This is a genomic window from Paenibacillus crassostreae, assembly GCF_001857945.1.
Lineage (GTDB): Bacteria > Bacillota > Bacilli > Paenibacillales > Paenibacillaceae > Paenibacillus_AQ > Paenibacillus_AQ crassostreae.
Map to the genome: position 1 here is coordinate 4,267,695 of NZ_CP017770.1, position 115,343 is coordinate 4,383,037.

111 protein-coding genes and 1 other annotated feature (2 of these 112 cut by a window edge) are annotated in these 115,343 nt (G+C 39.2%); of the genes, 109 read left to right on the forward strand and 2 right to left on the reverse strand.

The window, feature by feature from the left end; translation table 11 throughout:
• The 109 genes from sucD to LPB68_RS20310 form a co-directional block, all read left to right on the forward strand.
• Positions 1-432, forward strand: the 3' end of a protein-coding gene (gene sucD, locus LPB68_RS19775; RefSeq protein WP_068655764.1) for a succinate--CoA ligase subunit alpha. 498 nt of this gene lie to the left of the window's left edge; only the last 432 of its 930 coding nucleotides appear in the window; the start codon falls outside the window, past its left edge; its stop codon occupies positions 430-432.
• 148 nt (positions 433-580) lie between these two features.
• Entirely contained in the window at positions 581-1,699 is a 1,119-nt protein-coding gene (gene dprA, locus LPB68_RS19780) for a DNA-processing protein DprA (protein WP_418303845.1), read from the forward strand.
• A 43-nt stretch (positions 1,700-1,742) separates the two neighbouring features.
• The gene (gene topA / locus LPB68_RS19785; protein ID WP_068655761.1) at positions 1,743-3,842 is read left to right on the forward strand and encodes a type I DNA topoisomerase; all 2,100 of its coding nucleotides are present in this window, start codon (positions 1,743-1,745) and stop codon (positions 3,840-3,842) included.
• Positions 3,843-3,864: 22 nt separating this feature from the next.
• Positions 3,865-5,190: an FADH(2)-oxidizing methylenetetrahydrofolate--tRNA-(uracil(54)-C(5))-methyltransferase TrmFO gene (gene trmFO, locus LPB68_RS19790; RefSeq protein WP_068655759.1), complete on the forward strand. Its 1,326-nt coding sequence runs from the start codon at positions 3,865-3,867 to the stop codon at positions 5,188-5,190.
• 11 nt (positions 5,191-5,201) lie between these two features.
• On the forward strand, positions 5,202-5,744 hold the full coding sequence (gene hslV / locus LPB68_RS19795) for an ATP-dependent protease subunit HslV (RefSeq protein ID WP_068655758.1): 543 nt from the start codon (positions 5,202-5,204) through the stop codon (positions 5,742-5,744).
• Positions 5,745-5,792: 48 nt separating this feature from the next.
• Positions 5,793-7,193, forward strand: a complete 1,401-nt coding sequence (hslU, locus tag LPB68_RS19800) for an ATP-dependent protease ATPase subunit HslU (protein WP_068656655.1) — start codon at positions 5,793-5,795, stop codon at positions 7,191-7,193.
• 610 nt (positions 7,194-7,803) lie between these two features.
• Positions 7,804-8,211 (forward strand): flagellar basal body rod protein FlgB, encoded by a 408-nt coding sequence (gene flgB / locus LPB68_RS19805; RefSeq protein WP_068655757.1) that lies wholly within the window; start codon positions 7,804-7,806, stop codon positions 8,209-8,211.
• Positions 8,212-8,217: 6 nt separating this feature from the next.
• The gene (gene flgC, locus LPB68_RS19810) at positions 8,218-8,676 is read left to right on the forward strand and encodes a flagellar basal body rod protein FlgC (protein WP_068655755.1); all 459 of its coding nucleotides are present in this window, start codon (positions 8,218-8,220) and stop codon (positions 8,674-8,676) included.
• A gap of 42 nt (positions 8,677-8,718) precedes the next feature.
• Positions 8,719-9,030 carry a flagellar hook-basal body complex protein FliE gene (gene fliE, locus LPB68_RS19815; RefSeq protein ID WP_068655753.1) on the forward strand — a complete coding sequence of 104 codons (312 nt, stop codon included), beginning with the start codon at positions 8,719-8,721 and terminating at the stop codon, positions 9,028-9,030.
• Positions 9,031-9,064: 34 nt separating this feature from the next.
• A complete protein-coding gene (gene fliF, locus LPB68_RS19820; RefSeq protein WP_068655752.1) occupies positions 9,065-10,642 on the forward strand; it encodes a flagellar basal-body MS-ring/collar protein FliF in 1,578 nt (525 codons plus the stop codon).
• A gap of 2 nt (positions 10,643-10,644) precedes the next feature.
• On the forward strand, positions 10,645-11,676 hold the full coding sequence (gene fliG / locus LPB68_RS19825) for a flagellar motor switch protein FliG (protein ID WP_418303810.1): 1,032 nt from the start codon (positions 10,645-10,647) through the stop codon (positions 11,674-11,676).
• A complete protein-coding gene (locus LPB68_RS19830; protein WP_068655750.1) occupies positions 11,669-12,520 on the forward strand; it encodes a FliH/SctL family protein in 852 nt (283 codons plus the stop codon). The genes fliG and LPB68_RS19830 overlap by 8 nt, the downstream gene beginning before the upstream one ends.
• A complete protein-coding gene (fliI, locus tag LPB68_RS19835; protein ID WP_068655748.1) occupies positions 12,507-13,826 on the forward strand; it encodes a flagellar protein export ATPase FliI in 1,320 nt (439 codons plus the stop codon). The genes LPB68_RS19830 and fliI overlap by 14 nt, the downstream gene beginning before the upstream one ends.
• Before the next feature lie 10 nt (positions 13,827-13,836).
• Positions 13,837-14,280, forward strand: coding sequence for a flagellar export protein FliJ (gene fliJ, locus LPB68_RS19840; protein ID WP_068655746.1), 444 nt, complete (start codon positions 13,837-13,839; stop codon positions 14,278-14,280).
• Between the two features lie 53 nt (positions 14,281-14,333).
• Positions 14,334-15,257, forward strand: a complete 924-nt coding sequence (locus LPB68_RS19845) for a MotE family protein (protein WP_068655744.1) — start codon at positions 14,334-14,336, stop codon at positions 15,255-15,257.
• 43 nt (positions 15,258-15,300) lie between these two features.
• Positions 15,301-16,755: a flagellar hook-length control protein FliK gene (locus tag LPB68_RS19850; RefSeq protein ID WP_068655742.1), complete on the forward strand. Its 1,455-nt coding sequence runs from the start codon at positions 15,301-15,303 to the stop codon at positions 16,753-16,755.
• Positions 16,756-16,772: 17 nt separating this feature from the next.
• The gene (locus LPB68_RS19855) at positions 16,773-17,261 is read left to right on the forward strand and encodes a flagellar hook capping FlgD N-terminal domain-containing protein (RefSeq protein ID WP_068655740.1); all 489 of its coding nucleotides are present in this window, start codon (positions 16,773-16,775) and stop codon (positions 17,259-17,261) included.
• The gene (locus tag LPB68_RS19860) at positions 17,258-17,641 is read left to right on the forward strand and encodes a TIGR02530 family flagellar biosynthesis protein (protein WP_068655738.1); all 384 of its coding nucleotides are present in this window, start codon (positions 17,258-17,260) and stop codon (positions 17,639-17,641) included. Before LPB68_RS19855 ends, LPB68_RS19860 begins: the two co-directional genes overlap by 4 nt.
• Before the next feature lie 79 nt (positions 17,642-17,720).
• Positions 17,721-18,533: a flagellar basal body rod protein FlgG gene (flgG, locus tag LPB68_RS19865; RefSeq protein WP_068655736.1), complete on the forward strand. Its 813-nt coding sequence runs from the start codon at positions 17,721-17,723 to the stop codon at positions 18,531-18,533.
• 60 nt (positions 18,534-18,593) lie between these two features.
• Positions 18,594-18,818, forward strand: coding sequence for a flagellar FlbD family protein (locus LPB68_RS19870; RefSeq protein WP_068655733.1), 225 nt, complete (start codon positions 18,594-18,596; stop codon positions 18,816-18,818).
• A complete protein-coding gene (locus tag LPB68_RS19875) occupies positions 18,815-19,282 on the forward strand; it encodes a flagellar basal body-associated FliL family protein (RefSeq protein WP_068655731.1) in 468 nt (155 codons plus the stop codon). The genes LPB68_RS19870 and LPB68_RS19875 overlap by 4 nt, the downstream gene beginning before the upstream one ends.
• 37 nt (positions 19,283-19,319) lie before the next feature.
• Positions 19,320-20,318, forward strand: coding sequence for a flagellar motor switch protein FliM (gene fliM / locus LPB68_RS19880; RefSeq protein ID WP_068655729.1), 999 nt, complete (start codon positions 19,320-19,322; stop codon positions 20,316-20,318).
• A complete protein-coding gene (gene fliY, locus LPB68_RS19885; RefSeq protein WP_068655727.1) occupies positions 20,308-21,564 on the forward strand; it encodes a flagellar motor switch phosphatase FliY in 1,257 nt (418 codons plus the stop codon). Before fliM ends, fliY begins: the two co-directional genes overlap by 11 nt.
• Before the next feature lie 27 nt (positions 21,565-21,591).
• A complete protein-coding gene (locus LPB68_RS19890) occupies positions 21,592-21,957 on the forward strand; it encodes a response regulator (protein ID WP_068655725.1) in 366 nt (121 codons plus the stop codon).
• Between the two features lie 8 nt (positions 21,958-21,965).
• Positions 21,966-22,505 (forward strand): flagellar biosynthetic protein FliO, encoded by a 540-nt coding sequence (locus LPB68_RS19895; RefSeq protein WP_068655722.1) that lies wholly within the window; start codon positions 21,966-21,968, stop codon positions 22,503-22,505.
• A complete protein-coding gene (fliP, locus tag LPB68_RS19900; protein ID WP_068655720.1) occupies positions 22,502-23,257 on the forward strand; it encodes a flagellar type III secretion system pore protein FliP in 756 nt (251 codons plus the stop codon). The genes LPB68_RS19895 and fliP overlap by 4 nt, the downstream gene beginning before the upstream one ends.
• 48 nt (positions 23,258-23,305) lie before the next feature.
• Positions 23,306-23,575, forward strand: a complete 270-nt coding sequence (gene fliQ, locus LPB68_RS19905; RefSeq protein ID WP_068655718.1) for a flagellar biosynthesis protein FliQ — start codon at positions 23,306-23,308, stop codon at positions 23,573-23,575.
• An 11-nt stretch (positions 23,576-23,586) separates the two neighbouring features.
• Positions 23,587-24,375 (forward strand): flagellar biosynthetic protein FliR, encoded by a 789-nt coding sequence (gene fliR, locus LPB68_RS19910; protein WP_068655711.1) that lies wholly within the window; start codon positions 23,587-23,589, stop codon positions 24,373-24,375.
• Between the two features lie 20 nt (positions 24,376-24,395).
• Positions 24,396-25,484 carry a flagellar biosynthesis protein FlhB gene (flhB, locus tag LPB68_RS19915; RefSeq protein WP_068655709.1) on the forward strand — a complete coding sequence of 363 codons (1,089 nt, stop codon included), beginning with the start codon at positions 24,396-24,398 and terminating at the stop codon, positions 25,482-25,484.
• 25 nt (positions 25,485-25,509) lie between these two features.
• Positions 25,510-27,543, forward strand: coding sequence for a flagellar biosynthesis protein FlhA (gene flhA, locus LPB68_RS19920; RefSeq protein ID WP_068655707.1), 2,034 nt, complete (start codon positions 25,510-25,512; stop codon positions 27,541-27,543).
• On the forward strand, positions 27,540-28,925 hold the full coding sequence (flhF, locus tag LPB68_RS19925) for a flagellar biosynthesis GTPase FlhF (RefSeq protein WP_068655705.1): 1,386 nt from the start codon (positions 27,540-27,542) through the stop codon (positions 28,923-28,925). Before flhA ends, flhF begins: the two co-directional genes overlap by 4 nt.
• A complete protein-coding gene (locus tag LPB68_RS19930) occupies positions 28,922-29,821 on the forward strand; it encodes a MinD/ParA family protein (protein ID WP_068655703.1) in 900 nt (299 codons plus the stop codon). The genes flhF and LPB68_RS19930 overlap by 4 nt, the downstream gene beginning before the upstream one ends.
• A gap of 33 nt (positions 29,822-29,854) precedes the next feature.
• Positions 29,855-31,252 (forward strand): protein-glutamate methylesterase/protein-glutamine glutaminase, encoded by a 1,398-nt coding sequence (locus LPB68_RS19935; protein WP_198402115.1) that lies wholly within the window; start codon positions 29,855-29,857, stop codon positions 31,250-31,252.
• Positions 31,253-31,282: 30 nt separating this feature from the next.
• Complete coding sequence (locus LPB68_RS19940; RefSeq protein WP_068655700.1) at positions 31,283-33,370, forward strand: chemotaxis protein CheA; 2,088 nt, start codon at positions 31,283-31,285, stop codon at positions 33,368-33,370.
• Between the two features lie 55 nt (positions 33,371-33,425).
• Positions 33,426-33,887 (forward strand): chemotaxis protein CheW, encoded by a 462-nt coding sequence (locus tag LPB68_RS19945; RefSeq protein WP_068655698.1) that lies wholly within the window; start codon positions 33,426-33,428, stop codon positions 33,885-33,887.
• Between the two features lie 2 nt (positions 33,888-33,889).
• Positions 33,890-34,516: a chemotaxis protein CheC gene (locus LPB68_RS19950; RefSeq protein WP_068655696.1), complete on the forward strand. Its 627-nt coding sequence runs from the start codon at positions 33,890-33,892 to the stop codon at positions 34,514-34,516.
• Complete coding sequence (locus LPB68_RS19955; protein ID WP_068655689.1) at positions 34,509-35,003, forward strand: chemotaxis protein CheD; 495 nt, start codon at positions 34,509-34,511, stop codon at positions 35,001-35,003. The genes LPB68_RS19950 and LPB68_RS19955 overlap by 8 nt, the downstream gene beginning before the upstream one ends.
• A 5-nt stretch (positions 35,004-35,008) precedes the next feature.
• On the forward strand, positions 35,009-35,422 hold the full coding sequence (locus tag LPB68_RS19960; RefSeq protein WP_068655688.1) for a hypothetical protein: 414 nt from the start codon (positions 35,009-35,011) through the stop codon (positions 35,420-35,422).
• Positions 35,423-35,437: 15 nt separating this feature from the next.
• Positions 35,438-36,226, forward strand: a complete 789-nt coding sequence (locus LPB68_RS19965) for a FliA/WhiG family RNA polymerase sigma factor (RefSeq protein WP_068655687.1) — start codon at positions 35,438-35,440, stop codon at positions 36,224-36,226.
• A gap of 49 nt (positions 36,227-36,275) precedes the next feature.
• Positions 36,276-37,685 carry a flagellar assembly protein A gene (locus tag LPB68_RS19970; RefSeq protein WP_068655686.1) on the forward strand — a complete coding sequence of 470 codons (1,410 nt, stop codon included), beginning with the start codon at positions 36,276-36,278 and terminating at the stop codon, positions 37,683-37,685.
• A 54-nt stretch (positions 37,686-37,739) separates the two neighbouring features.
• The gene (locus LPB68_RS19975) at positions 37,740-38,057 is read left to right on the forward strand and encodes a hypothetical protein (protein ID WP_068655684.1); all 318 of its coding nucleotides are present in this window, start codon (positions 37,740-37,742) and stop codon (positions 38,055-38,057) included.
• Between the two features lie 36 nt (positions 38,058-38,093).
• The gene (locus tag LPB68_RS19980) at positions 38,094-38,654 is read left to right on the forward strand and encodes a hypothetical protein (protein WP_082865600.1); all 561 of its coding nucleotides are present in this window, start codon (positions 38,094-38,096) and stop codon (positions 38,652-38,654) included.
• The gene (locus LPB68_RS19985; protein WP_068655680.1) at positions 38,651-39,268 is read left to right on the forward strand and encodes a hypothetical protein; all 618 of its coding nucleotides are present in this window, start codon (positions 38,651-38,653) and stop codon (positions 39,266-39,268) included. The genes LPB68_RS19980 and LPB68_RS19985 overlap by 4 nt, the downstream gene beginning before the upstream one ends.
• A 198-nt stretch (positions 39,269-39,466) precedes the next feature.
• Positions 39,467-40,165: a 30S ribosomal protein S2 gene (rpsB, locus tag LPB68_RS19990; RefSeq protein WP_068655679.1), complete on the forward strand. Its 699-nt coding sequence runs from the start codon at positions 39,467-39,469 to the stop codon at positions 40,163-40,165.
• A gap of 176 nt (positions 40,166-40,341) precedes the next feature.
• Positions 40,342-40,992, forward strand: coding sequence for a translation elongation factor Ts (tsf, locus tag LPB68_RS19995; RefSeq protein WP_068655678.1), 651 nt, complete (start codon positions 40,342-40,344; stop codon positions 40,990-40,992).
• A 133-nt stretch (positions 40,993-41,125) separates the two neighbouring features.
• A complete protein-coding gene (pyrH, locus tag LPB68_RS20000) occupies positions 41,126-41,854 on the forward strand; it encodes a UMP kinase (RefSeq protein ID WP_068655677.1) in 729 nt (242 codons plus the stop codon).
• Positions 41,854-42,408, forward strand: a complete 555-nt coding sequence (frr, locus tag LPB68_RS20005) for a ribosome recycling factor (protein WP_068655676.1) — start codon at positions 41,854-41,856, stop codon at positions 42,406-42,408. The genes pyrH and frr overlap by 1 nt, the downstream gene beginning before the upstream one ends.
• A 127-nt stretch (positions 42,409-42,535) precedes the next feature.
• Positions 42,536-43,303 (forward strand): undecaprenyl pyrophosphate synthase, encoded by a 768-nt coding sequence (locus tag LPB68_RS20010; RefSeq protein ID WP_068655675.1) that lies wholly within the window; start codon positions 42,536-42,538, stop codon positions 43,301-43,303.
• 22 nt (positions 43,304-43,325) lie between these two features.
• Positions 43,326-44,123, forward strand: coding sequence for a phosphatidate cytidylyltransferase (locus tag LPB68_RS20015; protein ID WP_068655674.1), 798 nt, complete (start codon positions 43,326-43,328; stop codon positions 44,121-44,123).
• A gap of 18 nt (positions 44,124-44,141) precedes the next feature.
• Positions 44,142-45,281, forward strand: a complete 1,140-nt coding sequence (locus LPB68_RS20020; RefSeq protein ID WP_068655672.1) for a 1-deoxy-D-xylulose-5-phosphate reductoisomerase — start codon at positions 44,142-44,144, stop codon at positions 45,279-45,281.
• A gap of 132 nt (positions 45,282-45,413) precedes the next feature.
• Positions 45,414-46,685 carry an RIP metalloprotease RseP gene (gene rseP, locus LPB68_RS20025; protein ID WP_068655671.1) on the forward strand — a complete coding sequence of 424 codons (1,272 nt, stop codon included), beginning with the start codon at positions 45,414-45,416 and terminating at the stop codon, positions 46,683-46,685.
• A 106-nt stretch (positions 46,686-46,791) separates the two neighbouring features.
• The gene (proS, locus tag LPB68_RS20030; RefSeq protein WP_068655670.1) at positions 46,792-48,240 is read left to right on the forward strand and encodes a proline--tRNA ligase; all 1,449 of its coding nucleotides are present in this window, start codon (positions 46,792-46,794) and stop codon (positions 48,238-48,240) included.
• Between the two features lie 154 nt (positions 48,241-48,394).
• Entirely contained in the window at positions 48,395-52,711 is a 4,317-nt protein-coding gene (locus LPB68_RS20035; RefSeq protein ID WP_068655668.1) for a PolC-type DNA polymerase III, read from the forward strand.
• A gap of 243 nt (positions 52,712-52,954) precedes the next feature.
• Positions 52,955-53,416 (forward strand): ribosome maturation factor RimP, encoded by a 462-nt coding sequence (gene rimP / locus LPB68_RS20040; RefSeq protein WP_068655666.1) that lies wholly within the window; start codon positions 52,955-52,957, stop codon positions 53,414-53,416.
• Between the two features lie 33 nt (positions 53,417-53,449).
• Positions 53,450-54,547 (forward strand): transcription termination factor NusA, encoded by a 1,098-nt coding sequence (nusA, locus tag LPB68_RS20045; protein ID WP_068655664.1) that lies wholly within the window; start codon positions 53,450-53,452, stop codon positions 54,545-54,547.
• 29 nt (positions 54,548-54,576) lie between these two features.
• Entirely contained in the window at positions 54,577-54,885 is a 309-nt protein-coding gene (rnpM, locus tag LPB68_RS20050; RefSeq protein WP_068655662.1) for an RNase P modulator RnpM, read from the forward strand.
• Complete coding sequence (locus tag LPB68_RS20055) at positions 54,878-55,201, forward strand: L7Ae/L30e/S12e/Gadd45 family ribosomal protein (RefSeq protein ID WP_068656653.1); 324 nt, start codon at positions 54,878-54,880, stop codon at positions 55,199-55,201. The genes rnpM and LPB68_RS20055 overlap by 8 nt, the downstream gene beginning before the upstream one ends.
• The gene (gene infB, locus LPB68_RS20060; protein ID WP_068655661.1) at positions 55,194-57,698 is read left to right on the forward strand and encodes a translation initiation factor IF-2; all 2,505 of its coding nucleotides are present in this window, start codon (positions 55,194-55,196) and stop codon (positions 57,696-57,698) included. Before LPB68_RS20055 ends, infB begins: the two co-directional genes overlap by 8 nt.
• A 14-nt stretch (positions 57,699-57,712) precedes the next feature.
• Positions 57,713-58,060 (forward strand): 30S ribosome-binding factor RbfA, encoded by a 348-nt coding sequence (gene rbfA / locus LPB68_RS20065; RefSeq protein ID WP_068655659.1) that lies wholly within the window; start codon positions 57,713-57,715, stop codon positions 58,058-58,060.
• Between the two features lie 30 nt (positions 58,061-58,090).
• Complete coding sequence (locus tag LPB68_RS20070; RefSeq protein WP_068655656.1) at positions 58,091-59,068, forward strand: DHH family phosphoesterase; 978 nt, start codon at positions 58,091-58,093, stop codon at positions 59,066-59,068.
• Positions 59,065-59,976 (forward strand): tRNA pseudouridine(55) synthase TruB, encoded by a 912-nt coding sequence (gene truB, locus LPB68_RS20075; protein WP_068655654.1) that lies wholly within the window; start codon positions 59,065-59,067, stop codon positions 59,974-59,976. Before LPB68_RS20070 ends, truB begins: the two co-directional genes overlap by 4 nt.
• 65 nt (positions 59,977-60,041) lie before the next feature.
• A complete protein-coding gene (locus tag LPB68_RS20080) occupies positions 60,042-60,983 on the forward strand; it encodes a bifunctional riboflavin kinase/FAD synthetase (RefSeq protein WP_068655652.1) in 942 nt (313 codons plus the stop codon).
• Positions 60,984-61,137: 154 nt separating this feature from the next.
• Positions 61,138-61,407: a 30S ribosomal protein S15 gene (rpsO, locus tag LPB68_RS20085; RefSeq protein WP_068655650.1), complete on the forward strand. Its 270-nt coding sequence runs from the start codon at positions 61,138-61,140 to the stop codon at positions 61,405-61,407.
• A gap of 145 nt (positions 61,408-61,552) precedes the next feature.
• Positions 61,553-63,637 carry a polyribonucleotide nucleotidyltransferase gene (gene pnp / locus LPB68_RS20090; protein WP_068655649.1) on the forward strand — a complete coding sequence of 695 codons (2,085 nt, stop codon included), beginning with the start codon at positions 61,553-61,555 and terminating at the stop codon, positions 63,635-63,637.
• 168 nt (positions 63,638-63,805) lie between these two features.
• Entirely contained in the window at positions 63,806-64,798 is a 993-nt protein-coding gene (locus LPB68_RS20095; protein ID WP_068656651.1) for a polysaccharide deacetylase family protein, read from the forward strand.
• Between the two features lie 134 nt (positions 64,799-64,932).
• Positions 64,933-66,201: a M16 family metallopeptidase gene (locus LPB68_RS20100; protein WP_068655648.1), complete on the forward strand. Its 1,269-nt coding sequence runs from the start codon at positions 64,933-64,935 to the stop codon at positions 66,199-66,201.
• Positions 66,176-66,622 (forward strand): dUTP diphosphatase, encoded by a 447-nt coding sequence (gene dut, locus LPB68_RS20105; RefSeq protein ID WP_198402114.1) that lies wholly within the window; start codon positions 66,176-66,178, stop codon positions 66,620-66,622. Before LPB68_RS20100 ends, dut begins: the two co-directional genes overlap by 26 nt.
• A 146-nt stretch (positions 66,623-66,768) precedes the next feature.
• Positions 66,769-67,665, forward strand: a complete 897-nt coding sequence (dpsA, locus tag LPB68_RS20110; protein ID WP_068655644.1) for a dipicolinate synthase subunit DpsA — start codon at positions 66,769-66,771, stop codon at positions 67,663-67,665.
• A complete protein-coding gene (locus LPB68_RS20115; RefSeq protein ID WP_068655642.1) occupies positions 67,665-68,261 on the forward strand; it encodes a dipicolinate synthase subunit B in 597 nt (198 codons plus the stop codon). The genes dpsA and LPB68_RS20115 overlap by 1 nt, the downstream gene beginning before the upstream one ends.
• Before the next feature lie 77 nt (positions 68,262-68,338).
• On the forward strand, positions 68,339-69,385 hold the full coding sequence (locus LPB68_RS20120; RefSeq protein WP_068655640.1) for an aspartate-semialdehyde dehydrogenase: 1,047 nt from the start codon (positions 68,339-68,341) through the stop codon (positions 69,383-69,385).
• 26 nt (positions 69,386-69,411) lie between these two features.
• Positions 69,412-70,629 (forward strand): aspartate kinase, encoded by a 1,218-nt coding sequence (gene dapG / locus LPB68_RS20125; protein WP_068655638.1) that lies wholly within the window; start codon positions 69,412-69,414, stop codon positions 70,627-70,629.
• Between the two features lie 132 nt (positions 70,630-70,761).
• A complete protein-coding gene (dapA, locus tag LPB68_RS20130; protein ID WP_068655636.1) occupies positions 70,762-71,643 on the forward strand; it encodes a 4-hydroxy-tetrahydrodipicolinate synthase in 882 nt (293 codons plus the stop codon).
• 256 nt (positions 71,644-71,899) lie between these two features.
• The gene (locus LPB68_RS20135) at positions 71,900-73,579 is read left to right on the forward strand and encodes a ribonuclease J (RefSeq protein WP_068655634.1); all 1,680 of its coding nucleotides are present in this window, start codon (positions 71,900-71,902) and stop codon (positions 73,577-73,579) included.
• Positions 73,580-74,004: 425 nt separating this feature from the next.
• The gene (locus LPB68_RS20140; protein ID WP_068655632.1) at positions 74,005-74,766 is read left to right on the forward strand and encodes a ClpP family protease; all 762 of its coding nucleotides are present in this window, start codon (positions 74,005-74,007) and stop codon (positions 74,764-74,766) included.
• Positions 74,766-75,008, forward strand: coding sequence for a YlzJ-like family protein (locus LPB68_RS20145; RefSeq protein WP_068655630.1), 243 nt, complete (start codon positions 74,766-74,768; stop codon positions 75,006-75,008). Before LPB68_RS20140 ends, LPB68_RS20145 begins: the two co-directional genes overlap by 1 nt.
• 57 nt (positions 75,009-75,065) lie before the next feature.
• Positions 75,066-77,744 (forward strand): FtsK/SpoIIIE family DNA translocase, encoded by a 2,679-nt coding sequence (locus tag LPB68_RS20150; RefSeq protein WP_068655629.1) that lies wholly within the window; start codon positions 75,066-75,068, stop codon positions 77,742-77,744.
• Positions 77,745-77,934: 190 nt separating this feature from the next.
• The gene (sleB, locus tag LPB68_RS20155; protein WP_068655627.1) at positions 77,935-78,735 is read left to right on the forward strand and encodes a spore cortex-lytic enzyme; all 801 of its coding nucleotides are present in this window, start codon (positions 77,935-77,937) and stop codon (positions 78,733-78,735) included.
• 124 nt (positions 78,736-78,859) lie between these two features.
• Complete coding sequence (gene yfmF / locus LPB68_RS20160) at positions 78,860-80,140, forward strand: EF-P 5-aminopentanol modification-associated protein YfmF (RefSeq protein WP_068655625.1); 1,281 nt, start codon at positions 78,860-78,862, stop codon at positions 80,138-80,140.
• 3 nt (positions 80,141-80,143) lie between these two features.
• Positions 80,144-81,424 (forward strand): EF-P 5-aminopentanol modification-associated protein YfmH, encoded by a 1,281-nt coding sequence (yfmH, locus tag LPB68_RS20165; RefSeq protein WP_068655623.1) that lies wholly within the window; start codon positions 80,144-80,146, stop codon positions 81,422-81,424.
• Between the two features lie 8 nt (positions 81,425-81,432).
• Positions 81,433-82,191, forward strand: coding sequence for an elongation factor P 5-aminopentanone reductase (ymfI, locus tag LPB68_RS20170; protein WP_068655620.1), 759 nt, complete (start codon positions 81,433-81,435; stop codon positions 82,189-82,191).
• Positions 82,192-82,291: 100 nt separating this feature from the next.
• A complete protein-coding gene (locus LPB68_RS20175) occupies positions 82,292-82,549 on the forward strand; it encodes a DUF3243 domain-containing protein (protein WP_068655617.1) in 258 nt (85 codons plus the stop codon).
• 191 nt (positions 82,550-82,740) lie between these two features.
• Positions 82,741-83,505 carry a DUF3388 domain-containing protein gene (locus LPB68_RS20180; RefSeq protein WP_068655615.1) on the forward strand — a complete coding sequence of 255 codons (765 nt, stop codon included), beginning with the start codon at positions 82,741-82,743 and terminating at the stop codon, positions 83,503-83,505.
• A 39-nt stretch (positions 83,506-83,544) separates the two neighbouring features.
• Positions 83,545-84,516: a helix-turn-helix domain-containing protein gene (locus tag LPB68_RS20185; protein ID WP_068655613.1), complete on the forward strand. Its 972-nt coding sequence runs from the start codon at positions 83,545-83,547 to the stop codon at positions 84,514-84,516.
• Positions 84,517-84,596: 80 nt separating this feature from the next.
• Positions 84,597-84,758 (forward strand): hypothetical protein, encoded by a 162-nt coding sequence (locus LPB68_RS23190; RefSeq protein WP_198402113.1) that lies wholly within the window; start codon positions 84,597-84,599, stop codon positions 84,756-84,758.
• Positions 84,759-84,904: 146 nt separating this feature from the next.
• Entirely contained in the window at positions 84,905-85,396 is a 492-nt protein-coding gene (locus LPB68_RS20190) for a YajQ family cyclic di-GMP-binding protein (protein WP_068655612.1), read from the forward strand.
• A gap of 189 nt (positions 85,397-85,585) precedes the next feature.
• Positions 85,586-86,164, forward strand: a complete 579-nt coding sequence (gene pgsA / locus LPB68_RS20195; protein WP_068655610.1) for a CDP-diacylglycerol--glycerol-3-phosphate 3-phosphatidyltransferase — start codon at positions 85,586-85,588, stop codon at positions 86,162-86,164.
• A gap of 120 nt (positions 86,165-86,284) precedes the next feature.
• On the forward strand, positions 86,285-87,559 hold the full coding sequence (locus tag LPB68_RS20200) for a competence/damage-inducible protein A (RefSeq protein ID WP_068655608.1): 1,275 nt from the start codon (positions 86,285-86,287) through the stop codon (positions 87,557-87,559).
• Positions 87,560-87,776: 217 nt separating this feature from the next.
• On the forward strand, positions 87,777-88,838 hold the full coding sequence (recA, locus tag LPB68_RS20205; RefSeq protein WP_068655606.1) for a recombinase RecA: 1,062 nt from the start codon (positions 87,777-87,779) through the stop codon (positions 88,836-88,838).
• Positions 88,839-88,985: 147 nt separating this feature from the next.
• Positions 88,986-89,723, forward strand: coding sequence for a regulatory protein RecX (locus tag LPB68_RS20210; RefSeq protein ID WP_068655604.1), 738 nt, complete (start codon positions 88,986-88,988; stop codon positions 89,721-89,723).
• A gap of 305 nt (positions 89,724-90,028) precedes the next feature.
• Complete coding sequence (rny, locus tag LPB68_RS20215) at positions 90,029-91,570, forward strand: ribonuclease Y (protein ID WP_068655602.1); 1,542 nt, start codon at positions 90,029-90,031, stop codon at positions 91,568-91,570.
• A 70-nt stretch (positions 91,571-91,640) separates the two neighbouring features.
• Positions 91,641-92,435 carry a TIGR00282 family metallophosphoesterase gene (locus LPB68_RS20220; protein ID WP_068655600.1) on the forward strand — a complete coding sequence of 265 codons (795 nt, stop codon included), beginning with the start codon at positions 91,641-91,643 and terminating at the stop codon, positions 92,433-92,435.
• 108 nt (positions 92,436-92,543) lie between these two features.
• Positions 92,544-92,804: a stage V sporulation protein S gene (locus tag LPB68_RS20225; RefSeq protein WP_068655598.1), complete on the forward strand. Its 261-nt coding sequence runs from the start codon at positions 92,544-92,546 to the stop codon at positions 92,802-92,804.
• Between the two features lie 134 nt (positions 92,805-92,938).
• Positions 92,939-93,895, forward strand: a complete 957-nt coding sequence (locus tag LPB68_RS20230; protein WP_068655596.1) for a dipeptidase — start codon at positions 92,939-92,941, stop codon at positions 93,893-93,895.
• A gap of 191 nt (positions 93,896-94,086) precedes the next feature.
• A complete protein-coding gene (pduL, locus tag LPB68_RS20235; RefSeq protein ID WP_068655594.1) occupies positions 94,087-94,659 on the forward strand; it encodes a phosphate propanoyltransferase in 573 nt (190 codons plus the stop codon).
• 148 nt (positions 94,660-94,807) lie between these two features.
• Complete coding sequence (locus tag LPB68_RS20240) at positions 94,808-95,134, forward strand: ArsR/SmtB family transcription factor (protein WP_068655592.1); 327 nt, start codon at positions 94,808-94,810, stop codon at positions 95,132-95,134.
• A 164-nt stretch (positions 95,135-95,298) separates the two neighbouring features.
• Positions 95,299-97,062, forward strand: a complete 1,764-nt coding sequence (locus tag LPB68_RS20245; protein WP_068655590.1) for a SulP family inorganic anion transporter — start codon at positions 95,299-95,301, stop codon at positions 97,060-97,062.
• Positions 97,063-97,293: 231 nt separating this feature from the next.
• Complete coding sequence (gene miaB, locus LPB68_RS20250; RefSeq protein WP_068655588.1) at positions 97,294-98,883, forward strand: tRNA (N6-isopentenyl adenosine(37)-C2)-methylthiotransferase MiaB; 1,590 nt, start codon at positions 97,294-97,296, stop codon at positions 98,881-98,883.
• 54 nt (positions 98,884-98,937) lie between these two features.
• Positions 98,938-99,351 (forward strand): YlbF/YmcA family competence regulator, encoded by a 414-nt coding sequence (locus tag LPB68_RS20255; RefSeq protein WP_418303846.1) that lies wholly within the window; start codon positions 98,938-98,940, stop codon positions 99,349-99,351.
• 75 nt (positions 99,352-99,426) lie between these two features.
• Positions 99,427-99,831, forward strand: a complete 405-nt coding sequence (locus LPB68_RS20260) for a PaaI family thioesterase (protein WP_068655583.1) — start codon at positions 99,427-99,429, stop codon at positions 99,829-99,831.
• A gap of 84 nt (positions 99,832-99,915) precedes the next feature.
• Positions 99,916-100,695, forward strand: a complete 780-nt coding sequence (locus LPB68_RS20265) for an NUDIX domain-containing protein (protein ID WP_418303811.1) — start codon at positions 99,916-99,918, stop codon at positions 100,693-100,695.
• 33 nt (positions 100,696-100,728) lie between these two features.
• Positions 100,729-101,274 carry a cysteine hydrolase family protein gene (locus LPB68_RS20270; protein ID WP_068655579.1) on the forward strand — a complete coding sequence of 182 codons (546 nt, stop codon included), beginning with the start codon at positions 100,729-100,731 and terminating at the stop codon, positions 101,272-101,274.
• 19 nt (positions 101,275-101,293) lie between these two features.
• Complete coding sequence (locus tag LPB68_RS20275; protein WP_068655577.1) at positions 101,294-102,748, forward strand: nicotinate phosphoribosyltransferase; 1,455 nt, start codon at positions 101,294-101,296, stop codon at positions 102,746-102,748.
• Positions 102,749-103,095: 347 nt separating this feature from the next.
• Entirely contained in the window at positions 103,096-104,097 is a 1,002-nt protein-coding gene (locus LPB68_RS20280) for a 2-oxoacid:acceptor oxidoreductase family protein (protein ID WP_099458649.1), read from the forward strand.
• A 27-nt stretch (positions 104,098-104,124) separates the two neighbouring features.
• Positions 104,125-106,431 carry a thiamine pyrophosphate-dependent enzyme gene (locus LPB68_RS20285; protein WP_068655573.1) on the forward strand — a complete coding sequence of 769 codons (2,307 nt, stop codon included), beginning with the start codon at positions 104,125-104,127 and terminating at the stop codon, positions 106,429-106,431.
• Between the two features lie 214 nt (positions 106,432-106,645).
• Positions 106,646-107,641 (forward strand): acrylyl-CoA reductase family protein, encoded by a 996-nt coding sequence (locus LPB68_RS20290; protein ID WP_068655572.1) that lies wholly within the window; start codon positions 106,646-106,648, stop codon positions 107,639-107,641.
• 411 nt (positions 107,642-108,052) lie between these two features.
• A complete protein-coding gene (locus LPB68_RS20295; protein ID WP_068655570.1) occupies positions 108,053-109,000 on the forward strand; it encodes a copper amine oxidase N-terminal domain-containing protein in 948 nt (315 codons plus the stop codon).
• Between the two features lie 70 nt (positions 109,001-109,070).
• On the forward strand, positions 109,071-110,051 hold the full coding sequence (locus LPB68_RS20300; RefSeq protein ID WP_068655568.1) for a CobW family GTP-binding protein: 981 nt from the start codon (positions 109,071-109,073) through the stop codon (positions 110,049-110,051).
• Between the two features lie 22 nt (positions 110,052-110,073).
• Positions 110,074-110,337, forward strand: a binding site (T-box leader).
• 84 nt (positions 110,338-110,421) lie between these two features.
• A complete protein-coding gene (gene argS / locus LPB68_RS20305; RefSeq protein ID WP_068655566.1) occupies positions 110,422-112,149 on the forward strand; it encodes an arginine--tRNA ligase in 1,728 nt (575 codons plus the stop codon).
• A 133-nt stretch (positions 112,150-112,282) separates the two neighbouring features.
• Entirely contained in the window at positions 112,283-112,750 is a 468-nt protein-coding gene (locus LPB68_RS20310; RefSeq protein WP_068655564.1) for a hypothetical protein, read from the forward strand.
• A gap of 136 nt (positions 112,751-112,886) precedes the next feature.
• On the opposite strand, the gene LPB68_RS20315 is transcribed toward LPB68_RS20310, so the two are convergent.
• Together LPB68_RS20315 and LPB68_RS20320 are read right to left on the reverse strand one after the other, a co-directional pair.
• Positions 112,887-114,971, reverse strand: a complete 2,085-nt coding sequence (locus tag LPB68_RS20315; protein ID WP_068655562.1) for an ABC transporter ATP-binding protein — start codon at positions 114,969-114,971, stop codon at positions 112,887-112,889.
• Positions 114,972-115,343 carry the 3' portion of an ABC transporter ATP-binding protein gene (locus tag LPB68_RS20320; RefSeq protein WP_068655560.1) on the reverse strand. It continues 1,386 nt past the right edge of the window, so only the last 372 of its 1,758 coding nucleotides appear in the window; the start codon falls outside the window, past its right edge; its stop codon occupies positions 114,972-114,974.

Below are 115,343 nucleotides of genomic sequence, written 5' to 3' on the forward strand. Positions count from 1 at the left end.
ACATATGAAGCAGTGCATCAATTAACAACTCGTGGTATTGGACAATCCTCAGCAGTTGGAATCGGTGGTGATCCGGTGAAGGGATCTGAGTTTATCGATATCCTACATCTATTCAATGAAGATCCCAATACGCATGCTGTCATTATGATTGGTGAAATCGGTGGAACTGCAGAAGAAGAAGCGGCAGAATGGATCCGGGATCATATGACGAAGCCTGTAGTTGGCTTTATAGGTGGTGTAACTGCACCACCAGGCAAGCGGATGGGTCACGCTGGAGCGATCATCTCTGGAGGTAAGGGAACAGCGCTTGAGAAGATTTCTAAGTTGGAGGAGTGTGGCATTAAGGTCGCACCAACGCCATCAGAAATGGGTTCTACATTACTTAGCGTTTTAGAAGAACGTGGTATTTTAGATAAGTGCATGACACATTAATCCTGCATCTGTATAATGTATTTAATAAGGTAAGCAACCTTTTATTCCCACTTGACGGAATGAAAGGTTGCTTTTTTTGCGTGATCATCGTTCATGATTTGAATGAATGAAATGAGTAATTTATTATGAGGAGGTCATTATGAGAAGAATGGAAGAAAGAATGATGCTTATGGCATTACATGAGTGTGAGGGAATTGGGTGGAATAGTATTGATGGCTTGTTGAAGATTGGCGATTTATCTTATCAAATGATGAATTATAGTACCCTTGATTGGGTGAATGTTGGATTAAGGCCAGATAAGGCAGAATCTGTAGTTAGAGGATTGTCGAAAGAAGTCATCGAGAGGCAAACGAGACAGCTTACAGATCGAGGTATTGAAGCCATAACAATATTTGATGAGAACTATCCAACTTTATTGAAAGAAAGCCATCAACCACCCTGGGTTCTCTACTGCCTTGGTCGGCAGGAATTACTGCATACTCTTGGTGTGGCAATGGTAGGCACTCGGATTCCTACTGCTTATGGACGAAAGGTAGGTTCAGTATTAGCGGAAGAATTATGTGATGCTGGAGTTACCGTAATTAGTGGTATGGCCAAAGGGATTGATAGTACCTGTCATGAGGCAGCATTAGGTTGCGGTGGAAATACCATTGCCGTGATGGGTACGGGAATGGATGTTATATATCCTGCGGAGAATCGCTCATTGTTCGAAAGAATTGTAAAGCAAGGACTAATTGTAACGGAATATCCGCTAGGAACCCCGTCACATCCTGGGCTATTTCCTCAACGTAATCGTATTATTGCGGGTCTGAGTGTCGGAACTTTGGTAGTTGAGGCAGATACTCGGAGTGGTTCACTAATCACTGCGGATGCAGCAATGGATGCGGGACGTGATGTCTTTGCAGTCCCTGGTCCTGTGACCTCACCTAAAAGTAGAGGAGCACTTCATTTGATTAAGCAGGGTGCGAAAATGGTCACCTGTGGAAAAGATATATTGGAAGAGTATGAATCCCATCTGTCTCAGGCAATAACAAATGACGATAGGTTAAGTAGTCAGATCCAAAAGAAAAGTAATCAATTATTAAATGAGGATTTGACAACAGACGAGGTTGAACTATACCATATACTCGAGCAGGGTCCGTTTTCAGTGGATCAATTATTACAGCAAAGCCATTGGGATTTTGGACATTTGCATTCAGTTCTGTTATCTTTAATCATAAAAAAGCAAATTACCCAATTACCTGGTTCGATATATAAGATCATATAATATGGTTATTTGAGCGTCTGATTGTTGGAGAGGAGATGGATTCATGGCAGCAGATTCGCTAGTCATCGTAGAGTCGCCCGCTAAGGCGAAGACGATTGGGAAATATTTAGGCAGTAAATATATTGTGAAAGCATCAATGGGTCACATCAGAGATTTACCAAAAAGTCAAATTGGTGTTGAGGTTGAGAATGACTTTAATCCAAAATATATTACGATTCGTGGAAAAGGTTCAATATTGAAAGAATTGAAAGATGCTAGAAAAAAAGTGAAACATGTCTATCTCGCAGCCGATCCGGATCGCGAAGGAGAAGCTATAGCTTGGCATTTAGCGCATGCGCTTGATGTTGATCTGACCCAAGATTGTCGTGTCGTATTTAATGAAATTACGAAGCAGGCCGTTAAAGATGCTTTTAAAACACCGCGTAAAATTAATATGGATTTAGTGAATGCTCAACAAGCACGTAGAATTCTTGATCGATTAGTTGGATACAAGATTAGTCCTCTATTATGGAAGAAAGTCAAAAAGGGATTGTCTGCAGGACGTGTTCAATCAGTTGCGGTTAAAATTATTATGGATCGTGAGAATGAGATTAATGCTTTTGTTCCTGAAGAATATTGGAGTATTACTGCGCAATTGGCTAAAGGTGACACGACCTTTGAAGCAAAGTTTCACCGCCTTAACGGTGAGAAGAAGGAACTATCCTCTGAAGCAGATGTACAAGAAATCTTGAATGAGATTAAAGGAGCTTCATACAAGGTTAGCGAGGTTAAAGAGAAAGAACGTCAACGGCATCCATCGGCACCATTTACAACGAGTTCATTGCAACAAGAAGCTGCTAGAAAACTGAATTTTCGCGCAGCGAAGACGATGTCAGTTGCACAGCAACTATATGAGGGTGTTGAGTTAGGTAAAGAAGGTACCGTGGGTCTTATTACTTATATGCGTACAGATTCAACAAGACTGGCTACTTCTGCGGCGGAAGAGATTAAAGAACTTATTGGTAGCAAATATGGTGAAGCATTTGTACCTGAGACTCCACGTCAATTCACTAAGAAATCTGCTAATGCTCAAGATGCCCATGAAGCAGTTCGACCGACATCTATTCTAAGAGATCCTGAAAGTGTTAAGGCATATCTAAGTCGCGATCAATTCAGATTATATAAACTAATATGGGATCGAACTGTTGCTAGTCAGATGGCATCAGCAATACTGGATACGCTTTCTGTTGATATTTCGGCAAAAACTGTAACTTTTCGAGCTGTGGGATCTAAAGTGCGTTTTCCTGGGTTTATTAAAGTTTACGTTGAAGGTAATGATGATGGAGCAACAGATGATGAGAAATTTTTACCTGCTCTTGTACCAGGGGATAAGTTGTCTAAAAAAGATATATCTCCTAAGCAACACTTTACGCAACCGCCACCAAGGTATACAGAAGCTCGTCTTGTGAAGACGCTTGAAGAGCTTGGAATAGGGCGTCCCAGTACATATGCGCCGACGTTAGAGACGATTCAAAGACGTGGGTACATTGCAATGGAAGAAAAGAAATTTATGCCAACTGAGTTAGGTGAGCTAATTATCGAACAAATGGAACAATTCTTCCCGGAAATTCTAGACGTGGAATTTACAGCACATATGGAAGAAGACTTGGATCATGTTGGTGAAGGTTCTGAAGATTGGGTTAAGGTACTTTCTGAATTTTATGAATCTTTCGAGAAAAGACTTATTGTAGCTGAAGAAGAGATGAAAGAGATTGAAATAGAAGATGAAGTCTCTGATGAAGTCTGTGAAAAGTGTGGTAAATTTCTAGTCTATAAAATGGGTAGATTTGGTAAGTTTCTTGCATGTTCAGGATTCCCTGATTGTCGCACCACGAAGCCTATCATTAAGGATATTGGCGTTACATGTCCAAAATGTAAGGAAGGCCATGTCGTTGAAAGACGCAGCAAAAAAGGGCGGATTTTCTTCGGGTGTGATCATTATCCAGAATGTGATTTTGTATCGTGGGATCGACCTTCAATAAAACCGTGTCCTAAATGTAACTCTCTGATGATTGAGAAACGGAATAAACAGGGGAATAAGCTTCAATGTACAGTTTGCGACCATGTTGAATTAGTAGAAGACAACGACGATTTAGCAGAATGATTATTTTCAGGAGGTAATGAAGTTGACAGAAACACAAAGGGTAACGGTGATAGGAGCCGGACTAGCAGGCAGTGAGGCAGCATGGCAAATAGCTAGTCTTGGTGTACCTGTAAGATTATATGAAATGCGGCCTGTAGTGAAAACTCCAGCACATCATACGAATCAATTCGCAGAATTAGTATGCAGTAACTCATTACGAGCGAACGGTTTAACAAATGCTGTCGGGGTTTTGAAAGAAGAGATGAGAATGTTGAATTCTCTTGTATTGGGATCTGCAGATAGACATGCCGTGCCTGCAGGAGGAGCGCTTGCGGTGGATCGTGATGGATTCTCAGGTGAAATTACTGCGACTCTTCATAATCATCCTTTAATTGAAGTCATTAATGAGGAAATTACACATATACCTGAAACGGAGATTGTAGTTGTTGCTACAGGACCCCTTACCTCTCCATCATTAGCTGCTAAGATTAAAGAATTAATGGGAGAAGAGTATTTCTATTTCTATGATGCTGCAGCACCAATCATAGAGAAGGACTCCATTGATATGGATAAAGTATACTTAGCGTCTCGCTATGATAAAGGAGAAGCGGCATATTTAAACTGTCCAATGAATGAAGAGGAATTTAATGCATTCTATGAGGCTTTAATAACAGCTGAAGTTGCAGAACTCAAAGATTTTGAGAAAGAATTGTATTTCGAAGGATGCATGCCGATTGAAGTGATGATGAAGCGAGGTAGACAGACGGCACTGTTTGGTCCAATGAAACCCGTTGGTCTAGTGAATCCTCATACAGGGGAGCTTCCGTTTGCAGTTGTTCAGCTACGTCAAGACAATGCTGCGGGTACACTGTACAATTTAGTTGGCTTTCAGACTCATCTTAAGTGGGGTGAACAAAAGCGTGTATTTGGAATGATTCCTGGGCTCGAGAAAGCAGAGATTGTACGCTATGGTGTGATGCATCGCAATACATTTATTAATGCACCAAAACTTCTTCAGCCAACCTACCAATTGAAGACCAATGAAAGGCTGTTTTTTGCAGGTCAGATGACAGGAGTGGAAGGTTACGTTGAATCGGCTGCTTCGGGTCTTATAGCGGGTATGAATGCAGCGCGAATGGCTCTTGGTCAGAAGTGTCTAGTATTCCCACAATTGAGTACACTAGGAAGTATGGCACAGTATATTACGACTGCGGACCCGGAACATTTTCAACCCATGAATGCGAACTTTGGACTCCTGCCTAATTTAGGTAAGAAGATTCGTAATAAGAAAGAGAAGAATGAAGCTCTAGCTGAAAGGGCTCTTGAAAGTATTCGAGTATTCAAAACAGAGAACGATATAGTTGATTAGGAGGTCTTAGGATGGATCTATCATTTCATGCGACTACGATATGTGCAGTGAGACATAATGGTAAAGCAGCTATAGCTGGCGACGGTCAAGTTACCTTCGGTGAGAGTGTAATTATGAAGATGACAGCTAAGAAGGTTCGACGACTATATCGTGGTCAGGTAATTGCTGGATTCGCTGGCTCAGTGGCTGATGCGATTACATTGTTCGAGAAATTTGAAGGTAAGTTGGAAGAACATCATGGTAATCTACAACGAGCTGCTGTTGAATTAGCTAAAGATTGGCGGCAGGACCGTGTTCTCCGTAAATTAGAAGCATTGATGATCGTTGTAAATAAAGATGGAATGCTCCTGATTTCTGGTGGTGGAGAGATTATTGAACCAGATGACGATGTGATCGCGATTGGCTCTGGTGGGAATTTTGCTTTAGCGGCAGGTAGAGCACTCAAAAGACATGCACCACAATTAGAAGCGAAAGATATTGCTCAAGAGGCTTTGAAAGTTGCTTCTGAGATTTGTGTCTATACGAATGGAAATATTTTGGTAGAAGAACTGTAAGTATGTAAGTAATAAGTGATAATACACTATAGGGTGGAGGAAACGATGTTGAGCAATCAATCTTTAACGCCCAGACAAATTGTTGCGGAGTTGGATAAATATATTGTTGGACAAAAGCAAGCTAAGAAGTCAGTAGCTGTTGCACTTCGTAACCGATATAGACGTAATAAGCTTCCTGAGAATGTTCGTGATGAAATAGTTCCTAAAAACATACTGATGATTGGTCCTACAGGGGTAGGTAAAACGGAAATTGCTAGACGACTCGCCAAGTTGGTCAATGCTCCTTTTGTGAAGATTGAAGCAACGAAGTTCACGGAGGTTGGATACGTTGGACGTGATGTAGAATCTATGGTTCGAGATTTAGTTGAGATATCGATTCGTATGGTGAAATCAGAGCGGACGGAGAAAGTCCATGAACAAGCGGTAGAAATGGCTAATGAACGTATTATTGAAATTCTTGTACCGTCAAAGTCTAACTCTAAAAATCAGCGGAATCCATTCGAAATGCTATTTGGGGGGAATAATAATCAACAGAACCCGCCAGATGAACAAGAACAAGATAGTAGCATTATTGAACGCAGGAGGAAAGTAAGATTTGATTTGTTGTCAGGTAATTTAGAGAACGATAGCATCGAAATTGATGTTGAGGATTCAAGTTCACCGATGATGGATATGTTTGCTGGGCAAGGAAATGAACAAATGGGTATGAATATGCAAGAAATGTTAGGGAATCTTATCCCTCGCAAAACAAAGAAACGAAAGCTTCAAATCAAAGATGCTCGAGATGTCCTGATCCAAGAAGAGGCGACTAAACTCATAGATATGGACGATGTTATTTCAGAATCTATTCACCGTGCTGAGCAATCGGGTATTATATTCATTGATGAAATTGATAAAGTGGCAAGTTCAAGCAAAGGGAACGGACCAGATGTATCTCGTGAAGGTGTTCAACGTGATATACTTCCAATAGTAGAAGGGTCTACAATCATAACGAAGTATGGCCCTGTTAAAACCGACTTTGTACTTTTTATTGCGGCAGGTGCTTTTCATATTTCTAAGCCATCGGACTTAATCCCAGAATTACAGGGTAGATTTCCGATTCGTGTTGAGTTAAGTAGTCTAACACTAGAAGATTTTGTATCCATCTTAACGGAGCCAGAGAATGCATTGACGAAGCAATATGTTCATTTGCTTAAGACGGAGGATATCGATCTTAAATTTGATTCAGCGGCGATTCATGTCATTGCAGAAATGGCTGCTACAGTGAATCAGAATACAGAGAATATTGGAGCTAGAAGACTTCATACCATACTAGAGAAATTATTAGAGGATCTTTCTTTTGAAGCTCCTGAGCTATCCTTGGAAAGTATGACGATCACTTCGGAATATGTACGTGAGAAGCTGGCCAGTATTGCACAAGACCGAGATTTAAGTCAATATATTTTATAATCTTAAGAGCCGAGTTAACCTCCTTTCTTTAAGGAGGTTAACTCGGCTTTTTTTTGCGTATAACACATAGCGAAAGCTTGATAGGTATAGCGAGATGAAATATTAAAATTAAGAAATGTTGACTTAGGAGTTAGTTATTAATAGATATAGGTAAATAGCCCTATTATTTTTTTGGTGTAAAAATCATATTTGTTCATCAGGCCCCAACAATTATTAACAAATAAAGGAATAAAAAAACAATTTGACCTGTTCTTTCGCTAATTTAGGATATACAATAATAAAGAGGCGTTAGTTTAAGTTATTTACTAAGGAAATAGTCCTTCATTGATCGAAAGATAGGGCTTTTTTCTTATTGTAAAAAACCCGAATATTTAAGAAACTTAGTCTATACGACATAAACTTGTATTATTTTTAATTCTAGATACTTGAACATTCAAAAAAACCCAATATCTTTATGAATTTTGAACCTATTATTGTCGAAAAAAAAGGATTTGTAGCACTTTGTGTAGAAGTACAATTAGTATAGTAGATTGTGTAAAAAAACCATTAAAAGGTTTTGTGAAATGAAATGTAAACATGAAAAGGAAAGTTTCAGAAAGAGGGGACACTGTTGAATTTGTTGAGTGGCACGACTTTTCAAAAATTACAAGGTGCATTAGAGGCATCAAATACTAGGCAACAAGTCATTACAAATAATATAGCCAATAAGGAAACTCCTTATTTCAAACGTTCTGAAGTGTCTTTTGAAAGCTTGTTGGAAAAAGAAATGAATGAAGATATGCCTGTACTTAGGGGTATTAAGACCGACAATCGCCATTTTTCGATCGGTCCCTCAACACAAATTCCTTCACCAGTTATCACTCAGGATACAACGACAGTTATGAATAATAATTTGAATAATGTCGACGTTGAACAGGAAATGGCCCTCTTAGCGGATAATCAACTACGATATAACTCCTATATATCAGTGTTGAATGAAAAAATAAAAATGATGCGTACAGCAGTCCAAGGGAGCTAATAGACAATGACCATAAGTAACAGTTTTGGGATTAGTGCATCAGCCTTATCTGCTCAAAGACTTCGAATGGATGTTATTTCTTCTAATATTGCTAATGCTGAAACGACAAGAGCGAGTGTGGTTAATGGGGAAGCTGTTCCATATCGTCGGAAAATGGTTGTCCTCACACCTAATGAAACTAGCTTTTCCGATCACCTTCAGTCACAAATGGGTAATCAATCAGCTAAAGGTATTGGAACAGGTGTTAGAGTGAAATCTATTCAAGAAGATAGTACGGAATTAAAACCGGTATATAATCCTACTCATCCTGATGCGAATGCTGAGGGGTATGTTTTAATGCCAAATGTTGATATTGCAAAAGAGATGGTTGATATGATATCTGCCTCACGCTCTTATGAAGCAAACCTTACTGCTCTAAACGCGTCTAAATCAATGTTAATGAAGGCATTAGAAATAGGTAAATAATTCGATTGAATAATATGATGTCTAGAAGAGGGAGGGAATACGATGATTCAAAATACTATGTTTAACTCACAAGTTATTAAACCAATTCAAATACAGAACAATACTATGCAAGTCTCCTCCACACCAGCAGAATCGCTTAGTGATTTCGGATCATATTTAGAAGATGCAATTCAAAAAGTAGCTGATCAAGAAACAGCATCCAATGTAATGAGTGAAAAACTATTACTTGGTGAAGTGAATGTTGATGAAGTTATGGTTACTGCTGAACAAGCTTTATTAAGTTTGCAACTTACAGCACAAGTTCGAAATAAAGTAATAGAGGCGTATCAAGAGATCATGCGAATACAAATATAGAGGAATCTAGCTAAGCTTCGGGTGGGGTGAAAATGTGAACGAGAGAATTGTCCAATATAAGGATAAAGTTGTCCGATATTGGAATCAGTTTAGTAAAAATCAAAAGATAATTTTTGTATCTACATTATCTATTATAGTTATTGTCATTGTTATTTTAACAATGATGTTCTCCAAAACAGAATATGAAGTGGCTTTTAAAGATTTGAATTCAACTGATGCTGCGGGGATAATGACCTATTTAGATGATAATAGTATCCCTTATAAATTAAGTCCTGATGGGGGTAGTATTTCTGTTCCAAGTACTCAAGCGGCCCGTGCAAAAGTTGATATAGGGTCACAAGGGATTGTTGAGAATGGATCTATCGGTTATAAAATATTTGAACAGGGTTCTTCTGTTATTGGTATGACTGATAGTGAGTTCGGTGTTAAATATAACAATGCTTTAAACGGAGAAGTAGAACAATTACTGAAAAGTATGAATGGTATACGTGATGCTAAAGTATTAATCAATTTACCAGAGAAAAGTGTCTTTGCTAGCAATGGTGATCAGGATAAGGCTTCTGCCTCTGCAGTGTTAATTTTTAATGCTGGATTTAAACCTAATCAAGAAGCTATTGATGGTTATTATAATCTGATGAAGACAGCTATTCCGAATCTTCCAATTGAGAATATTACAATTTCAAATGATGAAATTGAACTAGTATCAACAGCGAAGGGCGGAGAAGGGGTTCTATCAACAGCATTAGAGGCTAACTATGCACTACAAAAACGATTTGAGAATGATGTTCGTCAGAATGTTAAACAATTTCTAACACAATTTATGGGTGAAGATAAAGTAGAGGTTCTAGTCGTGTCTAAACTAAACTTCGACAAAATCCAAAGCCAAGAAAATCTAGTTACCCCAGTAAATGAAGAAGATATGAAAGGCATAGAAATTAGTGTTCAGAACATATCAAATAATTACTCGGGTACTACTGCACCTGATAGTGGTGTTGCAGGTGTGGGTCAAGAAGAAATACCTGGATATCCAAGTGACACTTCAACGGGTAATACAACTTCGGAGGAATTGTCTGAAACCGTGAACTATGAGGTTAATAGAATCGCTAGGGAAATAATATCAAGTCCTTATTCTGTAAAAGATTTAACTATTAATGTCGCTGTAGAACCACCGGATGGGCAAGAAAATCTGGATGCGGCGACAATCACAGCGATACAAACTATTTTGAAAAATATTGTAAGAGCATCTGTAGCAGATTCTGGTATTACATATACAAACGACGAATTGGACCAAAAAGTTTCGGTTTACTCTCAAACTTTTAATAGCGGTGAAGATGTGAGCACGGGAATTAAACTATCAAATGGCGCTCTGTGGGCGATTGGATTGGTTGTTCTTGTCTTATTAGGGCTTGTAGGGTTCTTAATCTACAAACGTCGTAAACAAAAGGATGAATTTGAAGAAGATGTTCCACTTCAAGTGCCTACGGAATTCCCTTCCATTAACTTGGAAAGCATGACTAATGAAAGTCAAGTGCGTAAACAGCTCGAAACTCTGGCGAAAAAGAAACCAGACGAATTCGTCAACTTACTGCGTACATGGCTGGCTGACGAATAGAGGTGAGTGTATTGGCAAAGTCAACATCAATAAGTCAAGGTTTGAGTGGACGTCAGAAAGCGGCGATCCTGCTCATTACCTTGGGTCCTGAGGTTTCTGCACAAATATTCAAACATCTACGCGATGAAGAGATTGAACAATTAACTCTTGAAATTGCCAATGTACGAACAGTAGATAGTACAGATAAAGATACGATAATGGCGGAATTTCACCAGATTTGCCTTGCACAAGAGTATATCTCTCAGGGCGGTATAAATTACGCTCGAGAAATTCTTGAAAAGGCACTTGGATCAAGTAAAGCGTTAGAAGTGATTAGTCGATTGACAGCTACCCTTCAAGTTCGTCCATTCGATTTTGCAAGAAAAGCTGATCCAAGTCAGATTTTGAATTTTCTACAGAATGAAAACTCACAAACCATAGCTTTAGTTCTATCGTATTTACAGTTCGATCAAGCTGCTGCAATACTATCTTCTTTACCACAAGAGAAACAAGCAGATGTAGCGCGAAGAATAGCGGTGATGGACAGTACTTCACCTGAGGTTCTATATCAGGTTGAGAGAGTTCTGGAACAGAAGCTTTCATCAACAGTAACGCAAGATTATACGAACGCCGGTGGACTTGAGTCTATCGTTCAAATTCTAAATGGGGTTGACCGAGGTACTGAGCGAACCATTCTAGATTCACTAGAAATTCAAGATCCTGAATTGGCAGAAGATATCAAGAAACGTATGTTTGTATTTGAAGATATTGTTAATATCGACAATAGATCAATTCAACGGATCATTCGAGATATTGAGAACGCAGATCTGCAACTTGCGCTCAAAGTGGCTAGTGAAGAAGTACGCGACGTCGTATTTAGAAATATGTCGAAACGGATGTCTGAATCATTTAAAGAAGAAATGGAATTCATGGGACCTGTTCGGTTACGCGATGTTGAAGAAGCGCAGACTCGTATCGTAGGTACCATTCGTAGATTGGAAGAAGCCGGTGAGATTATCATAGCGCGTGGCGGAGGAGATGACATCATTGTCTAATTTGATTAAGCATTCCCAGTATAGACCAGTGGAAGTGCTGAAGGAATTGGATTTGTCTAAACGTTACAACTCCTTGGAAGAAGAAGTTACCATTGAAGAAAATGTTGAAGAAGAACAAGAGATAATTATACAGATTGATGAAGAAGCAGAGCGGCTTAAGAATGAAATGCTTCAGGATGCTAAGGAATTTGCGGAACAGCAAATTCGAGAGTCTTCCATTGAATCTGAAAGAATCTTGGCAGAAGCTACTGAACAGATTGATCAATGGTGGGTAGAACGTCGTGATCAAGATGAACATTTGATTGAAGCAATCAAATCTGAAGGTTTTGAGCAAGGATTCAGCGAGGGTCGGATCAAAGCGGAGGAAGAATTACAGCTGAAGATTGAGGAAATGATGGTTGAGGCACAGACAGTGCTGGAAGAAGCATATCGTGTGAAAAGTCAAATTATCCAAGAAGCAGAACCCTTCCTAGTAGAGTTAAGTACAGCAATCGCAGAAAAAGTCATCGACAAGCAGTTATCTATAGAGAGTAATTATATGATTGATTTAATCAAAAAGAATTTATTGAGAAAGAGAGAACAAGGGGTTATTACTTTATGTGTGGCTCCTGTTCACTTCGAATTTATTCAAGCTGCTCGAGAAGAACTTGTTCTTGCTATTGATTCACAAGCAGAACTCAAGATTATACCAGATGCAACTGTGTTGGATGGTGGTTGTGTAATCCGATCATCGTTCGGAAGTATTGATGCACGAATTGATACACAGCTAGTTGAGATCAAGAAAGAGCTGATCCGAATAGCACTAGATCATGAAGATCGGAGAGATCAAGATGAAAGTGCTTGATAGTCAGAGATATATGGATCAGCTTGACCAGTTAGATCCCGTAAGAGTCAATGGGAAAGTAACTAAAGTAATTGGCTTGATGGTTGAATCTGAAGGTCCTGATGCAAATATTGGCGATGTCTGCTTAATCTATCCGAGTAATGTTTCAAAACCTCTTCAAGCAGAGGTTGTCGGCTTCCGTGATAATAAGGTGCTGTTAATGCCACTAGGGGAGCTTCAGTCGATTGGTCCTGGATGTGATGTGGTAGGAACAGGGAAACCTCTAAGTGTGCAAGTAGGATCTGAATTACTTGGTAAAGTACTGGATGGTTTAGGCCAACCTTTGGATGGATCTTTGATTCCGACTAGAATGGCATTCAGTTCTACATTTAGACCACCATCCAATCCCTTGAATCGTCCGCGGGTACTAGAACCGATTAGTATTGGCGTTAGAGCTATTGATGGATTGTTATCCATCGGTAAAGGTCAACGGGTTGGGATATTTGCAGGTTCAGGTGTAGGTAAAAGTACACTTATGGGAATGATTGCTCGTAATACTTCTGCTGATGTAAATGTCATTGCACTTATTGGGGAACGTGGTCGTGAAGTATTAGATTTCATCGAACGTGATTTAGGACCAGAAGGATTGAAGCGATCTGTTGTCATTGTGGCGACCTCGGATCAACCTGCATTAATCCGAATCAAAGGGGCACTGATTGCAACGACAATTGCAGAGTATTTCCGTGATCGTGGAATGAATGTGATGCTAATGATGGATTCTGTTACTCGGTATGCTATGGCACAACGTGAAGTGGGGTTAGCAATTGGCGAACCGCCTGCTATGAGAGGGTATACGCCATCTGTATTCGCTAATCTACCGAAATTACTTGAAAGAGCAGGAACGGGACCTACGGGTTCGATAACAGCCTTCTATACAGTGCTTGTAGATGGGGACGATATGAACGAACCTATTGCAGATGCCGTACGAGGTATCCTTGATGGACATATCGTGTTAAATAGGAATATTGCTAATAAGGGGCATTTTCCTGCAATTGATATTCTGGCGAGTATTAGTCGTGTCATGAAGGACATCTCATCAGAAGATCATATTGATGCAGCTGAGAACTTAAAACGATTGCTGGCTGTTTATACTGACTCTGAGGATTTGATTAATATTGGTGCATATCATCGTGGATCCAATGAAAGTATTGATGAATCTATTGATTTCATTCAGAATATTTGGGATTTCAGTAGACAAAAGGTTGATGAGAAAGTGACTTTTGCAGATGTGAAAGAACGATTGATTGCTGAATTCTCAAGGAGATGAATGATTTAGTATGATATTTAACTATACATTTCAAAATATAGTGAATCTGAAAGGGAATGAGAGAACTCAAGCAGAATGGATGCTTTCTAGTGCTCTTGTGAAGCTTCAAGAAGAAGAACAAACATTAATAGAACTTGAAAAGTTTCGAAATGACACAACGGAACAGTTGCTATTAAAAATTGAGAATTCAGCTTCTATTGTGAAAATTCAAGAACTACAAACGTACTTAGAATATCTGGAGCAATGTATTGTCAGGAAAAACTCGGATGTGCGAAAAGCTAATGTAGCGGTTAGGAAAAGTCAAAATCATCTATCAGATAAGATGTTAGATGAAAAAGTATGGTTGAAATCACGTGATAAAGCAAAAGACAAATTTCAACATGAGACACTCCTCCGGGAACAGAACGAACTTGATGAAATAGCAACTGTAAGGTTTGCTATGAATCTTCGATAGAAACATAATCGGGTGGGTGCACTAATCTCTGGCCCCTTAGGGAGTGAATAATAGTGGCACGTAATTATAATGATTTTGAGGATGAAAAGGAATCAAATGGCGGATTTGAGCGTTTTTTGATGTTGATGATTCCTATTATTTTTACCATTGTTCTTCTGGGTGTATTACTTGTACTTTTTAATATGAATATTCGTAATGCATTTTTTGAAGTAGCTAATAAGATCCCAATTGTAGAAAAATGGGTGCCTGATCCTGTTCTAGACCCAGAAACAATAAAGTTAAAAGAGAGTGAAAAAGAAGAAGAAGACAATGATGTCAAGATCAAAGAACTTCAGAACCAATTGAGTGCAAAAGAAGCAGAATTGCAACAAGTTAATGAGGGGAAAGTGGAACAAGAAGCCCAATTGGAAAATCTGCAATCACAAATTGAAGTTCTAGAGCAGGAGAGTGTCGATAAAGCGACACAAGAAATTGCAGATGAATATCAAAAACAAATTGATAATCTCGCTAAGATGTACGCTGATATGAGTCCAAGTAAAGCGGCTCCGATTCTACAGAATATGACCTCGGAAGAAATGGTATTATTGTTCTCTTCAATGAAGAATGACAATAGAATTGCTATTCTTGAAAAAATGGATTCTAAGGTTGCAGCAGAAGTTACGATGATGATGAAGGATGTCAAACCAGCTACAGATTTGCAGATCGCGGCTTTACAATCGCGATTGAAGCAAAATGATACAACAACAGAAGAGACTTCTACGATCTTGAATAATTCTCAACTGAGTCAGACCTTTGCTAATATGTCAGCAGATAAAGCAGCGGAACTTCTTTTTCAGACTTATAAGATTAGTCCAGATAAAACTCTAGAAATCTTAAGCTCTGTAACAGATGCCACACGTTCTTCAATTCTTGAGAAAATGTCAACGATAGATGCACCTACAACGGCCATTATCCTTAATAAACTCATGAGTAAATAATTTATTATAAACAAATTGATCCTAGAAGGGAGGTGAAAATAAAATGACGTTAATATTTCAAAACGTGAGTGCTAATAGTGCGGGTACCAGTAAAAGCGGAGCAACAACTGGTAATGCTTCAACTGAATCAGTCACAACAGCTGTGGTTGAAGGAGGAGCGCCGGTAGGGAGTCTATCATTCTCTCAACTTTTAGGTGAAGGAGCAACTTCTAAAACAGTTCTTTCTACAACTGATGTAACTTCACTGTTGGAAGGACTTCTTCAGAATGCTTCTTTACAGGAATCTACTACAACAACAGAAGCAGATGTTCTTAATCTAATTCTAGAAGGATTAAATGAACAAATTACAGAACTAGATGAGCTGATTGAAGAAGATTCGTCTTTGATGTTGACTCTGCAAAACTGGCTGCAGCAAGTGAATGAATTGTTAAGTGCTGATCAAATGGAAACGGAAAGTGTTGAATCAGACCCGAATATGGTTGTTTCAAACACTCTTGCAGATGATTCAGCAACCATAAGATTTGCCGTCCAAGATGCTGTTACCCAATTGATATCTTCTTTACAAAATAAAGTTGATACAAATAACATGAATTCACAAGCAGTTCATTTGTTAGCATCTGTTCAAAATCTTTTACAACAAGTTGGTTCTACTAAGTCACAATCATCAACTGTACCTGTTGGAGAGCAAGCAGCGAATAATACTGCTATGTTAGCAGCCACTGTGAGTGAATTTGATCAAGTGGATAGTTTAACTGTTACGAGTCGTAAGGATTTGTTAAATCAGTTGAATGTAAACCAAACATCAGCTTCTATGAAAGTGGAACAGCTAATTCGATCGTTACAGAGTACATCACAGGGTAGTGTGGTACCTCAGAATATTGAAGATACTGCTACTGTTGTTTCAACAGCTATTGAGGAGAATGTTGCTGAGACAAGTGAACTTACGCCAGAGCAAGGAATATTAACAGCGGGTGAACTTGCGATGAGAGATGGAATTAAGGCTTCGAAACCGGTAACTACACCTGTTCCTGTTCAACAGTTCTCCAAAGAAGTAACAGATTTAGTTGTAAGCAAACTGGATATTGTGAAGCTGAACGGGTTGACAGAAGCGAAAATATCTCTTTATCCTGAGCATTTAGGTCAAGTTGATATTAAAATAACGATGCAAAACGGTCAATTGATCGCAACATTTATGACTGAACATGCAGGAGCTAAGGATCTATTGGAGCAACAGATGTCTCAACTTCGAACTTCACTACAATCTCAAGGATTACAAGTTGAAAAACTTGAGGTGACTCAGAACCAATCTCTTCAATCTCATATGTATCAAGAAGAGCGTCGTCAATCTAATCAACAACAATCTAATCGCAGATCTAAAGAACGCGATGCACAATCTGACGATGCATTACTAGTTGCAAATCTTTCTGAAGAATTAAATGATTGGTTATCAGAACAGGTTAATGGTGAACAAGGAAATAGCTTTACAGCAGAAGCATAAAGAATGGAGGTGGAATTATGGCATCAGACATTATATCAACAAGTAATATTTGGCCAAATTATTCAGCGAGTAACGTAAAGGCTGCTAGCACAAAGGATACGACGACGATGGGTAAAGATCAGTTCTTAAAGATCATGATTACTCAACTTCAAAATCAAGATCCTATGCAACCACTAGAAGATAAAGAATTTATTGCACAGATGGCACAGTTTACTTCCGTAGAGCAACTAATGAATATATCGACTCAATTAACCAGTATGAGTCAGTCATTAGGAAATGTCTCGGGAATTATTGGTAAAGAAATAAGTTGGATCGATTCATCAGAAGGTAGCTCGTCAGAACTATTAACAGGTATTGTGGATTCTATAGTGATTAAAGATAGTATTCAATATGCAACAGTGGGTGATTCGGCTATCCCCTTAGATTTAATTCTTAAAATTGGGACTCCGGAAGAAATAATAAACCCTGCTGAGTTGGCATCGGAATCAAATGAGGACTTGTTATGAGTGAAAGATTAACTATTGGGCAGATGTTTACTACCCCAATATATCCCACCTCTTCATCAAGAAATATTCGTAATTCTCAAGGGACTGAGAATATTACCTCATTTGAACAACTGTTACAAGACAACATGCTTAAGTTTAGTAATCATGCGGTTAAACGGTTGGAGCAAAGAGGTATTGAAATCCCAGAAGAACAATTGACACGAATATCAGATGCGGTAGACCAGGCAGCTGCAAAAGGTAGTAGGGAATCACTTATATTGTTGAATGATATGGCATTGATTGTTAATGTGAAGAATCGTATGGTTGTTACTGCGATGGATGGTGATTCTATGAAAGATAATGTGTTCACAAAAATTGATAGTGCTGTAATTATTTCATAATTGGCTGGCCCGAAATGGAAGCCAAGGGCTGTTGATCGATTGATACAGTCCGATGTAATTAACGAGGAGGAATTATTGAATGTTAAGATCTATGTATTCAGGAGTTTCAGGCATGAAAGGTTTCCAAACAAAATTGGATGTTATTGGTAACAATATCGCCAATGTAAATACAACTGGATTTAAATCTAGTCGCGTAATGTTTAAAGATGTCATGAGTCAAACCATGTCAGGTGTTACACCACCTACTGATGGTGCACAAGGCGGCGTGAATGCTAAGCAGGTTGGACTAGGTGTTTCGATTGGGTCCATTGATACTATTCATTTAGCAGGTAGTGCTATGACCACTAACATTCCAACAGATTTACGAATTGATGGTGATGGGTTTTTCGTAGTAAGCATGACTGGTGAAGAAGATAATGCCTTTTTGACACGTGCAGGTGATTTTCATATTGACGCTGCTCGTAATCTAGTAACATCAGATGGAATGTTTGTAATGGGTACAGATGGTGTTATTACATTGGATGATGAAGTGACTTCTTTCTCCATAGCACAAGATGGTTCTGTCCTGGCGACAGTTGAAGGGGCTACAGAAGTAATAGCTCAGCTTGGTGTTGTTAAGGTCGTCAACCCTGAAGGTCTTGAAAAAGTCGGAGGTAACTTATACCGAATGACCTTAAATGCTAACCCAGAGGGTGAGTTTGAGATAGGAACAGCAAATGATGCTGAAGCAGGTACGGGATCAATTATTGCAGGACAATTAGAAATGTCAAATGTTGACCTTACTGGTGAATTCACCGAAATGATCGTTGCCCAACGTGGATTCCAAGCTAACTCTCGTATTATTACAACATCAGATGAGATTTTACAAGAAGTAGTTAATCTGAAGCGTTAATGATATAGCGGGAGGGGAGAGATAATATCTCTTCTCCCGAATTTACATAGGAGGCGTGTAATGATCTCACTTACAAGAATTAATGGATCACCAATGTGGTTAAATGCTCTTCTAATTGAAATGGTCGAAGAAACACCGGATACCTACATTACGTTAGTAACCGGCAAAAGAATAATTGTACTTGAAAAGGCTGCGGATGTGATCTCCCAAGTCAAAAAGTATAGTCAAGAGATTGGCATGAATAATGCAACTATTAAAGTGCAACATACGGAGGAAACCTCATGAAAAAGATGATGCCTTGGATTATCACAATTCTATTAGCTATAACCCTAATTGTTCTTGCTGCTTTCTTATTAATGGATAATTTCCTTGGTAACGATAAAGATGATGTGTCCGCAGCAGTGAATTCTGTTGAAACCAAAAGATTAACAGCAGATCAAATAGTAGAATTAACTTCTGAGATTGTAGACATTAAGACCAATCTAGCAGCTCCTGAATATATCGTATTGATGAATTTTGCGTTTCAATTGGATAGTAATACCTCAAAAGTAGAATTCGACAAGATCAAAGAAATCAAAATTAAGCCAATTATCCTTAAGACTCTTGCGGATACGAAACCTGAAGATTTACAAGGTGCGAATGGTAAAGATCAATTAAGCGCAAAATTGATCAATTTGATTAATAAAACCTTAACTGAGGGACAATTGACCCAAATCGAGATCACGAATTTCATTTTAACAACACTTTAATTGAAATATGGAACAATTTTGTAAGGGGGTGAAATAATTGGTAGATGTAATGTCACAAAACGAGATTGACGCCCTACTCGCTGCACTATCTTCTGGAGAAATGGATGCGGAAGAACTCAAAAAAGAAGATACTCAGAAGAAAGTTCGTTCTTATGATTTTAAGAGAGCTGTACGTTTTTCTAAAGATCATATTCGAAGCCTAACTCGTATCCATGAAAATTTTGCCAGGTATCTTACAACATATTTTTCAGCACAGTTAAGAACTTTTGTGCAGATCAGTGTCGTTCAGGTAGAACAACTTCCATATGATGAATTCATTCGCTCTATACCAAAAATGACGATTCTTAATATTTTTGAGGCAGAACCACTAAAAGGTAGAATGGTTATGGAAGTACATCCAAATGTAGCGTATGCTATGTTAGATCGATTGCTTGGTGGCGTAGGGAACGCACCTTCCAAGATAAATTCTCTTACTGAGATAGAAACAACGATTATGGAGCGTATTTTTGGTAGAGCATTCGAAAGTTTACAGGAAGCATGGAAGACTGTAATGGATATTTCACCTCGTTTGGAAGCAATGGAGACGAATCCGCAATTTATGCAGATTGTATCTCCCAATGAAACGATCGCTTTGATTTCATTGAGTACCAAGATTGGTGATACAACAGGGATGATCAACATTTGTATTCCCCATGTTGTACTAGAACCTATAATGTCTAAGTTATCTGCTCACCAATGGTTTGTTTCAGAGAAAAAGAATATTGAGCCACTTCAAGTAGAAGCATTGAAACAAAATGTTAAGCAGGCAAAATTAAAAATTGTTGCTGAGCTTGGAGAATCTAAATTATCTATTTCTGAGTTTTTAGGGTTAGCCATAGGTGATGTCATTAGTTTGAATAAGCCGGTTAACACAGGATTATCCATAAAGGTTGGAGATAAATTGAAGTACATTGGTAGTCCGGGTACCGTTAGAGATCATGCAGCAGTACAAATTGATGAAATTGTTAGTGAAGGAGTTGAAGAATATGACGAGTAAAGATTATTTATCTCAAGAAGAAATAGATGCGTTACTAAGACAATCGGAATCAGATGATGCAGGTGAAAATAGTGGAGTGACGGTTGATGATTTTTTAACGCCACTTGAACAGGATGCTTTGGGCGAGATTGGAAATATTACTTTTGGTAGTGCAGCAACAGCTCTTTCAACATTACTAGGGAAAAAGGTTGATATAACAACACCAGGAGTATCTATTATTACCCGTTCTCAATTTGAAGAAGCATTCCCTAAACCTCATGTTGCTGTACACGTTACGTATGTGGATGGGTTTGAGGGTATTAATTCACTTGTTATTAAAACTAGGGATGCACAAGTCATTGCCGATCTGATGCTTGGTGGTGAGGGTGACCCGAAAGATGAAGAGTTAAATGAAATTCATGTTAGTGCTGTTCAGGAAGCTATGAATCAGATGATGGGTTCATCTGCAACATCGATGTCCACATTATTTAATAGATTTGTAAATATTTCTCCTCCTGGAATAGATATATTAGATATGTCAAGTGGCGAAGGAGTGAATAGTTTACCAGAAGAAGAAACGTTGATCAGAATATCATTTCGATTAACCATTGGTGATTTAATTGATTCTACGATTATGCAACTCCTTCCAGTCCAATTTGCTAAGGATATGGTTAGAATCCTTGTTAATGGAGAAGATGAGCCTGCCCTTGTTGAAAAAGAAGTCGTAACAGCCCCTGTACAAGCCGTTGTTGATCAATCCGGTGTTGGTCATGTGAATACAGGTGTACATAATCAAACGTCTACAGAAGCACCTCCTAATGGTTTTGGGCAACAACAGAATATGCCGTATCCTGGTCCTCCATATCAAGGAATGCCTGGTAATGATCCGAATCAACAAATGCAATACGCAACGCCTCCGCAGCATTATGGAGCGCCTAATCGTAATGTAAATGTTCAATCAGTTCAATTTGCTAATCTACAAACTGCTCCTTATCAACAGGTAGATCATAACAATTTAGAATTATTGATGGACATACCACTCAAAGTCACCGTAGAATTAGGAAGGACCCATAAACAGATAAAGGATATACTTGAATTGTCTCAAGGTTCGATCATCGAACTTGATAAGCTTGCAGGTGAACCAGTTGATATTCTAGTGAATAACAAAATGGTAGCCAAAGGTGAAGTTGTTGTTATCGATGAAAACTTTGGTGTACGTGTGATAGATATTGTTAGTCAATGGGACCGTCTACAGAAATTACAATAAGATAAGTTTAGGGAGGATTTATAACAAATGGCAAATCGAATTCTTATCGTGGATGATGCAGCTTTTATGAGAATGATGATCCGTGATATCTTGACAAAAAATGGTTTTGAAGTAGTTGGTGAGGCTCAAGATGGTGCGCAAGCAATAGAGAAGTTCAAGGAATTACGTCCTGATTTAATCACAATGGATATTACAATGCCTGAAATGGATGGTATTGCGGCTCTAAAGGAAATTAAAAAGATTGATCCTAGTGCAAAAGTTATCATGTGTTCAGCTATGGGTCAGCAAGCTATGGTTATTGACGCCATTCAAGCAGGAGCGAAAGACTTTATTGTGAAACCTTTCCAAACAGATCGTGTTGTTGAAGCAATTAATAAAACATTGGGCATATAGGTTGATATATGGGTAGTACCATGCTAGCTGTAGAACCTCCTAATGACAGTGTTAACTATGGATTAAATCTTATGTATGTGATCATTGTTCTGGCTGTAATCGTTGTACTTATTATCGGATTGATCCGATTCTTGGGTACTAAGAATAAGTCATGGTTCAGTAATCCAATGATCCGGATTCTTGGTGGAGTAGGTCTTGGACCAAACAAAACCCTCCAAGTAATCGAAATCGGTAATGTTGTATATTTGGTTGGGGTTGGTGAGGATATAAGTCTTATCGATAAAATCTCGGACCGTGATGAAGTTGCTACGATATTAGCAGCACTTCAGGATGACGCCGTTGGGAACCGTAACTTATTATCACCTTTCATAAATAAATTAGTTCGAAAAATTCGGAGAGTTGAAACACCCCTAGAAGTTGAAGTTGAGAGTGATATTTCCTTTCATGAGGTGTTTGACTCTAAGATTCGCCGGATGTCTAATCGAAAAGACAAGATGGAAGAACTGCTCCGAGAGGACAATAATACAGATCGGTTGAGGGATCTATGAAAAAAAAGGTCATATTTCTTTGCTTATTATTGGGGATAGTCAGTATGTTATCTGTTTCTGCAGCTTTTGCTGATCCTATCCCTAATATTGATATTCAGATTAGGAATTCTGATGGAGAGCAGCCATCTACTAGCTCTTTGTCGATATTGCTGCTCATTACAATCATCAGTATTGCTCCGGCAATATTGGTGTTAATGACTAGTTTTACTCGCATAGTCATAGTACTTGGCTTCGTCAGAACCTCTATAGGTACACCGTCAATGCCACCAAATCAGGTTTTGGTTGGTTTAGCGCTATTCTTAACATTGTTTGTAATGGCACCTACGTTTTCAACTATAAATGAAGTTGCTCTCCAGCCTTATTTAAAGGGTGAGATTACGCAGACTGAAGCTTTAACCAAAGCGTCAGACCCTATTAAAAAATTTATGTTTTCTCATACACGTGAGAAAGATCTCTTATTGTTTATGGACTATACCAAAATGGAGAAACCAGAAACATATAGTGATATTCCTTTAACAGTTATGGTTCCTTCTTTTGCCATAAGCGAGTTAAAGTCAGCATTTCAGATGGGATTCATGATTTTCATACCATTTCTAGTCATAGATATAATCGTAGCAAGTACATTGATGGCTATGGGGATGATGATGTTACCTCCGACTATGATTGCACTTCCATTTAAAATTCTTCTATTTGTTCTAGTAGATGGTTGGTATTTAATCGTTAAGTCATTATTGCTTAGTTTCAACACTTAGCTAATCGAAGATTTGCAACTGTAATTAGGGGAGGTCGGTCAGTCAGTCATGAATACAGATTTTATAATAGGACTGGCAGGACAAGCCGTGTTTATTGCACTTAAAGTCAGTGCACCAATGTTATTGTTGGGATTGGTGGTTGGTTTGATTATTAGTGTCTTTCAAGCAACGACACAAATTCAGGAACAAACACTCGCTTTTGTACCCAAAATAGTAGCAGTATTGTTAGCATTATTGTTATTCGGTCCTTGGATTTTAACTTCATTAATAGATTTTACTTTTAGTATATTAGACAATTTGTATAAATATATCGGTTAGGCTGATTGCCAATGGAACTTATCTTGCAGGGTTTTCCCATTTTTCTGCTTATTTTTTGTCGAATTACATCATTTTTTGTAGTCGCTCCAATCTTTTCATCAAATGGGGTACCTAACACATTAAAGATCGGATTATCCTTTTTTATTAGTCTATTAATATATTTAACCTATGGTGTTAATCAGACTATTACCGAAGATATGACCTATGTTCTTCTTATCATTAGCGAAGTTATGGTAGGTCTGCTCCTTGGCTTTGTAGGTTATTTGTTAATTACTGTTGTACAAATAGCTGGATCTTTCATAGACATACAGATTGGGTTCGGGATGGCAAATGTATTAGATCCATTGACGGGTGCATCGGTCCCATTAATAGGTAATTTTAAATATATGATTGCGATGCTACTCTTCCTAAGTATGGATGGTCACCTACAACTAATTGATGCGATCTTTCATAGTTATGAATGGGTGCCTATTTCTAATGATTATTTCATGAAGCTATATAATGGTAGCATTTCAGAATTTTTGGTTAGAACATTTAGTCAATCTTTTGTGTTAGCTTTTCAAATGTCAGCACCCTTAGTTGTAGCTCTATTCTTGACGGATGTTGGCCTTGGATTCTTGGCGAAAACTGCACCACAGTTTAATATTTTTGTCATAGGAATACCTGTGAAAATATTTTTAGGGTTGGCTATGTTGGTATTAATCGTCCCTAGTTTTTCTTATGTATTCAGCAACTTATTTACGATATTGTTCGAATCGTTGCATAACCTGCTTGGAGTTGTAGGGAATGATCCGAATTAAGCAGGATGGAGGAAAGGATGATGTCCTTTAGATATCCTTTAGATTTACAACTATTCTCTGGTGAAAAATCAGAGAAGGCAACTCCAAAAAAACGCGGAGATGCACGTAAAAAAGGGCAGGTTTCGAAGAGCACAGAGTTATCAGGCTCTATCACATTACTTTCAGCTTTTATCTGCCTGCTTATATTTGGTGGGTACTTCAAAGAACGAATTGTCTTTTTATACACGGATATTTTTATAAATCGATTGACTACTGAGATCACTATTAATAATGTGATGATGATGTTTAGAGAATATGGGATTCAGATATTATTGTTGTTAGCGCCGTTGTTTTTGGTGCTGATCGTTATGGCACTGATATCTAGTATCATGCAAGTGGGCTTTTTGCTAACAGGTGAGCCTCTTAAAATGCAATTCAGTAAATTGAGCCCAATTAAAGGATTTCAAAATATTTTCTCCATGAGATCATTAGTAGAGTTTGCCAAATCAATCCTCAAAATGATTGTTATTGGTTATCTCGTATATACTACCTTATGGGGAAAAAAAGTAGAAATAGCATCCCTATCAGAAATTAACATTGATAATATTCTGATATTCATGGTTGACCTTACTATGGATCTAGGAATAAAAATTGCAATAGCGCTACTAATTCTAGCTGTTTTTGACTTTATATATCAACGTTATGAACATGAAAAAGGTTTGAAGATGTCTAAGCAAGATATTAAAGATGAATATAAGAAAATGGAAGGCGATCCATTAGTTAAAGGTAAAATAAAAGAGCGTCAGCGTAGAATGGCTATGCAGCGAATGATGCAAGAGATTCCTAATGCAGATGTTATTATTACTAACCCGACTCACTTTGCGATCGCATTGAAATATGATGCCAGTGAAATGGAAGCTCCTACTATTATTGCTAAAGGTCAGGACTATGTTGCCCTAAGAATAAGGGAGATCGCCAAGGAACACGGAATCATTACTATGGAAAACAAGCCACTGGCTCGTGCGCTTTACAAAAGAGCAGAAATTGGTGATTCGATTCCTGCTGATTTGTTTCAGGCAGTAGCCGAGGTATTGGCTTATGTATATAAATTAAAAGGTAAAACCAAATAAGGTTGGGATTGGAGGAAAGAAGCTCTTGAATATCAAAAACATCACTGTCTTGGCAGGAGTCATCGGGATTGTACTGATGATGATCCTTCCAATCCCTGCGTGGCTTCTCGATATTTTACTTGTTATTAATATATCTATTGCACTGATGATCTTATTGGTCTCAATGAACACTAAAGAAGCGTTAGAATTTTCTATATTCCCATCTCTATTATTGATAACGACGTTATTTCGTTTAGCCTTAAATATCTCAACAACCAAATTGATTCTTACAGATGGTGATGCAGGAACAGTTGTTGCAACATTTGGTAGTTGGATTGCTGGTGGTCAAATTGCGATAGGTTTTATTGTATTCCTAATTCTAGTAGTCGTACAGTTTATCGTTATCACTAAGGGATCTGAACGTGTTGCTGAAGTGGGAGCACGCTTCACTCTAGATGCAATGCCAGGTAAGCAAATGAGTATTGATGCGGATCTGAATTCAGGTTTAATTAATGAAACTCAAGCAAGAGAACGTCGTAGTAAGGTTGAACGTGAGGCCGATTTCTATGGATCTATGGATGGTGCCAGTAAGTTCGTTAAAGGGGATGCCATTGCAAGTATTATTATATTGGTAATCAACTTAGTTGGCGGATTCATCATTGGGATGACAATTCACGGAATGCCATTTGCAGACGCGCTTTCTACATACTCAATACTAACTATTGGCGATGGACTAGTAAGTCAAATTCCAGCACTATTGATTTCGACAGCCTCAGGGTTAATAGTAACTCGTGCTTCATCTGAAGGGAATTTAGCAGATGATTTAACAGGTCAATTGTTCGCTTTTCCTAAATTAATCTACATTGTTGCTGCGACGATTGCATTACTTGGGTTCTTTACTCCGATCCATGTGATTACAACTTTACCTATTGCACTGTTATTGTTATTTGCCGCTAGAAAGATGGAACAAAATGTGAGTAAGAAACAGCAAGCTGAAGTACAAATGGAAGAAGAACAACAAATTGAAGAAGTAAGAAGTCCAGAAAGTGTAATTAATTTACTCCAAGTAGATCCAATAGAGTTCGAATTCGGTTATGGACTAATTCCTTTAGCTGATTCACAACAAGGTGGAGATTTATTAGATCGGATTATCATGATTCGTCGACAATGTGCCTTAGAATTAGGACTTGTGGTACCTGTTATCCGAATTCGCGACAATATTCAACTAAAACCGAATGAATACATCATAAAAATTAAAGGGAATAACGTAGGTGGTGGTGAATTATTATTAAATCACTACTTAGCTATGAGTCCAGGTTACGATGATGAATCCATCTCGGGAATTGAGACTTTAGAACCAGCTTTCGGTCTACCGGCATTGTGGATTGATGAAAACACCAAAGAACGTGCGGAGTTATCAGGATATACTGTAGTAGATCCACCCTCTGTAGTAGCTACTCATTTGACAGAATTAATTAAGAAGCATGCTCATGAATTAATTGGTCGTCAAGAAACACGGACATTAATCGACAATTTACGAGAGGGTTATCCTGTCCTTGTTGATGAATTGATTCCATCTGTATTATCTGTGGGTGATATTCAAAAAGTGTTAGCAAAATTATTACGCGAGAAAATTTCTGTACGAGATTTAGTTACCATTTTTGAAACATTGGCTGACTGCGGAACATTCTCTAAGGATCCGGATGTACTGACAGAGTATGTAAGACAGTCCTTGTCGCGGCAAATTACACAGCAGTATTCACAAAAAGGTGAAACACTAAAGGTAATTACTATTGGGCCTACATTAGAGAAGAAGATCTCAGACAGTGTCCAACATTCTGAGCAAGGTAGTTATCTTGCATTAGATCCAGTATCTACTCAATCGGTTTATCAGAAATTAAATGAACAAATTAACCGATTATTACAATCAGGGCAACATCCTATTTTTCTTACTTCTCCAACGATTCGTATGTACTTACGTCAAGTGATCGAACGATCTATGCAAGATATTCCGGTCCTTTCGTATAGCGAATTAGAACCAAATGTAGAAATACAAAGTGTCGGAGTGGTGAACTTATGAGAGTGAAACGGTACATTGTCGACCATATGCCTGAAGCAATGCAAAAGATCCGTCTTGACTTAGGTAGTGATGCTGTTATCTTAAGCACAAAAGAAACAAAGGTTGGCGGATTTCTTGGAATGTTTAAGAAAAAGAAGATTGAAGTCGTTGCAGCTGTAGAGAAAGATGCTTTAACAAAATCAGTTAGACAGACAAATTCAAACTTAGTAATGACTTCTAATGATTTGATGAAGGTTGAAAACAAGGTTAGGGAATCAGTTCAGAATTATTCACCACCCTTAAATGTTCCAGAAAAAGCTGTTCCAGAAGCATATAAAAGAACGAATGAAGTCCTTAGAACAGCTATGAAGGATGCTAATCCGCAAGGGAATTCAGATTCATTAGAATCAAGAGTTATGAACGAATCAGCTAAAGAAAAGCTGAAAGATATGGAAGAACTTGTTCCACAAAAAAATAGAAATTATATTGTGGAAGAAAAAAAGAATAGTACTGGAAATTCAGAAGAACGACTACTCAAGGAAATAAGAGAAATGAAATCATGGATGGCTAAAATGTCCAGACAAAGCATGATGAGACAACAATTACCTGAGACGATACAGAAAATGCAAGATCAGCTGCAACAGCAGGAGATTGAAGAATCACTTAGAGAAGAATGGATCAATGCCGCCTTCGATTATTGGGATGAAAGTGGAAGAACATTAAGCGATGATGAACTACAACAATTTGTTCGAGGTAAGGTTAGAGATTTTCTCTCAAATCGACTTTCTGACGGAATTGGTAGCAATACAAAAATTGTTTATGTAGCTGGTCCGACGGGTGTTGGTAAAACTACAACCATTGCAAAACTTGCAGCAGAGCAGATATTCCGGAATCATCGGAAGGTAGGATTTATTACCTCTGATACGTATCGAATATCTGCTGTGGAACAACTAAGAACATATGCATCAATTTTAAATGTACCTTTAGAAGTAGTCCAATCACCTGCTGATTTCCAACGAGCCTTGAAGCGACTAGATTATTGTGATCTTATACTAATGGATACTGCGGGTAGAAATTATAGAAATGAATTATTGGTGTCTGAGTTACAAAGCTTACTCTCATACGATGACAATACTGAAACTTACTTGGTATTGAGCTTAACTTCTAAAACACAAGATATGTTGAAGATTACCGAGCACTTCAGTAAATATGGACTTGATAAAGTGATATTCACTAAGCTAGACGAAACAGGCAGTTATGGAGCTATTTTTAATCTTATTTATAACTATCCTATTCATCTTTCATATCTAACTAATGGTCAGAATGTACCAGATGACTTGATCAGGCCAAATATAGAAGTACTATGTGATTTGTTATTGGGGTTGGGAGTAGATGAGTTATGAATGATCAAGCTCACTCTTTGAGGAAACTCATCTCGATACGAGATCAGGCTCGCACCGAAGCGCAAATGAATCAATCGAATCCGGCATCAGCAAAATTTATAACTGTTTGTAGTGGCAAGGGAGGAGTTGGGAAATCTAATTTCACTTTGAACTTCGCACTAGCATTACAGTCATTAGGCAAAAAGGTATTAATCTTTGATGCTGATATAGGTATGGCGAATATTGACGTGCTAATGGGTGCATCTCCTCAGTATAATTTACATCATTTGATACGGCGTGAAAAAAGTATTTATGAGATCATTGCAAAAGGACCTAATGGATTGAGTTACATCTCAGGGGGTTCTGGACTAACCGATCTCATATCTTTATCAGAACATGACATACAATACTTCACATCACAGATTGAACTTGTGGCAAATGAAATGAACTATATCATATTTGATACTGGAGCAGGATTATCCAAAGAGAATATACAGTTCATCATTGCTGCTGATGAATGTATTGTTGTAACTACGCCTGAACCAACTGCAATAACTGATGCTTATGCATTGTTAAAAGTTATTCATGGAATTAATACTAATGTACCCTATCAAATGGTGATCAATCGAGTGGATGATGAAAAGGAAGCTATGTTCACAGCTAACAAAATTAAATTGGCAGCAAAAAGGTTTCTGAATATTGAAATACCTATGCTCGGATATATAAGTGATGATTCACATGTTGTTCAAGCAGTGAAGAGGCAGACACCTTTTTTTATAGCATTTCCAAATAGTGTAGCTGCAAAAGACATTAAGCGTCTTATTAAGCATTACACTAGCATTCCTACCGCTACAGAAGTAGAGACTTTAACAGGAATCAAGGGATTTATGCATAAGTGGTTACAACGTACAAAATGATTCTTCTGTAAAAAGTGATGAGGAGGTATGAATGTGATGCAATATAAGGTCGTTGTCGTAGATGATTCTCCTTTTATGCGAAAAATCATATCAGATATTATTGGAAGTGACCCTTCTTTTCATGTGGTAGGAACAGCAGTTAATGGCATAGAAGCTATAGCTAGAGTTTCTGAACTCAAGCCTGATATCCTTACGATGGATGTCGAGATGCCAGAAATGAATGGCTTAGAAGCACTCAAAATCATTATGAAGGATCAGCCAATACCAATTATCATGTTATCCGGTATTAATGAAGAAGGCTTGCGTGAAACTATTCTAGCATTAGAGTCTGGAGCTTTTGACTTTATTAGAAAACCAAGCGCTAGTGTTTCTAATGATATTGTTCAAGTCGGAAATAGTCTACTTGATAAAATGAATGCAGCTATGCAAGCTAAAGAACGAAGGATTACATGGGAAGCTGACGAACTTTCGAAAACAAAAAAATTAGAAGAAACAAAACAAATTGACAACTTTTCAACGATTACTATTCCTAAGCACAAAGTTGTTGAAGAAAAAAATAGTTCGACCAGTAAGCCGATACTCAAGAATAAGAAATTACCGTTAGGTAAAGAAATCGCCCCTATTCAAGAAAAAAAGATAAAACCGAGTATTGTAGATTCCCTTAAGAAGGAAAGGTTACCGAAAGAGACTACGAATACCGTTGTCAAACCATTTGATGTAACTTCACAGGTATTATTAGATTCTAAGATTATCAAGGATAAAGTAAAGAGTTCAACAAGTAAATCTAGTTCAATAAAGGATAATGCAAACCCAAGGGATCCAGTAAGCATAAATAATGGTAGCAACAATTCTTTTCAACATTTGATTGCCATCGGTTGTTCTACGGGTGGTCCTAGAGCATTAAAAGAAGTATTAGAGAGACTTCCAGGTGATCTTCCAGCACCAGTGATCATCGTACAGCATATGCCACCTAAATTCACTAAATCACTTGCGCAAAGACTAAATACATTTAGTGCTCTTGAAGTAGTGGAAGCTGAACATGGTATGGTCTTAAATAAGGGATATGCTTATGTTGCCCCTGGAGGCTACCATATGATAATTAATAAGGTTTCGGGTAGCCATTATGAGGTTTTATTAACTGAGGAAGAGCCATGTAATGGTCATCGACCTTCAGTAGAAACAATGTTTGACTCATTGCTTCCATTTACAATGTTAGAACGCCACGTGATTCTATTGACAGGTATGGGAAGTGATGGTGCCAAGGCAATGAAACGTTTATATGATTCAGGCGTGAGCGATACCTATGCTGAAAGTGAAGGAACATGTGTTGTATATGGTATGCCTCGCTCTGCAGTAGAACTGAATTGTGTGGGTCACATTTTACCGATACAAGAGATTCCACGTAAGCTTATACAAATGGTTAAAAATTAGAAAGTGAACTCATAAAGGAGGTGCATTTCAATGGACATGAACCAATATTTATCAATGTTTATTGATGAGTCGAATGATCATCTACAATCGCTAAACGAAAAAATGCTCGAATTGGAGGGCAACTCTACCGATTTAAGTATTGTTCAGGTTATTTTTAGATCAGCACATACACTAAAAGGAATGGCAGCTACAATGGGGTATGAGGACCTCGCTTCACTAACACATCAAATGGAGAATGTTCTTGATTTGGTTCGTAATGAGAAGTTAGCTATGCAAGACTTCATATTCGATACACTTTTCAAAAGCTTGGATTCTCTGGAGTCAATGGTTGAAGATATTACAAATGGGGGTACTGGTAAAGCTGATGTATCAGACATCGTAGTTTCCTTGCAGGCGATAGTGCGCGGTGATACCCCCTCTGTTCAAGGGAATGATTCGACTGCTGTTGTTAAAGATTCCACATCCGTCTCAAATCAATCTATCCAATTGGATGAATTCCAGTTCTCTGTTTTAGATCAATCTATTACAGAAGGTCATCGTGTTCTATTCTTGGAAGTATCCATTCGTGAGGATTGCCAATTGAAAGCCGTCAGAGCTTATATGGTTTTTGATTTACTAGAACGATATGGAGAAGTTATTAAATCACATCCCTCAGTTCAAGATATTGAACAGGATAATTTCGATAGAAGCTTCTCCCTGTATTACATAACACAAAAAAGTGCTGAAGAAATGGAAGGGATGATATTAAACCTATCTGAGATCGATAAAGTTAGCGCGGTTGGTCTTGATCAAGAATCATTGAAATTAATGTCAGGAATTAATGAAGCTACTAATGAAGTTGCGGCAACTATTGATTTTAAAGTAACATCGGAAGTTCAGAATAATGTAGCTCAAGCTAATCAGACTTCAGGAGCACCTGCTACAGCCAAGATCAGAGCGAATGATAGTTCTAAATCAAGTGGCACACCTTCACGTACAATTCGTGTAGACATTGAACGTCTAGATGTCCTTATGAATTTGTTTAGCGAATTATTGATAGATCGTGTTCGACTTGAGCAATTGGCAAGTGATTCCCATAATCCTGATCTAACAGAAACAGTAGAACATTTAAGTAGAGTAAGTTCAGACTTACAAAATATAGTTTTGAAGCTGAGAATGGTTCCTGTAGATACAGTATTTAATCGTTTTCCACGAATGGTTCGTGACCTTGCTAAATCTTTGGATAAGAAGATTGATTTAATTATTACAGGCTCGGAAACTGAACTTGATCGTACAGTTATTGATGAGATTGGAGATCCACTGGTTCATTTACTTCGTAATGCAGTTGATCATGGTATTGAATCTGTTGCAGAACGTATTGCTGCAGGCAAACCGGAAACAGGTACGGTAAATTTACGTGCTTTCCATAGTGGAAATCATGTGTTTATTGAGATTGAAGAGGATGGAAAAGGAATCTATCGTGAGAATGTTCTTAAGACAGCCATTAAGAAAGGTGTTGTGACTGAAGAACAAGGAGCAGCTATGACAGATGAAGAAGTTCATCAGCTCCTATTCGCCGCTGGATTTAGTACGGCTGAGGTCATTTCAGATGTATCTGGACGTGGGGTTGGTCTGGATGTCGTGAAAGCGAAGATTACATCTTTAGGTGGACATGTAAGTATTATATCTACTCCTGGCAAAGGGACTAATTTCTCGGTTCAATTACCACTGACACTTTCTATCATTTCTGCAATGTTAGTTCAACTAGGGTCAGAGAAATATGCTGTTCCGTTAACATCCATTGTAGAAACTGCAATTATTAAAAATAATCAGATTAGAACAATTCATGGTAACAAGATGATTGAGTTCCGTGGTAGTTATATTCCATTGATAGCACTGAGCAAAATATTTAAAGTACCTGATTTTGATGAAGATCTCGAGGAAGAAACTGAGATTATAGTTATTCGAAAAGGTGAGCGTATGGCAGCATTAACGATCGAAGAATTTATTGGACAGAATGAAATCGTCTTGAAGAGTTTAGGTAAATATTTACCACAGGTTGAAGGGATTTCAGGTGCTACCATTCTTGGCGATGGACAAGTTGCTTTAATTCTTGATCCGAGTGCTTTCATTAAATAGACAATTTATGTAGACCTTTGTACAAGCTTAAGAAATATAATAGGAGGTTTTGAATATGGGAGAAGATATTAAAGTCATCGTATTTAAATTAGGTAGCGAAGAATACGGTATCGAAGTTGAAAAGGTACAAACGATTGAACGGATGCTACCTATAACGAGAGTTCCAAGAACATTTACTTTTGTTAAAGGTGTTATTAATTTACGTGGTGTTGTTATTCCAATTATTGACTTACGTGGACGGTTCAATCTTCCAATGGTAGAATATAGTGAGAGTACTCGTATTATTATAGTTGCAGTTAATGATATGGAAGTAGGATTTATAGTTGATTCTGCTAATGATGTTATTGATCTTAATACAGATCAAATCGAGAATCCGCCGGAAGTTGTTGGTGGGATCAAAGCCAAATATCTTCAAGGAGTAGCTAAAATCAATGAAGAACGCCTTCTGATTATGCTTAACCTGTCCGAAGTACTAAATAAAAATGAAATTATTCAGTTGGAAAGTATAGAGGATTAGATATGGCTGTCTTTAAGAATTTTAAAGAAGTTAATATGGATGTTCTTAAAGAAATAGGTAACATTGGTGCAGGGAATGCTGCTACAGCACTTTCCTGCTTACTCAACAAGCCCATTGACATGGCTGTTCCGAAAGTGCAAATTCTTAGATTCGAAGACGTTGCTGAAGTAGTTGGTGGTGCTGAACGAGTCGTTGTTGCAATATTCCTGAGGGTTGAAGGCGATGCACCTGGCAATTTGTTTTTTATATTAAGTGTTGAATCTGCAAAAAGTCTTTTGAAACGGCTAGCAGGTCTAAACATATCTCAAAATGAGTTTTTTAACGAGATGGAACTATCAGCACTAAACGAAATTGGAAATATATTATCGGGATCATATTTATCATCACTTGCAGATTTTACGAAATTATCCATGTATCCTACAGTTCCCTCCCTAGCGATAGATATGGCTGGAGCAATATTAAGTTATGGACTTCTGCAGTATGGAGATATGGGAGATGATGCCCTCCTAATTGATACCATGTTTTTAGAAGGGGATCAGGAGGTTGATGGTCAGTTTTTTCTTATACCTGATCCTGACTCTTTTTCGAAACTATTCAAATCATTAGGAGTGCCTCTAGAGAATGATTGATCAAAATATTGTAAAAGTGTCCATGGCTGACTTAAATGTAATTCAACGATCAGGACTTATCCGTACTTCGGGATTAGGTTCTTGTGTTGGTTTAACGATGTATGATCCTGTCCTTCACCAAGCAGGCATGGTACATGTAATGTTGCCTTCTTCAACAATTGTGCGTGGCGGGGAAATGAACATTGCTAAGTATGCGGATACAGCCTTGCCAGAATTATTAAAGAGATTACTTGAATTGGGCTCATCCAAATCTAATCTTGTTGCCAAAATGGCAGGTGGGTCACAAATGTTCGCCTTTGGTGGGAATAATGATACGATGAGAATTGGACCTAGAAATACAGAATCTTGTAAGGTTACGTTGAAAAATCTCGGTATTCCCCTTATTGCAGAAGATACTGGAGGAAACTTCGGTCGAACGATTGAACTTGATTGTAGTACAGGCATATTATATATACGAAGTGTTCAAATGGGTGCAAAGGAATTGTAGCGAATATGGGGAAATTACGAATTAATTTGATGGTAGGCGCTTTAGGTTTTGTGGTTACATTTCTATTTACATCTATTAATAATTTATATATGACAAGTTTTATTAGAGCTTTATTTGCATTTGCTATATGGTTTATATTAGCAGTAGTATTTAGATGGGTAATTGTTATTACGACTTCAACATCTCATGCTGAGGCGGATGAAGAAAGTGCTTTAGAGTCAACACATGATCAACGGGGGACTCATTTTGATCTGAAGTTACCTATGGATAGTGAGGAAATCAATGATCTGTTAAAGCCGAAGCCCGAGTCATCTAATGGAGGCGACACCGGATTCACACCGCTGAACCCACCTAAATTGGTTTCTGCGCAAGATCCTGAGCAACTGGCTAAGGCCGTTCGTCACCTGACAGAAAAATAAGGTAGGTGAAATCAGTTGAACGAGCAGAAGGTTTCTAGTTTGAATCATCTGGAGCTATGGACGCTATGGAAAGAACATGGTGACATAGAGGCAAAAAAGAAACTTATTGAAAATTATTTGCATATTGTAGATTACGTTTCTAGTAGATTAGCTATCGGTCTTCCTAAAAATATTTCTAAAGACGACTTGGCAAGTAACGGTGTTATGGGTCTTATAGATGCAGTCGATAAATTTGATTATAAACGCGGGTATCAATTTGAAACCTACGGCTCATGGCGTGTTCGTGGTGCTATTCTGGATTCGTTGCGACAGGGTGATTGGGTACCTCGTTCCGTTAGAGAAAAAGCTAAGAAAATCGAAGATGCCTTTCAACATTTAGAACAAAATTATCTGCGTTCTGTAAACGATTCGGAGATGAGTGAATACTTAGGAGTTTCTGAAAAGGAATATCATAATATGCTTCAGGAAGTTGCTGTTATGACATTATGTTCTTTAGAAGATCCAATCCGAGAAGAGGAAACAGAGACACGCTTAAGTATGTTGATAGATGAGAATGCAAAAAATCCGGATTATAAGGTGAATGAACATTATTTGAAGGAAGCATTAGTTAAAGGTATCGAAAAATTGACAGATAAAGAACGTACCGTAGTTTCACTTCTTTATTATGAAGATCTTTCACTTAGTGAGATCGCCGAAGTCATGTCACTTTCGCCTTCTCGAATTTCACAGCTTCACTCAAAAGCAATCCTTAGGCTGAGAGGCACCCTTGAAAAAAATAAAAAGTTATTAATGGAAAACAACTAAGAAGCTCGTCATCTTTGGAAATTTTGGTTTCTATAAGGAGGAGTTAAATTTGACGGATCTTATTACACTGGAATCTTATTTGACTGTTATTATTTCTGATGACAAAACTATCGCATTCCTCCAGTTCTCTAAACAAGATGACAATTTCAAGTGCACAAGGGATGAACTTGAAAAATTTATTCAACGGAATAATATTAAGTATGGTATCGAACTGAGTACACTTCAACAATTTGCAGACCATCCAGAACAGTTTTATCATACAAGAACGCCTATTGCATATGGGGAGAAGCCTGTCCATGGAATTAATGCTTCTATAGAGATATTAATGGGAGATTCTGATGAAAAAAATCCAGTGTCGATGGAAACAGAACAGGGTAAGGTAGATCTCAAGGAAGTACGTAATCTTAATAACGTTCGTAAAGGTCAGATCATTGCTAAACGAACACCTCCTGAACCTGGAATAAATGGGATGACTGTTACTAATGAAGTTATTGCATTTAAACCAGGTAAAGAGGCTCATTTCAAATTAGGTAAAAATGTAGTTGTCAATGGGGAGCAAACAGCAATGTATGCTGCAATTGATGGGATGATTACCATCACTGATAATAAAAAAGTTAACGTATTTCCTATTTATGAAGTGAATGGTGACGTGGACTACAGTGTTGGTAACATCGATTTTGTTGGCAACGTTATCATACGTGGTAATGTACTAACGGGTTTTAGAGTGAAATCTGCTGGAGATATTCGTGTTATTGGTGGTGTAGAAGGAGCTGAACTTGATGCTGAGGGCTCCATTGATATCTCAGGCGGCATTATTGGCTATAATAAAGGGCATGTAAGAGCTAACCAACAAGTGAAATGTTCTTTTATTCAGGAAGGTAATGTCTTTGCTGGTGGTGAAGTGGTTGTTTCTCAAAGTATAATGCATTCTAATATAAGAGCTGGGAAGAATATTATCTGTAATGGAACTAAGGGTCTTATTGTTGGTGGGAGTATTCAGGCTGGTGAGAGAGTCATAGCACGTACAGTAGGTAATTCTATGTCAACTGTTACTAATATAGAGGTTGGAGTTGTACCTGAGTTGAGAAATGAACTTGCAGATCTTCGTAATCAACTGAAGTTGCAAATAGATAATGTAGAGAAAACGGATAAGGCATTAAATCTATTAAATCAACTGGCTTCAACGGGACAATTATCACCAGACAAAGTCGCAATGCGAGTTAAGTTGAACTCAGCACAGAAAGCACAGATTAAAGTTCAGTCTCAAATAAAGGAACGGATCCTTGAGATTGAAAAATCACTAGAAGATACAAACAAAGCAAGGATTGATATTATTAGAACCATTTATGGTGGTTCAAAAATTGTGATTGGAAGATATACTCGATTTGTGAAGGACACATCTGAACGGGTATCATTTTATTATAGTGATGGAGATATCTCCATGGTTCCATACATATAATGAGGGTTGAAGAGTGGTTGTATTCTATTATCATTTTTGAATGAGGTGGATATCGTGAGTATGAGATCGGTTGAAATGCAAATTGCTATACCGAGAACCCAAGACGTAGGGAAAATACCAAGCGAACTACAACAGAGATCCACCCAAGAACAGACCTTTATGACATCACAACAAATCAAGGAAATTCGTCAAATGAGTCAACGAAGTACCAATGTTGATGAAACCGCTAATACCTCAATTCGTGAGGAAGGTAAAAATCAACAGTCGTCACAAGAAAATAGTGAGTCTCATTCCAGTCAGCAAGAACAGCAGTCTGTATATCATTCGGCTGTGCATCCATATAAGGGACATCGTATCGATTTGTCTCTATAATAATCATGTTGAACAGATCAAAGGAGACAAGATATTGTGGAACCATGGATTATCATCATTATGTTAGGTGCAGCTGCTTTTATTTATGGAATAATGCTGCCACGTAATAAGGCAGACAAAACTTCCACAGAACTATTGCTTAAAGAAGTTGAAGCAACATTAGAACAATATATGGCTGATATAGAAGAGGAAAATGATTCTTTAGTTGAATTAGTTGGTCAAATGAAGAAAGATTCTACTACTAAACTATTATTACTAGAAGAGCAACTCATAGAAATGAAGCAAAGATTATTAAAAGTGGAGGGTCAATCATTAGAGTATGAAAATCGAATAATGGAGATTGAGCAAAATAAGAATCTCTTAAATACTCCTTTAACTGAAATTGCTAGTACTAGTGAAGATCTTAGCGAATTGTCTTTACTAGAGATAGTTGATGAGAATTCTAAACCTATGGATTCAATCAAACAGCGATATTCTGAAGTTTTTGAATTATATGAACAAGGGAAATCGATGGACGTGATCGGTAAGTTGGTAGGGATTCAGCTTGGTGAGGTACAACTCATACTTCAACTAGCGAAACAGGAGGGCTCACTATGATGAGAAATCGATCATTCATGTTCGGTTTAGGGCTTGGTCTCATCATAGGTGCTGTTCTCCTTCAATTGATGATTATAGGTGAAGGGCAAACTTCCAACATGGAGAATGTTACTGACGTTATCTTAACGAAAGAACAAATCCAAGAAAAAGCGGAAGAACTAGATCTTAAAGTTGTAGAGTCCTCAGAGGAATTATTGACAAAAGAAGAATGGACACAAATGAAAATTGAAGAAAGTTCTAAGTTGCAGGGTACTACTACAGTGAAACCTGAAGTGAGTGAACCAACAGTAGTCCCCGATGAACCTTCAGTTCCGGATAAACCCATTGAGCAGAACACGACCCTAGATGTGGTATCGCCAAAAGAACCAAAAGTAGATCGAACTGAAACGCAAACACACAAAAAAATGGATTATAAGATTGATAAGGGAAGTAATCTGACAGATGTAGCTGTCGGTCTAGAAAAGATAGGTGTCATTTCTAATAGCAATCAATTTATCAAAGAAGCAACGAAGCAAAAAGTGAACACTAAGATCCTTGACGGGAATTATACATTCGTTCAAGGAGAAAGCTTTGAATCTATCATATCTAAAATTCGTATAGGATCGTCTCGCTAATCATTCATATTAGAAGACGATCTTTTTTCATTTATGAAGTGGTTGCATCACTATATAACTTATGTTATATTAAGTAACGGTGTTAAAAACACACGTCAAGAGATTCCTATGAGGGTGCTTTCTGATTTGTTTAGAAAGTCTTAAAGGGAAATGATCGTTGGCGGAGGACAAAAAACCAATAATAGGAGGTGCGTGAAGATGGGAGTAATATCCATGAAGCAACTTTTGGAAGCAGGCGTGCATTTCGGTCACCAAACTCGCCGCTGGAACCCAAAGATGGATCGTTATATCTTCACAGAAAGAAACGGAATTTACATTATTGACTTGCAAAAGACAGTTAAAAAGGTGGAAGAGGCTTACAACTTCGTGAAAAGTGTTTCCGAAGAAAACGGAACTATTCTGTTTGTAGGTACTAAGAAACAAGCGCAAGATTCCGTGAAAGAAGAAGCTGAACGTTGTGGAATGTACTACATTAATCAACGTTGGTTGGGCGGAACTCTTACTAACTTTGAAACCATTCAAAAGCGTATTAATCGTTTGAAAGAGCTTGAAAAATGGGAAGAAGATGGCACATTTGCTGTTCTACCTAAAAAAGAAGTTATCATTCTCCGCAAAGAGAAAGATCGTCTTGATAAATTCTTAGGCGGTATCAAGAACATGAAAGGCCTTCCTAGTGCCTTGTTCATAATTGATCCTCGTAAAGAACGTATCGCGGTTGCTGAAGCTCGTAAATTGGGTATTCCAATCGTTGGTATCGTAGACACTAACTGTGATCCGGATGAAATTGACTATGTCATTCCTGGTAATGATGATGCAATTCGTGCCGTTAAACTCTTGACTGGTAAAATGGCTGATGCCATTGTTGAAGCTCATCAAGGCGAAGAAACAACAGCCTAATATCCGATTAGGTAATTCATATATTATGAATTAAAATGAAAAGGGTGGTTGGCAGGTGGATAACCTCTCACTGCCCTTTTTTTAAAATATTACGAAAGTATAGGGTTGCCTATTTTTTCGTAATGTTTATCGCAGAAAGAAATTTAATGAAAATATAATATTGGAGGGTGTAATTAATGGCGGTTAATGCTAGTGCAGTAAAGGAACTTCGTGAAAGAACAGGCGCAGGAATGTTGGATTGTAAAAAGGCTCTTGATGAAACAAATGGAGATGTTTCTAAAGCAATTGATTTACTTCGTGAAAAAGGTTTAGCAGCTGCTGCTAATAAAGCAGGACGTACAGCTACTGAAGGTACTGTAGAATCCTACATACATGCAGGCGGTAAAATTGGTGTGCTTGTAGAAATTAACTGTGAAACAGATTTCGTAGGTAAAACAGATCAGTTCAAAGATTTTGCACGTGATATTGCTATGCAAATCGCTGCGACAAACCCTCGTTATGTTCGTCGTGAAGAAGTTCCACAAGATGATATCGAAAAAGAAAAAGAAATCTTGAAGGCACAAGCGTTGAACGAAGGTAAGCCAGAGAAGATTATTGAAAAAATGGTTGAAGGTCGTATTAGTAAATACTATGAAGAATTCTGCTTGTTGGAACAATCCTTCATTAAAGATCCTGACAAAACAATTTCAGCTATATTAAATGAAAAAATCAATACTATAGGTGAAAACATTTCCATTCGCCGTTTTGCTCGTTTTGAACTTGGTGAAGGTCTTGAAAAGAAAGTTGATAATTTTGTAGAAGAAGTAATGGCACAAGTTAAACATTAATAATTCATTTCTTAAAGTGTTACAATAATAGTCATAATGAAGAATGGAACACATTGTGTTCCTTCTTTTTTAACAATATGGAATTAGTCTGGCGCCGATCTAATAGCGCTTTCTCAAGGCAGGGGGGGTAACATTGAAAGAGCCAGTATTTAAAAGAGTGGTCTTAAAGGTCAGTGGGGAGTCTCTCGCAGGTCCTAATGGATATGGTATTGATGCGGATACGATCGTTTCAATCGCTGAACAAATTAAAGAAGTTATAGAGCTTGGTGTTGAAGTTGCTGTTGTATGTGGTGGCGGGAACATCTGGCGTGGAATTGCTGGAAGTGCTAATGGCATAGATCGAGCTACTGCTGATTATATGGGTATGCTAGCAACGGTAATGAATTCACTAGCATTACAAGATGCATTAGAACAAATTAATGTACCAACAAGAGTTCAAACATCTATTGCAATGCAACAAATTGCTGAACCTTATATACGACGTAGAGCAATTCGCCATTTAGAAAAAGGTCGTGTTGTGATATTTGCTGCTGGGACAGGTAATCCATTCTTCTCTACGGATACAACAGCTGCATTACGTGCTGCAGAGATCGAAGCAGAAGTCATCTTAATGGCGAAAAATAAAGTTGATGGTGTCTATTCAGCTGATCCTTTTAAAGATGAAACAGCTGAGAAATATGACCAATTGACATATATGGACGTACTTAATAAAAATCTAGGTGTCATGGATTCCACAGCATCATCTCTATGCATGGATAATAATATACCATTGATCGTATTTGCTATTACGGAACAAGGTAACATTAAGCGTGTCGTATTAGGTGAGAAAATTGGGACTATTGTCAAAGGGAGCTTAGACTAATGCCACAAACGATTAAGAAAAATGCAGAAGACCGGATGGAGAAAGCAATTGGTGCTTTGAAACGTGATCTTTCTTCATTGCGTGCAGGGCGTGCTGCACCTGCCTTGTTAGATCGGATTCAAGTTGAATATTATGGAGCTCCAACTCCACTTAGTCAGTTAGCAAATATCAATACGCCGGATTCTCGTACATTGATGATTCAGCCTTGGGATAAATCGTCATTGGCTGACATTGAAAAAGCTATTATGAAGTCGGATATCGGTATAACACCATCGAATGATGGATCGTTGATTCGTCTAACTGTACCAGCTCTTACAGAAGAGCGACGTGTAGAACTTGTTAAGACAACTAAAAAGTTTGGTGAAGAAGCTAAAGTGGCTGTACGTAACATACGAAGAGACGCTAATGACGACATCAAAAAGTTGGAAAAGACAGATATTTCCGAAGATGAATCGCATAGACATCAAGAAGATATTCAAAAGATGACGGATAAATATATCGCCGAAGTCGACAAAGTTCTCTTGACAAAAGAAAAAGAGATCATGGACGTTTAAGAGACTTGTGGCCCCTCCTTTTATGGTGGGGTTTGTCTATTTTTAAAATGTGATATATCAGGATAGTTCTACTTTCGTGGTTGGAAAATCGGTTTCAACTTGCAGAAAGCGGCTTGGAGGAAATGGAATGATCAAACGAATTCGATCATGGTGGAAGCGTAAAGATGATCCTAATAAGGTGAAAATTACCTCAGATAATATCCCTCAGCACATCGCGATCATTATGGATGGAAACGGGCGATGGGCGAAACGCCGTGGTTTACCGAGGGTTGTTGGGCATCAAAACGGAATGAAAGCTGTCAAACGTGCAACGATTGCTGCAGATGAGCTTGGGATAAAGTATTTAACGTTGTACGCATTTTCTACAGAAAATTGGAAACGTCCTAAAGATGAAGTAGATTTCTTGATGCGACTTCCTCAAGAATTTCTTAAAATTGAATTGGATGAACTAATTGCGAAGAATGTTCAAATTCGAATGATGGGCGATAAAAATGGATTGCCTAAACATACTTTGGAGGCAATGGAAGAAGCTGTTAAGCGCACATCGTATAACGATGGACTTGTACTCAATTTTGCGCTGAACTATGGTGGGCGAAATGAGATCACGGATTGTATGTCTATGATCGGACGAGAGATTGAAGCGGGTACATTGAGGAGCGAGGATATCAACTCTCAATGGATTGAAGATCACTTACTATCAGCTGGACTTCCTGATCCTGATCTCTTGATCCGAACAAGTGGTGAAATGAGAGTTAGTAACTTTATGCTATGGCAATTAGCATATAGCGAATTATGGTTCACCGATATCTACTGGCCGGAGTTCAATAAAAATCATTTACATGATGCTGTTGCTGAATATCAGCGTAGAACACGGCGGTACGGCGGGCTGTCATAACTCAAGTAGAGGATGAAAACCGTTGAAACAACGATTGATTACCGGAATTATTGCAGGTATTTTTTTTCTTGGATTATGTGTGATCGGCAACTTACCATTCCATATCCTTGTTCTTGGAATGGCTCTGATCGGATATTATGAATTTGTGAAAATGATTCAAATACGCCCTTTTAGTGGGATTGCTACATTTGGATTCTTAGGCGTGTTTATCATTATGTTTCCATGGAAGTTATTGAATTTATCATTTACACCAAACTGGGAAATGATTTGGATCCTTATGTTTTTGTTCATGTTAATGACAGTGCTGACTAAAAATCGCATCAATATTAAACAAATATCCTTATTATTACTTGGTGTATTTTATATTGGGAGTGGTTTTTATTTCATTGCTGAATCACGTAATGCCTCGGATGGTTATGGATTGTTCTGGACATTTTTATTGCTATTCTCAATTTGGGCAAGTGATGCGGGTGCCTATTTCGTTGGTAAACGATGGGGTCACAACAAACTTTGGCCAGCAATAAGTCCGAATAAGACGGTGGAAGGTGCAATTGGAGGTATTATTATAGCCGTCTTAGTAGCAATTGGTTTTGCAGCATGTTCTGGAGGGATTCTAGGATTTGGTAGAGCTTTATTGATTGGATTGGCTTGTGCTGTTATTGGACAGTTAGGTGATCTAATGCAGTCCGCATACAAACGAGTATACAATATTAAAGATTCTGGCAGATTACTACCAGGTCATGGTGGGATATTAGATCGCTGTGACAGTTGGGTTATAGTGTTCCCTTTTGTACATATCATGATGCTTATGCCTTATTAAGACGAGAGAGGGTGCATGATGAAGAAAATTAGTATTCTGGGATCTACAGGTTCTATTGGAACTCAAACATTAGATGTAGTTTCAACCCATAAAGATGAATTTCAAGTTGAAGGGTTAACTGCGGGAACCAATATCGATCTGTTGATCCAACAGGTGCATGAATATAAACCGCGTAAAGTATCCGTGGCTACTAAAGAACTAGCAGATCGCATAAAACTGCAAATACCAGCAACTACGCAAGTGTATTATGGTGAAGATGGTCTTGTTGAAATAGCTGCGGGTACAGATGCTGAAATGGTAGTTACTGCTGTTATGGGGAGTGTAGGGCTCCGGTCTACACTGGCTGCAATTGAGGCAGGAAAGCATATAGGGTTAGCCAATAAAGAACCATTAGTTACGGCTGGACACTTAGTCACTTCTCTTGCCAAAAATAGGGGAGTCCAGCTACTACCAATTGATAGCGAACATTCTGCGATATTTCAATGTATGAATGGTGAACGTCGAAATGATGTTGCTGGGATTACGATTACGGCATCGGGTGGTTCATTTCGGAATTTATCAAGGGATGAATTAGTGAATGTTACAGTGGAAGACGCTTTGAAACATCCTAATTGGTCTATGGGAGCTAAAATAACGATAGACTCAGCTACTATGGTTAATAAAGGGCTAGAAGTGATCGAAGCACATTGGCTTTTTGATATGCCGTATAATCAGATCAATGTACTTCTACATCCGGAAAGTATCATTCATTCTTATGTCGAGTTTTGTGATAGTAGCATTATTGCTCAATTGGGTAATCCAGATATGCGAGTTCCGATTCAATATGCATTAACTTATCCTGAGCGATGGAAGTCTCCTACTCAAAGATTATCACTGACTGAAGCAGGTAGTCTTCATTTTAAAGAAATGGATTATGATAGGTTTCCTTGTTTACGTCTAGCATTTGAATGCGGCAGAATGGGTGGAACAGCGACGACGGCTTTCAACGCTGCGAATGAGGTTGCTGTTGCACGGTTCCTTAACCGAGAGATATCATTCCTACACATTGAAGAAGTCATTCAGAGAGTATTGGATCAACATGTGAACTTGGCAAGTCCTGACCTAGGTGCGATTGAAGAATGTGATCTTCATACTCGTAAGCTTGCACTAAGACTTTAACGCTAAGAGTTCATCTACTCCTTTTATTGAAAAAAAATTACTGTGAAAGTGATTCTCTTGTGTTCGGTCGGAGAATAATGATAATCTAAAGGGACAAACTTCGATCTTATACAATAGAGGAGGATGAGGCACTTGGAAATGATTCAGGTTGTTTTTCTAACAGTATTAATGTTTTTTGTAATAGTAACGGTACATGAATGGGGTCATTACTATTTCGCCAAACGTGCCGGTATATTAGTTCGAGAATTTGCCATCGGTTTCGGTCCGAAACTGTTTTCTTATAAACGCAATGAAACGCAATTCACTTTACGCTTACTCCCTTTTGGTGGATATGCTCGTATGGCTGGTGAAGATCCGGAACTCGTAGAAATCCAAGTTGGACAGACCATTGCTGTTCGCATCATAAATGATGAAGTGAAGAAGATTTATCTGGATCAACTGGACAATCGGAAGAATGTTGTTCGTGGTGAGGTGCAATCCATTGATTTAGACGATGCTTTAACTTTACAACTAAACGTTGACGAGGACATCCAGCAATATCGCGTTCATGCACAGGCAATGTTGGTTACAAAGGGCCAAGAGACGCAGATTGCTCCAAAGAACCGTCAATTTGGTAGTAAAACCGTAGGCCAACGTGCATTGTCTATCTTTGCGGGACCTGTGATGAACTTTATTCTTGCATTTGTTTTGTTCGCTGTTCATATTCAGATGGCTGGAATTCCGTTGGATAATCCTACTTATGTTCAGGTTGGAGCTGTATCTGAAGGCATGCCTGCTTCCGAAGCTAATCTGAAAAAAGGAGATATTATTGAGTCCATCAATGGCATTGCAATTGGTGCTGATTACCAAAAGATGATTGAGCTTACAGCTGCTTCTGAAGGGAAAGAGATGAATTGGAGTATTCGTCGTGGTGATGAAGTATTTAATGTGACGTTAACTCCACGTGCAATGGAGGGTCAAGAGGGCGGTAAAATAGGGATTACACCAGAACTACCTACTAGATCTGCTTCGATTGGTGAAACCATCACTACTTCTGGAAAAACGATGGTAAGTACTACGGAGATTATTTTTAAAGGATTCAGCCAATTGATTGCTCAGTTCTCTATGGATGATCTTGGAGGACCTGTACGAACCTTTGAGGTAACGGGGCAGATTGCTAAACAAGGAATTGAACAACTGACGTATTGGGCTGCGATTTTAAGTCTGTATTTAGGTATTTTCAATCTCTTACCTATCCCGGCTCTTGATGGAAGTCGTCTTGCATTTCTGGGTGTAGAATGGATTCGAGGAAAACCTATTGATCCGAATCGTGAAGGTATGGTACACTTCGTAGGTTTTGCATTATTATTTCTACTCATGATCGCTGTTACTTATAATGATATATTAAGACTAATCAACGGTTAATACGTAAGAAGTAACGCTCATAAACTTAGATTATGCTTCCGAAGTAGTTTATTCGAAGCAACGCAAGATGTAACGCTCATAAACTTTTAGGAGGAATTATATTTTTATGGCAAAAGATAAACAGTTTGTGACGGAAATTACGCCACAAGGGGAAGATTTCTCCCGCTGGTATATAGATGTAATCAAGAAAGCAGAATTAATGGACTATTCACCAGTACGTGGTTGTATTGTGTTCCGTCCAGATGGATATGAAATTTGGGAACATATACAGGCAGAATTAGATCGTCGATTTAAGGAAACAGGTCATCGTAATGCCTATTTCCCACTATTGATTCCTGAGAATTTCTTCCAAAAGGAAAAGGATCATATCGAGGGATTTAATCCAGAGTTACCATGGGTAACTGAAGTGGCTGGTGAAAAACTGGAGGAGCGTTTAGCGATTCGTCCAACTTCTGAAACGATGTTTGGTCATATGTATTCCAAGTGGATTCAATCTTATCGGGACCTACCGGTACTAATTAACCAATGGGCAAACGTAGTTCGTTGGGAAAAACGTACATTGCCATTTATCAGAACGAGTGAGTTCTTATGGCAGGAAGGTCATACAGCTCATGAAACGGAAGAAGAAGCACGCGAAGAAACGATGAGAATGTTAGAAGTATATCGTTCTTTCTTAGAAGAGTATCTTGCTATTCCAGTTATTACAGGTCAAAAAACTCCTTCGGAACGGTTCGCAGGAGCGGTAGACACCTTCTCAATCGAAGCGATGATGAAAGATGGAAAAGCTGTACAAGCTGGAACATCTCATTACTTAGGAACAAAATTTGCCCAAGCCTTTGAAATTCAGTATTTAAGCCGTGATAATACTCAAGAATATGTACACACGACTTCATGGGGAACGACTACTCGCCTGATTGGTTCATTGATTATGGTACATGGTGATGATCGGGGTCTTGCGTTGCCACCGAAAGTTGCTCCTACCCAAGTTATTATGATTCCTATCGGACCAGCGAAGACTCGTGAAGCGGTAGTAGGACGTACAGATGAATTGTTCAATGAATTGAAGAAAGCTGGAGTTCGTGTTAAAGTGGACGACCGCAGCGATGTAACACCTGGTTGGAAGTTTAATGAATATGAAATGCGCGGAGTTCCAATTCGATTAGAGCTTGGACCTCGTGATATGGAGAATGGCGTTTGTGTATTAGTATCACGTATCACTGGTGAGAAGAAAATTGTCCAACAAGCGAACTTAGTCGAAGAAGTACAAGCAATGCTTGAACAAGTTCATCAAGAGATGTTGGACCGAGCGCAACAATTTATGGCAGATCATTTCTATTCTGTTGATAGTTTAGAAGAAATGAAGATGAGAATGGAAGAATCACGTGGGTTCACATTAGCTGGATGGTGCGGATCTGATGAATGTGAGAGCAAAGTGAAAGAAGAAACAGGTGCAACTAGCCGTAACATACCATTCGAACCAGCTGAAAAGAAAGAAACTTGTATTAGTTGTGGACAATCAGCGAATCATACAGTCGTATTTGCTAGAGCTTATTAAGAGAATGGTTGAACGCTCAGTAATGAATTGATGAAGAAGAGCTTCTGGCAGAAATGAGTCGGTGGGTAAGAGATCGAGTACATTTTTGTATACAGAAGCTTTTCGTTTCTACAAGAGTCTAAGTCTAAGGTTAGGTGGTAAGGGGGAAGTAAGAATGAGCAGTGTGGAAGATAAAAGAAAGAGATTTGAACTTCTAATGAAACAAGGCGCAGTACCACCGGGAATAATGAACCCTTATTTTATGGACGGCTACATTGATCAAGTCGAAATTAACCGGAGTTCTCAAGAGTGGATCATAAGTATTGTAAAAGATACCATTGTACCCGGTGAAATATATCGTGCATTCTGTCTGAAAATTCAAGAAAAAATGCAACACATTGCTAAGATTTCTTTTGTGTTTAAATATAGTAACTCTGTAGAGGTTAAAGATATTATTGATGCCTACTGGAGTTTGTTTGTAGATTGGGTACATCGAGAGATTCCTTCTGTAAACGGATGGATGAATCGTGCAATTCATAGTATGGATGGTGAGCAATTATTATTGACGTTAGCTGATGCTACATCTTTAGAATTGGCTAAGAAGAAACAAATTGATCAAGCAATTACAAGATTTTTTACTACTTATTTCAGTCTTCCCTTTCATGTTAAATTCGCCGTAGGTGATAGTGCTAAGGAAGCTTTAAAAGAGTTTGAACAAAAGAAAATTCAAGAAGAACGAGAAGTCGTTCAGAATATGATCTCGGCAATTGAGTTTGAAAGCAATAGCTTTGAAGAGGATTCAGATGATGTACGCCTACATGTTGGATATGATATTAAAGAACAACCTGTTGCTATTCAAGATATTCAAGATGAAGAGAAGAAAGTAACGATCCAGGGAACGATATTTGGTCTAGATAGTAAAGAGCTGCGTAATGGTAGTACGTTGTATATGTTTAACTTGACTGATTTTGGTGATTCCATGCAGATGAAGATGTTCGCCAAAACAAAAGATGATGTTAAAGTATTAAGTAAATTGGAGAATGGTAAATGGGTAAAAGCGCGCGGTCGCGTAGAATTCGACCGATTCATGCAAATCCCTGAACTAGTGATGATTCCATCAGATTTGAATGAGGTACAAGCACCACCTGAACGCAAAGATAAAGCGCCTGTGAAACGGGTAGAATTCCATTTGCATACAACGATGAGTACGATGGATGCTATCACGCCTATCGATAAATATATTAAGACAGCAGCGAAATGGGGACATACTGCGATTGGTATTTCAGATCATGGTGGTGTTCAAAGTTTTCCTGAAGCATCCAAAGCTGCTAAAAAAAATGGATTAAAGATGCTTTATGGAGTAGAAGCTAATGTATTGAATGATGCTATTCCGGTTGTTCTCCAACCACAACCAATTGATCTCAAAAGTGCTACTTATATCGTATTTGATATAGAAACGACTGGACTATCGATAACACACAGTAATATCACTGAGCTTGCTGCAGTGAAAATTAAAGAGGGTAAGGAAATCGATCGGTATGCGACATTTGTTAATCCACATGAGAAGATTCCATTCCATATCCAACAGCTTACGAATATAACGGACGAGATGGTAAAAGATGCTCCTGATCTTGAACCGGTCTTACACGAGTTCGTTAAATTCGCTGCAGATGGAATACTTGTCGCACATAATGCTAGATTTGATATTGGTTTTATTCAAGCGTCCTTAAAGGAATATGGTTTGCCGGAAATGCCCAATCCAGTCTTAGATACGCTAGAATTGGCGAGATTATTATATCCTACAATGAAGAATCATAGATTGAATACGATGGCAGATAAATATAAAGTGTTATTAGAGAGTCATCACCGTGCTATCGATGATACGATTGCATTAGCAGGTATTCTGAATGGGCTTCTTGTCGATACAGAAAAGATGAAGGGAATCACGATGTTAGATCGTCTCAATGATTATGTCGGTAAAGATTTATCCAACACTCGCCCATTTCATTGTGAAATATATGCATTGAATTTAATTGGTAAAAAGAATCTATTTAAATTGATATCACTGTCTCATACGCAATATTTCAAGCGAGTAGCCTGTATTCCACGATCGAAACTTGTAGAACTTCGAGAAGGTTTACTGATTATCTCAGGATGTGAGAAGGGTGAATTTTTCGAAGCTGTCTTGAACAAGTCTTTGGAAGAAGCAGAAGATATCGCTCAATTTTACGATGTTCTTGAAATCCAGCCGTTGACGATGTATATGCATTTAGTTGATAAGGGATTCGTTGCAAGCGCTTTGGAGATAAAAGCTGCCTTGAAGACGATTTGCCAAATCGGTGAAAAGTTGGATAAACCCGTAATAGCAACAGGGAATGCCCATTATCTTGAACCCCGTGAGAAGCTATATCGTGATATTGCTATTCATGGTATTACGGGCTTCAGCCCATTAAAGGATATGCGTAAACCAGATGCCCACTTTCGTACAACGGATGAAATGCTTGAGGAATTTGATTTCTTAGGTAAAGATAAGGCATACGAAGTTGTAGTTACCAATACGGTGGAACTTGCTGATCAATTCGAAGATTTCCCATTATTCCCTGACAAACTTTATACACCGATTATCGAAGGTGCAGACGAAGAGATTAGGAAGACATGTTATGATACGGCAAAGAGTCTTTATGGAGAAGATTTACCTGAAGTCGTAACTAAACGTCTTGAGAAAGAACTGGAGCCAATTATAAAATACGGGTTCTCAGCGAACTATTTGATATCGGAACGACTTGTGAAAAAGTCGAATAATGATGGATATCTGGTTGGATCACGTGGTTCCGTAGGTTCATCTGTTGTTGCAACATTTCTGGGAATATCCGAGGTTAATCCGCTACCAGCTCATTATTTTTGCAAGAATGCTGAGTGTAAGTATAACGAATGGTTCCTTGATGGTAGCATTCCAAGTGGATTCGATCTTCCTGATAAAGTCTGTCCGCAGTGTGGGGAAAAGCTAAAGGGCGAGGGCCAGGATATTCCGTTTGAGACCTTCCTTGGATTTAAGGGAGATAAAGTCCCCGATATTGACCTTAACTTCTCTGGTGAATACCAACCGATCGCTCATAATTTCACTAAAGAAATTTTTGGGGATAAATGTGTATTCCGTGCAGGGACGATTGGTACAATTGCAGAGAAAACAGCATTTGGTTATACCAAGAAATACGAAGAAGACCATCAGAAAAAATGGCGTGGTGCTGAGTTGAGTCGTCTTGCAGCAGGGTTTACAGGTGTGAAAAGAGGTACTGGACAGCATCCAGGTGGAATAGTAGTTGTCCCTGATTACATGGATGTGGAAGATGTTACGCCAGTTCAGTTCCCAGCAGACGATACCAAAGCAGAATGGATGACAACTCATTTTGATTATCATGCTTTTGAATCTAACTTATTAAAACTGGATATTCTAGGTCATGATGACCCAACGATGATGAGAATGCTTCAGGATTTAACAGGGGTTGACCCAACAAGTATTGTAATGAATGATCCTAAGGTAATGAGCTTGTTCCATTCTACAGATGCGCTAGGAGTGTCACCTCAACAAATTCGAACTCCTGTGGCCACTTATGGTATCCCTGAAATGGGGACGAAGTTCGTGCGTCAGATGTTGATTGAATCATTGCCAACATCTTTTGCCGATTTACTTCAAATTTCAGGTTTATCTCACGGAACGGGAGTATGGCTTGGAAATGCACAGGAGTTAATTAAGAATGGTACATGTAATATTAAAACTGTTATTGGTTGTCGTGATGATATCATGCTGTATTTGATATATAAAGCTGGAATGGATGCTGGAATGGCTTTTACCATTACGGAAAGTGTACGTAAAGGTAAGGGGTTAACACCAGAGTGGATAGAAGAGATGAAGAAATGCAAGGTGCCAACTTGGTACATTGATTCATGTCTCAAAATCCAATACATGTTTCCAAAGGCGCATGCTGCGGCTTACGTCATATCTGCTGTGCGCACGGCCTTCTTCAAGCTATATTATCCGATTGCATATTACGCAACATACTTTACCGTACGTGCTGAGGATTTCGACATCGAACTTTGCTGTCAGGGGTATGAGGCAATATATCGTCAAATCGAGGTTATCGAACAAAAAGGATTCCAAGCGACGACGAAAGAGAAGAGCATGTTAGCTATTCTTGAAATGGCATTAGAAATGACGGCACGTGGGTTTACTTTCCAAAGTATTGATCTATATCGTTCAGATGCTACAAAGTTTATAGTTGATGAAAACTCTCTAATTCCTCCATTCTCAGCGATGCCAGGAATAGGTGATAATGCAGCCCGTAATATCGCTGCAGCCCGTGAGAGTGGGGAATACTTGTCGATCGAAGATTTCCAACAAAAATCAAAAGCGAGTAAGACAATTATTGAACTACTTACGCAAATGGGTTGCTTCCGGGGGTTACCTGAAAGCAATCAACTTTCCTTGTTTTAGAGTGAAACAATAAGATACTTGAGATGGAGTGTTAAAAAGCACAAGCATTGCATGAGATAATCTCAGTGTAAAAAGAGGCAGTCTAGATAGGGGTAGTCAAGGGCAGATACTTGTCAGTGTTGCCAGACTATGTTATAATTTTGAGTAGCAATTATGAAGAGATAACCGTTGTGTAAAGAGTGGGGCAACCCACTCTTTACTCTTTGGTATATAGGATAATGAAAGTCTTGGAGGTTATAGTCTTTGATCACACCTAAGATAAAAAGTATCGTAGAAGAAATGATCCACCCTTTTATGGAAGAGCATAACTTCGAACTTGTTGATGTTGAATACGTTAAGGAAGGGAAGAACTGGTTCTTACGTATTTATGTGGACAAAGAAGGCGGTATTGATATTGATGACTGTGGCTTAGTTAGCGAATATCTAAGTCAACAGTTGGATAGTAATGATCCAATTACTGATGCTTACTTCCTGGAAGTATCGTCTCCTGGAGCGGAACGACCATTAAAGAAAAGTACAGATGTTTCGAAGGCCGTTGGCAAAGATGTGTTTGTTACTGTATACGAAGCACTGGACGGTCTCAAGGAATTTGAAGGCCGCCTTCTTGCGTTTGAGGAAGATGTACTAGTGATCCAAATGGGTAAGAAACAACACCATATTCCATATGAAAAAGTAGCAAGTGCTAGGTTGGCCATTATTTTTTAGAAGTAAGGTAGAGAAAGGGGGAACTGAATCCCGATGAGTATGGAATTTATTGAAGCAATGAATGAGTTAGAAAGAGAAAAAGGGATTAGTAAAGATGTATTGTTTGAAGCGATCGAGGCTGCACTAATATCGAGCTATAAACGTAATTTTAATACTGCCCAGAATGTAAGAGTAGATATGAACCGCAATACTGGCGTTATTAAAGTTTTCGCTCGTAAATTAATTGTAGAAGAAGTATTAGACCCTCGAACAGAGATATCACTTCCTGCGGCACGAGATATAAATCCTCACTTCCAATTAGAGGATATAGCAGAGATAGAAGTTACTCCTCGTGACTTTGGTCGTATTGCTGCACAAACGGCAAAACAAGTAGTTACTCAACGTATTCGTGAAGCAGAACGTGGGCTCATTTATAACGCTTTTGTAGACAAAGAGGAAGATATTGTAACTGGAACTGTTCAACGTCAAGATCCACGGAACGTCTATATTGACCTAGGTAAGGTAGAAGCTTTACTTCCATTAAATGAACTTATGCCCAATGAAAAGTTTAAACATGGAGAACGGGTTAAAGGCTATATTACCAAGGTGGAGAATACTACTAAGGGCCCTCAGATCATGTTATCACGTACGCATCCTGGTCTGCTGAAACGTCTTTTTGAATTGGAAGTCCCAGAAATCTTTGATGGAGTAGTTGAAATTCGTTCAGTTGCACGTGAAGCGGGCTTCCGTTCTAAGATTGCTGTGCATTCTCGCAATGATGAAGTGGATCCAGTAGGATCATGTGTAGGACCTAAAGGTATTCGAGTTCAAACGGTTGTAAATGAATTGCGTGGGGAAAAAATCGATATTGTTCGTTACTCCGATCAAGTTGAAGAGTACGTTGCAAATGCGCTTAGTCCCTCAAAAGTCTTAGAAGTAGAAGTGTTTGAGGCTGAGAAGATGGCACGAGTTATCGTACCTGATTATCAATTGTCTCTTGCCATTGGTATTAAAGGACAGAACGCACGACTCGCTGCTAAATTGACCGGCTGGAAAATTGATATCAAGAGTGAGACTCAAGCAGAACAGGAATTCGGGAGAACCAAAACATACGTAGACGAGTTACCTCAAGATTCAGTCTCTGTCGATTAATTTTTACGTATTAGGACGGAGGGACAGTTATGAAGTCAAGAAAAGTACCTTTACGAAAATGTGTGGCATGTCAAGAAATGATGTCTAAGAAACAACTTATTCGTATTGTGAAGACGCCAGATGATGATGTACTTATAGATCTGTCAGGTAAGAAGTCAGGTCGTGGAGCATATTTGTGTGGTAAGGCTTCTTGCTTTAAGTTGGCGCAAAAGAATAAATCATTGGATCGTGCGTTGAAACATCATGTAAAGCCAGAAATATACGAACAATTGGCAGATGATTTCGTCGCTGCTGAAGAAGAATTTCTTGTTATGAAGGAGAATTCCAATGATGGATAATACGCTTTCTCGTCTGGGTCTTGCGATGCGTGCAGGAAAAGTAGTGTCAGGTGATGAAATCGTGCTCAAAACTATTCGTTCTTCAGAAGCTAAGCTGGTCATTATAGCTTGCGATGCCTCACCAAATACACAAAAAAAGTTTCGTGACAAATGCGGAACATACAAAATCCCTCTGGTGATCGGATATGACCGGGAAAGTCTGGGCACAAGTATTGGGAAACCACATCGTGTTGTGCTGGCAATTACGGATCAAGGATTCGCGAAAATGATCTCCAAATCAATGGAGACAATGTCGGAGGTGGAGTATATTGACTAAACAAGACAAAGCACAAGAAAAGTTACGAGTTTATGAGTATGCTAAGTCTCTTAATATGAGTAGTAAAGAAATTATTACAATATTGAAGCGCTTAGATATTCCTGTGAATAACCATATGAGTGTAATGGAGACTGATTCAGTTTCTAAGGTAGAACAGTTCTTTAAGAACATTAAGTCCAATGCAGCTGCTAAAAGAGATAGCGGAGAACAACATGCAGTGGCAGCAACCTCATCTGTCAAGAAGGATGAGATTGCGGTAAAAGGGACCGTGGTGGCTGATACTCAATCAGATAAAAACACTGTAACGGAAGCAGTTGAAACAAAAAAACAACTTGAAAAGCAGGTAGGTATGAATAATAACTCGAATAACACTAATGTTTCAGTAACGTCAAGACCTGAAAGTAACACAAGCACTCCAAGAACTCAAAGTACTACGAGTGCTCCAAGAGCACAAGGTAACAATAACGCAGGGTCACAAAGACCTCAAGGTGCTGGTGGACCATCTAGACCAGCTTCTTCGCAAGGTGGACAAAGACCTACTTCTCAACAAGGGACTCAAACGGCGAATCGTACTACTACCTCCTCACAAGGCGACAATAGAGGAGCAAATAAGAATAGATCTAACAATAATGGATCTAAGCGTTTCGATGACAACAAAGGTGGTAACTTCAGAAATAACCGTGGTGGAAGAAATAATGGTAGAGGAAAAGCTCAATACCCAGTCCGCGAGAAAATTGATAATACACCTAAGAAAATTATCGTTCGTGGTGCAATGACTGTTGGTGAGTCTGCTAAACTTCTTCATAAGGATGCATCAGAAGTTATCAAGAAGCTAATCACGATGGGTGTAATGGCAACGATCAACCAAGAGTTGGATATTGAGACTGTTCTTCTATTAGCTGCAGAATTTGGTGTTGAAGTTGAAGTGAAGATTGCAGTTGAAGATGATCGTTTCGAAACGGTTGAAGAAGTTGATGATGAGGCTGATTTGAAATCCCGTCCTCCAGTAGTAACTATTATGGGGCATGTTGACCATGGTAAAACAACTTTGCTTGATGCTATACGTTCTTCGAATGTATCAAGTGGAGAAGCGGGTGGTATCACACAGCATATCGGTGCTTACCAAGTTGAGAATAATGGTAAGAAAATTACATTCTTGGATACACCGGGTCATGAAGCTTTTACAGCTATGCGTGCTCGTGGATCTCAAATTACTGATATTGCGATTATCGTTGTTGCAGCAGATGATGGAGTAATGCCACAAACAGTGGAAGCCATTAACCATGCAAAAGCAGCAGAATTACCGATTATCGTTGCTGTGAATAAAATTGATAAACCGGGTTCTGATCCTGATAAAGTAAAACAGGAGTTAACTGAATACGGTCTAGTTCCGGAAGAATGGGGCGGAGATACTATATTTGTAAATGTATCTGCGAAACAAAAGATGGGTCTTGAAGAATTACTTGAAATGATTCTGCTTGTAGCAGAAATGAATGAATATAAAGCTAATCCTGATAAACGCGCACGTGCAGCTGTCATTGAGGCTGAGCTTGATAAAGGGCGCGGTCCAGTAGCACGAGTATTAGTACAACATGGTACTCTTCGTGTTGGAGATGCTTTCGTTGCTGGTAACTGCTTTGGACGTATTCGTGCCATGGTCAATGATAAAGGACGCCGTGTGAAGGAAGCTGGACCGTCAACACCTATCGAAATTACAGGATTGACTGAAGTGCCGCAAGCTGGAGATCCATTTATGGTGTTTGAAGATGAACGTAAAGCTCGCTCTATTGCTGAGAAACGTTCAATTACACAACGTCAAAGTGAAATGGGTAGCAATGTACGCGTAACGTTGGACGATCTATTCCAACACATTAAAGATGGCGAGATCAAGGGTCTTAATGTAATCATCAAAGGTGACGTTCAAGGTACAGTCGAAGCATTGAAGGGCTCACTTGAGAAAATTGAAGTAGAAGGCGTTCGCGTTAAAATACTTCATAGTGGCGCGGGTGCCATTACGGAATCTGATATCATTCTTGCAGCAGCATCTAATGCGATTGTTATTGGATACAATGTTCGTCCAGATCATCAAGCGGCTGCTACAGCAGAACAAGAGAAGGTTGACATCCGTTTACATCGTGTTATCTACAATGTTATTGAAGAGATTGAACAAGCGATGAAGGGGATGCTTGATCCGATATTCAAAGAGAAAATTATCGGTCATGCTGAAGTTCGTAGCGTATTCACAATTAGCAAGGTAGGAACGGTATGTGGCTGTATGGTTACTTCAGGTAAAATTGCAAGAAATGCAGAAATTCGCCTAGTTCGTAATAGCATCGTTATTCATGAAGGGAAGATTGATTCCCTGAAGAGATTTAAAGATGACGCAAAAGAAGTTGCTCAAGGTTATGAATGTGGTATAACTTTGGAAAGCTATAATGACGTCAAAGAAGGCGACGTTATTGAAGCGTTCATCATGGAAACGGTGGAACGTAAGTAGAGAGGTGATTAAATATGGCAAAAATCCGTACAGGGCGTGTTAGTGAGCAGATTAAGAAAGAATTGAGTGTGCTCATTCAAAGCGAACTGAAGGATCCTCGGATTGGCTTCGTAACTGTAACTGGGGTCGAAGTTCCGAATGATCTTGCTCAAGCAAAAGTGTATCTTAGCGTACTTGGTGATGAAGAGCAGAAGAAGAAGACCCTTGTTGCACTAGATAAGGCAAATGGATTTCTTCGTTCAGAGCTTGGTAAACGAATTCGTTTTCGGCATACACCAGAGCTATTCTTTAAAATTGACGAATCAATTGAATATGGTAGTCACATTGAGAAGCTGCTAGGTGAAATTGAGAAGAACCAATAAGCTTTAATGATGGTTTAAAAGGAGACAGCAATGCAGACCTATGAACAATCACTTGAAGTTGCAAAAGAATTTTTGCTCAAACATGATGATTTTCTTGTAGTGTCGCATGTTCAACCAGACGGAGATGCAGTCAGTTCCACGGTAGCTGTGGGCTGGCTTCTCTCATGTCTAGGGAAGAAATTCACTCTTATAAATGAAGGTCATATTCCGCAGCGTATGAAATACCTTATGCTAAGTGATAAGATCATCAACATGGAAATGAATCCACCAGATCGCATGTTTAAGCATGTGATTTGTGTGGATTGTGCTGATTTTCAAAGGGTTGGGTTAACGAAGCATTTTTTTGCCACGGATGCCCAAATCCTAAATGTGGATCATCATCCAACCAATGATGGTTATGGACATGTAAATTTGATTAAGAGTGATGCAGCGGCAACAGCGGAAATATTATATGATTTGATTAATAAATTCTCTGTGGAATGGACGCAAGCCTCTGCCACAGCTATATATACAGGAATACTTACGGACACGGGAGGATTTCGATATTCCAATACGACTCCCAAAGTCATGGGGATGGCTTCTGAATTACTCAGTTATGGTGTGAATGGTCCGATGCTATCTGAGAACTTATTAGAAGAAATGACTCCCTCTCAGATGAAAGTATTGATTAAGGCTTTGAGTACGCTTGAAATGTCAGCTGATGGTCGAATTAGTTGGGTTTATATTACACCTGAACATATGGTGGAATGTGAAGCAGTTAATGAAGATTTAGAAGGCATAGTAAACTACCCTCGTAATATACGAGGCGTAGAAGTAGGGATTCTCTTCAAAGTCATCGATAATAATGCTGTGAAAGTAAGTCTCCGCTCATCTGGAAGTGTTGATGTTGGGGCATTGGCTCAATCCTTTGGTGGAGGCGGTCATGCTCGTGCAGCAGGATGTCGAATGGAAGGGACTTTAGAACAGATAATTTCACAAGTTCTTAAGCAGGTGAATCAATTATTATGAGTGAACTCGAAGGTATATTAGCTGTATATAAGCCAGCAGGTTTTACTTCTCACGATGTGGTAGCGAAGGTACGTCGTATTTTGAAAATGAAACGAATTGGACATACAGGAACACTTGATCCTCAAGTCACAGGTGTTCTCCCATTGTGTCTAGGACGCGCTACACGCGTGGTTGAATACATGCAAGAACTACCCAAGGAATACATTGCTACCATGAGACTTGGGTTGGCTACAGACACAGAGGATTTGACGGGTCGGATTATTGAGCAAGTGGATTCCGTCTCTATTTCTAAGGAAGAGGTAGAGAAGGTATTAATTACATTCCAAGGTACTATTTCTCAAGTCCCCCCTATGTACTCTGCTGTGAAAGTAGATGGCAAAAGATTATATGAGCTGGCTAGAGAAGGTAAGACAGTGGAGCGCAAGAGTCGAGAAGTAACCATCTATGAAATTGTAATGACTAATAGCTCATGGGATGGAATTCATCCTGAGCTTACCTTTCGTGCACTGTGTTCAAAAGGAACCTATATCCGGACACTATGTGTTGATATTGGACGGGCTTTAGGGCTACCTTCAGTCATGGTTAAGCTTGAGCGAACGAAATCAGCGGGAATTAATGCAGAACATTGCTTAAGTTTTGATGATATTCAACGCTATATGGATGAAGGAACACTACATTCACATTTGATTCCTGTAGATCAGGCAATACCCCACTTATCTGCACATACGGTATCTGAGGACAAGACCAATGCAGCGATCCAAGGGCAAAGGCTCTCATATAAATCGGTTAGCCCAGAGGTGACTGGAGATGAGCCAATTCGTCTCTATGATCATGAACATAGATTTCTAGGTATATTTCAACGGCAACAAGAGACAGGCGCTATCGCTCCTATAAAAGTCTTCTTGTAAAAATCCACTATGTAGTAACAGCAATTAGAATCAGGTTATCTAACGGAATTGCAGGTGAGAAAGTAGTGAAGACGGTTTTTTTATCATATCCCTTATCATCTGAAATGCTACTTGAGAGGGAATCTAAACAAGTCGTTGCTATAGGGCAGTTTGATGGAATTCATCTAGGACACATCAGTGTAATTTCTAATGCTATAGCTTTGGCCAAGGAAAAAGAACTACCTTCTGCGGTGGTAACCTTTAATCCACATCCCAAAGAAGTGATGGGTAAGGGGAATTATGAAGGGTATTTAACCCCTCTACGAGATAAACAGGAATTACTTGCAGATATGGGAATTGACACGTTGTATGTCGCTCAGTTTGATGAAGAATTCTCACGGGTTAGTCCACAAGATTTCTTTACAGATGTACTTCTTCCACTTGATATTGATACAGTTGTTGTTGGTTTCGACTTCCGGTTTGGCTACTTGGGGGCTGGAGATGTAGTTATGCTACGTGAATTGGGTAGTGGCAACATGAATGTGGAAGTTGCTCCACCTTATCTACTTGATGGTGAGAAGGTAAGCAGTTCAAGTATTCGTAGAGCGCTTCAATCTGGTGATTTACAGTCTGCTAATCATTTGTTTGGTAGGAATTATAAGATCAGAGGCATTGTTATTGATGGGGAAAAAAGAGGTCGCACCATTGGGTTTCCGACTGCGAATCTAAAACTAGATGATCGTTATGTGATCCCTGCAAAAGGGGTATATGCTGTTCGTGCATATGTTCATCAAAAATGGATTCCAGGTGTTATGAATGTAGGGGTTAAACCTACTTTTCATGACAATGTTATTGCTCCAAGTTATGAAGTTCATCTATTTCATTTCAACGAGAATGTGTACGGTGAGCATTTAACAGTAGAGCTTGTCCATTTCCTACGCGAAGAGCGTAGATTCCCATCAATACAGGAATTGATTGAACAGATTCAGGCAGATGCCAAGCAGGCCGAAGAGTTGTTAATGTCTTAAGTATGAGTTATGAATAGGACATTTACTTTCTATAGACAGGTATGCTATACTAGGTAACGTCTTAGAGACAAAGTAGTATAACCTTAGCTTGGTTGCTCGATCTCACCAACGGTAACGAGGCTAGTGGCGATTATAATTGAAGGAGGTGAATAGGATGGCATTAACTCAAGAACGTAAACACCAATTGATCGAAGAGCACAGAACTCATGAGTCCGATACTGGATCACCAGAGGTGCAAATAGCTATCCTTACGGAGAACATTACGAACCTGATTAGCCATTTCCAGGCACACAAGAAGGATCATCATTCTCGTCGTGGATTGTTGAAGATGGTTGGACAACGTCGTAAGTTGTTGAAGTATCTGAAGAATAAGGATGTTAGACGTTACAGTACTTTGATTGAAAAACTCGGATTGCGTCGCTAATAATCCAATAATGTTACAAAATACAGCCTGGTTGTTCACCGTATGTCCTTTTAGGAGTGACAGCGGTGCAACCGGGTTGCTTTTTATGTAATAATATAGGATTATCAATAATAACAGAATAAGAATTTAAAAAAGGAGGGATTTCATGGAAAAACGTGTTGAAATGCAATTAGGTGGAAGAACCCTTGTCTTGGAGACTGGACGTTTCGCCAAGCAGGCGAATGCAGCAGTTATGGTTCACTACGGAGAAACAGTAGTTCTATGTACAGTAACTGCTTCAAACGAACCGAAGGATTTAGATTTCTTCCCACTTACGGTGAATTATGAGGAAAGACTATATGCAGTAGGTAAAATTCCAGGTGGATTTATTAAACGTGAAGGTAGACCTAGCGAGAAAGCAATTCTTTCTAGTCGTTTAACGGACCGTCCTATTCGTCCATTATTCCCTGAAGGTTTCCGTAATGATGTTCAAGTAGCTAATCTGGTCATGAGTGTAGATCAAGATTGTGCGCCTGATATCGCTGCAATGATCGGAACTTCTGCGGCGTTAAGTATCTCTGATGTGCCTTTTAGTGGACCGATCGGTGGTGTTGCTGTTGGTCGTATAGGTGGAAAGTTTATCATCAATCCGAACGTGGCAGATCAAGAAACTAGTGATCTATATCTGGTAGTTGCTGGTACGAAAGATGCTATTATGATGGTCGAAGCAGAAGGTAATGAAGTGCCAGAAGAGGATATGCTTGAAGCTATTATGTTTGGTCATGATGAAATCAAGAAGATTGTAGCAACGATTGAAGAACTTGTTGCACAAGCTGGAAAACCTAAGATGGCAGTTAAACTTCATGCGGTCGATGCTAACGTGAATGTTGCTGTTCGGGAATTTGCAGCTGCATCATTAAAAGAAGCTGTTAAAGTTTCAGAGAAACATGCACGTCAGGATGCGATTGACAAGATCAATGAGGAAACGGTAACTTACTTTGAACAAAAGTACATAGAAACCCCGGAACTCATGAAAGACGTTAAGGAAATCCTCCATGACATTGTGAAGGAAGAAGTAAGACGCCTAATCACACATGAAAAAGTACGTCCAGATGGACGGAAATTGGATGAAATTCGTCCAATTGAATGTGATACTAATATTCTTCCACGTACACACGGTACAGGATTGTTTACACGTGGACAAACGCAAGCACTTAGCATTTGTACATTAGGTGCGCTTGGAGATGTCCAGATCCTCGATGGGATTGACCCACAAGAATCTAAACGGTTCATGCATCACTACAATTTCCCACCATTCAGCGTAGGTGAAGCACGTCCTTTACGTCCGCCTGGTCGTCGTGAAATTGGACATGGTGCACTTGGTGAACGAGCTATGGCTAAAGTTCTTCCTTCAGAGGTTGAGTTTCCATATGCAATTCGTCTCGTTTCTGAAGTTCTTGAATCTAATGGTTCAACTTCACAAGCAAGTATTTGTGCAGGTATTCTTGCAATGATGGATGCCGGTGTTCCAATCAAAGCTCCAGTAGCTGGAGTAGCCATGGGATTGATTAAAGATGGAGATCATGTATCCATTTTGTCAGATATTCAAGGTATGGAAGATCATTTAGGAGATATGGACTTTAAAGTTGCAGGTACAGCGCAGGGTGTTACGGCTATTCAGATGGATATTAAGATCGATGGAATTGACCGTGAAATTCTGCAGGACGCTTTAAACCAAGCTAAAGAAGGACGTATGTTCATCTTAGGCAAAATGAATGAAGCGATTGCTCAACCGAGAACTAGTCTATCTCAATATGCACCGAAAATTATGACATTGAATATTAATCCAGAACGGATTCGTGATGTTATAGGAGCAGGTGGTAAAATCATTAATAAGATTATTGAAGAAACTGGTGTTAAGATCGATATTGAACAAGATGGACGAGTATTCATTGCTTCAACAAATGAAGAAATGAATCAAAAAGCACGTTCTATTATCGAAGGCATTGTTCGCCAAGTTGAAGTAGGCGAAATTTATGTGGGTACTGTAAAACGCATTGAGAAATTCGGTGCATTTGTTGAGATTCTTCCGAATAAGGAAGGTTTAGTCCACATTTCACAACTTTCAACTGAACGTGTAGCTAAAGTGGAAGATATCATTGCTATTGGTGATTCAATTACGGTTAAAGTAACTGAAATTGATCAACAGGGACGTATAAATTTGTCTCGCAAGGCCACTCTAACCGTTTAAGAGGATATTTTAATCAACTTGATATGATCTAATCTAAAAAGAGACAGATGCTTTATATTCTGGCTCTTTTTTTAAATATTAAGAAAGTATAAGCATCATATTCATATTCATATTCCTAAACTTCATCTCATATGATGGGACAAAGGTGATAGGGAGATGAAATATTTCATGAATACGAGAAAATTTGCTCTTCTTCTTGCGTGTTTCACGATCGTTCTGGGCCTAGGGCAATTGGAAAGCGTAAAGCAGTTCATAGGTGCATCAAGTGATGATACACTTTCACAAGTATTTTTTCAAAGAGGAAACGATAATCCTGAGAATGATCCCATATACCGTGAGATTAAGGAAAAGGCGATGGATAAGAGGATTGAACCCATAGACGCTATGATAGACCGAGTGTGGAAAACAATCCCAGGCTACAACGGATTGGAAGTGGATGTCGATGAGACCTATAAACAAACCAAAGCTAAGGGGAATAACGACACAGCAATTACATATGTTTATCGTCAATTAGCACCAAAGATTGGTCTAGATGATCTTGATGTACAACCTATATATCGTGGTAACCAACTTAAGCCAATGGTATCCTTAATGATTAATGTGGCTTGGGGTAATGAATATATCATTCCTATGTTAAATACATTGGATAAGGAAGATGTGAAGGCTACCTTCTTTTTTGATGGGAAATGGTTGAATAGTAATATTGAAGTTGCCAAGGAAATTCAAAAAAGAGGTCATGAACTAAGTAATCACGCATATTCACATCTTAATATGAGTCAGTTAAGCGAGGAAAAGGCTACTTCAGAAATAAGCAAAACACAGGAAATATTGAAAGATGAATTAGGACAAGAACCTAAATGGTTCGCTCCTCCTTCGGGTGATTTCGATAGTGATACAGTTAGAATTGCTAAGTCGCAAGGGATGAAGATTGTTCTGTGGACATTGGATACAGTAGATTGGAGGCAACCCTCTCCACAATCCATTGTAAGTAAAATAGCTGACAAAGTAGAACCGGGATTTCTGATTCTAATGCATCCAACATCCTCCTCCTCGGAAGCATTGCAAGGAATGATTAAAGCTATCAAAAATAAAGGATTGCAGCTAGGGACAGTAAGTCAAACGCTATCTTCCGAACGAATAGTAGAGGGTATAGTTGAGTGAACGCTATTTTTTTGGTAGGATAGAGAATACGTTTATGTTGAATCAATTTCATAATCGCCTATATAGGTTTGCGTAATTATGAAATTGATTCGTTATTAAGATGATCTAATGCTTCATATTAGGAGGGCCTTCGAATGGAAAGAATAAAGCTTACTAACGGCCTAAGAGTAGTGATGGAGAAAATACCAACGTCACGATCTATATCCTTCGGGATTTGGGTGAAAACAGGTTCGAGAAATGAGAATATAATTAACAATGGCGTCTCTCACTTCATTGAACATATGCTTTTTAAAGGAACAGAACGATTTAATGCAAAAGATATTGCTGAACAATTCGATGCCATCGGAGGCAATTTAAATGCATTTACATCAAAAGAATACACCTGTTATTATGCAAAAGTTCTAGATGAGCATTTTCCAATCGCTGTAGATGTACTTGCGGATATGTTCTTCCGATCTAATATAGATGAACAAGAGTTATCTAAAGAGAAGAATGTTATACTCGAGGAAATCTCCATGTATGAGGATACCCCGGATGATATTGTTCATGATTTAATGGCAAAAGCTGTTTATGGCGAGCACCCGCTGGCATATCCTATTTTAGGTACCAAAGAGCAGTTGGAAGCGATGAATTCATCACATCTGAAAGCTTATATGGCGGATCATTATACGGTTGAGAATACAGTACTTAGTGTAGCGGGAAACATTGATGAACATATGGTAGAATTATTAGAACGTCAATTTGGTGGATTTAATAATCATGGCAGTGATCATGGAATAACTGTACCTAAATTTCACAGTAACGTTCTATTTCATAAAAAGAAAACGGAACAAAACCACATTTGTATATCATTCCCGGGCTGTTCTCTTGATGATAAAAAACAATATGCGATGGTGTTGTTAAATAATTCCATCGGCGGTGGAATGAGCTCTCGTCTGTTCCAGGAAATTCGTGAGAGTCGTGGGTTAGCTTATGCTGTTTATTCATACCACAGCGCCCATGCGGATAATGGTATGTTCACTATCTATGCAGGTACTGCCCCTAAGCAGACTAAAGAGGTGATGGACCTAACCAAACAGGTGCTATTCGATCTCGCAACAAAGGGACTTAGTGAAGATGAATTACGTAAAGGTAAGGAACAATTAAAGGGTAGTCTCATCCTAAGTTTGGAAGGTACGGGTAGCCGTATGAATCGACTTGGAAAAAATGAGTTGATGTTAGGGAAACATTATACTTTAGACGAAATGATAGCTAATATTGACAACATATCTATGGATGATGTGGATTCTATACTTGATTTGATGTTCAGCGAACTGTATTCTGTAGCCATGGTAGGTGGCTCTGATCGAGGTATATCAGACATAAGGGGCGATGATTTTGTTACATTACGTTCAAATAAATAGACTTTCTGGGAATGAAGATATTAAGCTTCCTGAGAAAATGTCTCGACTTGCTTCGGGGTATGATTTGTATGCAGCTGTGGAAGATGATATCATCCTGCAACCTGGTGATCGAAAACTAATTCCAACTGGTTATGCGATTGCTATGCCTGAAGGTCTTGAAGCTCAAATACGTCCACGAAGTGGATTAGCACTTAAGCACGGAATAACGTGTTTGAACACACCAGGCACGATAGATGCGGATTATCGCGGGGAAATAAAAGTTCTTTTAATTAATTTGGGCTCAGAACCTTTTACAATTGTAAGAAATGAACGGGTTGCTCAGATGGTATTCCAAACAGTACCTGAAGTAGAATGGCAAATTGTTAGTGAACTATCAGAAACAGTTCGCGGTACAGGTGGATTTGGACACACTGGTAAGTAAAACAAATGAAGCTTACGTAATGCCTTTTGGAGGCTTACGTAAGCTTTTTTTTTCTTTTCTCTAATGAAATCCGCTACATCTTTCACCCCTGTTTAGGCTGTCGCATATTATGCGATATAAAGGAATTGGGGAAGGAGCACATCCTGATGCTGACTGGAGTTAGAGTTGTGTTCATAGGTGGGGATGCGAGACAGATTGAGGTAATACAGAAATGCTCTCAGAAGGATGCATTAGTCACTATTGTTGGATTTGATGATCTTGCTGAGAAGTTAGAGGATATCCCCCAAGAAGGATTATCTTCAACGTTATTAGCGACAGCTAATGTTATTGTGCTACCCGTCATAGGTTGTGATGCTGAGGGAAAGATTATGACGTTATTCTCTTCTGCACCTTTACAGCTGTTGGAAGAACATTTTGCTGCTATATCGCAAGATTGTACGGTGTATACAGGAATCGCAAAGCCATATTTAAGAGAAATGTGTGCACAATTTAAAATTAATCTTGTAGAACTGCTAAACCGAGATGATGTGGCAATCTATAATTCTATACCTACAGCAGAAGGTGCCATAATGATGGCCATTCAACATACTGACTTTACGATACATGGATCAAATTGTATGGTTCTTGGAATGGGAAGAACAGGATTTACAATGGCAAGAAGTCTTCAGGGATTGGGAGCAAAGGTATCGGTAGGAGTACGCTCTGAAGAACACTTTGCAAGAGCGAGTGAAATGGGCTGGGAGCCTTTTATGACAAGGGATTTGGGGCGAAAAGTAGGCAATGTCAACTTGCTTTTTAATACGATACCGACTATGATAGTCACAGCGCAAATTCTGTCACAAATGCCCCCAAATGCAGTCATAATTGACCTTGCTTCAGCCCCGGGTGGGTGTGATTTCCGCTATGCGGAGAAGCGGGGCATTAAGGCGTTACTTGCCCCTGGTCTACCTGGTATTGTTGCTCCCAAAACGGCTGGAATTATCATTGCTAATGCATTGGTACGGTTGATTTCAGAGGATATCAGGATGCGGGGGGATCAATAATGAAATGGCAGGGGAAGACGGTTGGGTATGCATTAACTGGATCTCATTGTACGTTAGAAGAAGTTATGATACAAGTTTTACGTTTCGTAAATGCAGGTGCTAATGTGGTGCCCATAGTGTCAAATACGGTTCTAAATACGGATACTCGCTTTGGATCGTCTGAAAATTGGTTAAAACAGTTGAAAGATATAACAGGTAATGATATTATTTCTACAATTGTGGGTGCGGAACCACTAGGACCTTCAAAATTATTAGATGTTCTAGTCATTGGACCTTGTACGGGTACTACGACTAGTAAGTTAGCGAATGCTATGACGGATACTCCGGTGTTAATGGCGGCTAAAGCCCAGATGAGAAATGGTCGTCCATTGGTTCTTGCTATTTCAACTAATGATGGTTTAGGTTTGAACGCGGCGAATATTGCGAAACTGTTGGTAACAAAGAACATTTATTTTGTTCCCTTTGGTCAGGATAATCCACAGCAAAAACCTAACTCTCTCGTAGCAAAAATGGATCTTATTCCGGAGACTTGCTTCGCTGCACTACATGGAGAGCAGCTACAACCTATGATTATCGAACACGTTCATTCATCGTAAGCACTTATTTTTAAGGACGGCATAGCCGGTTCTACTTACTAGAAATTGTTATAATTAGATAAGGGGAGATACAACAAATGAGCAATCAAAAATTTAATGTCGCAGTTGTAGGTGCTACTGGAGCAGTGGGAGAACAGATTATTGGATTATTGGAGAAACGTGATTTTCCAATTTCAAAGTTGAAGTTGCTTTCATCTGCACGCTCAGCTGGTACCGTCATTAAGTTTAAAGGTCAAGATATAGTAGTGGAAGAAGCTACCCCTGATAGTTTTGCAGGAATTGATATTGCTTTGTTTAGCGCAGGTGGAGATGTAAGTAAGGAGTTTGCTCCACATGCTGTTCGACATGGTGCAGTATGTATTGATAATACGAACGCTTATCGGATGGATCCAAACACACCATTGGTAGTACCAGAAGTGAATCCTGAAATGATTGAGGAGCATGTCGGTATTATTGCGAATCCGAATTGTTCTACAATTCAAATGGTAGCTGCATTGAAACCATTGCAAGATGCTTATGGTATTTCACGAGTTATCGTATCAACATATCAGGCTGTATCTGGAGCGGGAAGTAAAGCCATTGAAGAACTTGTTCGTCAAAGTAAAGAGGTACTAGATGATCATGAAGTTGAACCTCAGATTCTTCCTGTTGGCGCACTACCTGTAAAACACCAGATCGCTTTTAATGTAATCCCTCAAATTGATAAATTCCAAGATAATGGTTATACATTGGAAGAAATGAAAATGGTTAATGAAACGAAAAAGATCATGAAAGATGAAACGATTAATGTGACTGCAACTTGTGTTCGTGTTCCTGTTGTTTATGGTCATTCTGAATCTGTATATGTGGAATTGAAGGAAGAATACAATTTAGATGCGGTAAGAAAGCTTCTTGAAAATTCTCCTGGAATTACTGTAGTAGATGATCCTACAGTGCAAGCGTACCCATTAGCTACGGATGCTGCTGGTAAACCGGATGTATTTGTTGGACGTTTACGTCGGGATTTAGGACATTCTAAAGGATTGAATATGTGGATCGTGTCCGACAATCTCATGAAAGGTGCAGCATGGAATGCTGTGCAAATTGCTGAGATTATCGCCTCTAAACATTCCGTACACGCATAAGGCAATCATAATATGGAGGAATGGGAATGCGTATCTTAGTTCAAAAATTTGGTGGTACATCTTTATCATCACCAAAAGCTAGAGAATTGGTTATCTCTCATATCAGAAGAGAGCTAAATGAGAATTATAATATAGTTGTCGTAGTCTCAGCTATGGGGCGTCGTGGAGAACCATACGCGACGGATACATTGCTTGAATGGATTGCTACGAATGGGAACGCACTACCAGCACGGGAAAAGGATTTACTGCTGTGCTGTGGTGAAATCATTTCTGCAACTACTTTATGTAGCTTATTGGAAAGTGCCGGGATTTCTTCAACTGTTCTTACTGGTGCACAGGCAGGCTTTGAGACGGATGATCAATATGGGAATGCTCGTATTGTAAATGTTCGTCCCGAGCGAATTATTGAAGAATTCAAGGATCATAAAGTTATTATTGTTACTGGTTTTCAAGGGCAGACGATTTCTGGAGATTTCACTACTCTGGGAAGAGGCGGTAGTGATACAACGGCTACAGCATTGGGTGCTGCTCTTCATGCAGAAATGGTTGATATCTATACGGATGTGAATGGAGTGTTGACAGCAGATCCACGAATTGTGGAAGATGCTAGACCCTTAACTCATGTTAGTTATGCTGAAATATGCAATATGGCTTATCAAGGTGCGAAGGTTATCCATCCTCGTGCAGTAGAGATTGCAATGCAAGCTCAAATCCCAGTGCGGATTCGTTCAACATTCTCAGAGAATGAAGGAACCTTAGTAACCCATCCAGAAGGGATTCGTGATGTTCAGACTGGCGTTCTAGACCGTTTGGTAACTGGGATTGCTTATGTCAGCAATGTCACTCAAATAACGGTTGATTGTGGTAATGATTCTAATAATCTGCAGTTAAAAGTATTTAAATCTATGGCAGAGAATTCCATTAGTGTTGATTTTATAAATGTTACACCAACAGGTGCAGTGTATACTGTATTTGATCAGGATTCGGAGCGGGCTATTACGTCACTTCAAGCATTGGGACTCAGACCGAAGAGTTTAGCAGGATGTGCTAAAGTGTCTGTCATCGGTGGCGGCATTAATGGTGTGCCAGGAATTATGGCAAAGATCGTGGAATCATTAAGCGAACAGAATATACAAATATTGCAGTCGGCTGATTCCAATACAACCATTTGGGTGCTTGTGAAGAAGGAAGATATGGTTCAATCCTTACGGTCACTTCATAGCAAATTTGAGTTGAATAGGTAATGCGGATGGATCAATAAATATAGAGAATATATGTGAACTTCTCTAAAGGTGGCTTACGAAGTAAGTTTTCTACGAAAACTCAGTATATGCTTACGAAGTAAGTTTTCTACGAAAACTCATAGGAGGATCTGTATGGAATTTGGAAGATTAATTACAGCGATGGTAACCCCATTTGATGAACGTGGTCAGATTAATTGGGATGAAACTGCCAGACTAATAGATTATTTAATTCTAGATCAAAAATCAGATTCTTTGGTTATCGGAGGTACAACAGGAGAATCCCCAACCCTGAGCGATCAAGAGAAGTTAGAATTATTCCGATTTGCTATTGATAAAGCTAATAATCGTTGTAAGATCATTGCGGGAACGGGAAGCAATAATACAGCTCATTCTATTTATTTGACACAAGAGGCAGAAAAGCTTGGTGTTGATGGACTCTTGTTGGTCGTTCCTTACTACAATAAGCCAAGCCAAGAAGGGATGTTCCGCCATTTTGAAGCTATAGCTCAAAGTACAGAACTTCCTATTATAGTATATAACGTTCCAAGTCGAACGATGTCGAGTTTATCGGTAAAGACAACGCTTCGTTTAGCAAATATTCCGAATATTGTAGGGACGAAAGAATGTGCTTCTCTGGAGCATGTTACTCTCGTAGCTACATCTGCTCCAGCAGATTTTAAAGTATACACAGGTGATGATTCTGTAACACTTCCAGCATTGGCAGTAGGAGCATATGGAGTTATTAGTGTTGCGGCACATGTCGTGGGCTCATCTATGAAGGATATGATTGATTCCTTTAATCAGGGCGATGTAAGAGAGGCAACCGCACTCCATCAGAAATTATTCCCTATCTTTAAAGGGCTATTTGATTGTCCAGATCCACTCCCTAATCCTGCAGCTATTAAGTATGCACTGCAGCTATTGGGACATGATGTTGGAGAACCACGCCTTCCGATTATTCCACCAAATGAGGATGAGATGAAGTTTATAAAAGAACTTATAGCAGTAATTTAATTTATTGCATAATAATTAGGGGATCAAATACGTATTCCTAGACACGAAACGAGCCTTAGATGCGATTCTAGAGGCTCGTTTTTCTTTAACTATTTTGTTCTCCGGAAAAGGAAGGTTGATACATAAGTGGTTGATGACTTGTTTTTTCGCTTTTTAATCATGTATAATGAGAATAAGTGACTGGGTGCGGTATATTTTGAAATATAATATAAATAATGGTGCACGTCCAAAACCATACAAGGAGGGTAAGATTCAATTGTCTAAGAAACTAAATAACGATAAATTGACGATATTTGCTTTGGGCGGCGTCGGTGAAATCGGTAAAAATATGTATGTTATACAATATGCAAACGATATTATCGTAGTGGATTCTGGGTTGAAGTTTCCAGAAGAGGATATGCTCGGAATCGATATAGTTATTCCAGATATTTCATATTTAACTGAGAACCGTGATAAAGTGAGAGGTATTTTGCTAACGCATGGTCATGAAGATCATATTGGCGGATTACCTTACGTGTTGAAACACCTGAATGTTCCTGTATACGGAACTAAGCTTACATTAGGACTGGTGGAGAATAAGTTAAAAGAAGCAAATTTACTTGGTGAAACGAAGAGGATTCTGATTGATGAGAATTCAGAGCTTCAAATTGGTTCGACAATGAAAGCGACATTCTTCAGTACTAACCACAGTATTCCAGATTCTGTAGGTATTTGTATCGCAACACCAGAGGGAAATGTTGTTCATACTGGTGACTTTAAATTTGATCACACACCTGTAAATGGACAATTTGCAGATCTTCAGAAAATGGCTGCAATTGGACAAGAAGGTGTTCTTGCGCTTCTTTCAGATAGTACGAATGCAGAGAAACCAGGGTTTACACCATCAGAACGTAATGTAGGTGTAGTACTTGAAGATATATTCCGTAAAGCTTCTCAACGGGTTGTTATTGCAACATTCGCATCAAATGTACACCGTATTCAGCAAGTAGTTAATGCTGCTGAAGCAACGGGGCGTAAGATTACAGTTATTGGTCGAAGTATGGTGAATGTAGTATCCATCGCTTCAGATCTTGGTTACTTAATTATACCTGATGGTATGTTGATTGAACCGGAAGAAGTAAACAAGATGGCAGCTGATCGAGTTGTTATTTTATGTACAGGAAGTCAAGGAGAGCCAATGTCTGCATTAACACGTATGGCTCGATCTACACATCGTAAAGTAGATATACTACCTGGTGATACTGTTATAATTGCTGCTACTCCAGTTCCTGGTAATGAAAAATATGTAGGGCGTACGATTGATGAATTGTTTAAACTTGGTGCTGATGTCATTTATAGCGGTTCCAATCCTGGCGTTCACGTATCTGGTCATGGTAGTCAGGAAGAGTTGAAATTAATGCTAAATCTGATGAAACCTAAGTTCTTCATTCCAATTCATGGAGAATTCCGTATGCAACGTCGTCACGCCTTATTAGCAGAATCTGTAGGTGTTGAACGCGAGAACATCTTTATTACTGAACTTGGTGAGATTGTTGAAATTGTAAACGGATCAGCTCGTAAAGCCGGTAAAGTAACAGCTGGTAACGTACTCATTGATGGTCTAGGCGTAGGTGATGTGGGTAACATCGTTCTACGTGATCGTAAATTACTTTCACAAGACGGTATTCTAGTTGTTGTTGTCACACTAAGTAAACAAGATGGTACGATCATGTCAGGACCTGATATTATCTCAAGAGGATTCGTATATGTACGCGAATCTGAAGGTCTTCTGGATGAAGCGAACCGGATTGTATCCAGTACACTTCAGAAGTTAATGAGTGAGAAAGTAAATGAATGGGCTTCTCTAAAGACAGGTGTTAAGGATGTATTGGGACGTTTCTTGTATGAACAAACACGTCGTAGACCTATGATCCTACCGATTATTATGGAAGTATAATGAATAATAAATAGACGGCTATAAAGCAAGCACACAGTCGCCCCTACTCTGCAGGTAATATTGGACGGTTCCCTGCGGAATAGGGGCATTTTATGCTTTTTTTTTTAAAATATAAGAATGTATAAGTTTCACTTGAATCAATTTCATAATCGCCGATGCAGCTAAATCGGGTTGCGTAATTATGAAATTGATTCTTGAACCTCTATTTCTTATATTTCGGCAGAGACGGATACCCTAAAATGATATGAAGTATCGCTAACATTGGAAGGATAAACTCCTTGAAAAAGGACGGCATAGCCGGTTCTGATTGATATTTTCATTTTTCGAGACAGATTGTGTTGGCACATAGTATAAATAGGGTCGCTTTACTACCATACTAGTTAAAAGTAGTTAATAGATGTATGGTGAAAGGAAGATGACCTAATATGGTAAAACCAGTGAACCGTGAAGAAGATGGAAACAAGTCTAATGAGCATTTGGAGACAGAGATAGCAGATGTAAAAAAGGATGCGCAGGTAGTGAATAGCATACAACAATTGGGACAAACAGCTGTTCCAAGTAATGAATCCAATATTTTTTGTATGACGATTATTGGGCAAATTGAAGGCCATCTGATGTTGCCCCCACAGAATAAAACGACGAAATATGAACATATCATCCCGCAACTTGTGGCTGCAGAACAGAGTGAAGAGATTCAAGGTATTGTTATTGTACTTAATACAGTGGGCGGGGATGTAGAAGCAGGACTTGCCATTGCAGAAATGATAGCGTCTTTAACTAAGCCTACCGTAACCGTTGTGATTGGTGGTGGCCATAGTATTGGCGTTCCGATTGCTGTTGCGTCGACATATTCTATCATTGCTGAAAGTGCAACGATGACTATACATCCGATTCGACTAAATGGTCTAATTATTGGCGTTCAGCAAACATTCGAGTATATGGAAAAAATGCAGGAGAGAGTTGTTCAATTTGTAACTTCTCACTCGAGAGTTTCAGAAGAAAGATTCAAAGAACTCATGTTTAGAACAGGTGAGTTGAACCGGGACATAGGAACGGCAGTGGGTGGAAAAGATGCTGTTAAATATGGATTAATGGATGAGATTGGGGGCATTGGGCTTGCACTTGCTAAATTGAAGTCACTTATAAATGAGCAGCAGGAAACGTTACAAGTAGGGAGGCTGCAATAATGACTCTATACACCATAATACCTATGGATGTCATATGGGAAGGAAGCTTTAAAGAACCTGAGAAGACACTTGATCTTGTTGTCGGGAAAGGTTTAATGCAAGTGATGCCTATTGATCATGGAAGTGCTCAGATTGTTAGACTGATTGGATGTCCGTTAGACTATTATTTGAATCCAGTGTATGCTCCTGGTCAAATTATTCGTTACGTTCCGGTGTTACAAAATGAGTCTTTGGACGGATAAACAGAACATAGGTACCCACGGAGAACTATGGTATAATATGGACCGGGGGTGAATCTTGTGGCCAAAAGAAGAAAAAAGAAGAAGGCTATATTGAGTAGCATACTCAAATATGAAATATATGGGATTATCCTTATAACACTATCTGTTATTGCTTTATCTGGTGAGGCTACAGTGGGTTGGTCCTTGTCCAAAATGTTTGGACTCATATTAGGTAAATTTTATTTTGTGGTTCCACTTGTGGGGATCTATTATGGTTTAATGGCAATGATCAATCGGAAATGGCCTAATCGTTGGAATTCACGTAAAAGTGGAGTATTGCTCCTAGTGCTAGCTTTTACATTAATGGCGAGCATATCAAGCTTAGAACAAAAGTTAGCTCCTATATCCAATTTGAGCAGTGGAACCATCTTTAGTCAGGCGAAATTGGATTTACATGGAGAGTTATTGACACCCTCTATTGATAATAAAAACTCGATGATGGATAAAGATATAGGTGGGGGATATGTAGGTGCAATACAATATTCAGCTCTTTTCTGGTTATTTGGAAATATGGGCGCTAAGTTATTGCGTATTGTGATGTTTATTATCAGTTTCATGCTGATTACCAACTTATCCTATGTAGAATTGGTACGAATTGTCCGTACAAGGGTGATGAAAGTCGGTTCTTATGTACATAAGAAATTAAGCATGCGTCAACATCCGGCAGGGAACGGCTCTACAAAGGTGAAATCCATACCGGAACGAAATAGACAACTTCTTCCAGGTGATGAAGATGATGATGACTTTGATGTAGATATTTTGCCAAAGGTCAAACGGAATGCGCCTGTATTCTTTCAATTATTTGGTGGGAAAACAGAGAAGAAGGAAGATTCCAACATTGAAGTGGATACGGATGATATGTTGGATGATTCCGGCGTAATTGAATTCGATAAACGTAAAAATAGAGCGCGTAAAGTTGTGGATCGTGCTCAACAAGATAATAAATTTAGCAAGGACTCAGATCGTGCCTTATTAGATGATGAGCTACTTCAAAGTGAACATTCCGTTACAACTACTCCGATTATTCGTGACTTCTTTGAACATGTGAAATCTGAAGGGATTAGTGATGACGATGACCTGGAAGAAGCTTTTACAGGTCAGGAAGTAGCTGATCTGAAGGACGCGATAATGAAGTCACATGAACAAGTCGCTGTAGATCAGGCTTCAGAGCAAGGTCAAGGTATTGGAGGGAAAGTGCCAGTACAATCAGGTGATGATGCTACGAGTGAAGAGGATGTTGAGCTCACACTTGTGAATATTGCACCACCACCGAAACCGTATATCTTACCACCATTCCGATTGTTAGGTAAACCTAATAATGGGGGTAAAGCAGGTGATCAGAATGATTATATGCAGACAGCTCGTAAGCTTGAAGCAACACTGGAAAGCTTCGGTGTACGTGCTAAAGTGTTGGAAGTTGTTCGTGGACCAGCAGTCACTCGATATGAAATACAACCTGATATTGGGGTGAAAGTGAGTAGGATCGTATCGTTAACAGATGATATTGCATTGGCTCTTGCTGCTAAAGATATTCGTATGGAAGCTCCAATCCCAGGGAAATCTGCGATAGGGATTGAAGTTCCCAATAATGAAGTATCCATAGTTACTATGCGTGAAGTGATGGAAACAACTATTTTTCAGGAGGCAGAATCGAAGTTATCTGTTGCATTTGGTAGGGATATATCGGGACAGACGATTGTTGGTAACCTTGCGAAGATGCCCCATCTCCTTGTCGCAGGTGCTACAGGATCGGGTAAGTCAGTTTGTATTAACGGTATTATAACTAGTATTCTATATAAAGCTAAACCAGACGAAGTTAAATTTCTAATGGTTGATCCTAAGATGGTTGAATTGAATGTATACAATGGGATTCCACATCTATTGGCACCTGTTGTTACCAATCCTAAACGTGCTTCCTTGGCGCTGAAAAAAATAGTCGTTGAAATGGAGAAGCGTTATGAACTATTCTCTAAATCGGGAACACGTAATATTGAAGGATATAATAAATTAATGCAGAGCAATTTGCCTGCTGTACTGCCTTATATTGTTGTAATAGTAGACGAGCTTGCCGATTTAATGATGGTGGCAGCTAATGATGTAGAAGAAGCTATTACACGACTAGCACAAATGGCCCGGGCTGCTGGGATCCACCTTATTATTGCTACACAACGCCCTTCTGTAGATGTTATTACTGGTGTGATCAAGGCTAATATTCCTTCGAGAATTGCCTTCGGGGTTTCTTCTAATGTCGATTCTCGTACGATTCTGGATATGGCTGGTGCGGAGAAACTTCTTGGACGTGGTGACATGTTATTCATGCCTATGGGTTCATCTAAACCTATACGTGTGCAAGGTGCTTATTTAACAGATCAAGAAGTAGAGAATATTGTTGATTTTGTCCGTGATCAAGGGCAAGCAGAATATGATGAATCCCTTGTTCCTGAGATTGATGAATCAGCAACAAATGATGGTGAAGTACTTGATGAGTTGTATGATCAAGCTGTACAAGTCATTCTTGAAGCTAAACAGGCTTCAGTCTCTCTGTTACAACGGAGAATGCGAGTTGGATATACTCGTGCAGCTCGACTTATTGATTCGATGGAAGCTCGTGGAGTTATCGGTCCTTACGAAGGAAGTAAGCCTAGGGAAGTACTTGTATCGATGGAACAGTATCAACAGAATAGAATAAGTTCTTAATTTGAGAAGAGTCTCTTTTACACGGAGGCTCTTTTCTTTGGTATAGATAATAATAGTGAATGGTCCTTCTGATGTGATAGCTACGGGGAAGCTACTACACTTTTGTGTTACATGCATAGGAAGCTACAAGTCTTGTCATAATAACTTCATGCATCGTGTAAAAACATAAAAGAAAGGTAGAGCTAAACGTATGAAAACAACGAGAAGTGGGTTAATTATGGGGTTGATTCTAACTTTGTCCGTTTCTGTATTTGGATGTGTTCATGATAGATCGCAAGCTTCTATTGATACAGCGGCGCCTGCTCAAGCTGTATTTAGTACAAATGCCATTGAACATGGTTCTTCTGGAGACGATGTATACGAACTGCAAGGACGGTTAAAGCATTTAGGTTATTTTACAGGAAAAATTGATAGCCAATTTGGTTCGAATACAGTGAAATCAGTAAAATGGTTTCAATCGGAGTTTGGGATGAAAGTAGATGGTGTAGTGGGTCCAAAAACAAAGCTGAAGCTATATAATGCAACCAAAACGTGGAAGCCTACTGAACCCAAGAATATGACAACACCTAACAAGGGAGGAGGCTCTGCGAAGACTGAAGATAAGAGTTCACTAGCTACTTCTAACACCATGGGCCTATCTGAAAATGATCTAAAAATAATGGCGAATGCTGTGTATGGAGAAGCGCGTGGTGAACCTTTTGAAGGACAAGTAGCTGTTGCAGCAGTAATCCTGAATCGTGTTAAGTCACCTAGCTTTCCTAATACGCCTTCAGGTGTTATCTTTCAGCCTAGAGCCTTTACAGCAGTCGCAGATGGTCAAATCTATTTGGAACCGAATGATGTAGCACGTCAAGCAGTACAGCAGGCATTGAACGGATGGGATCCAACAAATGGATGTTTGTATTATTTTAATCCAGAGACAGCAACATCCGCGTGGATATGGACGCGTCCTCAAGTGAAAACGATTGGTGAGCATATTTTCTGTATGTAATATGGATTGGAGGCAATCGAAGGTTTGTCTTCGGTTGCTTCTTCACTTTGTGGTGGGTTAGAATGGATAATATTACAAAGCATCATCCGATTAAATAATCCATGAACTAAAGGAGATTGGAACCTTGAATAAAACGAAATTTGAACATGGTAGTACAGGTCGTCTTCGAATTCATGTATTACCTACCCAGCGTTTCAAAACATTTGCTATTTCTTTGTATGTGGGTTCCCCACTTTCTGAAGATACTGTGACTTCTACGGCACTTACTCCATTTGTATTGCGTAGGGGGACAGAATCCTATCCGGAGACAACACAATTCCGTGAAAGATTAGAACAATTATATGGAGCGGGATTTGGCTTCGATGTTTACAAGCGTGGAGATTACCAAATTGTGCAGTTTCGGATGGATACAATCAATGATTCTTTTGTTCAAAGCGAAGAGAGTCTGCTTGCATCTTCCTTTGCTTTTTTAGGTGAGGTCGTAACACAGCCTGCATTGGAAGATGGTCATTTCAGAAATGCATACGTACAGGCTGAGAAAGAGAATGTCCGTAAGAAAATGGAATCTATCGTGAATGATAAGATACGTTATGCAGCTGAGCGTTGCTTAGAGGAAATGTGTCGTGAAGAACCTTATCGACTGCATCCGCTAGGACAGATTAAGGATTTGGAAGCTATCACGTCTGAATCTTTATACAAATCGTATAAGAAGTGGCTTGCTGAATCAAGCATAGATCTATATGTGGTAGGGGATACAACCTTTGAAGAAGTCCAGAAGCTGGTTGAACAGCATTTTCATTTAGATGCTTCCGCTCCTACATCCTATGAATCTCACCGACCAACCCGTGAAGTACGTGATATTGCTACCATTGTCGAAAAAATGGATGTGAGTCAAGGGAAATTAAACATGGGACTTCGTACAACCATCACTTATGGTGACGATGCATATGCCTCTGCATTAGTGTATAACGGAATACTTGGAGGATACCCTCATTCGAAGCTTTTCTTGAATGTGCGCGAGAAAGAAAGTTTAGCTTATTATGCTTCCTCACGTTACGATGGCCATAAAGGGATAGGGACGATTCAATCGGGTATTGAGGTTCAGAACTATGAGAAGGCTGTCACGATCATCCGCAATCAGCTAGAGGAAATGCGAACAGGTCAGATTAGTGAGTTAGAAATGTCACAGACAAAGGCTATGATCCGCAACCTGTTACTCGAAATGGATGACTCTGCATTCGAAATGATATCATTTGATTTCAATCGTCAGTTGTCTGGAAAGGATCGCCCTGTTGAACAACTCGTTCAAGAGGTAGAGAATATTACAGTGGATGACGTACATGCTGCTGCAGCGACCTTCGAGTTGGATACGATCTATTTCTTACAGGGGCAGAAGGAGGAATAGCACATGCAAAATGTACAATATGATCATTTACAAGAAACGCTTTATCACGAAGTTATGGATAATGGGCTTCGTGTTTATGTTCTTCCCAAACCAGGGTTCAACAAGACATATGCCTCATTTGCTACGAAATATGGATCTGTGGACAATCACTTCCGCGTGGAGGGTCAGGATGAGGTGAAGGTTCCTGATGGGATTGCTCATTTCTTAGAACACAAAATGTTTGAAGAACCAGAAGGAGATATTTTTGCAACATTTGCATCACAAGGTGCTTCGGCCAATGCATTTACAAGCTTTGATCAGACGGTGTATCTCTTCTCAGCAACGGAAAATATTGATGCTAACTTGGAGACACTGATTAATTTTGTGCAAAATCCTTATTTCACAGATCAGAATGTAGATAAGGAAAAAGGAATTATAGGTCAGGAAATAGGGATGTATCAAGATAACGCAGATTGGCGTGTTTACTTCGGCCTGATTGAGGCGATGTTTAAAGTCCATCCAGTTCATATTGACATTGCAGGTACAGTGGAGTCCATTGGTACGATTACGAAAGAGACACTGTATTCTTGTTATAATGCTTTTTATCATCCAAGCAACATGCTTCTTTTTGTGGTGGGTGGGGTGAATCCTGAGGAAGTCTTTGAACTTGTTAGGAATAATCAAGCTAAGAAATCATATGAGCCACAAGGTAGTATTGAACGGATTTTTGCGAAAGAACCAGTAGAAGTCTCAGAAGAAAAACGAGTTAATAAATTGGCAGTCTCAATACCAAAGTGCTTATTTGGTTATAAAGAGAAGGATCTAGGGTTCGAAGGAGAAGCATTGTTGAAACGAGATTTGACGTCGAAACTTATGCTTGATTTATTGTTTGGATCTAGTACCGTATTGTATCAGAAACTTTATGATGAAGAGTTGATCTCGGATAGCTTCGGTTATGAATATAACAGTTCTCCACAATATGGATTCTCTGTGATCGGTGGAGATACAAAGGATCCCGATTTATTACTTCGCAGAATTCAAGAGGAAGTAGAACAGATCGTGAAGGAAGGCTTTAAAGAGAAAGATTTCGAGCGTTCACGTAAAAAGAAAATGGGTGGATATTTACGTATGTTAAATTCGCCTGAGAATATTGCGCATGAGTTTACTAAGTATCAATTTCGTGGAAGTGATTTTTTCTCCATTCTGCAGGTATATGAGTCGATCACATTGCAAGATGTGAATGAACGTTTGAAAGATCATATTGATTGGAGTCAAGTCTCTGTATCGGTTGTGATGAATCCTTGAGTAATAACATGGGAGAATGGAATAAGTCGATTGGGGAAACAACAGTTTTAATTACGGGAGCTAGTAAGGGCATTGGAGCGGCGATAGCAGAGCGTTTCGCTCAAGTGGGAATGAATGTCGTAATCCACTATGGAAAGTCTCATGAAGAGGCCAATGAGGTCGCGAGACGATGTATGTCGCATGGGGCGAATGTTCTTACAATAACAGCCGATCTTAAAGATCGAGAAGATATTGTTCGTATGTATGAGAAACTTCAAGATCATCGGATGATGCCGGATATTCTGGTGAATAATGCAGGTATCTCTCATTATGGATTGCTCTCTGATGTGACGGAGGAAATCTGGGATGATGTGATATCGACCAATTTGAAAAGTATCTTCCTATGTGCACAAGCTTTTATGCCACATATGATAACGCAACGCTGGGGGCGTATTATTAACATCTCCTCAGTGTGGGGGATTACAGGTTCTTCATGCGAGGTATTATATTCGACAAGTAAAGGTGGAGTGAATGCCTTTACGAAAGCATTAGCGAAGGAACTTGCGCCTTCAGGGATTACGGTTAATGCGGTGGCACCAGGTGCGGTGAATACCTCAATGCTAAGTCATTTACAAGCAGATGAACTCCGTATGCTTGAAGATGAAATTCCAGCAGGAAGATTAGCTCAACCTGATGAGATATCATCTTTAGTGTATTTCCTGGCCCTTCCGGAATCAGGTTATATCAATGGGCAAGTCATAAGCCCTAATGGCGGTTGGGTCACATAAGTCAGAATTTTCCTGTAAATGTTCGAATAATGAAGCTTCAATAAGCTCATATTATAAATGTTGATTTTAAATCTCATGCGTCAGCAAAGGAGGATTTAATATGTCGTCAACAGTTCTAAGAAATTTCGACACATGGAAGAAGTTTTTGGGTGAACGCGTGCTTCAGGCTCAAAAATTAGGGATGAGTGAAGATACCATCTCCAAATTGGCCTACGAAATTGGTGATTTTCTTGATGAGAAGGTCGATCCCCAGAATGCATCCAACCGAACTTTAAAGGAATTGTGGGATGTTGGAAATCAAGAAGAGCGGAAAACTATCGCACGTCTGATGGTGAAATTAGCCCAAAAAAATGCATAGCTCCGCAGGAAAAGCTCCCATTATGGGAGCTTTTCTATAATCATTATAGAGATAACCTTGCCTTTCAGTTTTTTTTTATATATCATTAATATGACCCATGACTTTTTGAGATGTAAATTTAGCCTCTCCCGCGCTGGGATCGGGGCATGTTGTGTCGAATATATGGGAAACGTGTCAAATGAGGTGTTGAAGTGGAATCCAAGCAGTGGTACATGGAATATAGGATACATAAGAATAGACCAGGTCTATTGGGGGATATCGCATCGTTACTTGGGATGCTGGAAGTAAATATACTAACTATAAATGGTGTTGAGGGCGAAACTCGAGGCATGTTACTTGAAACAGATGATGAAGAGAAAATTCAACTTGTGGGCTCTATGCTTAAAAAAGTAGATAATATAACGGTGTTGGCATTACGACCACCTAAACTGGTTGATAAGCTAGCCGTACGTCATGGACGATATATCGATAGAGATTCAGACGATGATAAGACGTTTCGTTTTACGCGTGATGAGCTCGGGTTACTTGTTGATTTTTTAGGTGAAGTGTTCAAAAAAAAAGGAAATCAAGTGATTGGTTTAAGAGGTATGCCACGAGTTGGTAAAACGGAGTCTATTATTGCCGGCAGTGTCTGTGCAATGAAGCATTGGACATTCGTATCTTCTACGCTACTACGTCAAACTATCCGAAGTCAACTGTCTGAGGACGAGATGAATACGAATAATGTTTTTATCATTGATGGAATTGTTAGTACTATAAGATCCAGTGAGAAACATTATAATTTATTGCAAGATATTATGAATATGCCTTGCACCAAAGTGATTGAACATCCAGATGTTTTTGTACAAGAGTCAGATTACACCTTCGATGATTTCGATATCATTATTGAGCTTAGAAATACGTGGGACGAAGAGATTATCTATGACACTTTTACAAATGCGTATTTGGAGGATTAATAAAGTAATACACAACAAATAAGATCGGGAGGTGATGGTATGTCTGAACTGGGTCAACAATTAAGGGAAGCCAGGCTTGAAAAAGGAATGAGTCTTGATGATGTACAAGAAATGACCAAAATTCGCAAACGTTATTTAGAAGCCATCGAGGTGGGTGACTATAAAGTTCTTCCAGGAAATTTTTATGTACGAGCATTTATTAAAACCTATGCTGAAACAGTAGGGCTGAATCCTGATGAGCTTTTGGAAGGTAATGAGGAAGTGAAATCGCCTCAAACAGAAGGGACCATGGAACCTATTATTCAGAAGCGTTCAAGTAATCGAGCGCCTAAAGAGAAAAATGTGAAGTGGCTATCAACTGTACTAATGTGGACCTTCCCAATATTGATTATTGTGGTCATTTACGTTTATGTGTCTTCTTTAGAGGAGAAACCAAATGATAAAACTGTCGATTCTGGACAAAAAATCACAGGTGATGTACAAGATCCGTCGAAAAATGACGAAACGGTAGTTGATCCTGGTAATACAGGAGAAGTAACACCTGATAATGATGCTAACGGAGAGACTGATACAGTGGTGGAACCCCCTGTAGTGGAGACGCCACCAGAGCCACAGACTATTACTGTATCCGAGGATGGTAAACAAGGGAAGAATACCATCTTTAAAGTGTCAGCACCTGAAGGAGCGAAGGTTCCAGTAGAAATTAAGGCTAGTGGTGCGAGCTGGGTTGAAGTATACCGAGGTGAAGACTCTACTGGAGAAAAGTTATCTTTCGGTACTACAAAAGATGGTGATGTATTTACTTTTGAGTTGGATAGTCAGAATATGTTGGTTAAATCGGGTTATTCTCCAGCTACAGTAATCACGGTGGCAGGTCAAACGATAACGGATGGTAAAACAACGACAAGAATCATTCTTCAGATGGAACCCGCTGGTAAGGAAGGGGATATAAGCAATACAACAGATCAAGGTACAGGTGAACCAGATACAACAACAGATACTGTTGAATAACAAATATCTTTAACGGAAATGCTATGACTGGAAATATAAGTTCCTGGTCTAACATTTACCGGTAAAGAGAGGTGTTTGGTATGACAGCTAACTGGATTGTAACTATTCTTGGTATCATTGTGAGTATCCTAGGTTATTATCTTACTCCAAATGCTTGGGGATATGGTATTCTGGGCTTCGGAATTGCACATATTTTACTGGGGATCATAGATATGTTTAGACGTCCCTCCAGTGTGAGATAATGACTTGCTTCAAATAAGGTATTCCTGTAATGAGGCAATTTCTCGTGAGGATACCTTTTTTAAAATATATGAAAAATGGGGTCTGATAGACTTCATAGGTAGTATCATATAATATGACAGATAGTTTCTAGAAAGGACGTGGAATGATGAGTTCAGAGAATTCTTTTGATATTGTATCCAAATTTGATTTGCAAGAAATGAATAATGCCATCACCCAGGCAGAGAAAGAGATCGAGACGAGATTTGATTTCAAAGGGAGTAAAAGTAGTCTGAAACTAGATAAAGAAGCGCTTGTTATAGTCTCTGATGATGAATATAAATTAAATGCGGTTATTGATATTTTACAATCAAAGATGGTTAAACGAGGATTAACTTTGAAGAATGTTGACTATGGTAAAATTGAACCTGCTTCTTTAGGCACTGTTCGACAGAAATTGACTTTAAAGCAAGGAATCGATCATGAAAATGCTAAAAAGATTAATGTGTTGATTCGTGATTCGAAATTAAAAGTGAAAAGTCAGATTCAAGGCGATCAGATTCGTGTTACAGGTAAAAGCAAGAATGATTTACAAGAGATTATGCAATTATTACGTAAAGCAGATCTCTCATTAGATCTTCAATTTACGAACGTTAAGTAATATGAGATTGCGTTGAAGAAGCTTTTTGACACTGAATAATCCATAGATTATACTTGAAAAGATTCATTAAGGAATAATGGATTATATCATTGGGGGAGCATGGAATATGACAGAGAGAGTCCGAAATGTACTAGGTGATTGTGATTTGCTTTTGATGGATGTAAAGATTGTTTACGGGGAGGTCCTCCTGTGAATTTACCCAATCGTATTACGATAGCTAGAATATTTTTGATTCCTATTATGATGGTATTCTTGTTAGTCGACTTTAGTTTCTACCCTAGCCCGATCATTTGGAATTCTTATGAATTACCATTCAATCAATTGATTGCTGCAATTATTTTTATTATCGCTGCTAGTACGGACGGCATTGATGGTTATCTGGCACGGAAGAATAATATGGTAACCAATCTGGGGAAATTGCTTGATCCTTTGGCGGATAAATTATTGGTAGCTGCTATTCTGATTTCTCTAGTTCAAATGGGGAAATGTGAGAGCTGGATCGTCATTATTATTATCAGCCGTGAATTTGCAGTGACAGGGTTACGCCAGATTGCACTTCTCTCAGGAGAGGTTGTTGCAGCTAGCAATTGGGGTAAAGTTAAAACTGTCGTACAAATCATTGCGATTATTGCTATGTTGATTAATAATTTCCCGTTTGTCTTTTTGAATATTCCTTTTGATGTTATAGCAACTTGGGCTGCGGCTCTAATCACACTATACTCTGGGGTAGATTACTTTGTTAAGAATAAGAAATTGTTAAATATCTAAAAGCTGTTAGTTAACAGCTTTTAACTACCATAAATATTTTACCGGGCAGTAGGATATGATCCTATTGTCTTTTCTTTCTAAGGTTTATACTTTTTAATACGAAGTGGAGGCTAGACAGAAATGAAAGCAGAGATCATTGCAGTGGGTACTGAATTATTACTGGGTCAGATTGTCAATACGAATGCTCAGTTCTTATCTCAAGAGCTGGCTACATTGGGAATTGATGTGTATTTTCAAACCGTTGTTGGTGATAATTTAATAAGACTTCAGGAGTCCATTCAGTTAGCTAGTGAACGAGCAGATATTATCGTATTCACAGGTGGTATTGGCCCTACACAAGATGATCTTACCAAGGAAGCCCTTGCAGCATTCCTAGGACGTGAATTACATATTGACCGAATCTCGATGGATCTTGTTGAAGACTTCTTCAATAAGCGCGGTGCGCATATGACTGAGAATAATCGTCGGCAAGCTTTGGTTATTGAGGGAAGTAGTCCTTTAACGAATTCTACCGGTCTTGCCGTCGGGATTGCGTTATCGCATGAAGGTAAGCATTACATCGTACTTCCAGGACCCCCGAAGGAAATGGCTCCGATGTTTGTCGAGCAGGCTAAACCATGGTTATTGCAGCATGCCATTACGAATGAAATGCCGATTTATTCTACAATGTTAAAATTCGCCGGTATCGGTGAGTCAGCGCTCGAGGAAAGACTTATAGATTTAATTCAGAATCAAACTGACCCAACCATTGCTCCTTATGCAAAGGAGGGTGAAGTGACGATAAGAATTTCAACAAAAGCTAACACTGAGCAAGATGCGATGATCAAGCTGGATGTTCTTGAAGAACAGATTCGTTCCATACTCCCTAATCATGTATATGCTAATAAGGATATATCTATTGAGAGAGCTATCGTTGATCTAATGACTGAACGTAAGTTGACATTGAGTGCTGCGGAAAGCTGTACGGGTGGGCTATTGATGGAGAGAATTACTTCTATACCTGGTAGTTCGACGGTGTTCTTAGGTGGTATTGTATGCTATTCTAATCAGCTTAAAGAGAAGTTATTAAATGTCCCTCATGATTTACTGGAGGGTGATGGGGCACCTGGTGCTGTAAGTGCGGAGGTTGCAGAAGTTCTTGCAGAGCAAGTGAGAATGATAGGGGATACAGATTTCGGTCTTTCGATTACAGGAGTTGCGGGACCCGATTATTCTGAGCGAAAACCAGTAGGTCTCGTATATATTGCCATAGCTGAGCGTGGGAAAGATACAGAGGTTCTTGAACTACGACTTAGTGGTAATCGAGAGTCGATCCGAATGCGTACAGTTAAGAGTTTGTTGTATCGTTTATGGTTGAAAATGGTGCAGAGTGAAAAACTTCAACAAGACAGTTGAAGGATCGATATAAGTAGTTGTATACTAATCATATTACGGAAGAACCGTGGCAAATCACAAATTTTGCTACGGTTCTTTTTCTATATTCGGATGACCCGTATCAAAAAAGGAGGGATATTGAACTGATAAAAAAACGAATGTATGTTCGAAAAAATGCTTGGCAAACGTTCTAAAACAAGGTATCATAATATTATAAATATTAAAGGATGTGAGTCAATTGTCAGATCGTCGTGCAGCGCTGGATATCGCGCTTCGTCAAATAGAGAAACAATTTGGTAAGGGTTCCATTATGAAGTTAGGTGAATCGACACATATGCAGGTGGAGGTTGTTTCCAGTGGGTCTTTAGCTTTGGATATTGCACTTGGTGTGGGTGGATTTCCCAAAGGTCGTATCATAGAAGTCTATGGTCCGGAATCGTCAGGTAAGACGACTGTAGCTCTACATGCGATTGCAGAGGCTCAGAAGGCAGGCGGAACTGCGGCTTTCATCGATGCGGAACATGCGTTAGACCCTAAATATGCCAGTAATCTAGGTGTTAATATTGATGAATTGTTGCTGTCTCAACCGGATACAGGTGAACAAGCATTAGAAATCGCAGAAGCGCTCGTACGAAGTGGGGCTGTGGATATTATTGTCATTGACTCCGTTGCGGCATTGGTACCGAAAGCAGAGATTGAGGGCGATATGGGAGATTCTCATATGGGTTTACAAGCCCGTCTGATGTCTCAAGCTTTACGCAAGCTATCAGGTGTTATTAGTAAATCGGGGACAACGGCAATCTTCATTAACCAGCTACGTGAGAAGATTGGGGTTATGTTCGGTAATCCAGAGACAACTCCAGGTGGACGGGCTTTGAAGTTCTATGCCACGATTCGATTAGATGTACGTAGAGTGGAGAGCATTAAGAACGGAAATGATATTATAGGTAACCGTACTAAGATTAAAGTTGTAAAGAACAAAGTAGCACCGCCTTTTAAACAAGCTGATATTGATATGATGTATGGTCTAGGGATATCGAAGGAAGGTGGCATTGTTGATATCGGTGTGGAGATGGATATCGTTAATAAGAGTGGGGCTTGGTTCTCTTATGAAGGTGAACGTCTAGGTCAAGGTCGTGAGAATGCGAAACAATTCTTGAAGGACCATCCTGAAATATCCGATGTTATTGAGAAGAAAATTCGTGAAGCTAGCAATTTGACTAATACCATCACTCCACCTAGCGAGTCAGATTTAAAGGGTGAAGAGTTGGAAGAACAAGAATTGTTAGAAATGGAATAGATTCATATAGAATCAATTTCATATTATAGTCATATGAGTGATTATGACATAAGGGGCGCCCATAAGATTGTTACTTGGGGCGCCTTAGGTTTGTCTTGAGTATATTCTAAGTATTCTAGAGTAAAGAGTAAGGGGTGTAAGTAACTCATGAATGAATTTGATAACGATTTGGATCTAGAGGAAAATGTAACAAGCGTTATATCTCAATTCCCAACAGATCAAGAATTAATGATTACAGGAGTGGAACGAGAACCTAAACAAAGGTATAGATATTTAATTTCATTCGGTCCCCAAGTGTTGTCGATTCATGAAGACATCATGATCAAGTATAGGATGGTCAAAGGGAACTCCTTCTGGAAACATGAGTTAGAAGATATTGTATTGGCTGATGAGAAGCAACAAGGATATGTAGTTGCTTTGAAATATTTAGCAAGAAAATCTAGAACTCGGAAAGAGATTCAAATAAAATTGCAACAAAAAGAGACGCCGCTTGAGGTGATAGAGGACGTGCTAGCGCGATTAACTCGGGATGGGCTTGTAAATGATCCATTGTATGCCCAACAATGGGCAGAGCAGCGAATTAAGAGCCAACGCAAGGGTAAAGCGTGGGTCAAACATGAGTTGAGACAAAAAGGTATAGATAAATTACAGATTACAGAAGCACTGGATAGTGTAAGTGCTGAGGATGAATACCATAGTGCACTCGTCATTGGTAGAAAAAAATGGAATCAGACCAAAGGCGAGCTGCTAGATAAGAAGAGAAAGACAGGATCATATCTCATGCGGCGTGGATTCTCAGGTGATCAAGTTAGGCGAGTGCTAAATCAAGTGATTCAAGAGGAGAATTTAGAGGACAACGATGAAGCGGAATATGGGTTCGAATAAACACGAAAATATGGGATTAAGGTCTACTCCCTTGACAATATCTTTTCACAAATACTAAAATGAAAAAGAATCTATATTCGTATTGAATCTTTTTCCTTCCAAAAGAGATTCTGATTATGAAAGATTTCATTGTTTTAGTTCATATGAATGAATTTTAAGCCATTGTTGGCAGACACTGTACAAGTGAAAATGTACAAATTGTCACTAGTAATAGTAAATTTGTAGTATGATGGTATGAGTTAATGGATTAACAACTGTAGAAATTCCAAGGATTCCTTGGAGGAACAAACGAGGAGGTGGACAGGATGGAACCATGGATTTGGATCTTGATCGTTCTCTTCGTAGCCGTAGTCTTTGGGTTCGCCGGTTATTTTATTCGCAAATCTATTGCAGAAGCTAAGATTTCCAGTGCTGAAGAAGCTGCCGTACAAATCGTGGAGAGCGCGAAGAAGGAAGCAGAAGCAGTGAAGAAAGAAACGGTACTAGAAGCTAAGGATGAAGTCCATAGAATTCGGTCCGAAGCTGAAAAGGACACTCGTGAACGCCGTAATGAAATTCAACGGCAGGAACGTAGAATGTTGCAAAAAGAAGAGTCGCTGGATAAAAAATTGGATGCATTAGAACGTAAAGAAGAACAAGTGGCCAACAAAGAGAAACGAATTGAAGAAACTCAACAACAAATTGATACAATTTACAAGAGTCAAGTAACCGAATTAGAGCGAATATCTAGCTTGTCTACTGACGATGCAAAAAGTATCATTTTGACCAATGTAGAACAAGAAGTTCGTCATGAAACTGCTCAAATGATTAAAGACATTGAGCAACAAGCCAAGGAAGAAGCAGATAAGAAAGCACGTGAGATTATTACGTTAGCTATCCAACGTTGTGCTGCTGATCATGTCGCAGAGACAACTGTTTCTGTAGTAACACTTCCAAATGAAGAAATGAAGGGTCGAATTATCGGACGTGAAGGTCGGAATATTCGTGCACTTGAAACACTTACCGGTATCGACCTCATTATCGATGATACGCCGGAAGCTGTTATTTTGTCAGGATTTGATCCAATCCGTCGAGAAATCGCACGTACAGCACTTGAGAAATTGGTTGCTGATGGACGAATTCATCCTGCACGTATTGAGGAAATGGTGGAGAAATCCCGTAAAGAAGTCGATGAACGGATTCGCGAATATGGAGAACAAGCTACCTTTGAAGTAGGGGTACATGGCTTACATCCTGATCTAATTAAGATTATGGGTAGGTTGAAATTCCGTACAAGCTATGGTCAGAATGTTCTGAAGCACTCTATGGAAGTAGCTTATCTATCAGGATTAATGGCTGCTGAGCTAGGAGAAGATATTGTATTGGCGAAACGTGCCGGATTATTGCATGACATCGGTAAAGCGCTGGATCATGAAGTGGAAGGGTCACACGTTGAAATTGGCGTGGAACTAGCGAAGAAATACAAAGAACATCCAGTTGTTATCAATAGTATTGCTTCTCATCATGGTGACGTTGAAGCAACTTCGGTTATTGCCATGTTGGTTGGTGCAGCAGATGCATTATCAGCTGCTAGACCAGGAGCACGTAGAGAGACATTGGAGACTTATATTAAGCGTCTTGAAAAATTAGAAGCGATTGCTGAGTCATTTGAAGGTGTGGAGAAATCCTTTGCCATTCAAGCTGGACGTGAAGTTCGCGTGATGGTTCATCCAGAAAAAATTGATGATACAGAATCTTTCCGATTAGCTCGCGATATTACGAAGATGATTGAGAATGAACTGGATTATCCAGGACATATTAAGGTCACGGTCATTCGAGAAACGCGTGCGGTTGAGTACGCAAAATAATGTTAAATATGAAAAGTGGCCACATTGGGGCCACTTTTCATATTGTTTATATTGAAGGAGGAGAACAGATATTAACGTTTTATTTATTGGAGATATTGTAGGAGAAGTTGGTAGAAAAGCACTTAAAGCTATATTACCCGTATTGAAATCAAAATATAACCCACATATTATTATTGCCAATGGTGAGAATTCTGCCGCTGGACGAGGAATTACCGAAGCGATAGCTAATGATTTCTATAACTGGGGTGTCCATGGAATCACTATGGGAAATCACACATGGGATAATAAAGATATTTTTGAGTTTATTGATGACGAACCAAGAATGATTCGTCCTGCTAACTTTCCACCGGGAACTCCGGGGCTTGGACATACCGTTATCAAAGCCAATGGAAAAGAATTAGCGATTGTCAATTTACAAGGTCGTACTTTTCTACCTGCAATCGACTGCCCTTTTCGTAAAAGTGATGAAATCATCGAAGAATTGCGAAAAAAACATAAGTGTATCTTAGTAGATTTCCACGCTGAAGCAACTTCTGAGAAGATATGCATGGGTTGGCATTTAGATGGACGCGTATCGCTTGTTGTCGGAACTCATACGCATGTTCAGAGTAACGATGATCGGATATTGCCTAATGGTACGGCTTATATAACGGATGCAGGAATGGTTGGACCACGCGATGGTGCTCTAGGCATGGAAAAAGATGCGGTTCTACGTAAATTTGAGAGCCAATTGCCTGTACGATTCGTTGTAGATACTGGAAAGTGGCATTTCCATGGTGTATTCGTTCAAATAAACGAAGAAACAGGAAAAGCAACGAAAATAGAGAAAATTCGTTTAGAAGAAGACGAATGGATAATGAGCTAAACGGTCTAATCAACGGATTTGATAAAAAAAAGTCATGATTTCTACTCTCCTGAATAACATTTAGTATGTGGATATGAGCCATCATCATTCCCAGGGGAGGATCAATCTATGGATGTATTAAAGGTTTCAGCTAAGTCGAATCCCAACTCCGTTGCGGGAGCCCTTGCAGGTGTACTTCGTGAACGCGGAGTTGCTGAATTGCAGGCTATTGGTGCAGGTGCTTTAAATCAAGCTGTAAAAGCAGTAGCCATTGCCCGGGGATTTGTAGCACCAAGTGGAGTTGATTTAATTTGTATTCCAGCATTTACGGATATTGTGATTGATGGAGAAGATCGCACGGCGATGAAATTAATAGTTGAACCTAGATAACATGATTTTGTCACGTTATCTACACCTGTTTACTTACATGAACGATTGAAATTACCCATATGGGGAAATCATCTTTTATCAAGTGGGCAGGTTTTTTGCGTGATTGGCATTCGGAAGGGGGTTATTACGAACTTATGAACACAAGGTCAGTGGTAGATTTTCATTGTGATGTGCTAAGTAAAATGACGGATAATGTCGCCCTTTCTTTTGTGAACGATTGCCAGCTAGATGTTACATATGAGCGGATGAAATCTGGGGGAGTAGTACTTCAATGTTTCGCTATTTACTTGATGGAGAAGTGGGGTCATCCTCGATTTGAACGTATCTTACAAGGTATTGATGTATTCCGCAATAGAATTGTACCAGCGGGGATGGGTTTGAATTGGCTCCAATATAAAGAAGAAGTGAAGGAAATGACGAACAACAAACCTTGGGGAATGCTCTCGATCGAAGGAGCAGATGGATTAGAAGGAGAGTTATTCAATCTGACAACAGCGTATGAATTGGGAGTTAGATTCCTTGGAGTGACATGGAATTACGCGAATTGGGCTGCGGATGGAGTTCTTGAAAAAAGAAATGGTGGATTTACGAATAAAGGAAGACAACTTGTTGAATTGTGCAATGAAATCGGGATGTTACTGGATGTCTCACATGTATCGCAAGCAGGCTTCTGGGAATTGACTGAACTCAGTAAACGTCCTTTTATCGCATCGCACTCTAATGCCTATGACATATGTTCACATGTTCGAAATCTAGATAACCAGCAGATTAAAGCGATTGTTGATATGGATGGTAGGATTGGATTAACTTTTGTCCCTTGGTTCGTAAAAGAAGGAAATGGTGAAATAACATCTAAAGACATCATCCCTCATATTGAGCATATTTGTGAGCTTGGAGCAGATAAACATCTCATGTTTGGATCGGATTTCGATGGTATCGATTCGTGGATCACGGATTTGAATCATCCTGGAAAGTATCCCGCTTTCATTGAATTGTTATTGAAGTATTATAAGGAAGAGCAAGTGACATCATGGGTATCAGGGAATGCAATCACATATTTGGAGACTTATTTACCATCCAGAAAGGGGTAGACGGAGATCGATGAGTACGAAATAGAATGATGATGTGAAAATTATGACAATCTTGTAGCGAAAATCGAATATTGTCGATTTAAATGCCACATGCTAACGCGATGTCTTTTTTTTCTACGCAAAAAGGTAGTATAATGGATGATGATGTTGGCGGTTAGTGAAATAGAGAAAAAATAAGGAGTGAATTTTTTATGAGTAAATCAGTACCAGTAGGTGTATCTGCAAGACATATTCACCTTGCACAAGAACATATTGAAGTATTATTTGGACAAGGATACCAATTAACCGAATTTAAGCCGTTGTCTCAACCTGGACAATTTGCTGCAAATGAAACGGTAGCAGTTATTGGATCTAAAGGTCAATTTGATAAAGTGAGAATTTTGGGGCCTGCACGTTCTGCTTCACAATTAGAAATATCAAGCACGGATTCTTTCGCAATTGGTGTTAAAGCACCAGTTCGTGAATCTGGAAATATTGACGGAACACCAGGCATTACAATTAAAGGTCCAGCCGGTGAAGTAACCCTTGAAGAAGGAGTTATTGTAGCTGCACGTCATATTCACTTCCATACGTCAGATGCACAGGCTTGGGGAATTCAAGATAAGCAAATGTTGAAGGTTCGTCTTGGTGGTCAGCGTGGATTGGTACTAGAGAATGTTGTAGCTCGTGTATCTGACTCATTCGCATTGGACATGCATATTGATACAGATGAAGCTAACGCAGCTGGTGCTAGAAATGGAGATACAGCGGAGATAATCGACTAAGATTTTTCTGTAAAATATCATATTATTCTTAATAAGTGAAGCAGGAGATTCTTTCTCCTGCTTTTTTGATTTGAATTTTGATCGAGACTTCATATGTATGCTAGTATATCTATATATTCAAATTATCGAACATTTAGGAGAGAAGGTTATGTATCAGGAGATTCAACATTTCAAATCCGATTTTTTCAAGGCATTGGCACATCCTATGCGGATCCGAATTCTCGAAGCATTGGCTGAAGGGGATAAGAATGTTAATGAACTGCAGACGATATTAGGTAGTGAAGGTTCTGCTGTATCACAGCAATTATCTGTTCTCAGAAGTAAAAATGTAGTGTACGGTAAAAAGGATGGAACCTCGGTGATTTATACTTTAACGGATCCTCAAATCAAAGAATTACTGGTTGTAGCTAAACAAATATTTGATAATCATCTTGTGAATACGATCTCAATCCTAGAAAACATTAAAAATCAGTAAATTTCTTCAAAAGAGAGGCATTTCGAGTGAATTCATTCGATTTGCTTCTCTTTTGTTTTCATTAGCGTGATTATCGACGTAATTCAAAATTGACACTAATCTATTTCGGATATATGATTTTATATATATTCAAATAATCAAATATATAGAATGTGAGGTTGGCTATGAAGGTTTCTTTTAGAGGCCGCTATTTAGGATATAGCAGACAATCATTTCAGAAAGATACGATTTCGGGTCTTATTGTTGGGATCGTCGCCATTCCACTAGGAATGGCGTTTGCCATTGCATCAGGTGTTAAACCTGAATATGGATTATATACGACGATCATCGCTGGTATTTTGATTTCTTTATTAGGAGGATCGAAATTTCAAATTGGAGGTCCAACAGGGGCATTTATCCCTATTATTTTTGCTATCGTTATGCAATATGGGTATGAGAATTTATTAATTGCTGGATTTATGGCTGGAATATTACTATTCTTGATGGGATTATTTAAGCTTGGGGCTGTCATTAAGTTCATTCCACGTCCGGTTACGATAGGTTTTACTACCGGGATTGCAGTGACCATCTTTGGGGGACAATTATCTAACTTCTTTGGATTGGAGAATTTAGAGAAACATGAATATTTCTTTTCTAACATGAAAGAAGTAGTAATGCATCTAGGTGCAACCAATAGCTATAGTATTCTAGTCGCGGCAATTTGTCTCACAACGATCTACATCACACCTAAGTTGTTTCCTAGAATTCCAAGTTCGTTGGCAGGCCTATTGTTATCAACTGTTGTTGCAGCTCTATTATTCCCAGATAAAGTGGCAACAATAGGTTCAACCTATGGGGCTATTTCGAACAGTTTACCTAACTTCCACTTTCCAGACTTTACGTTGGATAAGATACAGAATTTAATACAACCTGCATTTGTGATTGCCATGTTAGGCGGGATTGAATCATTACTATCTGCTGTCGTGGCTGATGGGATGACGGGAACAAGACATCATAGTAATAGAGAGCTAATGGGGCAAGGCGTAGCTAATATGATCACACCTCTATTTGGTGGGATTCCGGCTACAGGAGCTATTGCTAGAACGGCAACGAATATCAAGAATGGAGCTGTTTCCCCGATATCAGGAGTCATACATGGTATCGTTGTTCTATTAGTGCTTGTTCTGTTCGCTCCTTACGCTTCAAGAATACCATTAGCAAGTATGGCACCGATCCTGATGGTTGTAGCTTGGAATATGAGTGAGCGTCATGAGTTTGCGCATATTGTGAAATCCAAATCTTTGGAAACGTTAGTACTGTTAACGACATTTTTATTAACTGTATTCAAGGATCTAACGATAGCTGTGGAAATTGGTTTAGTATGTTCAGCGATTGTCTTTATCAAACATATGAGTCAACATTTGAAAATGTCAAAAGTATTACCAGACAACTTCGCCAAGAATGATCAGGTCGTTGCACATACGGTTAATGATGAGCATAATTGTCCGTATATTAGTATTTATGAGTTAGAGGGGCCGCTGTTTTTTGGGGTGGCGGATCAATTCGAGAAATCTATTATGGATGAAATTGCGCATGGACCCAAAGTTCTTATTCTAAAAATGAATAATGTCCCCTATATAGATACAACAGGTGAGGCAAACTTTACCACTGTGATGAAATATTTCATTAAGCAGGGTGGGACGGTTCTAATCACAGAAATTCAGAACCAACCATTACAAGTACTTCAGAATATACATTTGGATGAAGTTATTGGAAAAGAGAACTTTTTTGATCAGACAGGTGAGGCTATAAGCCATTCATTTACGAAATTACACAAATCACAATGTTTAGGTTGTCAACATGATGCATTTCGAGAATGTCAAATGCGGTCTAATCCTACTGTGAAGGCTGTTGATCATCAAGTTCTTGAGCCTACTTTAGTTAAATAAGATAGGTTGTTTGAACTTTATTATTAGAGGTAGTTCAATGTGAATAATGAAATTTATGATTCCCTCCTTTTTATCATAAATGGGGGGTTTTTGTTTTACGTTTTTTATGCTCGTTATGGTATAATTAAAAATTGCAGAGTAGTGTAAAGTGATAACTTCTGATGATTGTTATATTTATAGATTATATATCGACGAAAATAATATGTAACGTATATAAAGGACGTGAAAGAAATGACTAATGATAACCACAACTCACTGAACGATAAGACCGGAAAGGAATCGAAAGATTACTCCAAATACTTTGATTTCTCTGATGCTAAAGTGCTATCTGAAGATGAATTCGGCAAGAGAATTCGAATTAAGGGCAGAGAAATTAATATAAAATCAGAGCCTAACCATAGACAAGAAAAACAACGTGGAAAAGAAGATGTTCAGGTATTGTATGGCAATGCGGTCCCAGACGAACTGAAAGCGATCGGTGAAGGCAAACACTATATTGTTTATACCTTTGGCTGCCAAATGAATGAACATGATACAGAGACGATTAAAGGGCTCTTAGAACAGATGGGCTATCGTAGTACGGAAGATCGTAAAGTGGCAGACATGATTCTTCTTAACACATGTGCTATACGGGAAAATGCTGAGGATAAGGTTTTCGGTGAACTTGGACATCTCATGCATCTGAAAACAGAGAAACCCGATTTAATCCTAGGTGTCTGCGGATGTATGGCCCAAGAAGAAAATGTGGTCAATCGTATTTTGCAGAAACATGGATTCGTTGATCTGATTTTTGGTACACATAATATTCATCGATTACCACATCTGATTAAGGAAGCATTATTCAGTAAAGAATTGGTGGTCGATGTGTGGTCTAAAGAAGGCGACATTATTGAGAACCTACCGAAGAAGCGCGAAGGTATGAAGGCGTGGGTCAACATTATGTACGGTTGTGATAAATTCTGTACCTATTGTATAGTCCCTTTCACTCGTGGTAAAGAGCGCAGTCGCCGTCCTGAAGATGTGATTGCGGAAGTTAGAGATCTTGCTCGTCAAGGCTTCAAAGAGGTGACATTGCTTGGGCAGAATGTGAATGCATATGGTAAAGATTTCACGGATATTACTTATAGCTTCGCGAATCTAATGGATGATATGCGTTTGATAGATATACCACGTGTAAGGTTTACAACATCTCATCCTAGAGATTTCGACGATGACTTAGTGGATGTATTGGCCAAAGGTGGTAATCTGGTAGAACATGTGCATTTACCAGTTCAATCTGGTAGCACGGAAGTTCTCAAAAAGATGAGCCGTAAATATTCGCGTGATCGATATTTAGAGTTAGCTCATAAGATCAAAAAAGCGATTCCTAATGTAGGGTTAACGACAGACATAATCGTTGGATTCCCTGGTGAGACGGATGAGCAATTTGAGGAAACGATGACACTTGTACAAGATATTGGCTACGATTCAGCGTTCACCTTTATCTATTCACCTCGTGAAGGAACACCAGCTGCGTCGATGGAAGATAATGTTCCAATGAAAGTGAAGAAGGAACGCTTACAGCGTCTCAATCAGGCAATAATGGATAACAGTCGTAACAATAATGAGAAGATGCAAGGACAAATTGTGGAAGTGCTAGTAGAAGGTGAGAGTAAGAATAACGAGTCAGTTCTTGCAGGAAGAACTCGCAGTAATAAGCTAGTACACTTTGAAGGTAGCAAAGACCTGATCGGTTCTCTAGTAAATGTGGAAATAAATGAAGTAAAGACATGGTATATTAAAGGTGAGATTGTACCTGAGACTGTTGCTATTAATTCATAATATAAGGAAGTGATCCTTGTGTCAGAAGAAAAAGGTCAAATTAATAAATATGGAATGATGACTTACGATACGAAAGATTTGGTAATCCAAGAAGATATTATGCTGAAAACGAAAGAATTAGCGAACTTGATTTCTAGTAGCGAAGAAGTGAAGCAATTCCAACAAGCAGAAGAGAAAATTCAGAACCATATACGAGTACAAGACTTGATATCTATCATTAAAAAGAAGCAAAAAGAAGTTGTTGCTTTCGAATCTTTTCAGAACAAAGAGATGGTTGCTAAGATTGAAGCAGAAATAGAAGAACTTCAAGATGAGATCGACGGTATCCCCGTAGTTGTTGAATTCCAACAAAGTCAAAGTGATATCAACTATTTACTGCAATTGGTGATATCGGTTATCCGAGATACGGTAGCTGAGAAAGTGAATGTTGAAGTGGGAACAGACTCACCACCATCGAGTTGCGGTTAATGTACAACAAGGTTGCGGATAAATATCCGCGCCTTTTTGTTAAGACATCAGTAGAGACATAATAGGGGGATTACTATGGAAGGATTAGAAAGTATGATCGCCAAGGGTATGGATACCTTTTGGGGATATCTAGGGTGTGAATTTATCTCTGGGGATCAAAAAGAAGTGAAGATTTCATTGGATGCCAAGGAACATCATATGAATTCTCTTGGCATTGTCCATGGAGGAGTACTTACTTCATTGATGGATCAAGCGATGGGCATGGTTGCAACTGCTGCCAAGAATGTGGACGCTTGTGTTACGACGAATATGAATGTACACTTTGTAGCTCCAATGAAAATGGGACTTCTAACAGTTACAGCCGTCGTCATCCACGAAGCGGGCCGTAGCTTAACGACAGAAGCGCGTATTCATGATCAAGAAGGAACATTAGGTTGTATTTCTACAGGTAGCTTCCGAGTCGTGGGCAGCAAGAAGTAAATTGGAAGTAAGTCATGGTACTTGACAAATAATATCAAAAGATCATAATGATAATATCAAATAGAATGTTATGTGGTGATGATAATGAATGAAGAAGAAGAGAAGCAACCAAAAAATTATAATACGCAGAAATATCGTACACCAGATGGTGTCCCAGCTGACATTGTTATGTTTACACTAACGAAACGTGAACGGAAGACGGTTACGAAGACGTTACCTATTCGTGAACTTAAAGTGATGCTTATCCGTCGGAGGTCATGGCCATTTGCCGGTAAGTGGGCGTTACCTGGAGGATTCTGCAGAGAAAGCGAATCTATCTACGATGCAGCCAAGCGAGAGCTCAAAGAAGAGACGGGTGTGGATGGAGGTCATCTAGAGTATTTAGGTGTTTACAGTCAGCCTGGAAGAGATCCCCGCGGATGGATTATTAGCAATGCCTTTTTTGCACTAGTAGAAGAATGGATGCTAGAGCAAAGACAGGCAGCGGATGATGCAGAGGAAGTTGGATTGTTCGGAATTCATGAGGCTTTGGAACAGTTGGAGCTAGCTTTCGATCACCGTGAAATTATTCGCGATGCTTACATTAAAATTCAACAGAAGATGTTGCAGACAACAATTGCTAAGCAGTTCCTACCGAAGCATTTTACATTAAGTGAATTGTATCAGGTTATTCAAACAGTTGTACCGGAATTCAAGGAACCTAATTTCATTCGTAAAATCACTTCAACTCAAAGTAGACAGGGCATTCTGGAAGAAGTTAGAGATGAAACGGGTAAGAAACTTAGCTCTAATCAATATTCACAACGTTCTGCACAATTGTATATGTTTACGGATGATGTTCCGTTATTATCGATCTATACATAATTATGTGTAGGCTCTATATAAGGAGTGAGAATGATGGATGCATTGATTGTTATTGATTTCACTTATGATTTCGTGGAAGGAAGTCTTCCGGTTGGTCAACCAGCTATTGATATCCAGGAGACGATAGCAACACTTACTCAACAGTATGTGGATCAAGGGGACTTTGTCGTGATGGCGGTTGATCTTCATGAGGAGAATGACCCTTACCATCCAGAGAGTAAGCTATTCCCTCCACATAATATTCGGGGTACGCAAGGAAGAGCATTATACGGTGAACTAGCAAATGTTTATCAACGGAACATGGATTCAATCTATTGGATGGATAAAAGTCGATACAGTGCCTTTTGTGGAACGAATTTAGATATTCTACTCAAGGAACGTGGGATAACTAAAGTTCATTTAATAGGAGTATGTACAGATATTTGTGTGCTACATACAGCTGTAGATGCTTATAACAAAGGATATGCTATAACGGTATTCGAGGATGCAGTAGCTAGCTTTAATCCGCAGGGACATGAATGGGCATTAGCTCATTTCAAAGGTAGTCTAGGTGCAGAAGTTATTATAAGCTCGAAGTGAAGTCAAGGAGGAGTACATCATGAATACAGAGGAACTTGCTCTGCATACCGACAAATATCAGATTAATATGATGTATGCGCACTGGTACTTAGGAACACATGAGAACAAAGCTGTGTTCGAAGCCTATTTTCGTAGACTACCTTTTGGAAATGGTTATGCTGTGTTTGCAGGGTTGGAACGAATTGTTCAATACATTAACAATCTTCGATTTACGGAAGATGACATAGAATATCTTGCACAACAAGAAGAGAATTATGATCCAGCATTTCTAGAAGAACTGCGTCAATTTCGATTCAAAGGAAGTATCTCTTCCATGCGAGAAGGAGCATTAGTATTCCCTGATGAACCACTGATTCGGGTTGAAGGTAGAATGATGGAGGCACAATTAGTTGAAACGGCCATCCTAAATTTCATGAACTTTCAGACACTAATTGCAACGAAAGCCTCCAGAATTAGGCAAATTGCAAAACAGGATATTTTACTTGAATTTGGAACACGTCGTGCACAGGAAGCGGATGCTGCAGTATGGGGTGCTAGGGCTGCTTATATAGCGGGTTTTCATGCGACTTCCAATATGCTAGCGGGTAAGAAGTTTGGTATTCCAACAAAAGGTACACATGCCCATTCATGGGTGCAGAGTTTCAAGAATGAGCAGGAATCCTTTGATGCCTATGCTAAAGTTATGCCAGATTTAGTGACTTTATTAGTTGATACTTATGATACTCTTAAGAGTGGAGTTCCCCATGCGATTGAGACCGGAAAATATTTAGAGTCGATTGGGAAAAAGTTATCCGCTATACGATTAGATAGTGGTGATTTAGCATATCTCTCTATTCACGCTCGCAAAATGTTAGATGAAGCGGGATTCCCTGATGTTAAGATTGTTGCATCCAATGATCTTGATGAGAATACCATTCTCAACCTAAAAGCTCAAGGTGCAAGAATTGATACATGGGGAGTTGGAACTCAACTGATCACTGCAGCGGATCAACCGGCTTTAGGCGGTGTATACAAACTCGTTGAGCGTAATGTGGATGGTGTAATGATACCAACACTTAAGATTTCAGCCAATCCTGAGAAAGTAACTACACCTGGTAAGAAAGATGTATATCGTATTATTGATCGTAAGAATGGTAAAGCATTAGCAGATTATATATGTTTCCCAGATGAAGAACAACCACGTGGGGGCGGACCGATCAAGCTATTCAACCCACAGCATTCATATCTTCAAAAGAAGATTCGGAACTATGATGCAATTCCTATGTTAGAACCGATCTATGTGGATGGTGTTCAGGTATATGAACTACCCAGCCTAGATGTTATTCGTACCTATCATATGGAACAGCTAGATCTTTTCTGGCCAGAATATTTGCGGAAAATGAACCCGGAAATATACCGTACGAATATTAGTGAAGAAGTATTTGAACTTAAAAAAGCTATGATGGCGGAATATTTGCAAGATGATGATAATTAACATCAGTAACCGACATGTAAGAGATTGATCTGAGGTGACTGAAAAACGTTCAGTTTTTATTCAAATATTAAAAAGTAGCAGGTCAAGGTGGCTTATCCTTGACCTGCTATTTGGCGTTTTTGATCCATTTTTGTGAAGACTATTCCGCGATTTCACTACTATAATTTAAAATTATTTCTCGGGAAAGCGCAGGAGTTGGCAAATTGTAGCGATGTTCGACATAGCCAAATTGAAACCGCATTCAATTCAATCTGATATATATGATTTAGTTCATATCTTAAATTTTTGATATTTCGATAAAATGAATGAATCACATTACAGAAAATATCCTGAAAGGGGTTATGTCGGTGGTACAACTACCCAAGGTAAATGAACTAGGTTTCTTTGAAATTAGATTAGAATCAATCGGAGGTCTTGGAGCGAACCTTGCTGGCAAAATGTTAGCAGAAGCTGGTGTTGATGGTGCGGGACTGAATGGTGTGAGTTTCTCATCATATGGTTCGGAGAAGAAAGGTTCACATGTGAAAGCACATATCCGGTTTTGCGATCTTAACACACCGATTCGTGATACGTCGCCGGTAGAAAGACCACATGTCATCAGCATTTTTCATGAAGCTCTGGCCAAAACGTCCAGTGTCATTAGTGGGATTTATGCAGATAGTATTGTACTTGTTAATTCGCAGAAAACTCCTGAACAATTAAAAAAAGCTATGAAAATGCTCGGAGGAACAGTTGCAGTGATCGACGCGACTGGTATAGCTTTGACTGAAAAAAATAGAGTCAATATGGCGATGCTTGGAGCGATGTTCCGCCTATGTCCGTTCCTTGACCCGGATACGATGAAAGATGTCATTCATAAATCGCTTGAGAAGAAATACCCGCAAAGTGTAGCTTCAGCCTTAAATACATTTGAGCGTGGATATAACGAAGTGATCATACGAGATTTTCCACTAGAACAAGGGATGACAATGCCGGATTTTGTACGCTCAGATATTCCTGTAATAGGTTATGAAACACAACCAATGGGTGGGCTCATTACTAATCCTGGGAATAGCTTTTTGAAAGATTTGAGTATTTCACGTGCTGGAATGATGCCACATTTTGAAATTGATGATTGTATTCATTGTGCTCAATGCGACACGGTATGCCCGGATATATGCTTCGTATGGGAAGAGCAGCCTGATAAAAAAGGAAGACCGCAAATGTTCCTCAAAGGAATTGACTATCAGTATTGTAAAGGTTGTCTGAAATGCATCGAGGCTTGTCCAACGGATGCCCTCTCAAGTGTACTTGAACAAGATGGTGTAGCGGATGCTCAGAGTGTTAAACATATTTTTGATTTAGTATAGATAATGGGTGAAAGGTGGGAAGCTCTAATGGCTATTCATTATGAAAAAGAGGTCGGCTCTTCTAGCGTGGAGCAGTTATTCGTCTATGAGTCCGGCAATGAAATGGCTGCCTATGCAGCACAACAAATTAATTATCACGTGATGGGTTATTTTCCAATCTCCCCCTCAACGGAGGTGGCGCAATATCTAGATTTAATGAAAGCTAATGGTCATCATGATATAAAGTTGATTCCTTCAGATGGAGAACATAGTTCTGCTGGGATATGTTTCGGGGCATCAACAGCAGGTGGACGTGTATTTAACGCAACCAGTGCTAATGGTTACATGTTTATGCTAGAACAGATGCCTGTGCAGTCAGGGTCACGATTCCCGATGGTCATGAATCTAGTGTGCCGATCGATCTCTGGTCCGCTAAATATTCATGGTGATCACTCGGATTTGTATTTCTCATTAAATACAGGTTGGCCTATCTTAATGTGTCGTGATCCGCAGTCAGTCTACGATATGAATCTGATTGCCCTAAAACTAGCTGAGCATCAAGACGTTCGCCTTCCTGTCTTAGTAGCATCAGATGGATACTTCACATCACATCAGAAGCGTCGTGTACAGGTGTTCGCACATCGTGAGGATGTTTATAAGTTAGTGGGAGAAAAGCCGCCAGAGGGCTACGCCAATACGTTAGATCGCGAGAACCCGATTACCGTCGGTCCATATATGAATGAACCTGACTATATTAATAATAAATATCAGCAGTCACAAGCTATGTATAATGCCGGCGAAGTATTCGAAGAGATAGCTAAAGAATACAAGCAATTAACAGGGCGAGAATATGAAATGCTAGATATGTATCGTATGGATGATGCTGAAGTAGCTGTATTCCTTTTGAACTCAGCATCTGAGATTATCAAGGATGTTGTAGATCAGCTTCGCACCCAAGGAATCAAGGCAGGCTCGATTGCACCTAATATGATCCGTCCTTTTCCACAGAAGCAAATTGCTGAAGCTTTGAAGCATGTGAAGGCGATCACGGTAGGTGATCGAGCAGATTCATATGGAGCTCATGGAGGGAATATGGTGAATGAAGTGAAGGCAGCTCTGTTCACTTATGGTAACACGACGACCCAAGTCGTCAGTCGGATCTATGGATTGGGTGGCAAAGAGTTCTATGCCGAGGATGGCCATCAGTTATTTAAGTTGGCTATAGAAGCGGTAGAGAAGGGCGCTGTAGAGGTTGCATTTGACTATTATGGCCATACGGTGGGAGAAGCATCTAAGGCTCCTCAGCGTGTTCTAAAGCCTATGAGATTCGAGGATCTGAAGACGGGTCTAATTACTGTGAAGAAGGATGAAGAGACAGGTAAATTAAGTGTGAGAATTCCCCCTCTGCGTTCACTTACAAAGAAGCCTAAACGTTTAGCACCAGGGCATGGTGCTTGTCCAGGATGTGGGATCTTCTCAGGGCTTGAAACGTTCTTCAAAGGAATAGAAGGAGATATTATTGCGTTGTATCATACGGGATGTGCGATGGTTACAACTACAGGTTATCCTTATTCTGCGCATAAAGCGACTTATATCCATAATTTATTCCAGAATGGGGCTGCAACCTTATCAGGTGTTGTGGAAATGTTCTGGGAACGCAAGCGACGTGGTGAATTAGATCATCTGGGATTAAAAGAGGACTTCACGTTTGTTATGGTTACCGGTGACGGCGGTATGGATATTGGAATGGGGCCTGCGATTGGGGCAGCGATGCGGAATCATAAAATGATCATTATTGAGTACGATAATGAGGGATATATGAATACTGGAGCGCAACAATCCTATTCAACGCCGATCGGAAACCGAACTTCTACTTCAAATATTGGGACGAACCAACAAGGGAAGACGACGCAACATAAAGATACTGCACAAATTATGGTAGCAACGAATATTCCTTATGTATTTACGGGTTCGGAGGCATTTCCTCAGGATTTAGTGAAGAAAGCAGCCAAAGCTCAATATTATGCTCAGAATGAAGGATTGGTGTATGGTAAAATACTAATTGCCTGCCCACTGAACTGGTTATCCAACGATAACGAGGGAACGCAGATTGTGAATGCAGCAGTAGAAACTTGTTTCTTCCCACTCTATGAGGTAGAGCATGGATGTACCAATATTACACATAACCCAGAAACTAAGAACAATAAGGTTGAGCTTCGTGAATGGCTGAAATGGATGGGCAAAACACGTCATTTACTTAAACCAGAGAATGAAGCTGCATATCTTAGTTTCCAGAATGAAGTTGATCGACGCTGGAATGTATTAAAAGCTAAGCACGAAAATCCTTACTTATAATGTACTTTCAAATAAAGAAGGCTTCACACTGGGTGGAGCCTTCTTTAAAATATAAGATATAAAGTATAAGTTTTACGCTATACTTTATATCTTATATTTCTCGCTTAAACACTTACCGTCCTTATAAGGACGCCGAAGGCGTTTATACTTGGATTAATACGATGGTATAAATATTTAATGCGATTAATAATGAATTAAGGAGGTTGGCACATCAATGAATAAATTCCAGGCATTTATGATCCATAAAGATGAGCAAGGTTTTCGTAACGCAATTGAGACTATAAATATAGAACAGCTACCAGTAGGTGATGTCCTTGTACAGGTAGATTACTCAAGTGTGAATTACAAGGATGGGTTAGCAAATTCACCTGAAGGGAGAATCGTTAGCTCATATCCGTTTATTCCTGGTATTGATTTAGCGGGAACCGTTATAGAATCAAATCACCCTCGTTTCGATGAAGGAGATGCAGTTCTATGTACAGGTTATGAACTTGGCGTATCCCATTTTGGAGGATATAGTGAATTTGCAAGGGTACGTGGTGATTGGTTGGTCCCCCTTCCCAAGGGACTGAATTTCAAAGAAGCGATGAGCATCGGTACAGCTGGATTTACAGCTGCTTTATCCGTGGATCGACTCATCCTGAATGGACTAAGTCCTGATAAAGGACCTGTTCTTGTAACAGGAGCAACGGGTGGCGTAGGTAGTGTAGCTGTATGTATTTTGGCACAACTTGGATTTGACGTAGTGGCTAGTACAGGGAAGCTTGCAACACAAAGTGAATGGCTCCATCAATTAGGTGCGACATCAGTAGTTAGTCGAGATGAAGTGCTAGTACCAGCTAAGGGAGTTCTTGCGAAAGAGCGTTGGGCGGGTGTGGTTGATCCTGTAGGCGGACCTCAACTTACGGAACTACTTAAGTCAGTTCAATATGGTGGCGGTGTTGCATTATCCGGTCTAGCGGGTGGTTCGAAATTTGACAATACGGTTTATCCATTTATATTACGAGGTGTACAATTACTAGGAATTGATTCTGTATATTGTCCGATGAAACATAGACAAGCTGTTTGGAGTAAACTAGCTGAAGCTTGGAAACCACATAAATTATTACAGGCTGGTATAACGGAAATTTCATTACATGAATTATCTAGTGTTCTAGAATTAATATTGCAGGGTGATGCTGTTGGGCGCACTGTGGTAAAATTAAGATAGTATATAGATTATCATGGTTCATATCGATGTGAAAATAACAGGGTGTAGAAGGCTGGGTACAGCATCTGCACTCTGTTTTTATTATCTTTTTGACAGAAGGTTATTCATAGTTTTGTTATACAGAATCAATTTCATAATTACGCAAAATGCTATAAATGTAGCTATATATAGACGGAATGAAACATTCCGATCAATATATAATCCACATTCAAGCTGGATATGCGATTATGAAATTGATTCCCATGAATGGTTACTTTATAACATGAAACTATGAATGAAAAATAAACTATCCATAAATTTGGAACATTTTGAGTCTATTTAACGTTTAAGTGGTAATAAGCAAATAAGGAATATGATGAGTTAGAACCCGATGTTAGTTATGGGGGAATATTTGGAAGAGGAGAGAACCACGTGAAAAAACTACTAACCGCACTTTCAATTGTCAGCATATTAAGCGTTACTTCGATTGCAAGTGCCGCTGAACCAATCCAAATTTATGTGAATAACGATAAAATTCAGACTAATGTGGCTCCTATTATTAAACAAGGTAGAGTACTGGTTCCTATTCGAGTTGTATCCGAGGCATTAGGTGCAAAAGTAGCTTGGGATCAAAAGGCTAACACAGTAACGATACGCAAATGGGCTGAAAGTCTCATCCTTACAGTGGGTAAGAATATCGCATCTATTGATGGTAAACCTGATTATTCCGGTGAAATTTCAATAGATGTTTCGGTGCATTTAGAGAATAATCGTCTATATGTACCATTACGCTTTCTATCAGAGCATTATGGGTATGGTATTGATTGGGATAGTCAATCGGTTACGATTAAGTCACCCTTAAGTGATAAAGAACGAAAAACTCTATATGAAGGTACGTTGCAACAATCACGAGAGTTAGCGATGGATCTAATTGATTTATCTATTGTGCATTACGAACAAAGTCCGTTAGATGTTACTTTTGATGAGGAAGACCATAGCAGTACCTTTTTATTTCCAGAGGGAGAGTCTCTTCGTTTCTATGTCTTGAAAGGGGATACGGTCTTATTATACGAATTCAAAGATGATTTCCCGATTGTAACTTGGCAAGCGCATATTCAAAAAGGGGATATGCTACAAAACTTTCTTGATTATAAAGTGTTCGACAAGAAGGGAACGGCAGCCACAATAAATAAAAAAATGTTATATTATAATTTTGGTTACTCGGGTGATAGTAGTACAGAAATAAGTCGTAGTATCGATGTAGATAAAAAATTTACACTACTAGGTTTTGAGCACCGTGTTGGTGGCGAAGTGACCAATAAAGAAGGGAATATTTCATTGGAATTGCCCAATGAAACTCGTAAAGAAGTCATGAAATGAAGTTGCAGTGATGGCTTTCATATAGTAAACTCGGCTAACAGAGATAGTACGAGTTGGAGGAGAAGCAACGATGAATCTGAATACATTAAGTGAGCGTGTTACACCTATTTATATATTATCTGGATTCCTAGGCAGTGGGAAAACAACATTATTACAACGTATGGTGACTTATTGGCAAGAACAGGGGTTAAGACCAGCAGTGATAATGAATGAGATTGGTGACGTTAATTTAGAAGGTGCACTGATCGAAGAGACGGTCCCTATGACCGAAATGCTTAGTGGATGTATCTGCTGTACTATTCGAGGTGATTTGAGCTTAGAGATATCTAATCTGATTCAGAAAGAATCACCTGATGTCATCGTTATAGAAGCCACAGGGATCGCTAATCCAATGGAAATATTGGATGGTGTAACGGAAGCTGCTCTATATATGAGAATTGATCTGAAGAGTGTCATTACCGTCGTTGACGCAAGACATTTATTGGAGTTATATGAACATCAACAAGGTAAGACATATCGTTTGATGCAAGAACAGATCCGATGTGCATCTTACCTTATTCTTAATAAGGTTGACCGTGTAAGTGAAGAAGAGCAAGCGAAGGTAAAAGAAATCTTATCTCGTTGGAACGAGTATGCACCTATCATTCCTTCTGTTCGTTGTGATGTGGATTGGGTTCCTTTATTCGGATCCGATGTGCATCATCTTGAACACATCATGAATCGTGAGCATGAACATGAAGAATCACATGATCATGCACATCATTCGCATGATCATGTGATGGTGTATACTCATTATTTCAAAGGTCCCATCGATAGCCAGAGATTTGAGGAATTGGTCAATCAACTACCTCGGGAAGTATATCGTGCCAAAGGTGTCATGACGTTTAGTGATACGACCAGTCGTTTTTTGTTCCAATATGCATTTCGTGAAGCAGACTTTTTGAAGATTAATCCTCAAGGTGTTGTTCCTGATGTTGTTGTCTTTATTGGGGAACATTTCTCTCAAGCTGCGCTGAAGAATGCTCTAGATGAGCTTGAAAAAATAGGTTAATTGTGTGTATACTATTGTATATTAAACGTCTTTGAGCGGGAGAGTAATGAGAGTGACTGATAAAGTAGCGAGCCGGGATAGGTGAAAGCCGGTATATTGGACTCTGATGAAGCGCACCCAGGAGATGGCTATTCCAACGTCATAATGAATCCTTGTTATGATCAGTAGATTAGTCCGATTGATCTTCGTTATAGATCATTAAGCGGAATTACTTATGAGAGGTTACACCTCTGTATAAGAATTCAACTAGAGTGGTACCACGGGAATGTAAGCTCTCGTCTCTTATTCATAGAGATGAGGGCTTTTTTTGATGAAATAAAAGGTCAGGATTGTTAATAATATAAATCGTAAAATTGGAGGATGATTCATTATGTTAAAGAAATGGGCTACAGAAGTGATAGAGCCACATGTTTCCTTGTCATTAGAAGAGGTTGAGGAGATGTTAGAAACACCACCTACAGCAGCTATGGGGGATATGGCATTCCCATGTTATCGTTTAGCTAAGCAGTATAAACAATCGCCTCAGCAAATTGCTTTACAGTTAGCAGATGTTATCCAAGTGGATGGAATCAAGGTTGAAGCAGCTGGACCGTATGTTAATTTGTTTTTTGATCGCGATGTTTATGCAGGCAAGATGATGGAAACTTTGAGAGAAAATAATGATGCTAAGATCAATATAGGCCAAGGGAAAAAAGTCATTATTGATATGTCATCTCCTAATATCGCGAAGCCCTTCGGGATAGGTCATCTTCGTTCAACGATGATTGGAGCAGCATTGTACAAAATGTATCAAACGGCAGGTTATGAACCTATCAGCGTTAATCATCTAGGAGATTGGGGAACGCAATTCGGTAAACAAATTACAGCGTATAAACGTTGGGGAAATGATGCAGCCTTAAAGGAGAATCCAATTCAGGAGTCTTTACGGTTATATGTAAAGTTTCATGAAGAAGCAGAAGAAGATCAAAGTTTGGATCCAGAAGCTAGAAATTGGTTCCGTCTATTGGAATCTGGAGATCACGAAGCGAATCGCTTGTGGAATTACTTTGTGGAAGTGAGTATGCAGGAGTTCAATAGAATGTATGAAAGATTAAATATTACATTTGATTATGTACTTGGAGAAAGCTTTTATAATGATAAGATGGGTGCGGTTGTTCAAGAACTGAAGGATATGGAATTGCTAGAAGAGAGCGAAGGGGCACTTGTGGTTCGCTTGGAAGAAAAAGGAATGCCACCTTGCTTAATTATGAAATCGGACGGAACGACAATATACCCTACCCGTGATTTGGCGACAGCCTTCTATCGTCATCAAGTGATGAAAGCTGATCAAATCCTATACGTTGTTGGGGGTGAGCAACAGCTTCATTTTCAGCAAGTATTTGCAGTCTTGAACAAAATGGGAGCCGATTGGGTAAAGGATTGCCAACATGTAAGTTTTGGATTAATGAAATTTGAAGGTAAGAAGATGTCTACCCGTCGTGGTAAGATTGTATATCTTGAAGATGTGTTAGATGAAGCTGTATCCAGAGCATTAAAGGTCATAGAAGAAAAAAATCCAGCATTGCCGGATAAATTGTCAGTGGCACAAGCTGTAGGGATAGGTGCTATTATCTTTGGTGATCTCAAGAATAATCGGACGAATGAAGTGGATTTCTCGTTGGAAGATGCTTTGAATTTCGATGGTGAGACAGGTCCTTACTTACAATATACGTATACTAGAACGCAAAGTATTCTTTCGAAGAGTGAGTTGTTCGAGCTAGATCAGATGGGGAAGGATAAGGATAAGGATAAGGTGGAATCTCAAACATTACAGCATAACTATTCAGAATCATTAGGTGAATCGGGATGGGCGCTTCTTAAACTTCTTATTACTTTTCCTGATCATTTGAAACGTGGGATACAGAATAATGAACCTTCTGTATTGGCAAGATATGTATTAGATGTAGCGCAGGCTTTCAATCATTTCTACAACCAAGAACGCGTAATAAGTGAGGATGTAGATCTAAGAAGAATTCGTGTGTTATTAACGGAATTAACTGGAGAATCGTTGCAGAGAACAATGAATATTCTCGGACTTCATACCCCTACTCGAATGTGAAAAAGGAATATAATAAATGAATTAAAGAATCTCATATTGCTTGATTCTTTAATTTCCTTTAACATAAGGAGTACTAAGTAGATCAGCTAGCATTGGGTGTGAATGAGTTGATCGTGATTGGAGCGGATGAACGGTGACATATAGACTGCTCGATAGTGATCATTCAAGAGATGTTTTCGCCTATTTTGGGCTTGCTGTATACTCTTCTCAAGCTTTGGAGCAGCAGCTAGTTAATTTATTGATGCTCATGAAGTTATCGGAGGGGAAAATCCCATCTGAAGAAGATTTTACTGAACTTTATCAACGGAAGTTAAGTAGTTCGTTAGGTCAATTAGTACAGGAAATACAGCATCATTTTCCATTCTCAGAAGAAGAAACCATTCAATTGAAAAAATTATGGAAGCAACGGAATTATATTGTGCACGATTATTTCAAAGAACGAATTCAAGAAACCTTCAGCCCGGGGGGGCGTTCACGTATGATTCGTGAGCTGAAGAGTTTTACTGAACAATCACAGAAGTTGGAGAAGAAACTTCAAGGATATTCAAAGGAATTATATCGTACACTTGGTCTGGATACGGATTCAGGTGGTAAAGTCTAGGTGTAAGTTGCCTGGGCTTTATTCAAATTTTCTATTCCATTTAAATAAAATAACCCGAATGAAGAGCACCTTTAACAAGGTGTCTTTCTTTCGGGTTACAGTTTATATTATAGTGAAGCATTTACTAAATGTTGCATTACACTCCAGACACAGTTTGAATAGTTGGTTGAATGGTACCTTCTATAATTGGCTCTCCTGCAACAGGTTCTGGTAAGACATTACCTTGTTGCAATTGATACAATTGATAGTAACGACCACCAAGTTCTAAGAGTTCATCATGGCTACCTCGCTCAACAATCTCTCCACGATGCAACACAAGTATCTGATCGGCAGTACGGATGGTTGACAATCGGTGTGCGATTATAAATGTCGTACGACCTTTCTTCAGAACTTCTAGCGCTGATTGAATCAGGCTTTCGGTCTCCGTATCAATATTCGCAGTAGCCTCATCGAGAATAAGGATCGCTGGATCGAATGCCAATGCACGTGCGAAGGAGATTAGTTGACGTTGGCCTGCAGATAGAGTACTTCCTTTCTCAACAACAGGTTCGTCAAATCCTTTGGGTAGGTGGGCAAGGATACGTTCTGCCCCTACATCACACAAGGCCTTCTCAATTTGCTCACGAGTTATACGTTCATCCCCTAAACTAACATTCGAAGACACGGTCCCTGTGAAAAGATAAGGATCCTGCAATACAATCCCCATATGATGACGAAGCCATTGTTTAGGAATCCCCGTTACTTCTTGCCCATCTATGGTTATGCTTCCTTTCTGTGGATCATAGAAACGGAATAACAGATTGATGATGGAACTTTTGCCCGATCCTGTATGACCTACCAGTGCGACCGTCTGACCTTGTTTAGCTTCAAAAGAGATATTCTTAAGTACATAATCTTTTTTATATGCAAAGGATACATCTTTAAATTCGACATTACCTTTGTAACGCGGCATACTTCCATCGGTCACATCTTCTCCTGGCTCATCCATGAGAGTGAAGACTCTACCTGCAGATACCATGGAAGAATCAAGTGCTGCTAGCTGGTTCACCATTCCTGTAATCGGTTGGAATAACCGACCGAGGACATCGACGAAAGCATAGAGAACACCAAGTGATACAGCGTTAGCACCATTCAATGAACCATATCCGAAATAGGCTAACAGAACCGCGAAGGAAAAGCTACGTAATACATTGACTAAATTATGTGTTGTCCATGCATTCAGGTTAAGCATTTTGTTCTGATACTTCATGTAATCTTGATTAAGAGCTTCGAATTCATCCTTCGTTTGTTTTTGACGACGAAATACCCGGATAATCGACATACCTTGAATAGATTCATTAATGATAGCGTTGATTTCACTAAGTCGAGAGCGAATGATGGTATTATATTTCGTTGCGAATTTTCGATATAGAATGATCCATACGATCAATATTGGAATCACGAATAGGCAGACTAACCCAAGTCGAACATCCAGTATAAACAGGGCGACGTAAACACCCGCAATATAGACCACTCCTGAACTGAAATTAGATAGAACGGCTACGAATAGATCTTTAACCGCTTCAGTATCATTGGTAATTCTAGAAACGACTTTCCCAGCTGGTAAGTTATCGAAGAAATGAACGGGTAGCCGTTGAATATGAGCATACACATCGGTTCGCAATTTCTGAATAACTCTGTTAGCAGATGACTGCAACCAGTATGTCTTCCCAAATTCAGTGAATATCGTCACAACTAATAGGATAAGGTATAGTCCTACGAGCTTCATAATCCCCGGTATTTCTGGTTTGTAAAAGGAAAATAGTTGTTCAGCTGTCAAGGCTGTGACCGGATAAGTGGACACTAGAGAGCCGTTTGTAATAGTCATTTGACCATCCACAACCTCACGCTTACCTTCAGCTACTTCAACGGCTTGATCGATGAAATAGAAAGTTGTGCCTTTCTGAAGAATCCGAACTTCTTGGCCCTTATTCTCGTTCTCGGCGAAACGATCACCACGTTTATAGGAATGTCCATTATAGAGTACAGCATTTTCTGATGTGGATGAATCCGTTTCAAAGAATGGTTGTTCTATGCCGAGCATATGGTCATCAATCATGGCTTTCGCAATAAATGGTCCTGCGAGTTCTGCAGCAACACCTATACATAATGTAATGATAGCAGCTATGAAGGTGACTTTAGCCGTAAGGGCATATTGGAATAATCTTTTTCCTACATTCAATTAAGACACCTCCTCAGTGGTTAGATTGTTCTCCACTTGTTGACGTTCATATTGTTCACGATACCATCCACCGAGAGCTACCAATTCTTCGTGCGTACCTTCTTCGATAATATCGCCTTCTTCAAGTACGACAATCCAGTCGGCATGCTCTACAGCAGACAAGCGGTGAGTAGATATCATTGTTGTCTTACCCGCTCGTTTGAGTCGGATATTCTCTATAATGCGTGCTTCTGTTCTAGCATCAACAGCAGAAAGAGCATCATCTAAGATAAGAATCTCTGGATTGCCAATAAACGCTCTTGCTAGAGCAACTCGTTGCTTCTGACCACCGGATAGAGCAACACCTTTCTCGCCTACGAGTGTATCAAGACC

Coding starts and splice junctions, on each gene's coding strand:
- LPB68_RS20225 (WP_068655598.1), top strand. CDS start 92,544: ATGGATGTATTAAAGGTTTCAGCTAAGTCGAATCCCAACTCCGTTGCG.
- fliP (WP_068655720.1), top strand. CDS start 22,502: ATGAAAAAAAAGGTCATATTTCTTTGCTTATTATTGGGGATAGTCAGT.
- flhB (WP_068655709.1), top strand. CDS start 24,396: ATGTCCTTTAGATATCCTTTAGATTTACAACTATTCTCTGGTGAAAAA.
- ymfI (WP_068655620.1), top strand. CDS start 81,433: ATGGGAGAATGGAATAAGTCGATTGGGGAAACAACAGTTTTAATTACG.
- LPB68_RS20265 (WP_418303811.1), top strand. CDS start 99,916: ATGAATGAAGAAGAAGAGAAGCAACCAAAAAATTATAATACGCAGAAA.
- LPB68_RS23190 (WP_198402113.1), top strand. CDS start 84,597: ATGACAGCTAACTGGATTGTAACTATTCTTGGTATCATTGTGAGTATC.
- fliR (WP_068655711.1), top strand. CDS start 23,587: ATGGAACTTATCTTGCAGGGTTTTCCCATTTTTCTGCTTATTTTTTGT.
- LPB68_RS20115 (WP_068655642.1), top strand. CDS start 67,665: ATGAAATGGCAGGGGAAGACGGTTGGGTATGCATTAACTGGATCTCAT.
- fliQ (WP_068655718.1), top strand. CDS start 23,306: ATGAATACAGATTTTATAATAGGACTGGCAGGACAAGCCGTGTTTATT.
- dapA (WP_068655636.1), top strand. CDS start 70,762: ATGGAATTTGGAAGATTAATTACAGCGATGGTAACCCCATTTGATGAA.
- rpsB (WP_068655679.1), top strand. CDS start 39,467: ATGGGAGTAATATCCATGAAGCAACTTTTGGAAGCAGGCGTGCATTTC.
- frr (WP_068655676.1), top strand. CDS start 41,854: ATGCCACAAACGATTAAGAAAAATGCAGAAGACCGGATGGAGAAAGCA.
- yfmH (WP_068655623.1), top strand. CDS start 80,144: ATGCAAAATGTACAATATGATCATTTACAAGAAACGCTTTATCACGAA.
- LPB68_RS20055 (WP_068656653.1), top strand. CDS start 54,878: ATGGATAATACGCTTTCTCGTCTGGGTCTTGCGATGCGTGCAGGAAAA.
- truB (WP_068655654.1), top strand. CDS start 59,065: ATGAGTGAACTCGAAGGTATATTAGCTGTATATAAGCCAGCAGGTTTT.
- LPB68_RS19870 (WP_068655733.1), top strand. CDS start 18,594: ATGATCTCACTTACAAGAATTAATGGATCACCAATGTGGTTAAATGCT.
- LPB68_RS20035 (WP_068655668.1), top strand. CDS start 48,395: ATGAGCAGTGTGGAAGATAAAAGAAAGAGATTTGAACTTCTAATGAAA.
- LPB68_RS20175 (WP_068655617.1), top strand. CDS start 82,292: ATGTCGTCAACAGTTCTAAGAAATTTCGACACATGGAAGAAGTTTTTG.
- LPB68_RS20010 (WP_068655675.1), top strand. CDS start 42,536: ATGATCAAACGAATTCGATCATGGTGGAAGCGTAAAGATGATCCTAAT.
- LPB68_RS19890 (WP_068655725.1), top strand. CDS start 21,592: ATGGCAAATCGAATTCTTATCGTGGATGATGCAGCTTTTATGAGAATG.
- fliJ (WP_068655746.1), top strand. CDS start 13,837: ATGATATTTAACTATACATTTCAAAATATAGTGAATCTGAAAGGGAAT.
- dpsA (WP_068655644.1), top strand. CDS start 66,769: ATGCTGACTGGAGTTAGAGTTGTGTTCATAGGTGGGGATGCGAGACAG.
- LPB68_RS20255 (WP_418303846.1), top strand. CDS start 98,938: ATGATGACTTACGATACGAAAGATTTGGTAATCCAAGAAGATATTATG.
- LPB68_RS20285 (WP_068655573.1), top strand. CDS start 104,125: ATGGCTATTCATTATGAAAAAGAGGTCGGCTCTTCTAGCGTGGAGCAG.
- pnp (WP_068655649.1), top strand. CDS start 61,553: ATGGAAAAACGTGTTGAAATGCAATTAGGTGGAAGAACCCTTGTCTTG.
- flhF (WP_068655705.1), top strand. CDS start 27,540: ATGAGAGTGAAACGGTACATTGTCGACCATATGCCTGAAGCAATGCAA.
- LPB68_RS20020 (WP_068655672.1), top strand. CDS start 44,142: ATGAAGAAAATTAGTATTCTGGGATCTACAGGTTCTATTGGAACTCAA.
- LPB68_RS20200 (WP_068655608.1), top strand. CDS start 86,285: ATGAAAGCAGAGATCATTGCAGTGGGTACTGAATTATTACTGGGTCAG.
- LPB68_RS19985 (WP_068655680.1), top strand. CDS start 38,651: ATGATGAGAAATCGATCATTCATGTTCGGTTTAGGGCTTGGTCTCATC.
- proS (WP_068655670.1), top strand. CDS start 46,792: ATGGCAAAAGATAAACAGTTTGTGACGGAAATTACGCCACAAGGGGAA.
- LPB68_RS19895 (WP_068655722.1), top strand. CDS start 21,966: ATGGGTAGTACCATGCTAGCTGTAGAACCTCCTAATGACAGTGTTAAC.
- LPB68_RS19860 (WP_068655738.1), top strand. CDS start 17,258: ATGAGTGAAAGATTAACTATTGGGCAGATGTTTACTACCCCAATATAT.
- tsf (WP_068655678.1), top strand. CDS start 40,342: ATGGCGGTTAATGCTAGTGCAGTAAAGGAACTTCGTGAAAGAACAGGC.
- LPB68_RS20210 (WP_068655604.1), top strand. CDS start 88,986: ATGAATGAATTTGATAACGATTTGGATCTAGAGGAAAATGTAACAAGC.
- LPB68_RS19945 (WP_068655698.1), top strand. CDS start 33,426: ATGGGAGAAGATATTAAAGTCATCGTATTTAAATTAGGTAGCGAAGAA.
- LPB68_RS19955 (WP_068655689.1), top strand. CDS start 34,509: ATGATTGATCAAAATATTGTAAAAGTGTCCATGGCTGACTTAAATGTA.
- dapG (WP_068655638.1), top strand. CDS start 69,412: ATGCGTATCTTAGTTCAAAAATTTGGTGGTACATCTTTATCATCACCA.
- rpsO (WP_068655650.1), top strand. CDS start 61,138: ATGGCATTAACTCAAGAACGTAAACACCAATTGATCGAAGAGCACAGA.
- rny (WP_068655602.1), top strand. CDS start 90,029: ATGGAACCATGGATTTGGATCTTGATCGTTCTCTTCGTAGCCGTAGTC.
- LPB68_RS20275 (WP_068655577.1), top strand. CDS start 101,294: ATGAATACAGAGGAACTTGCTCTGCATACCGACAAATATCAGATTAAT.
- LPB68_RS20100 (WP_068655648.1), top strand. CDS start 64,933: ATGGAAAGAATAAAGCTTACTAACGGCCTAAGAGTAGTGATGGAGAAA.
- rbfA (WP_068655659.1), top strand. CDS start 57,713: ATGGCAAAAATCCGTACAGGGCGTGTTAGTGAGCAGATTAAGAAAGAA.
- LPB68_RS19850 (WP_068655742.1), top strand. CDS start 15,301: ATGACGTTAATATTTCAAAACGTGAGTGCTAATAGTGCGGGTACCAGT.
- fliY (WP_068655727.1), top strand. CDS start 20,308: ATGACGAGTAAAGATTATTTATCTCAAGAAGAAATAGATGCGTTACTA.
- LPB68_RS19930 (WP_068655703.1), top strand. CDS start 28,922: ATGAATGATCAAGCTCACTCTTTGAGGAAACTCATCTCGATACGAGAT.
- LPB68_RS20230 (WP_068655596.1), top strand. CDS start 92,939: ATGAACACAAGGTCAGTGGTAGATTTTCATTGTGATGTGCTAAGTAAA.
- hslV (WP_068655758.1), top strand. CDS start 5,202: ATGGATCTATCATTTCATGCGACTACGATATGTGCAGTGAGACATAAT.
- argS (WP_068655566.1), top strand. CDS start 110,422: ATGTTAAAGAAATGGGCTACAGAAGTGATAGAGCCACATGTTTCCTTG.
- nusA (WP_068655664.1), top strand. CDS start 53,450: ATGAGTATGGAATTTATTGAAGCAATGAATGAGTTAGAAAGAGAAAAA.
- miaB (WP_068655588.1), top strand. CDS start 97,294: ATGACTAATGATAACCACAACTCACTGAACGATAAGACCGGAAAGGAA.
- LPB68_RS20260 (WP_068655583.1), top strand. CDS start 99,427: ATGGAAGGATTAGAAAGTATGATCGCCAAGGGTATGGATACCTTTTGG.
- LPB68_RS20140 (WP_068655632.1), top strand. CDS start 74,005: ATGGTAAAACCAGTGAACCGTGAAGAAGATGGAAACAAGTCTAATGAG.
- LPB68_RS20120 (WP_068655640.1), top strand. CDS start 68,339: ATGAGCAATCAAAAATTTAATGTCGCAGTTGTAGGTGCTACTGGAGCA.
- dprA (WP_418303845.1), top strand. CDS start 581: ATGGAAGAAAGAATGATGCTTATGGCATTACATGAGTGTGAGGGAATT.
- flgC (WP_068655755.1), top strand. CDS start 8,218: ATGACCATAAGTAACAGTTTTGGGATTAGTGCATCAGCCTTATCTGCT.
- LPB68_RS20185 (WP_068655613.1), top strand. CDS start 83,545: ATGTCTGAACTGGGTCAACAATTAAGGGAAGCCAGGCTTGAAAAAGGA.
- flgG (WP_068655736.1), top strand. CDS start 17,721: ATGTTAAGATCTATGTATTCAGGAGTTTCAGGCATGAAAGGTTTCCAA.
- LPB68_RS19950 (WP_068655696.1), top strand. CDS start 33,890: ATGGCTGTCTTTAAGAATTTTAAAGAAGTTAATATGGATGTTCTTAAA.
- topA (WP_068655761.1), top strand. CDS start 1,743: ATGGCAGCAGATTCGCTAGTCATCGTAGAGTCGCCCGCTAAGGCGAAG.
- LPB68_RS20240 (WP_068655592.1), top strand. CDS start 94,808: ATGTATCAGGAGATTCAACATTTCAAATCCGATTTTTTCAAGGCATTG.
- LPB68_RS20300 (WP_068655568.1), top strand. CDS start 109,071: ATGAATCTGAATACATTAAGTGAGCGTGTTACACCTATTTATATATTA.
- fliE (WP_068655753.1), top strand. CDS start 8,719: ATGATTCAAAATACTATGTTTAACTCACAAGTTATTAAACCAATTCAA.
- LPB68_RS19855 (WP_068655740.1), top strand. CDS start 16,773: ATGGCATCAGACATTATATCAACAAGTAATATTTGGCCAAATTATTCA.
- LPB68_RS20145 (WP_068655630.1), top strand. CDS start 74,766: ATGACTCTATACACCATAATACCTATGGATGTCATATGGGAAGGAAGC.
- LPB68_RS19940 (WP_068655700.1), top strand. CDS start 31,283: ATGGACATGAACCAATATTTATCAATGTTTATTGATGAGTCGAATGAT.
- LPB68_RS20270 (WP_068655579.1), top strand. CDS start 100,729: ATGGATGCATTGATTGTTATTGATTTCACTTATGATTTCGTGGAAGGA.
- sleB (WP_068655627.1), top strand. CDS start 77,935: ATGAAAACAACGAGAAGTGGGTTAATTATGGGGTTGATTCTAACTTTG.
- LPB68_RS19875 (WP_068655731.1), top strand. CDS start 18,815: ATGAAAAAGATGATGCCTTGGATTATCACAATTCTATTAGCTATAACC.
- pduL (WP_068655594.1), top strand. CDS start 94,087: ATGAGTAAATCAGTACCAGTAGGTGTATCTGCAAGACATATTCACCTT.
- LPB68_RS20095 (WP_068656651.1), top strand. CDS start 63,806: ATGAATACGAGAAAATTTGCTCTTCTTCTTGCGTGTTTCACGATCGTT.
- LPB68_RS20070 (WP_068655656.1), top strand. CDS start 58,091: ATGCAGACCTATGAACAATCACTTGAAGTTGCAAAAGAATTTTTGCTC.
- LPB68_RS19960 (WP_068655688.1), top strand. CDS start 35,009: ATGGGGAAATTACGAATTAATTTGATGGTAGGCGCTTTAGGTTTTGTG.
- rnpM (WP_068655662.1), top strand. CDS start 54,577: ATGAAGTCAAGAAAAGTACCTTTACGAAAATGTGTGGCATGTCAAGAA.
- LPB68_RS20190 (WP_068655612.1), top strand. CDS start 84,905: ATGAGTTCAGAGAATTCTTTTGATATTGTATCCAAATTTGATTTGCAA.
- fliI (WP_068655748.1), top strand. CDS start 12,507: ATGAAAGTGCTTGATAGTCAGAGATATATGGATCAGCTTGACCAGTTA.
- LPB68_RS20290 (WP_068655572.1), top strand. CDS start 106,646: ATGAATAAATTCCAGGCATTTATGATCCATAAAGATGAGCAAGGTTTT.
- LPB68_RS20245 (WP_068655590.1), top strand. CDS start 95,299: ATGAAGGTTTCTTTTAGAGGCCGCTATTTAGGATATAGCAGACAATCA.